The organism is Enterococcus hulanensis (assembly GCF_005405485.1).
Taxonomy (GTDB): Bacteria; Bacillota; Bacilli; order Lactobacillales; family Enterococcaceae; genus Enterococcus_A; species Enterococcus_A hulanensis.
In genome coordinates, this window is sequence record NZ_BJED01000004.1 from 57,672 (window position 1) to 172,958 (window position 115,287).

The window sequence follows — 115,287 nt, forward strand, 5'->3', positions numbered from 1 at the left end:
CGGCGTCAAAAGTAAAACGTCATAGTCTTTAAAATTTAGTTTTTCTTCGACCCTGCTTATCGGTGCATAATCTATCTCATATGATAGATTTCTTGCTCTGATCGCTTCAAGCATTTTTGATACGAGCAGCGATGCACTGATACCTGTCTCACAAATAATCAGTAGATCCTTATGCATAATATTCTCCTATCTTCTTTATCGGGCAAAGCCAATTGGTGAAAATGCCACATAGGTTAAAATAACAACAACTACCAATACAATAGCAGTCACCTTGGTGTATTTCCAAGGCTCGATATCGACTTTTGTATCGAATGAGTTCAACACAAATTCTCCATCAGGTTTCAATTTGGAAACTACCATTAAAATGATAATGTCTAAAACGAATAATGCCGTCAAAACATAGAGGAAATGGATATTTTGGAAAAACATTTTTGATAATGCGTATAACACGATATGCACAGCGATCGTCGTTTTTGCCCCAAAAGCCGTTGCTTTTTTTGAATAAAAGGCAAAGAGGATGATCACAAGCAGCGGCATATTGTATAAGCCATTGAATTCCTGAACGAACTGATACAAACCTGCTGGCGCAAAAGAAATGAATGGCGCTACGATAATAGAGATAATCCCCACAACCACTGTCACTGTTTTACCAGCCCGAGCGATTTGTTTGTCATTTGCTTTCTTATTGATAAGCGGTTTATAAAAATCCAGTGAAAACAAGGTCGATGTCGCGTTCAAAGCTCCCGCAAATGATGATAGGATCGCACCAAAGATCACAGCGGCGAAAATACCAAAGATCATTTTCGGCAATACTTCACTGACTAAAAAAGGATACGCATTATCTGGATTTGACATTAAACTATCCCCAAAAATATTCCGAGCGACGATCCCTGGAAAGACTAGGAACAACGCGCCAAAGATTTTGAAGACGCCGACCATGAACGCCCCTTTTTGTGCCTCAGCTAAATTCTTGCCGGACAACGCTTTTTGAACGATCATTTGATTGGTACACCAGAAATACAGATTGTTAAACAGCATCCCAGTAAATAAGGTCGGCCATGGAACAACAGCCGAGTCGATCGATCCCACAGAGTTAAGCAGCCATGGGGTGTTTACCACAACGTGTTCGATCCCGCCAACAAAGCTGCCGTCACCAAGCTTCATTAAGCCTAAAATTGGGACCAGCAATCCACAAACTAGCAGACCGACGCCATAAATGGAGTCACTATTGGCACTTAACGACAAGCCGCCGATCAGCAGATAGAGGATGCCGACAATACCAATTGCCATTGCTACGATTATGATCGCGACGATCGGCTGGACACCCAGCAGCTCATCAATATGGAAGATCTTATTGAACACCAGTGATCCAGAATAAAGAACCACGGGTAAGAAAGAAGTCATATAGGTCACAATAAATAAGATCGAAATAATTCGTTTGGTAACCGTATCATAACGAATCTCGATGAAATCTGAGATCGTATTGATGCCGTATTTAAAATATTTTGGCAAGAATATTACAGCCAAGGCTACGATCGCAATCGTAGCAGTTACTTCCCAGGCCATTACTTCCATCCCTGCATGATAACTTTGACCATTTTGTCCGACTATTTGTTCGGTGGACAGGTTCGTCATGATAATCGTGCCGGCGATCGGCAAAGCCGTTAAGCTTCGCCCGCCCATGAAGAAGCCTTCTGATCCAGAAGTATCGACACTTCTGGATCTAGAATAGGCAAACAACCATACACAGATGACAATCACTAGGAAACTGATTATAGAAAAAAGATTCATCGTCTAGCTCCTTTTCAATAGATTAAAGACCGGTGACCTCTCGAATGTAGCTTCTGGCTTTGACTGCATATTCAAATGGATTGGCTTTAGCCGGGTCCTGTTCTGCTTCAACTACGATCCAGCCTTCATAGTCGCTGGCATGGATTGCTGTCCAGATTGGAGTGAAATCAATCATCCCATCACCAGGAACCGTGAAGACGCCTTTCTTCACGCCGTTTAAGAAGCTGTCTTTTTCCTTTTCTACTTCTTCAGCCGTTTCTTGACGGATATCTTTAAAATGGATGTGCTTGATACGATCTTGATGACGGTTGTAAACCGCGATTGGATTTTCACCAGAAAAGACTAAATGTCCCGTATCGAACAATAATTTAACTTTCGCTGGATCAGTCATTTCCATTAAACGATCGATTTCTTCCGTTGTTTGAACGCCGGTACCCATGTGATGATGGTAAACGATCTCCATATCCTTTTCGTGGGCCAGATCCCCTAATTTTTCTAATCCTTCCGCCAGTTTTTTCCACTCTTCATCAGTGAAAACTGGTTTATCATCAAAGACTGGCGCTGTCATAATGCCTTGGATACTATGACCCTGCTCTGCTACTACGATGACTTTTGCTCCCATCGCATGTAAGAAATCCCGATGCGCTTTGAAGGCTTCGGCAGTTTCTTCAAAAGGTTTAGTTGTCAGAAACGCACTGAACCATGCGCTGGCAACCTTTAAGCCGCGAATACTCAAATATTGTTCCAACACCTCTGGATCTTTTGGATATTTGTTGCCGATCTCGGTTCCGGTGAACCCAGCAAGGGCCATTTCACTGATACATTGTTCAAAGGTATTTTCACTACCAAGCTCCGGCATATCATCATTGGTCCACGCGATTGGTGCGATGGCTAATTGAATTTGTTTGGTCATATTCTCACACTCCTGCTTATTTTTTTAGTTGTACTAAACTCTTCGTATCGAATGATTCTTGACAAGCCAACGCGATCTTAGTTGATTGCAATCCATCTTCTGCATTAACCGCTGGTTGACGTTTTTCTTGAATACATGAGATAAATTCTTGGGCTTCACGAATGAAGGCTTCTCTAAATCGTTCTGGGAAGTTTTGCGAACATGGACGGATGATCCCTTGATCGTTCATGATCGTCACAAGATTTTTCTCAGGTGCTTGCGCTACTCGCAGCATTCCTTTGGTTCCCATGATCTCTGTTTCGACATGATAGCCATGAGCTGCGTTTCTGCCGGCAACTAGTAAAGCCATTGTTTTATCACTCAAGCTCATCATTGCAGCTCCGGTCTCAAGCTCACCAGCCTGATCCAATTCTGGATACGCCGCATTTTTCCCAATCGCCCACACTTGATCGACTTCTTGGCCGGTAAACCAGCGAACCAAATCAATATCATGGATCGCCATATCCAAGAACAAGCCGCCGCTGTCGTTATTCATCGCAAATTTGACAAAGCTTTCTAAGCCTTCGCTCGGATCGATCCCATAACAACGAATCAGTGTGATTTCGCCGATTTCGCCATCTTCAACCATTTTCTTCGCATACTGATATGACTCATCATAGCGGCGCATGAAGCCTAACATGAAGACCTGATCAGGATGCTCTTCGATGACTTTTTGGGTCTTTTTAATATCTTCAACTTCTAGGCCTAATGGTTTTTCAGTAAAGACATGCTTGCCATTTTCCATCGCCAAGCGGACTTGGTCACAGTGAAAGCCTGATGGTGAAACAATAAAGACTGCATCGATCACGGAACTTTTGACCATTTCTTCATAGCTGGAAAAAGTATGCTTGACGCCTAATTTCTTCTGTGCGAATGCTAATTCTGTTTCAACTAAACTGCACGCAGCCGTAAGCTCACAACCACTGACACCCGTTGCTAAATTTTGTGCATGTACTTTTCCTAATCTTCCTAAACCGACGATGCCTACTCTAATGTTGTTCATGAAATACCTCCGTTTTCTGAGAATTACTCATTGTATAGTGCTGGTCGTTCATCCATTTGAATCATTACTTTTGTTTTTGTTTCACGAGACTCATGACAAGCCATCATGGTGATCGCTGCTACATACCCATCCCAAGCGGTAGGACCGACAACCGCATCATTTTTGATCGAATCGATCCACAGCTTGAATTCATAATCATAGGCATCCAAAAAGCGAGTCTGCCAATCTGGTGAAACAGGTGTGTAATTTTTTTCTTCTGATTTAATTCGTGTATAGGCTGGGTCCGTCATTCCTACTTCTGCCGTTTCGAAAACCACATCACATTTAATATCGTAGCCGAAGCGGCAATTCACAAAGATTTCCAAATCAATCGTTACACCGGATTTTGTTTGAAAGATCAGCAGCTGCGGATCATGCAAATCGGCATGGGAATTGCTGGTTTTCTTCGGCAAGATCATTTGAACAGATTCATAATCTTCATTTAGCAACCAGCGAAGCACATCAATCTCATGAATCGCGGTGTTGCTGATCGCCATCGGTGTCGTGTAGTTTTCATCCGCGCTAGGATTTCTATGGGCACAATGCATCATTAATGCTTCTCCGTATTGCTTCGATTCGATTGCTTCTTTCAGTTCAATGTAGCCGCGGTCATAGCGGCGCATGAAGCCAACCTGAACCAATTTCTTCCCATAAGCAACTTCCGCATCAACGATCCGGCGGCAGCCTTCCGCATCCATCGCTAATGGCTTTTCGCAGAAAACATATTTCCCATGCTTGATTGCTTCTAACACATACTGCTCATGAGTCGGGTCCCAAGAAGTCACAACAACGACATCCACATCTTCAGAAGCGATCAATGCTTCTCCGGTTTCAAAGAATTTAGCATCGACACGTTTGGCAACCTCTTTAGCGGCTTTTACATTGATATCTGAGACTGCTGTCACATAAGCCCCTTGTGTTTTCTGATTGATCCTGTCGATATGCTCGATGCCGATTGCACCTGTTCCGATAACGCCCACTTTTACTCTCAATTACTTATCCCCCTGTTCTGTTGTTTAAGCACACATAGTATGCGCTTACAAAATTATTCCTGTGTAGCTTTTATTCTTAAAAGGTAGAGCCCTCTCTTTGCTCCGCCTTTTACTACCCATAAGCTTGTACATATAATTCCTTTATTTGACTATGACTAGGCACCTTTTTATTATTTTGCGGACTTCCGCTGGCCAACGCATCCGCGGCCATTTTGTCTAAGGCTGCCATAAACGCTTGCTGATCAATACCATAATCTCGGATCGTTGGGATCGACAGCTGCTCACAGAGTTCTTGGATCTTTTTAATCAGATACTCCGCAGCCTCTTCCGTCGATAATTCTTCGGCTGCCGGATAAATAAATCTGGCGATCGTCGCTAATTCAGCCTGAATAGCATCCTTTGAGAATTCTAAAAAGACCGGCAATAACATCGCATTTGATATCCCATGAGGAATGTGAAAAAGTGCCCCCACCGGTCGACTCATTCCATGAATCAATGTGACTGACGCATTCGAAAAGGCAATCCCCGCCTCCGTTGAAGCTAAGCTCATTTGTTCTCTGGCTTCAGTGTCGTCGCCATTTTCGTATGCCTGAGAAAGCGTGTTCAAAATTTTCTTCATCGCTTCCAGTGAAAATAGTCGTGTCACCTCATTGGCTTTGACCGATACATAGGATTCCAGCGCGTGACATAAGGCATCGACTCCGGTCGCCGCGGTTACTTTCGGCGGTACAGTTTTCGTGAAATCAGAATCAACGATTGAAATCTGGGGCATGAAAACGAGATCCTTCATCATCATTTTGACTGCCGTTTTTGTATTGGTAATAACTGCCACATCGGTCACTTCCGAACCAGTTCCCGCAGTTGTTGGAACAGCAATCAGCGGAATCCCCGCTTGCAGCTGATCAAAATCCCTTACATGAATCGCCTCGAGACTTAATTGATTAGCCGCCAAAACGGCTACCACCTTGGCTGTATCCAAACAGCTGCCGCCGCCAAAAGCAATGATATGATCACATTGATATTTTTGAAACAACTTCAACGCGTCATAGACGTTTTCTTGTGTCGGTTCGGCTTGAATGTCTGTATACTCGGCTAACTGATCACTTGTTTTTCCTAACAGCTCCTTGACCTTTTGGAGATGTCCCGTTTGCTGCATAACCGTATCACTAATGATTAACGGCTTGTTGCCTAATTTTTCTGATTCTTCCATAAGAAATTGGATCGTTCCCCCGCCTATTCTTAAATTGGCAGGCATTTTCAGTTGAATATTCACAGAAAAAACCTCTTTCTGGCTAATCGCCTATATCAGAATCCTCGAAGCTCTTTGACAGAGCTTCGAAGCAAATCTTTATATCTCACTTTGTGCATAACGAGCTGTAACTACTTTTCGATGGGTATAAAATTCAACACTGTCTTTGCCATTGGCATGCAGATCGCCAAAGAAAGAGTGCTTCCAGCCCGAAAAGGCAAACCAAGCCATCGGCGCCGGTACGCCAAGATTGATTCCCAGCATTCCAGCATCAACATTTTCTCTAAAGTAGCGAATCGCCGAAGCGTTGTTGGTATACAGACACGAACCGTTCGCAAATTCAGATTCATTCGTCAGCTCAACCGCTGCCTTTAAATCTTTCACCCGCACGATTGATGCCACTGGGGCAAAAATCTCATCTTGCCAGATTTTCATATCCATCGTGACATTGTCAAAAATCGTAGGTCCAACAAAATAGCCTTTTTCTGGAATATTTTCGCGACCATCCAGCAATAGATCCGCCCCTTCATCGACCCCTTTTTGAATATAATCAAAGGTCCGCTGCTGCGCTTCTTTTCGAATGACCGGTCCTAAGAAGACCCCTTCATCCAAGCCATTGCCGATCTTGACTGCTTTTGCCGCAGCCTTAAATTTTTCAACAAACTGATCTGCGATCGCCTCTTCCAAAACGATGACAGAAGCTGCCATGCAACGTTCGCCAGCAGAACCATAAGCTCCGCCAATAAGGTCTTTGACTGCTCGATCAATGTTGGCATCCTTCAACACAACAACATGGTTTTTCGCTCCAGTCAATGCTTGTACCCGTTTCAGATTTTTTGTGCCTTCGCGGTAAACATATTCACCGACATTTTTTGACCCTACGAAGCTGATACCTTTTACTAACGGATCTTGCAACAACGTGTTAACAACATCATGAGCACCATAAACGACGTTGAAAACACCGCTTGGAAATCCTGCCTCTTCGATCAGCTCAACAATTTTTTCCATCAATAACGGCGTTTTTTCTGAAGGCTTCAGCACCACCGTATTTCCTGCCGCCAGCGCCATCGGGAAGATCCAGAAAGGCACCATCATTGGAAAATTAAACGGTGTGATCCCGCCAATTACTCCGATCGGGTAACGATAATTCGTGATCTCAATATCAGTCGCCGCTGTCGACAAGGAATCTCCCATAATTAAATTAGTGATTCCCGCTGCGTGCTCGACATTTTCGATTCCTCGCTGAACTTCTCCCAGCGACTCGGATAATGATTTCCCATTTTCCAGCGTAATCAAACGTGCCAATTCGCTCTTATGTTCTGTTAAAAGCTGATGCAGTTTGAAAAGATAACGTCCGCGAACTGGAACCGGAACTTTTTTCCAAGTTTGAAAGGCAGCATCAGCAGCTCTGACTGCTTCGGCCGTTTCTGTTTTGCTGGATAATGGTACATTCACCAGTGCTTCTTCTGTAGCCGGATTGACGACTTCTTCAAATTCTGTTGCTCGACTTGCAACCCAACGACCATCAATATAATTTCTTAAAAATCTTGTCATTCAATTTCCTCCTAAAAACCTAACTAAACTTTATGTGTCTGACAGCGAATTAACTACTTGCGCTGCAAGATCCATTCGTGTTTCTTTTCATTGTGGAATTTCCAAATTCGCTCAGGCCCCGCCATCACATTTAAATAGTAGGAAGTATATCCATCTGCTACTCCAACTGGATGATAGCCCTTGGGAACTTCGACGACATTTTGGTGCTCCACCGTCATCGTTTCATCTAACGAACGGTCCTCTGTGTATACTCGTTGAAAGACAAAACCCTGCTCTGGATCAAGCTCATGATAATAAGTTTCCTCTAAAAAGGACTCATGAGGCAGATTCTCTTGATCATGCTTATGAGGAGGATAGCTGGAAAAATTGCCGCCCTCGGTATAAACCTCGACCACCAGCAAGCTGCTGGCAGTATCGACATTGTCCGGTAAAATATTATGGACGAGCCGTTTATTCTGATAAAGGCCGCGTTCTTCGACGGTATTATCCTCTGCACGAATCACACACACCGGCAACGCTTTTTTCGCTGGTGAATAGCAAAGTGCCAATCGGACATTGTCTGTAGTTGCCACAAGTTCAAACGAATGCTCCGCTGGAAGATAAATACTATCGGTTGGAATCTTTTCAAAAACAGATTCTCGTGTTCCTAAATCTTCATACCAAGTGTCTGCTGCTTTAACCTTAATTTTCCCGGTCAAAACGACGATGCAGACCTCCTGTTGACTGCCGATTTCCTTGTAAGAAGCACCCTTTTCCAGCTCTAAAATCTGAAATTCGATATAACTCAAATCAGAATTAGCCTGCCGAATATTTTGGATTTGTTTTACTCCAGGTGCCAGTTCTTTGTTTAATGGTTGATGCTTCAATGTCTTTTCCAATCAATCCACTCCTTATTTTCAATCACAAAAAGCAATATTTAATACTTTCTGATAGTGGCAAGTTTCGCTTGTTTGGCTTTGTAAGCCTCCTGCACAGCTGCTTTACCCGATACCTCTGAGATACCGACGTTCCACCAGCTGCCGTCGTACCCGTCTGTCATGGTTTTAGGAAGTACCTTTATCTCAATCAGCGTCGATCGTGTTTGCTTCTTCGCATCCTCGACCGCTGCTTGTAACTCTGCAATCGAGTTTACCCGATACGTTTTTGCGCCATAGCCTTCAGCAACTTTGGCGTAATCGACGTTCATGATCTCGTCCTTGGTATTTCTGAATTCGGTTCCTTGGCTAGCTCCGCCATTGTCCATCTGTAAATTATTGATACAGCCGAAACCAGAATTATCGAAAAGAACAATGTTGATTTTTTTATCATATTGCAAACTAGAAACCAGCTCGCTATGCAGCATCAAGAAACTGCCATCGCCTACTAAGGCATAGACCTCTTGTTCTGGTCGAGCCATTCGTACGCCCATCGCACCAGCGATTTCATAGCCCATACAAGAATAACCGTATTCCAAATGATAGGTATTCTCCTTCACAGGATTCCATAGGCGCTGCATATCTCCCGGCAATGAACCGGCTGAACCGATCACGATCGCGTCTTCATCAACAAAATCATTTAAATGAATAAAGACCTCTGTTTGCGTCAAATTCGTAGCCAACGCATCGGCATATTCATTTAAGATTTCTTGAGAAAAATGATCTTTGATTTCTGGCGTAAAGTCTTTACGGTTAAAATGCGCAGCTTTCAACCGATTTCGCTCACTGATCCATTCTTCCTTCAGTTCATTGATCTTCTCGCCATAGGCGGTTTGATAACCTTCGATCATTGGGGCAAGCTGCTCCAAGGTCGCTTTCGCATCACCAACCACTTGAAAGGCTTCCAGCTTAGCGGCCTGTTGTCTGCTTACGTTAATATTCATCATTTTCGCTTGTTCAAAATTAAAAATACTTTTAGAAGCTGACGTAAAATCAGTGTAGCGTGTGCCGATCCCAATAATCAGATCCGCCTGCTGCACAGCTTTATTAGCAGCCGAAGTTCCCAAAATCCCCATTCCGCCGAGATTGTTTTTAAATTTCCACGAAACGGTCGATTTACCTGCGTGCGTTTCAACTAACGGAATCTGACAATCTCTTGAGATTTGCTCAAGAATCTCACCAGCCTCCGAATATTTGCAGCCGCCTCCTACGATGATGACAGGTCGTTTGCTGTCCTTTATTCGTTGACTCGCTCCAGCAAGCTCACGAGCGGTCGGAATCCTGCGATCAATATAATGTACTCTTTTTTTGAAAAATTCTTCCGGATAATCATAGGCTTCTGCCTCCACATCCTGCGGCAGACAAATCGTTGCCGGCCCCATCGTTGCCGGGTTCGTCATGACTTCAAAGGCCCGCAATAACGCAGACATCAACTGCTCTGGTCGATTGACGCGGTCCCAGTAACGAGAAACAGCTTGAAATGCATCATTTGTCGAAAAGGCTACGCTACCTGCATGTTCTAGCTGCTGCAAAACCGGATCAGGCTGACGTGTAGCAAACGTATCCGCCGGTAAAAAAAGTACGGGGATATTATTTGCGAATGCAGTACCCGCTGCTGTTAACAGATTGGCCGCGCCCGGTCCAGCAGATGTTGATACAGCAAAAATTTTCTTGCGTAAATTCTGTCTGGCAAAGGCAGTAGCCGCGTGGGCCATCCCCTGTTCATTTTTTCCGCTATAGCTTTTCAAATGTCCGGGCTCTAATTCCAGCGCCTGACCGATCCCCAAAACATTTCCGTGACCATAAACATGAAAGATCCCTTCAACATAAGGCGTTTCTTTGCCGTCGATGCTGATGTATTGTTGATTCAAAAATTTTAGTAATGCTTGTGCTGTTGTTAAACAAACCGTCTTTTCCATTTTCTTCACCTTAAATCCGAGCGATCATTTCGCCGTATATTTCTTTCTCCAATGTAATAAAATCTTTTACCTCCTGAGTCGTCGGTAAGGAATCTGAGCAGTTATTGCTTTTGACCATCATTGACGCTTCCGCTGAGCCAAACTCTAAACAATCGATAATCTCCCAGCCTTCGAATAAACCGTATAAGAAACCCGAGCCATAACCATCTCCGCCGCCAAAGCCTTTGCGTGCTTCCACCGGAAACGGCTTGATTGAAAACTGCTGCTGATCGGCCGTATAAGCAGTCGATCCTTTCATTCCATGTTTGATTACGACAATCTCAGCACCACAACTGTGCCAAAAAGCAGCGCTTTCATTATCTGACATGTTAGGCTGGATCAACTTCTCTGTTAGATCGAACTCTTCTCTTGAACCCATGATAATGTCTGATTCCTTGGCAATCATCGAATAGTAAATAGAAATATCATCGTTGTTCTTCCAGTTATAAGCGCGGTAATCAATATCAAAAATAATTTTGACATTGTTCCTTTTCGCCAGCATCACTGCCTTTATCACGGCTTCTCTGGACGGGCTCTCTGCTAGTGCAGTACCTGAGATCAATAGTGCTTTTGACCGTTTCAAGTAGTCCTCATCAATATCCTCAACACTAAGCTGCAGGTCTGCGGCTTGATTTCGATACATCAAAATATTACTTTCCTTTGATGAGAGCATTTCGGTAAAGGTCAGCCCCAGCTTTTCACCATGCTGCGCTTTGCTGATCTGAGACGTATCGATGCCTTGTTCATTGAAATAATCGATCACATACTCGCCAAACTGATCGTCCGATACTGTTCCGATAAAACCAGCTTTCATGCCATGTTTGGTAACACCCACAGCAATATTGGCAGGAGATCCGCCCACAAATTTTTCAAACATATGGACCTTTTTCAATGGTTTAAACTCTTCTTTGACTTGATCATTGTAGGCAGGATTAAAATCAATAGCGACTCTTCCTAAAAGCAGCAAGTCAAATTCTTTTGATTGGTCAAACTTTATATAACTCAATATATCCACCTCTTTATCCGTTCTTCTATTTCTGAGGCAAGTATAGCACGCTAAAACTCAGCGTGCAATATTTATTTTCGCACGCATAATTGCGTGCTATTTGAAAATAACGACAAAAAAAGCGTGAATCGCCTTACATCACGATTCACGCCTAGATTAAATATTGTATTTTGTCTTAATAATTATATCAGTAAATAGCGCATCCTTTGTAATCATTTTATTATTTTGCAGCTGATTCGCTAACATCAGTAATGAACGATAGCCTTGAGTAAATCCATCTTGATCGATTAGAAAATCAACCCGATCGTTTTTCAGCATCTCAATATTGTTCTTAGTCAAATCATAAATGATTACATAGGGCCGCTTGCTTTCATCGATTTTTTCCAACGCTCGGGCAATTCCCGCTTGTCCGCCAGAAAAAACGACTACGCCATCTAAGTTTGAATAATTCTCCAAGGTGTTGCTTAAAATCTTTTCAACCTCGGCGCTTGAATCAAAGCTGCTCTGAACACCCGTCAGCTCCAGTTCAGGAAACGACTCTTTCAATTCTTCAACAAAGCCTGCGACTCGTAAGCTGTTGACGCTATTTCCAAAGTAGCCGGTAATCGCTAGAACCTTGCCCGTTCCTTTCGTCAGCATACCTAGTAATCCCGCAGCCGTTTTTCCGCTTTTGAAGTTGTCCATCCCAACAAAACACTGTCGATTCGTACCAAGAATATCCGAATTAAAGGTAATGATGAGGATGCCCTGATCGGTCAATTGATTAATTTTTTCTCTGATACCATCACTATCTACTGGCATGATCGCAATCCCTTTTACTCCAAGCTCCACCAGTCGATCCAACGCCTGCAGCTGGGCCGCTTCATCGACCCCGTCTACCTCTTCTAAAAAGCAATCAATGTTTCGCTTTTTCAAATCCCCGATAATAGATTTCAGACCTGATCGGATCGGAATCATAAAAGAAGATTTCGCCAATTGTGTGACAATCCCCAGCTTGAGCGTTGTCTCTTTTATGACCTTCTTTTTCTTTGGAACATAGTTCATTTCCTTGGCGATTGCTTTGATTCTTTCTGCAACCTCAGGATTGATCCTTCCTCGATCGTTCAATGCCCGATCCACTGTTCCCCTAGACACTCCTGCCTTCTCAGCTATTTCTTTAATTGTACCCGCCATCTTGCCTCTCCTTTTTTCCTATTGTGTTTATTTTATCACAAAACAAAAAAGCACGCAATTACGCGTGCTTTTCATGGTGATTGATTCATTCTGCCAACCTTTACCCAAGCTTCTGATTGATCCGCTCAATCTCTCGTTTGTATTTCAAATAATAAAAAATCCAGATACCAAAGAAAATAAGGAAAAAGGTCACAGACGCAGATAGGATGACCTGCCATCTAAAAGGAAACCACTGATTTACCCCGGCTGCGATCATAAAGGCAACAAAGCTTCCACCCATATGGATCAATGTCTGCGCTAATAGCGACAGCCTCTTCACATCATAAATCAAGCTCAGCAAACCAATCACCACCGATAGTAAAACAAAGCTCACCACGATTTTTCTGACCCCGCTATCCGCAAAAATAAATGCAAACAACATACAGATGGTACTGCCGAAGCCAATTGATTGGGCCAGCATTTTGATTATTTTTTTCATTGTGCCTTCCTCCTTTGAACACCCAGCTGACATTTCAATTGATCAACAAAACGCCGAGAAACAGTAATTTTCTGTCCATTCTTCAAATAAGCATACAAGCTGCCGGAAAAGGCGACCTCCAGTTTTTGAATCTTCTTCGTATTGACCAATGCCGATTTTGAAACCTGTAAAAATTGCTCAGCAGGAAGTTCTTCCTTTAACGAAGCCAATGATTTACGGATCGAATACTGCTCATTTTCTGTATACAATGTCACGATTTTATTGAATACTTCCAAATAAATGATTTCTGATTTATTTAACAGGATGATTTCATCCTTCACTTTGATCACCAACTGATCCTCTTGATACGTCTCCAATCGACTAGCGATTTGATCGGCCAACTTCTCTTCCGCTGCTCGAATGCGAACCTCCGGAGCTATCCAATTTTTCCCAATCTCTATTTGAAGCTTCAATCCTTTAAACATCTGCCTCCCCCCTCAATATCCTTATAATAATCGATTTCCTGTATAGAAAATAGACCTTTTCCCTTTCCGGTATAAGGAGCGGCCTATCCGGTAAAACAAAAAAAGAAACCTCACGAAAAGGTTTCTTTCCTAAATTTATTCTCGAACCATTTCAACACCAGCAGGTTCAACTGCGTAATCGCTGTCTGTTTCCATTGGACGCTCTTTCAAATAAATGGCTTGTTGATGCTGCTGCAGCATACCGATTTTTTGAGTAATCAGCACTAACAGCTGTCGCAGGCTCTCTTCTGAATTGACCTTGTTCTCGACGATCGCTTGGCAAAGATATTCCACTTGATGACTTTGCTCGAACAGCTCAAGATAGCCTTCGCTAGTGCGATCAATATCGCGGATCATCTGCCAATCCGTGTCATGATAATAAGTATCGTACATGACGAAATCCAAACGATAAACTGCTAATACGAACAAATCCCGTACTTTTTGATTTTCCCGCAATAATATTGCCAGATCTGCCGACCCATTGGCGATCTCTCCGCCTAATTCCAACAGAACCGAATAATTATTATCGTATTCCTTTTTCAGCTTTTGGAACAATCGTGTTGTCTTTTTGATTTCCTTCTGCTTCTCACGATATTTCAAATATTGAAACATCAGCAGTGCTGCTAAAAATGAAAAGAAGCAGCCAAAGAAAGCCGTTGATGCATTGACAAATGTTTTAATGATATCGATATGTTCGCCGAAAAAATCTCTGTTGAAATAAATCAGACCAATACTAATCACCGCAATGACTTCACCGACCAATAAAACGGCTAAAGCAACAATCGCTAGTTTTTGTTTTTCTGAAATCATTTTTCACCACGCATTCAAATTGAATGCTTCTCCTTATATTTTTTCTCCCAAACCCCTAAAAGTAAGTCCCTTCGCCTCCCTGTTTTATTTATTAAACACCTTAGAAATTAGTTTCTACATATTTAATTAATAAAATGACTTTTTTATAATGATACACATATTTTAGCGTTTAATAACGTTTTTTATTATATCATTTATTGAATCTATAATAAAGACCTCAAGAACATTTTGGATAAAACTTTTTATTTATAATTATTGTATGAAATGAATTATTTATAAAAAAGCACCATTGCCTACAATATGCAAGCAATGGTGCCCCGTCTATCAGTCTTACACGCTATTTCTCAATCAACCCTTCAACCTGCGGCAGTCCGATGCCGGCTGTGTATACCTCAATCAAGCCAGACGGCAGTTCAAGATCAGCGGTGTGCCCTTTGACATTCATATGGATGGTATCTTCTTTGTCTGCCAGAATTTTTTCTTTGAAGTCTGGATCAGACAGCGCCGCTACTCCCATCGAAGCCACATCACCATAGTTCAGTGCGTCCAGCGCCTCATCAGCAGACCGGATCGTTCCCGAGATAACTACCGGAACTCTGCCAGCGACAAAGTTCTTGATTACCAAAATAACTGGTTCAGTATGCTCCCCTCTTTGCGGCATCGCCTTATAAGCGTCTTTACCGAAATTCCCACCTGCCGCTGAGGAAAGGTCAAGGAAATCAAGATCCTGTTCCAACAATTTATCGATTAATTTCAATGAATCATCTAAATCGTAGCCTACCATATCGCCGTGGATTTCCTCTGGCGAGATTCGATAGCCGACGATCGCATGTGGATTTTCTGCCCGTGCAACCTTCAACACTTCCTTGGTTACCTCGATCGCAAAATTCATCCGTTTCTCAAACGTGCCGCCCCAATAATCATCACGCTGGTTCGAATAGCTGGAGAAAAACTGCTGGATCAAATAATGATTCGCACCATGAATCTCCACTCCATCAAATCCCGCTCTCAATAAGCGCTGTGCTGCCAGACCGAAATCCTTCACCACCTGCCAAACTTCATCCTCAGTCAACTCCGTCACTTTATATTGTAAAAATGGAAACTCGATCGCACTCGGCGCGTAGGCTTTACCAGTCACATAGCAACCATAAGCACCTTCCCGACCTGGATGCTGGATTTGCCCGATCGCTTTACCGCCATTGCTCTTCATCGCCGCCGCTAACTTGCTATAAGCTTCGATCGCCTCATCATTGTACAGCGCCAGTTGCTTCGGATGCCCCTGGATATTTTCTTGGACCGTGATCGCCCCAGTCAAAAGCAAATCCGCAAACTTGCTGCGCCGTTCAAAATACTTGATATCTTCTTCTGTTGGTCGACCGTTTGCCGGATCAGCCGCAAAAACCACCATCGGACACATCGCGAAACGATTTTCCAAACGACCGCCGTGTTTCAGTTCGAGCGGTTCAAATAATTTTGCATATTTTTCCTTCATTGATGATCCATCCTTTCTTTTTATACGCGCGCGTGAGTTGTATACCAGCCGCCATCGATCGTGATCGTCGCACCTGTGATGAAGCTGGCTTTAGCAGAAGCTAGAAACGCAAACAGCTTCGCCGGCTCCCAATCCTCCCCGATTCGACGACTAGGAATTGCCTTCAACGCCGCTTCCGTTCCCAACATCTCCCATGCCTGATCCGGCATCAAATTCGTGCGAATCAATCCCGGACAAACAGCATTTACCCGAATAAAGGTATTATCCCCTTCATCAATCTCCGTCACCTGTTTTGGCCGGCCAAACATATCGGCCGGATTATTATTTAACAGTGCCGCTGCACTTTGTCGTGTATAATTCAGCAGCGCCGCTTTCAGCACATTATAAGGAACCGAATCCCCGATCATGAAGGAAGCCACCGATGCCGTATGGGTAATGCTCGGATTTTCCGACTTGCGCAAAAGCGGTACACAATACTTAGTAAACAACGCCGCATGCAGCAAATAAAGCTGAAACGCCCGCTCAAATTCACCCGAATCAACATTCTCGACCGTTCCCACAATCGCTGACCCCGCATTACAAACCAAACTATCTAATTTGCCAAATTTTTCCTCCACAAAATCAACTGCCGCCCTAATCTGCTCTTCATCCGTCACATCACATTTAAAAGGCAAGAACTTCTCACCAAGATCCTTCGTCCGACTAAAATTCCGACCAATCCCGATCACCGTCGCCCCCTGATCCAGAAACTCCTTTGTCGTGGCAAGGCCGATGCCGGAAGTCGCACCAGTAATCAATACGATATAATCTTTTAACATCTCGATTCCTCCTTATCAGTTACTGACCGTCATCAAGCCGCCGTCGATCAACACATCGGCGCCATTGATATACTGTGCATCCGTCGAGGCGAGAAAGGCGATCAAGTCCGCCACTTCTTCCGGTTTTGCCGTTCGCCCGCAGGTCACCTTCGCCATCCGATCATACATCGCCAGTACATCGTTTTCCTCCATATTGACACCCTCGCGTTGGAAGATCGGTGTCTGGATAAAGCCCGGCGACACACTATTGCAGCGCACACCAATAAACCCCATAGCTTGCTGCTTGGTATACAGCACCACGGCGTTTTTCGCTAAATTATAAAGTGGATTTTCAGAGCTGACAGTTCGGCTGGCGGCAGAAGCAGTGTTGATGATACTTGCGTTGTTTTGCGGAGCATTTAATAAAAGAGGATACAATTCTTTGGCAAACAGCATCGGCGCCCTTAACAAAAGACTAAAACAGCGATCAAATTGATCTACCGTCACATCACGAATCGTGGTATTCTCACCAAAACCCGCATTGTTCACAAACACATCCAACTCATTACCAAACGTTTCTTTAATGAACTCACACGTCTTTACGATCTCATCGGCATCCCGCACATCACACATCCGAGGAATAAACCGATCACCTAAATTCTTCGTCTTGCTAAAATTCCGACCGATCCCAATGACCGTCGCGCCCTCTTCAATAAACAGCCGAGCCGTAGCCAGACCAATCCCAGAGGTCGCACCAGTGATAACGACTTTGTAATCTTGGAACATTCCATTCTACCTCCCTTTTCCAAAGCAAAAAAACTTCAAACAAAATAGGCAGTTGAATTTGTTCAATCGAGTTGTAGTTTGTGGATTTTGGTTGCAGACAGATGTCTTGGTGATTTGAAGTGACTCGTAAAAAAGTAGAGGAAATATTTTTGTTGCTAGTTTAATGATAGCATAATCAGGTTAGTTGGAAAACGCATTCATAAATAAATCATAAAAATACAAAGAAAAAAATCACCTATACGTTTGGCTCCAAAGCCCGACTCATTATGCTAAACTTAGGAGAACTATAAAATAGGAGAACCCTGCACGTTTATTACAATCTGAAAACTAAGTTGTAAAAACAGTTTTATCTCAAGAAATATTACTAAAAAGGAGTGAAATGAATGACTCATTTTGATGCACCTCAATCACTTGCAGAAATCAAAGAAGTATTAAGAAAAGCAATGGCTGTGAATAACGATCCGTATACAGTTGCTTTATTAGGTCTCAACATGCGCTATACATTTACGTTAAATACAGAATCTAACGATGGCTTCGCTAAATTTTTGGCTAAGCGGATTGGGAATCGTTATGATCTTGATGACTTTCTTTTAGATAGCCAAGAATCTGAAGCACTTGATTCTTATCTCCAAGTGTTAGCGATGTACTATTTAATCTCAGAAGATACACAACAATTTCAAAAAATCGTCAACTGGATGCCCAGCCTAACTTCCGCTCAAAAACAAGTAATTCTCAATTGGCCAAAAAACATGGTTTTCAGTGTATTCAAAACTTTTGTTGAGAAAGATTCAGTTACTTTTCAAGACATAAAAGACGAAAAAATTTACTCAGTTTCCTTTGCCGATCCAAATATGCCTAGTGAACTAGCGAAATATGATACACCACTCTTAACATTCATTGTTCCGACAGATACCGATTATTTGAGCACCATGGCACTTTCTTGTCAACCAACGGAAGATTTAAAAAAGGTCTTAAACGCAACCAATAACAAAAAACAAGCTGAACTAGCTCTTATAGACTGGTTTTTTAGCACCGCTCCAGAACTTTCTGAAAATTATGATGAATTCTCCGAACAAAGTTTCTATTCCTTAGCACGAGGGAAAAATGAATCAACGACAGATTTTGCTCGAAGGTTACTGCGACAGGATGAAAAAATCATCCGTTTTAAATATTATGATCAATTCGAGGCGTTTACGATCAAAGTTATTGAGACCTTTCCACAAATGTTCTTTCAGGCAGCGAATGCATTTCCTTTGCTTCTAGCATTAGAACAATTATTCACTATAGGAAGTGAAACAAATGATTTCTTTGATCAAAACTATCTACCTGATTTTTGGGAACTACTGATTCGGGAGCATCTAGCTAAAGAAGTAAAGGCGATCAAGTCTTATCGCATTTCAGAGGATTATTGGGATGAAGAAGATTTTGAATTGGATTTGGGATTTTAGCTAGAATCAAAAAAAGGAGTCTCGCTGTTCCAAAATTCAGCGAGACTTCTTTTATTTAAGCATTTTTTTTCGGCAAATCCAAAGCAAAGTAAAGTTTAGGGCTAAATCTATTGTCTAATGTTGCCTCAACAGATAGCTCATTTTTATACTCTTAATCGGAATAATTCTCTTCTTCACCAATTTGAGTATAATTCAATTCCATAAATCTTTTTTTGTTTCTGTATATAAATATTTCGATATATAAACTTTCGGTTTTATACATATCTCTCACTTTCATCAAATCCTAGAACTATAAAAAATTACTCACAAAAACAATGATAACAATTAATCTTCTTATTGCTCCATTACCAAACTATCAAGAAATCCCCTAATCCTCTTTTCTTCTTCACTTCCATTAGTAGAAAAGCGAGCAATTCTAATCCCTAATTTAGTTAAAATACTATCTTTCCGTTCATCTCTCACCACCTGTTCCGGTCTTGAATGAAACTTATGACCATCTACTTCAATTGCAGCAATTGGTTCTTTTCCTGTCTTAAAGTAGAAAACAAAGTCTAATCTTGCTCCATTCTTAACGTATTGCTGTTCATCTGGTGTCAACACTGAAAAATCTCTAGCTAATTTCTTTATCGTATATTCTGTTGTACACGTAATTGACTTATACTTTTCTTCAGCTAAAATATTTAAGATCATATCCATCATTAAATTTTCTGAATCAAATTTAGAATGATTGACTTTATAATTATTTCTTCTTTTAGACAGTTCTTCTTGAAAATCCTTTGTTAACAAATCAAAAATTGAGTTTACAGGACTTTTATGCTCCAATGAATAGTCACTGTTATACTTAATATGTCTAATTAAACTTGCGATGCTGCCATTTCTCTTACTAAACTCTCTCACAGAACTATTAAGAACAAAAAGGCGTTCAGCTCGTGAAACTGCAACATTGATTAACTTTTCGTCCTCTACAAAATTGTAATTTCTTTTACTTCCTTTATTATCTAAAACAGTAGAAAAAATTATTGCTTCACATTCTCTTCCTTGAAATTTATGAACAGTATCTGCAACATACTTCTTTTGTTGTTTCTCAATGGCAGCAAGACTTTTATCTGCTTGCCTTCTAAAAGGCGTTACTATCCCTGTAGTTTTCATATCATGAATAATTGGACAAGCTTTACTAAATTCTTCAGATAAAACACTATCAATCTCACGTTGATTAAATATTTTCTTGTCATAATCAAATTTCATGTGATTACCATCAGATGTTTCAACAAGAACTAAGGCTTTTTCATTTTTATTAAAATCACTCAAAACAATTAATTCTCCGTTGTAGAACTCTTGATTGCAAAAGTTGATAATCATCGGATGGCAACGATAGTGTTCTTTTAGTAAAACAGATGGGAGTTCTTCATCAAATACCGCTTCCATTGATGATAAAATACTATGCTTAAAGTAATCGTACGCTTCATCTTGTGGAGGAACTATATTTTTTTGCTTCTCTTCTTTATTCGTGATGATATTAGGTAATTGTTTATTATCACCGACAATAACAATATTTTTTGCAACACTAAGCGGGAAAATACTTGGAACTAGACTTCCCATAGATGCTTCATCAATCACAACAATATCAAATTTTTCACCTTTTTGAATATTCATCGTAATAGCATCGCAAGTACTTAGAGTGACAGGAAAATCTTTAGTAAAGGCTTTATAATCATGTCTCACTTGATTTTTTTCCGCTCTATCCCTGCCAACTGTATATTTGTTACTCAAGAACGATTTAAAGATTTTTTCGGATAGTATGCCGACGCTTTCATCGAGCATTTTGTAGTTGCTTTTTTCTAAAAATGACAAGATTTCCACTATCTCTTTTTTAACAGATGCTATTTTATTTTGATAATATTCTCGTTCTACATAATCAATAAGCTCTTGTATAGATTCACTTGAACGGAATGGATCAAAATTATATATACCATATCGAAAAAAATACTTAATCTTCTTTCCAATATTGAGTTGCTGATCATCGTTTAAATTCAAGTCAACCAGAAGCTTCATTTGCTTTTGAGTCCCAAACTTAATCAAAGGTGTTCGTTTCAGTTTTGTTTTTAAAGTACTAGTAGAATCAATTTTATTCTTTATATAGGACTCAAAATATTTTTCCTCTTGCTGCCAATCCCTCAATTCTTGTTCCAAACTAGCCAATCGATTTCGCACTTCTAAGATCCGACTTAGGTCCTTAAGATCTTGCCTTAATTGTTCCTGTAGTCTACCTAAATCATCTTCAGGTATTCTCCACTCTCTTAATTCTTTCGGAATAGGTGAGATTTTCTCAAAAAAAGCATCCTTCTTATCTTTTCTTCCTAGATTTGCTGCAATAAAAGAAAGACCTTCTTTTTCAAGTTTTTCAAATACATTATCAGTAGCTGCATTATTAGGAGAAACAACTGCTATTGTTTTATTATTCATTATTGCATTAGCTATAATAGTCAAAATTGTTTGTGTTTTCCCTGTTCCAGGAGGTCCTTGAACAACAGAAATTTGATTTCGAAATGTTTGCTCAACAGCCATTAACTGACTACTATTTAATCCGAATGGAAATATCATATCCCCTTCATATTCTCTATGTTCATTTTGCTTCGTCAAATACCCGTATAAGGCGCTTGAGGGATCAAAAAAGTTTATTTGTTCACAAATAGAGTGATGAAATCCTTTTTTAACACTTTTAGAGTCGTCGGCTCCTAATTGTTCACCTATGCTTGTAAAATATTTTTGAAACTTTTCTAAATTTTTCTTTGATTCATTATCTATGATGTTCAACTCCAATTTTTTAAATTCTCTTTCATTAGTAATTTATTACCAAATACCCAAAAATTTCTTTGATATATTTCACCAAAAAAAACGCAAATTAATCACTCTACACTTTTGAAATATCGTTTTGTCTTTTTGTTTTATAACTGCTTATTTTCCCTTTAGTTTCTACCACTATCATAGATATCTTCAAAGTCCTTCGCCACACTGTTGATGTTGTTGGGCGATATCGAGACTATTTTTCAAGTCATAGTTACTGTCCCTTAAAAAGAGCATCAGCACACATGGTACTGATGCCCTGTTTTTCTATTAGTTTAAGCCAAATGATCCGGCATTTAGGCAGTCATATTCTGCCACAGTGTTCGTGTATTTGTTTAATTATCAATGGATACTCTTCTTTGTTTGGCGTTGCCTTTGAACGGGTTGTATTGTTGTACGCTCGAAATGCTTCACCTTGTTCTTGTTGGGAATTTGTTTGGTTCTTTGAATTACCTTTTGCGGATCGCATCCTCGATTTGCGCTAATACTTGTTGATAAAATTTAGCTTGAGAGTTCATCTGTTCCGATGTGACTGTAATTACTCCAGCCATCTAGTAACCCACTGTATAATCATTAACGTCAATTAATTTAAAATATCATAATTCAATAAAAAATAATACTAAATACCTTGAAAGGTTGTTTTATACCCCTATTCGGTGACAACCATTTTTTAAAAATAGTAACTCTAGGTTTCATATATAATAAATTCACAAAAAAATCCCACCAAATAATAGACTCAAAAACCTATAGTTGTTCAAATTGGAGGTTAGATTATCGGTTTTACCTTTACTGACTGTTCACCTTTTACAGCTTATACAATAACTAGAAGCAGAAAAGCCTAGATGGTCTTCATAAAAAACAAAGAGAATTGTCGAGAATTAAAAATGGAAGTCACTGACCTTTTTACAATCCCTTCTATTTTTAGACAAACAAAAAAACTAGAAACCTCACACATCAAGGTTTCTAGCTAATAAACAAGTCTTACCCCACAGACCCTTCCACTTAGGGTTTCTAGTATCAATATTGTTGATCTACTGTCATATCAATAATTACTGGAAACAGTTGGATAAAAAAATATCAATAAAAATCACAGTAAATAAGAAATTCCGGTGTAAGTTTCGGTGTAAAAATTTGGGGCACATAGAAAAAGAAATAAAAGTGAGAATCTACAGTTAAGTGGAATCCAATTTATAAAAATAATAAAAGTATTAGGCTTAAGCATCGGTTTCAATTGGACCCTACTTTTGGTAAGTAAATTATTTCGCTTTTACTTACCAAAAGTAGGGTGTTTTTCTGTTAAAAATAGTTTCAAATCAATTATGCATGTTTCTTAATATATTCAACATGTGTAATCGTGACTGAGTACAGATACAGATTTAATGAGATGATCTTGTAGCTTAATCTGTAGTAGTTTCGCTGCATTTTTCTAAACGCGCTGTCAGTAGAATATCTGCTAACGAGGCGGTTTCATCTCCCGAAGGATGATTATGGGCAATACAAATTGAAACGCTATTCGATAACAGCGCTGCTTTCAATATATCTCGTGGATAAGCTAACGATTGGTTGATCGTACCAATATGGATTGTTTGAATGATTGTGGGCTCTAACTTTTGATTTAATCCCGCCATGACTAAATGTTCTCTATCCTTATTTTCAATAAAGGGTGAAAATAACTGATACAAGGCTTGTGGACTATTACATTTCCTACCTGCATAGAGTACGGATGATTCTTTCACCATCTGTAAGGAAACGATATTCACACGTTTCTTTGGCTCTATTTTGTTCCTCAATACCAAGACCTTCTTTCGATTCTTTTTTATGATTTCCTACTTATGATCTGATTCTTTTCATTAGTATTCCTCTGGTAATAACATTGTATGCTCAATAACCCATAATTTCTTTACTTGGAAATTTGTTAATTCCTTCGTTATTCGGCATTCGTGATAATCGATGAAGAACGGTTCTTCTTGTCGATGAGTGATGTCAATGGTCTTTCGTCGATCATCTCGATTGAACTCAAAAATTTGTAAGTAATCCATTTGAATCTCTGATTGCTTCACCTTCTCGTCGATCAATTGCCAACAGCGTAATTGAATTTCTTTCGGTACTTGCTCGTTTACTCCTTTCGTAATATAGCGATTTTCCTGTGTATCGAACATTGGCTATTCCTCCTTCTGAACATAAAAATAGCCCAATTATCGATTAAGATAATTGGGCTTCATGATAATAATATATACTTATAAAAATTTATGGTTCAAAATAATTATTACTGAGTCAGATAGAAAATAGCGACTTTTATCTTACTATAAACCTATTGAGAATCCATCATTTTTCGAGCAAACTTTTTCTTTATTTCTCATACTCACCTAACTCAATGATTCCCAAAAAATATTCCCACTTTATAATTTTCCAGCCATTTTTTTCTTTAGTGAATTCAAGTTCGTATCTTCCACAAGCGTGTTCAATATTGGCATTTTCTTTTGTAAAGTTATACGGATGCTTTCTCTGCTTATGTCCTGCCATTCGGTAAGCCTCAACTTTTGCTCGATTACCTTCTAATTGAATATTCTTAATCATTACTGGATGAGCCCAGTATCTATCTTTTTGTCGATGATATTTAAGACATTCCAGATAATGTCTCTTATTCATTGGTCCCCAAGGCGGCATTGCACCAGATAAATGTTCTGACAGAACATTATTTACATGATCAAAAGCCAAATGATCTACACCAAAATTATATTTAGAAAAAACTTCTTCAATTTTCTCTTCTTCAGTTAAATAATCTTCCGGTTGATTAATTCTATTCCAAGGAGAGTCAAGTTCACCGCTAATGCACGGATAATGAAGACCTGGGACAGTTTTCACCACAGTATCTTCAAAGAACCATTCGTCAGTAAATGTCTCTAAATCTCCTCCGTGTGAGCAAAGATCCATTCTGATTTCAACAATCATCCATCCTTCTTCTTTTTTCACCCAGTGGTTAGAAAATAAAGCAGTGAATTCAAATGATTTAGCTTTGTTGCTCCCCTTCTCAAAAGAGATTGCTGTTCCTACAACTTCAGCAATTTGTTGTGCTTCGCTCTTGTTAGATTTGCATACAAAATTACATATTCTGGAATGAAAAATATCACTTTTAGGAAAATCTCGAATAAAGCTTTTCACTCCAAATTTACTATGTTGAGATCCATCAGCATATGCTGCCACAGTACTCAAATAGCACTGTGCTTCATTATCAATAATTGTATTCAGCTTTCTAACGTCTTTATCTTTCCACGAATCAATAAACTCATAAAATTTATTCCGAATCTCATTATAATCTTTTTTTGACAACTTCAGGTCCCCCTTAAAATGTTCCTCTATTTTTGATAAGTTCTTTGTACCAATAGAAGGAATCCTTTTTGTATCTCTTCAAATCACTTAACTCTTCATCTGATCTATTTACGTAGACAAATCCATACCGTTTCCGAATTCCTTGATGAGTAGAAATTAAGTCAATTGCAGACCATGGACAATAACCAATAACAGGAACACCATCTTCTACGGCTTTCGCCAATTGAGCAATATGTTGTTCGTAGTAGAAAATTCGTTCTTCATCGTGAATTGTTCCATCTTCTTCTAGTTTGTCATATGTTCCTATCCCATTCTCCGAGATCAAAAGCGGAAGTTTATATCTATCATAGACTTCTCGTAGAGTAACTCTAAAGCCAACAGGATCTATTTCCCAACCAAAATCAGTTTCTTTTAAATATGGATTGTTAACTTGGCGATAGTAGCCTTCTTCTGCCATAGCAATTTGTTGATCTCCATATTCTCCAGAAGATTCTTCCTTATTCGTATTTTCCTCAACAGTCATCGTATTATAATAATTTACAGCAATGAAATCTGGCTTGGCCTGTTTCAATAACTCCATATCTCCATCTTCAATATGAGGAAGATAATCGCGATCTTTTAGATAATTCCATGCTTGGAAGTTATACTGTCCATAAACAGACAGATCTAAATAAAGCCAATTTCGGATTGCTGTTGCATTCATAGCTGCCAAATAGTCTTCTGGACTACAAGACTTTGGATAAGCTGGAGAAATATTGGGTGCTGGTCCAATTTTCGCATTAGGAGCCAACTCATGACATAAAATTGTAGCCTTGGCTTGTGCAATCTGCATATAGTGATTTTGCTGATAAAGTCCTTTCCATTGTTTCTCTTGTTCTAAAGATGTACCAATGACATTCCCATGTAAAATCATTACATTTTGCTCATTAATTGAGAGGAAATAAGGAACTTTTTCTCCATACTCTGAAAAAACAATTCTACTAAACTCTTCAAAGGCATCAATAGTAGCAGGATTTGACCAACCACCTTCTTTTTCCAATGCATAAGGAAGATCAAAATGAAACATTGTGGCAATAGGTATAATGTCATACTTGAGGCACTCATCAATTAGTCTATGATAAAAATCTATTCCTTTTTTATTCGATTTCCCTTTACCGTTTGGTAGTATACGCGTCCAAGCAATCGAAAATCTATAAGCTTTTAACCCCATTTCCGAAAAAAGTTTAATATCCTCTTTGTATCGATTGTAATGATCAACACATACTTTAAAATCACTGGTATTTTCAAAAACCTCTTTTACATCCTGAACACTTTTTCCTTTATTATCAAAATCCCATGCCCCCTCAATTTGGTACGCACTTGTAGATGCTCCCCATAAAAAGTCCTTGTCGAATTTAAAATTTTGTTTCATTTAATCTCCTCTTTCTTCAAAGTGAAAGAAATCTTTTTCTTTCGCATTTATTTTTCCTGATTTATCCAATTGAACCTTACGATTTGGTAAATTGGTAAAAATAATCGGGCTGATTACAGAAACCTGTGATTTAAGACTTTCTAAATCTACTTTCATAATCAATTGTCCCGCTTCGATAAATGAACCTTGTTCAACAAGCACCTCAAACGGAACACCGTCCAATTTGACAGAATCAACTCCGACGTGTATTAAAATTTCTTTTCCTTCGTCTGAAATAATACCTATTGCATGCTTTGTCGGGAAAATATTATCTACTTTACCATTAACAGGAGAAAAAACCTTTCCATCAGCTAACTCAATTGCAAAGCCAGTTCCCATCATTTCTTCAGAAAAAACTTTATCTGGTACTTTATCGATACTTAATAAATTTCCCTCCATTGGTGATAAGATGATTTCTGAAACACCAATTTCTCCTAATTTTGAAGACGTAACATTATCACTTTTAGATGGTACTTTCCCTTCCATGATTGATTTGATTTGTTCCTTCAAAAATGCAGCCTGAGTTCCGAATATAATTTGTAATGATGTTCCCACTTGCATTACACCGCTGGCGCCCATGTCAACAAAAGCATCTTTATCTACATTTTCAAGTGAGTTCAAACTCACTCTCAGTCTAGTCGCACAAGCATCAATACTTGAAATATTACTTTTCCCTCCTAATTCGTTGTAAACAGAATAAGCCAAATCAGGAGCGTCTTCTTCAGTACCAGAGTGTTCAATAATTTCATCCTCTCTACCAGGAGTTTTGAAATTGAATACTTTAATAATGAATTTGAATAAAAAGTAATATAGAACTCCTACAACCAAATTAAGCGGAATAATGAGAGCCCATCCGGGGGCATTTTGTAACACACCATATACTACGAAATCCATTATTCCTCCACAAAATGTGGAACCTACGTGCACTCCTAAAAGATTAAGAATAGGGAATGACAAAGCCATAAAGAATGAATGGATAATATATAATGGGAACGTAGTGAATAAGAAGACAAATTCAATTGGTTCAGTTATGCCCGTGAATAATACCGTAACAATACCCGCGCTGAATAATCCTAAAATACGTTTTCTATTCTCCGGTTTCGCCATTTTCGTAATAGCTAACGCAGCAGCAATACAAAATGCGGGGAACAAATAGCACCCTCCTGAAAAACTTCCAGCAGTTACAGGCACCCCATCAGCAATTTGGGCTAAGAAAATGTTGATATCACCATGAACAATTTCCCCTGCTGTCGTAGTATAATTTCCAAATTGGAAGAAAAATGGTGGGTACCACAAATTGTGTAACCCAAAAGGTATCAATAAGCGATTGACTAATCCAAAGATATAAAGTGTTATAGGACTTTGTGAATTAACCATCGTATCCGCTAATCCTAAAATTCCACTCTGAATTGTTGGCCAAATTAAGGCGAAAGGAATTGCCACAATAGAACTAATCACTACACTAATGATTGGCACAAATCTCTTTCCTTGAAAAAAGGACAATGCCTGCGGAAATTGTATGTTTTTAAACTTTTTATATGCCCAAGCGACAGTTAGACCAACGACAATCCCAGAGAAAATACCTGTTTGTAAAGTTGGTGTTCCTAATACAGTTGTATACATTGCTGGATCTTTTTCCATTGTTTCTGCAGTAATTCCTAAATAGCTACCTATTGCAGCATTAAGAGTTAAGAAGGAGATCACAGCACTTAATGCTGCTACACCATCATGATCACTCAATCCTTCCGCAATCGCGACTGCAAATAGAATCGGCAAATTTCCAATAACAAGTCCCCCAATAGTGCTAAATAAGGAAGCAATCGCAACGACTACCGCTGAACCTAAAATCGGAATATCTTGAACAAATGTTTCATTTTGCATGATTGTTCCTAAGCCCAGTAATAGTCCACCAACTGGAATAACAGCGATAACGATCATCATTGCTGGACCAAATTTCTGTAGTTTATCGAGTACAGATTTTCCAATAGTATTCTTCATTTGTTTTCCCTCCAAAAAAAATAGGCACAAAAGACCCAAACCAATATGGTTGAGGATCTTTTGCACCTAATTAAATAGTTATGCAAAAATATTTAGTTTAACAGCTGTCACATGTATTGTAGTATCACCTCAAAACAAAGTCAATCTCTTTTTGAGATTAAAAAAACATTGACACATCATATGTTATGCGCTTACAATAAGCTTAACAGCTGTCAATAAAAAGAATACCATGTATAACTATTAAATTAGGTACATAAAGAATCCCCATATAATGGGATCTTTATGTGCCTTTTTGATTTGGAGGAAACTATGACCCATTTAAAAAAATATATTGATTTTTATTCAGGAGATAACAGAAAAGAAATATTCAAACAGTTCTACTGTCTTATGACCGCTCTCCGGAATAATGATCTAAATAATCCAGAAGCTTTTTTTACTAGTGATTGTATAGCCGATATTAGTATGACTGGACACTTTGAAAGTGTTCAAGAAGTATCGAAAGGCTTACAGTGGCCAGGACCAATTATGGACATACAGCGTATTACAATTTGGAACTTCGTCGCACGTTCTCACAACGGAATAGCTCAGCAAAGTGCTTATGTTCAATGCATATATGCTAAAAAAGAGAGTCAGTTTATTCACCCTTTCGTCTTTGGTGGACATTTCGTGAATACATTCAAAAAAACAGATAATGGTTGGAAAATTTCTAATCTCAAATTTGATTTAATGTATGAGAGTGGAAATAATTCCTTTGTGAAAGATCATTGGAACCTTATTGATTATGGCATCTTTTATGGACACAAACCAATAATCAATGCTGAAATTGATTCTCCTTGGCATGTGATTCCTCATGACGAAGAGGAACAAACAGACGTGGAAAAAATTTTTGAAACAGAATTTAAACTAAACTTCGGTATGGATGGAGGCAATTTTGAAATGACCGCCTCAACGTTTACTGAAGATGTTCAGTTTAAAATGTCAGCACATAAAAATATCAATAAATATAATCCAACCCAAACCGATGGTGATTACTTTGGAATTGCAGAATGTAATAATTTTTTGAAATCAAAACACCATAAGGAGCCACGTTTACAACATACAGACACTATGGGTGACATAGTGATTGATGGAAATGAAGCGACCGCCTATATGTTTCGAAGTGAATTCAATCGGATTGCCAATCAGATATATAAGCCAAGCAACATTTATACCAATGTAAATACTGTTCTTCATATTAATAAATTTAGAAAGATAGATGATGAATGGAAGTTATCTGAATTTACTTATCATCCTGTATTAGATTTCGTTGAAGTTCCTAGAGAATTACTTTGCTATGATGACTTAATTTGTGGAGGTAAAAAATGGTCAACTATCAAAATATAATTAATACGTTTCTTGTCGCTTATACGGAAAAAGATTTAAAAACTATGTCTAGCATCTTGGTACCTGATATTAGAATAAACTTCTCAAATTTAGGTAGTTTCGAGGGTAATAAAAATGTCGTCAAGGCGCTCACCTTTGAAGATAATTTTAGTATTTCGTCAATAAGTACTACCGGAAGTATGGGATACTCTTTAAATGATAAATACATCAATGCTATTACAGCTCATCACATGGTTGCAAACGAAAAATACAACATCCTCTATCCTTTTACCTTTGGCGGAAAATACGTTTTTGTAATAAACAATGTCACAAATCTAATTGAGGAAATTTATTTTGTCTTAGAGTATCAAGCAGAAAACACAAGTTACTTTATAAATAAATGGGGCTTTTCTACAGGAAAAAATGAATACGATATTCTTGAAAGTTATGATCCATCTACTTTCTTAGACAGCTTAAAATTTGAAAAAGATACTGTTAAAAAAATTAAAATGATTTCTTCTCTTTTCTTTTGGTGTTTAGATACTTATGATTCAGATACTATTTTTAAGCTAATCACTCCTGACTTTTTTATGCAGAGAGATCAATCAGTTGGCGATAAAGTATTTTCATGTACAAAAGGAAACTTGCAAAAATTTATTTTAGATACGAAGAACTATTTTGATCTAGATCAAAATAGCTTAGCAATAAATGACATCAAGCTCGATGATGAAGTAGCTACTGTTTTAGGTCAGCATCTAACTCCTCATAGACTTGGAACGAAAAAATTGAATGCACTAACTAAATATCATACTTTTTTTGATGAAGACATCATGATTGAATTTTCTAAATCAGATAAGAGTGATTTAAAGATTAAAAAGATAGTCATGACAAAAGCAGCTGATGTCCATTATAACCGTATCTCGATCCTCAATTACTAGATATGGAGGTCAATATGAATAATATCGTAAACTATCTTGCTTTTTATTCTGGTGAAAACCGAAAACAGATATTTAACCTATTCTATAATTTTTCAAAATATTGGAGAGACAATGACATGGTTAAGATGGCATCGCTTCTAACAGATAATTGTATTCTTGATATTAGTATGACTGGTCACTTTCAAGGTAAAAAATTTCTTTCACAAGCTCTGAGTTGGCCCGGTCAAAATATGGATATCAGAATACTGAATTTTTCAAACTTTGTTTGCCGTAGTCATAATGGTATCGCTCAACAGAGTGCCTATACACAGCACAAGTATGCTGTTAAAGATAATGATGAAATGACTGTTCATCCATTCATCTTTGGCGGTCAATTCTGTAATACCTTGGAGAAAGTAAATGGCACTTGGCTTTTTTCACATATTCGATTTGATTTGATGTATGAATATGGGAATAACTCATTTGTAAAAGACAATTGGAATTTGATCGATTATACCAAATTTTATGGTCATCAACCGATGATTAATCCGGAAATTGAATCTCCCTGGCGACATATTCCTGTAGATGATGAACCACAGTCAGATGAAGAGCAAGTATTTGAGTTAGAATTTAAAAATAACTTTGGAATGGACGGAGGAGATTTTTCTCTATGTCATGAAGTATTTTCTGATGATATTTTTCTTGATTACACTAGTCACAAAAACATGAATAAGAGCGATCCACTAAGTATTGATGGTACCTACTCTGGACGTAAAGAAGCTGTGAATTTTTTCAAATCAAAACAACATAAAGAAGCGAGATTACAACATACTACTAGCATGGCAGAAATTCAAATAGAAGGCAATACTGCTAGGGCGTATATGATTCGAAGTGAATTTAACAGGATCAAAAATTTTATCTACAATGCTGAAACGATATTCCATCACCCCTTAACCGCCATTCATGTCATTGATGCACAAAAAGAAAATGGCCTTTGGAAAATGAAAGAGATGAGATATTATCCAATAATTCATTTAGTTTCCACTTCTCCATCTGGCCTTTGTTTCGATGAAATGCTTTGTCTCAATAAGCATTGGAAAAACTTAAAAAAAGAATTGCATATATAAAAAAGCAAAGTTACTTATATTAATTCACTGGTTTCGTTAGTTGTCAATTGGAGGACATAATGAAAAAAAATAATGAACTACTTTTTCCCTATACATTTCCTAATGGTGCCGTAATCTCTAATAGAATTGCAATGGCGCCAATTACTACTAAAGGATCAAGCTATGACGGTTTTGTCTTAGAAGAAGATATTGATTTCTATAGTACACGTTCTTCTGCCGCAGGCTTAATCATAACCGGTGCAACCTCAGTCTCTGTTCATGGTGAAGCATTTTCTTATCAATTTTCAATTTCAGATGATCGCTTTATTGAGGGGTTAAGTAGATTAGCAAAAGTGATGAAAAAAGATGGTGGAAAAGCAATTTTGCAAATCTATCACGGCGGACGCCAAGCAAATGTATCACAAAAAAAGTTAGGTTATGCCCTATCTCCTAGTTTTATAGACTTTCCATTCCTTGATTATGATGTTCGGGAGATGAGTGTTGAGGAAGTTTGGTCAGTAATTAAAGACTTTGGTAAAGCAACAAAAAGAGCAATTGCTGCTGGTTTTGACGGAGTCGAAATACATGGTGCAAATCATCACTTAAATCAACAATTTTTCTCCGCTTATTCAAACAAAAGAAAAGATTTCTTTGGAGGAGATTTAAGAAAAAGAATGAATTTTCCTTTGGAAGTAGTAAAAGAAGTAAAAGATACTATTCAAAAAAGTGCAGCCAATGATTTTATTATTGGTTATAGAATCACCCAAACAGAAATTCATGGAGATAATATTGGCTACACTATTGATGATGCGTTACAATTAATTGATGAAGTCGTTAATCTTGGAATTGATTACTTACACGTGTCACGGCCAGAGTATGGAGACCTGATCAAAGAATGTATCAACGGACGTGCTGCATATATCTTCATGCCTAGAGCAACTAGCCAAGAGGAAGTTTACGATGCAATAAATCTGGGAGATATTGTTGCTATAGCTCGACTCGCTATTTTAAACCCTAGTTATGTAAAAACAATAAAGAAACAACCTGATAGAATTACTTACCAGATCAATCCGGATACAGATATAAATAAGCTAAAACTGCCGAAAAAGCTTAAGTTATGGTTTAATGATCCGATCTCCAATATCCCAAAATTCAATGGTGTCGAGTATCTATAATAAATATATAGTAACTACTGTTCTGCTTTATAAAACGAAAGGATGGTAGACATGGGACGTTATATTATAAAAAAAGTTTTAACAAATAATATTCTTTTAGCTCTTGAAGATGAAAGAGATGGCGAAGAAGTATTTCTAATCGGTAAAGGAATCGGTTTTAGTAAAAAAACTAAAGACATCATCATTTCTTCAAAAGTAGATAACGTCTTTGTTCTAAAGGATAGGTATGAGAAAAAACTATACTCCCAATTACTTGAAAATACCTCGCTAAAAATTGCTGAAATATCAGGCGAGGTAGTGGCTCTCATTCAAGAAAATATTTCGGAGAAACTGGATGAGCATATCCATATAGCTCTTACTGATCATATTTCATTTTTAATTAGAAGAATAAAGATGGGCATACCGATAGAAAACCCTTTTGCGTTAGAATTGCAGGCCCTCTATTCAAAAGAATTTGAAGTAGCAAAAAAAGTTGTTTCATTTTTAGAAAAAGAATTTGAATTGAGCATACCTGAAGGTGAAGTTGGACTAATCACTTTACATATTGTTAGTTCAGTCAAGGGAGAAACTATTGAAGACATGCAGAAAATGTCTTTACTAATAAGTAAATTAGTGCAAATAATCGAAGATTCTATTGAAATTGAAATTGATAAAAATAGTTTAGATTATGTAAGATTAGTGACTCATTTCAAATTCGCTATTGAAAGAATTAAACGAAATGAAACGATCCAAATCCCTGAGGAAATGGAAGTTATTTTAGAAAATAATTATGCACGTAGCTTTTCGCTTGCTTGGCGAATCGTTAAAGTCATGCAACAAGAGTTAAATGCGACAATCAAAAAATCCGAAGTTGGTTACATTGCTCTTCATCTTTATAGATTTGGAGTCGAAAAGTTTTAGTCTTTATCATAGCATAGGTGGTGAGCGATTAATTCGCTCGCCTACCTCTCGATATGAGTATGGATCTTTTTGCGTCTCGCCTTCGAATTCGCCCTCAATACAAACTCTTTTTCGCAAGCCTCATAGATAGATAATCTTTCCGCCATTCTATCAATGTCATTCCACTATTGTTTGTACTCAGTTCATCATCATAAAACAAGAGAAAAGTCATCTTCCAAAAAACGGACGGAAAAGATATACGTCATTATTTCTCTAACAGACTTAAGAAGAGTTACGTTCTTCACAACAAAGACATGCTTATTTCATTGAACTAGCCTCTATTTATTCAATTATTTAAGTTACTTCCGCTGTTCAAGCTTAGACTTATCAATATTCACTCTTTATCTTTTGAATCAAAAACATAATAGTCGATATCAATAGCAGTCTCTGTTTCTGAACAAAAATCGATTACTTCTTTACTAGGGCTTATGCACGGATGTATTTCATCGATATATATTGAAGGTACGATCTCCAATGAAAACGATAGATCAAAATCAGCCTTTAGACGTTTCAGTTCTTTTTTTTTAGGTATTAATTCTTTTAGTGTGTTATGCATTTGATTTTCGACAAAAACATCGTACTCCTCACAAAGTCCAAATTTCCATGCCGCAAAATCAAATTTTCTTCCATTCTCTTTCTCATCACCGATCCGCCATTGCTCGAATGGCTGCAAGTTCAAATATCTCGTGATGTCATCAGGTTCAAAATCTCCTGTAATGCTGAAATAAGTATAGCAACTGGTTTTATCTGTCATAAGCTGTCCTTTCTATTCATTTTTATCTATTTAACTTGCTATAAAACCTATCATACCGCGGAAAATAAAAAAATATCCCATTTATGATACGGCTTCACATATCTCAAATGGATGGTATTTGTTCTATAACTTCATAGTACCAATGAGTTAATGATCGCACCTTTCGATTTAGAGGTCAATTTAATCCTCCCCTGACTCTTGAAACCACGCCAAATAGTTTTCATGCTCTTTACTTAGTTCGGCTTTCTCAAGAGTCCTTGCAACATAATCGTCTCCTTCTATCTCATCTATTTTCTGCAATAATTTTAAGGTTGGCGCTACCTGTATTTCAAACCAGTGTTCTGATCGTTCGATTGAAAATCCTTTTGCTTTCATACTAAAATTCAACTCTCCCACTGTCCGAAACATCTTTGCCCAGCGCTCGTTGACAATTTTCGTATCTGAATCCAAAAGATCATACACGATCACTTTGCTATTGATTAAACCTGCACCAATCTCTCCGAGTCTTTTCCCATAAATAATCTGTTTGATCACTTCCATTGCCTTAACGTCGCTACAACGAACTTCATATCGATTATAAATTTCGTATTTCAACAATGCGTCATCCTCGGATAGACCTTCTTTATTCGCTAGTTCAAATCGTTTTTCATAAAAATTAAAGAAAAGGGGCGATTTTCTAGAACCAAAATAGAGTGATAATCCTTTATTTCTACTATTACCATCCGCGTCCTTTATAGACCCGCCATAGTTTTCAAAGGTTTTAAATCGATCGCTTATCAATCCTTTAGGGCGCTTTTCTAAAATAGAGAATAGATCGAAATACTCGCTATCTTCTCGTGTCCAGAACTCATCCATCGCAATATCAATTCGACTACATTGCACTCGGCTATAACAACTTTCCAACTTTCCTTGTTTCTGCCAGATTTCAGATAGAAATCCTTGCCAGTCTGTTTGTTTTTTTTCTAATTGTCGTTCATATTCTCGGCATCCTTGTCCTGAAAATTGTACAAGAACATTTCTGTTCATTTTTTTCTCGTGCGAGAACACCCAAATATTTTCACAGACAGACACACGATCAAACAGGTAGAGTCCTGTTGGTCTCGTTTCAAAGTCTTCCTCCTCCATACCCAAAACACGAGTGATGATTTCTTCAGGAGTCACATCAAAGAAGGATAATCGCAAATAATCAATCATCACTCGCATGTCTGCACCTTCTTTCACACACAATCGAAAGTAAGTATCCAGTGTTTCTTTTACACTATTGGGAATGGCTCGTTTTCCACGTTCCATCTTTTCGTAATAGGACAGAGAGACGTTTAAAATTTCTGCAAATTTTCGTTGAGGAACAGGGGCTACCTTTTTGTTCTTTCCATCAGAGACGCCTAATTTATATCGGTATTCTCGTAATTCTTTCGGTTCCAATCTACCCTCTCCTTTAAATAACGCTTTTATATTTTCTATTAAAAAGAAAAACGAGCACAAATCGTTAGTATGACTGATTTCTAAATTGTGTGTCCCTTTTAATTATCCGCTAACCGCACAAGCCTTTATCTTCAATATACTTTTTTATTTCAAGCTTATTCACGCTTTTTTTCATTTGTTATTTTATTTCTATCCCCCCTATTAGATAGTGGGGGATGAACGGTTTTGTGCAGGCGCAAGCGCCTGCACTAAAACCATCCACGCACACTTTGGCGTGTGCGTGTGCACTTTACCTGGCTGGCGCCAGTTCCAAGTGCACACGCCACGCTCGTCATAGTAAAACTCATTAACAACGTTATCGCTTTCAATAGTAAGTAAAATTTTTACAACAAGTAAAACTAGATAGATCGATTCTTCTTTTTTTCTGTGGTCAACGAATCTATTCATTCTCGCTCTCTCCAACCTTTATACTCGTAAAATCCTTCAATTTCGTAGTGACTCTTACTCTTGTGCCCCACACATTTTTTATTTTTGATACTGCAATAGCCATTTTCTAACACCTTGCTTACTATAAAGAACCATTCCTGATTCTAGTCGAATCTCTGGACATCCCATATGAACCCATGATTTCAAGGTATTGACACTTACACCAAAATAATTTGCACAATATTTTTGCTTCACAACATCTCGTTCTTCTTTCACGTCTTTCAACGCTTCTTTCATCGTATGGTAAACATCATTAAAATTTTCTTTCTGCCATTCAATCAGTTTTTCGTCAATTGTCGTCATATCTACCCTCTTCTCAAAAAGAATATTAAACTTCTTATAAAACTATAAGTATTCTTTTAACAAATGATACTTCTCTTCTTAAAAGATGTCAATGATTTATTTGTGAATCTTTTACTTCTTAAAAGAATACTAACAAGGTTGATTTATTCAAGGAAAGAAGCTATGATGAAGAAAGAGGTGAATTTGATGATAGAAAATTTTGGATCAAACATTACAAGACTCAGAAAAGATCAAGGATTGTCACAAGAGGAATTAGCAGATAGAGTAGGCTTAAAAAAGCAATCGATCTCAAATATAGAACGCGGAAACAGATACCCCACTTTCGAAACACTGGAGCGAATTGCTTCGGTTTTGAATGCTTCTCCCATACAGTTATTTGGCACATTAAAAGAAATTGCGGTTTCTGACGTCCCAGTGGTATTAAATAGAATTGATGAATATGATGAACGAGTAAGGCAAGTCTTCCAAGCGGAAAAAACGTTGAAAGACATTGGTGAATCTGTAGATAAGCTGGCTAAAAACACTAAATACATTGAGGAATTTTTCTTCAACCATCAACACGCTACAAAGGAAGAAGGCGCTGCGATTGTAGACGAGAACGGAAACTTTGTGTTTCTTGATTCCTTGTTCAAGACGATTCCATTTGACTCCATTGAGAATCTTGTAGAAAAGATTCAATACATTGAACAATTCTGTTCACCAAAAGTTAACTATCACGAAGGAACTCCCGTGTTTGATGAAGAGCACAATGTCGTCACTTCCACAGCAATAGAATCTATTCCTTTTGATAAGATTGATGAAACCTACAATCAAATTAAGTTTATTCTCGATAACAAAGAAAAAATATAAAACAAGGGCTGAATCTTTTCCAAGACATGAATGAAAAAGATTCAGCCCTTAAAAGAAATGAAGTTTCATTTCTTTTCCTATGTGCCCCACACATAAAGGAGAGAAAAAAATGGCAATGTTTCGTGAATATGAATCTAAAAAAGGTAATTTCTGGGAATTGAGAGCTTACCTTGGTCAAAGCGATGAAGGTAAAGAAGTCCGAATTACTCGTAGAGGTTTTAAAACAAAGAAAGCAGCGCAGAAGGAATTAAGTCGTTTACAGGTAGAGTTTGATGAAAACGGGTTACAACATAGACAGTCTATGACATTTCGAGAGTTATATGATTTGTGGCTGGAACAATATCGATTATCTGTTAAACCATCTTCGGTAGCTACAGCAAGGAGATATTGCGAACTTCATGTACTACCAGCTTTTGGCAAAATGAAGATAGATAAAATCACAATTTCCTACTGTCAAAAAGTCGTCAATCGATGGCATTCAAAGTACAAGCAGTATGGTTACCTAAAAAAAGAAGCTCAAAAAATCATGAAATATGGTGTAGCTATCGAGGTCATGAAATCAAATCCCCTGCAAAAAATTATCACACCTAGAAAAAAAGAGGTTGAACAACCTATCAAGTTTTATACCAAAGAGGAGTTACAAACTTTTTTTAAACACTTGGAAAGTATGCGAACAATCAAATTAGAAACATTCTTTCGTGTTATTGCATTCACTGGGATGAGAAAATCTGAAGTTCTTTCTCTACAATGGACTGATGTAGACTTTTCGAAAAAGACCTTGTCAATTGGTAAAACACTCGCTATTGATGAGTTTGGCAAAATCATTATTCAAGAGCCGAAAACAACCAATTCGTTAAGAACAATCAAACTTGATGACATCACTATCCTTAAACTAAGAAATTGGCAAATGGCTCAACGAGAAATGTATTTAAAATTGGGATTCAATACCTTTAGTAAAGATCAATTTCTTTTTACCAATAAGAAAAATGAGCTTTATTATCCGCAAGTTGTTAATGATTGGCTAAAATGGATTTATCAAAAAGCTGAAAAGAATGAATTGGACTTAAAACGGATAACACCCCACGGTTTTCGATTTACTCACTGTAGTTTACTATTCGAAGCTGGTGCGTCAATTAAAGAAGTGCAGTCTCGTTTAGGTCACAAAGATGTTCAAACTACTATGAATATCTATGCTCAAGTAACACCTCAAATGATTGAGGATACAGGTGAAAAATTCGCTAATTATATAGGTTTTTAAGACGGTGTAAATTCCGGTGTAACAATAGGAAATGAAGAAAATAAAAAAACTAGAAACCTCACACATTAAGGTTTCTAGCTAATAAACAAGTCTTACCCCACAGACCCTTCCAGCAAAAGGCTAACTTTTTTCAGGGCTTCTGATAAGCTCTAATCGTTGGTATAACAACATTCTTCTTTTTCTTGGAATCCTGTAAAATGCCAGTGATTTTTGTCAATTGTAGTTAGTTTTGATTTAGTTTTACCCATCATATCTCAGAAAAAAAAAGGATTTTTTGCTCTTTAGTAAGTCCAATTACGAGCTAGAGAAAATACTATATTTAAAATATTAGATATTTGTCAAATTAATCAAGATCCCATTATTCGATTTTATCATCATCCTATAAATTTTAATAGATAATGAAAAGAGAAACCTCTATAATTAAATGTGAAAACACTAACATGTGGAGGAGTGAAGAAATGGGAAATTTAAATATTGATTTATCTTTACAAGACGTTGAAGTATTTGATCCAGTTGATACACCATTATCCTTAATGAACAGAAGCTATATTTTTGGAAAAAATGGGTCAGGGAAAAGTTCCTTTAGTCGTATCGTAAAAAAACAGTGCTCTGATGAATTCGACGTTAGAATATTCACAGGTTTTGAGGGAGTTTTAATTGATGAAAAACTAAATGCAGTTGTATTAGGAGAAGAAAACGAAGAAATAAAAGTAAATATTGATAAAATAGAAGAACAGATTATATGTCTAAATCAAGAAAAAACAGCTATTCAAGAACAACTTTCTTCTCTAATTCTTTCTACAGAAATGGAAACAGTGGGCTTGAAAAAACATAAACTGTTATCTGAATATGAAAAAGCTTTAACTCTAAAAAAAGAACACGATCGTAAATTGGACAATTTCTATAAAGATCAGGCAAGAGAAATCAAAGAAACACATCAAGCACAAATTAATAATACCAATTACAATAAAGTTCAGTTTGTTGCTGATATTCCTAAAGCTCAACAATTAGAAAAAGAAGAGATCAGAAAATACGAAATCATGCTATCTGAAAAATTAAAAGAGAACGTTCCTTCTATAAAGCTACCTAATTTGAATAGTGAGAGTTTGATACACGATGTTAATGAGTTATTGCAAAAAACTGTCAAGGAAACATTTTCTATTAAGGAGTTCAATGAAAACTCAGAAAAAAAAGGTTTTGCAGAAAATGGATGGAAACTGCATAAGCCAAATGATGTATGTGCTTTTTGTGGCAATACTGTAACCGCTGAGCGCATGGAAAAATTAGAACGATATTTTTCAAGTTCAGATATTGAATTATTCCAAAAAGAACTTAATTTATTTAAAACAAATAAATTAGATCCTTTAAAAAAAATGATAGAGGATATCCACATTTTAGATGCTTCTTCATTTTACCACTCTTTCTCCACTCACATTATTGAACTAAATAAAATCATAAAAGAAAAAGTACAGTCATGGTTAACATTTATTTCTGCTTTGAAATTAGCAATCGATAAAAAGAGAGATAATCTTTTTTCTCCTTTAGAACCTTTGAGTATAAGTCCAATTTTAAACTTCGAAAAAGAAAATACTCTTATTAAGGATGTTATTCAAAATAATAATAATTATTCAAGTGAGTTAGATGCTAAGTATCACATAGCTCGAAATTCACTTCGCCTTCACTATGTATCACAATCTCTAAATTTAAAGGGGGAATACAAAAAAGAATGGCAAGGATATGAAATTGAATACTTCAAATCCGAAGAACTTAGTAACTTTTATAATCAAAAGAAAGAAGAACTTGATGAGAAAATCAAGTCTTTAGAAGGAAATGAAAGCAAGCCAGAAAAAGGAACATTGAATTTCATTGTGGCTGAGCTGTCCAAATTAAATGATGATAAACTAAAACTATTAGAAGAAACTAGAAATACTAGCATATTAGCAAGCCGGATAAATGAAAAATTGTTTAGAGTCGGAAAAAATAATATTCAATTGGAATTAGTTGTGAATGATAATCAAGTAGAGCACTACCAAATAAAAGATATTTATGGCACTCGTTCCATTGATAAAGTTTCTACAGGTGAAAAAAATATTATTGCTTTTTTATATTTCATGGAACAACTGGAAATTTCAGAGAAAAACAAAAAGAAGATAATAATTTTTGACGATCCTATGAATTCGAACGACGATACCATGCAATACCTGATTATTACTGAGATTCAAAAGTTATATCAAGGTAAGTACAAAAATCGTTTTGACCTTAATAAGGATTTCATCATTTGTATGACTCATAATGCTCATTTTTATTTAAATGTTCAACCACACGGAAATAGTAAAATCAACAAAAAGAATCCTGATAATCCTAGTGGAAAACTAATTGAAGTATCTAAGTATGACAAAAACACTTTCTATTGGATACAAAACAAAAAATTTACTAAAATCTTATCTGAAACTTCCGATTTGAATACACACTATGAATTTCTTTGGATGGAATTAGGTTCTCTTTATGAAAAAAACATGTTAAATTCTATGCTGAATTCAATGAGGCGTATAATTGAGACATATATTCATTTTAATAAAATTCATCCGGATCAATTTTATGATGATCTAGATGAACATAGGAAACTTTTCAATGTTAATTCTCATGCTGTTGATGATCTTTCGGCGGAGCTTATTGGCAAAAGCAAAGAAGATTTATTAGCTATGTTCCACGAAATTTTCATCAAGAATAATGCAATTGATCATTACAACAATTATAGATGTCATTGGTCAATTCCCCAAGAAAGTTATTAATCTTATATACGAAGGAGGATACTTTCACATAAGGGTCTTCCTTCTATTTAAATCAAATGAAAGGAAACGATATGAAACTAAAAACGAACATTCTAAATAGAACCTTAAGGGTGCTGATGGTCTGCGTGACTTTTATCAGCACCCTTTTTACTTCTCCAATCCCTACTTTTGCCAGTTCATTAAGTCTAGACGAGCCGACTAATTATTATTATACGGGAATCAGTCCTAACACAGGCTATTCAATGACTCATAATATCTACGTACTAAAAATGGATGGCAAAAAAGTCTTCTGTATTGAATCTGGCATTGTAGCAAATGGCGGCGAAGGCTATACACCGGAAACCTATATCAACTCAAAGAAAGATAAACTGTCAAAAATTGCTTATTACGGGTATACAATAACTAGTCAGAGTCATTACGACTATGCCGTAACACAAGCCATGATTTGGGAAGAATTAGGTGACAAACGCCAAAGTACGACGATTCCCAACTATGACCAACGCAAAACTGAAATCATGGCGCTTGTTAATCGACACGATACTCTCCCCTCTTGGAATGGTCAAACAGTCACCGTCAAAGTCGGGGATTCTGTTACGTTAACCGATTCAAATAATGTGTTAGCGGATATGAGCTTAGAATCAAACAACACCAATGCAACCTTAAAACAAAACGCTAATAGTTTAGTGATCACTCCAAGTAAAGATTCTAACAATGGTAGTATTACCTATCTCAAAGTTCCGCAAAATAAAATTGGTACGTCCATTGTCTACCGTAAGCCAAACGAACAATCCATGGTGGAGTTTCACTTAGACAGTGCCAAACAAGCCAGTGTGAAAGTGAATGTGATTAAGCTAGGTACTCTTCAAGCGACTAAGATTGATGAAGAAACTGGCAACCCTTTAGCGAATGCAAAATTGAAATTTGAATATAATGGTACATCAAAAGAAGTAGTGACTGATTCAAACGGAGTAGCTACGGTTAAAGACATTCCCGAAGGAACAACAGTCACCGTTAGTGAAGTAACTGCTCCCAATGGGTATGTGAATAAAGGTGAAATTAAAAAAGTCACTATTAAACCCAATGAAACCATTACGGTAACACTTGGCAATAAAGAACAATTAGGGCAAGTACAGCTTGAAAAGTCTGGTAAAGACTTTGGTACCACAATGCCAAACGACTACTACTCTTTAGGTGGTGCGATCTATGCTATCTACAAAACGGACGGCACCAAGGTTTCTACCATGACCACCGATTCAAACGGTAAGGCGACCTCTCTCCCCTTAAAGCTGGGTAACTATTATGCCCTTGAAACAAAAGCACCTGCTGGTTACCAGCTAAACAAAGAGAAAATTTCTTTTGAGTTAACATATGCAGGACAAACCGTTGAAATCACCACCACCTCTATTTCCCAAGTGGAAAATGAACAAAAAGGAAATGTGACCTTAATTAAGGAAGATGCTAAAACAGGTACCAAAGCACAAGGTGCGGCAACGTTAGATGGCGCCGTGTACGAACTACGCCGGACTGCTGACGATCAATTAATCAAAGAAGTAACGATAAAAGATGGAACGGCAGTTGTTTCTGGCATTAATCTTGATGATTACTATTGGATTGAAACGCAAGCACCCGAAGGCTATTTAAAAGATACAGAAAAACACCCCTTCCAATTAACATATGCCGGACAAACCGTTGAAACGGCTGTCCAATCGACAACGGTCAAAGAAACAGTCATTACTGGTAGCTTTGATCTAGTCAAATTTGGGAACTATGGCTGGTTGACCAACCCCTTTAGTGACAAAGAAATGAAACCGCTGGAAAATGTTGAATTTAGTGTCTACAGTGATACAACAGGGAAATTAGTGCAGAAGGGCTTGACTGATAAGGAAGGCTACTTGAAATTTGGTGAGTTACCTTATGACACATATACCGTTAAAGAAACCAAAACACCCGAAGGCTACAAAGCAACCGTTGATTTCAAGGTGACGATCCATGAACAAAATGAAACACATCACTATGCAATTGAAAATAAGGTCATTGAAGAAAAACTAAAAGTGGTGAAAGTAGACGCTGAAACTGAAAAAGTGATACCTCGTGCTGACGCTGGATTTCAGATTAAAAACCTACAAACAGGGAAATTAGTATCTATGAACAAATTCAACGAAGAAGGTAAAACCGACACCTTCTTTACGAATGATGAAGGGTACCTGCTACTTCCAGAAGCCCTGTCTTATGGTGACTATGAATTGATTGAAGTCCAAGCACCAGAAGGCTATGTTTTAGCAAAAGGACCAATGAAGTTTACAGTTGATGGTTCCCACCAAAACGGCTTAATAGAAATCCACTTCAAGGATTATTCTCAAAAAGGCATTGTAGATTTTACCAAAACAGGACAAATGCCGATCAGTGTGGAAGTAAAAGAATCAGACTATGGACAAGTCTACGAATTTCAATATGATCACACGCCAATTGCTGGTGTGACTTATCGCATTGAAGCTATTGAGGACATTACAACCAATGACGGTACCACTCATGTGAAAAAAGGCGAAACGGTGGTGACCTTAACCACAGATGAACAAGGCACATGGCAATCACCAGAATTATATCTTGGCAACTATCAAGCGGTGGAAGTATCCGCGCCGAATGGCTTCATTGTCGACTCAACCCCTATTCCTTTTGAATTAAAGTATGCTGGCCAATTAGTAGAACTTACGTCTACTTCTCTTACAGCTACCAACGATTTCCAATCTTTAGATATTCAACTATTTAAAGACGAGGAATCAATCGCAGATTGGAAGGAGAATCAGCCCGAATTTGAAGCTATTAAAGGTGATGGGCAAGTTTTCGGACTCTTCACCCGAGAGGAACAACAGTTGTCAGATAAGTTACAAGTACCAGCAGATTCCCTAGTCCGCTATCAAACGGTAAAAGATGGCGTTGCAGCTTTCGATGTGAAATTACCGGAAGGAAAATATTATTTGAAAGAGTTGGACGCTGGAACAAATCATGTACTGGATGAGACGGAATATGACATTGAATTTGCAGCGGAAAATAATCACACTACCTACCCAATTCACATTTATAACGATACAGTTGCTTATGGTAATGAGACTTTAGAACGAATCACTTGTCACCCAATTTTAAACAAACTGCATTTTAATGAGTTCACTATGAAGAAAGTCAATGAACAAGCCAATTTTGATAAAGAACATGGACTGACCTTTACCTACGACACGCTAGGGACTGGTTCCAGCTTCACCCTTGAAACCAAAGACGGTGAAGTTATGCAGGAAGTCGCAATTGATAAAGATGGCTTAGGTGTATTTGAGACTATCCCTGTAGGCACATTCTATTTAAAAGAAAAAGCGCCCTCTTCTGACAAGTTTATTTTGTCTAAAGATGAAATTCGTATTGAATCAACGAAAGATGGGATCAAAGCCTATGACAAAGACAATCAATTATTAGGTGAATCACCTGCACCATCAGAGGAAATCGAAGAACCCATTCTCTTTGAACTTACCAATTACTTGAAAAAAGGAACAGCTGAATTAACCAAAAAAGATGTTTCCACAGGAGAGATATTACCAAATACTGGTATCCGGATCTTAAATGACAAAAAAGAAGTCGTTGTTGAGGGGCGTACCAATGAGAAAGGTGTATTTACATTTGAACAGCTCCCTATTGGCACCTATTACTTCCAAGAATTTGAAGCGCCAGACGGTTATCGCTTGGATGAAACTCCTCTGAAATTTGAAATCAAAGAAGATGGAAAGGTGGTGAAATGTGAGATGACAAATCAAAAACTTGAAACGCCTAAAAGAACTGATCGTTTCCCAAACACTGGTACAACTATGAACAAAAACTTATTAGTTGTAGGATTTGTAGCTGTCACAAGTGCATTAGGATTATTCTACGCTCGCAAGAAAAAAGGCAAAACAACTAATTAGATGCCTATTTACTTTCCCCATTCTATCCCTGCTATCGTGATCTTTTCTTATATGGAAGGATCACTTTTTTTATGGAAAGGAGAATGCTAATGCCCCCTATTCGTTCACCCACTGACAAAGCATGTTTGAGAATGACTCTATGATTAAAGAAAGAAACGAGGAAAAAGACAATGGAATTAAAATATGTGATCCCCAATATAGAAAAAACCTTTGGAATCTTAGAATACGCTGGTGAAGATAAAGTGGAACAGCGTCGAATCAACGGCAAACCTACCATTCTCTCACGTAGTTACAACCTATACTCTACGATCCAACGAGCGGATGATATTGTCGTTGTTTTACCTGCCGAAGCTGGTGAAAAATTCTTTGAGTCTGAAGAAAAAGTACGCTTAGTTAACCCTAAGATTACTGCCGAAGGCTACAAAATCAATAACCGTGGTTTCACCAATTACATTTTAACCGCTGACAATATGGTAAAAGCCTAGAAAGGACAAGTGAATCATTATGAGATTAGCAGAAGGAATTGTTATTGAAAAAGAAAAAACCTTTGGCACATTGAAGTTTTCCGCCTTACGACGTGAGGTGAAAATTATAGATGAAGAAGGCAACGTGACCGAACAAGTCAAAGAACGCACCTATGATTTAAAGTCGAAAAATCAAGGGCGTATGATTCAAGTCAGTATCCCCGCTTCCGCTGGCGAAAAGAATTTTGAGTATAACGCCGAAGTAGAATTGATCAATCCTGTTGCCGATACCGTTGCTACTGCTACTTATATCAGCGCAGATGTCGATTGGTACATTAAAGCGGAGGATATCTTTTTAAAACAAAAAAATAAACCAGCTGAGAAGCAACCTACTAAATAATTCATAAGAAAGGAGACTTGTTTATGAGGCTTGAAGGCAATCAACTCGCTATGGGAGCAATTATCGGGTTAGATGATTTTTTCAAAGATATTGAGAAAACCCTATCCTCCGAAGTCACACTCAATCCCGAACATTTGATCATGGAATTAATTGAACATAGTGTTGAGAAACGGGGAGAAATTGTCAGTTTGGTTATGAGTGAAGCATATAGTAAAACACAAATATCAATAAGCTTTACTTTTGCTATCGGTACAGAATCATTAGAAGAATTGGTGATCATCTATCTTGGTTATCAAGAAGAAGCATAAAGGAGAAAAACAGTTATGATTAAAATTTATTTAGTGACCTCGATTCTGGGAAGAGATGAATTTGAGAACGATATCGAACGTTTGGTGAAACCTGAATTTCGCTTTTATGCGGACGATATCTATGAAGAAATCAGTGAAAAATGGAAAGAAGCAGTCGAGGAAGGAAGTCAGCTATTCATTTATCCAACAGTTGACGCTGAAAAGACCCTTGCTAATCAAGCAGTTGTATTTAAATTTAATGTTGAAGATGAGGACATGATGTTAACGATTCGCTATGCAGGCTGTGATGGATAATCATCATTGGTATTATCGCGGAAAGGAGGTATTTTTATCTTTAAATACAAAGGTAAACGTATTCGAGCCAGCAATAAAAACTTGCTTTATAATACTATTCTTGGTGCTTTTGTGATGGTTGTCCTGCTCGTATTACTTCCTTTTCATTTACGTGCTATCTTGCAGACAAATTGGGAAACTGTCACCTTGACAACAGTTGTCTCTCAACTTCAAACATCCTACTTTTTGGGCAGTCTCCTAACTGCCCTTTTTGTATGCCTACTTATTGGTGGTTTATTCTATCGCTACCGGATTGATGCTATTAAACAGCTGCAACACCGCCAAAAGTTAGCTCGTATGATCCTACAAAATGGCTGGTATGAAGCTGAACAAGTTCAACATGAAGGGCTCTTTAAAGACCTTCCCAACTCTAAAAGCAAAGAGCGAATCACCCACTTTCCCAAGATGTATTACACGCTCAAAGACGGCTTAATTCATATCAATGTGGAAATCACCATGGGAAAATATCAAGACCAACTATTGCGCTTAGAAGACAAACTGGAAACAGGTCTGTACTGTGAGCTAGTTGATAAGGTCTTAAAAGAGACTTATGTGGAGTACACCCTACTCTACGATACCATTGGCAACCGAATTAGCATTGATGAAGTAACAACCAAAGATGGGCGATTAAAGTTGATGGAATCCGTTTATTGGACATACGATTCCCTGCCACATATGTTAATTGCTGGAGGTACTGGTAGTGGGAAGTCTTATTTTATTCTGACGATTATTGAAGCTTTGCTTCATACCAATACTAAGTTGTTTGTACTTGACCCCAAAAATGCCGACTTAGCTGATCTAGCAACAGTTATGTCCAATGTTTATTATCGAAAAGACGATATGTTAGCTTGTATCAATCACTTTTATGGAGAGATGATGGCTCGTAGTGAAGAAATGAAACAGCACCCGAATTACCAGACTGGTCAAAACTATGCTGCTCTTGATCTGCCAGCAAATTTTCTCATTTTTGATGAGTATGTTGCTTTTATGGGTATGCTCGGTCGAGAAAGCCTTGAAGTCATGAGTAAGTTAAAACAAATCGTGATGCTAGGTCGGCAAGCAGGCTTCTTCCTTATTTTAGCGTGTCAACGTCCAGACGCAAAATATTTAGCGGATGGCATTCGCGATCAATTTAATTTTCGAGTAGCGCTTGGACGTATGTCAGAGTTAGGCTATAGCATGATGTTTGGATCGGACACCCAAAAGCAATTCTTTTTAAAACCAATTAAAGGGCGCGGCTATGTAGATGTAGGCACGAGTGTAATTAGCGAGTTTTATACCCCACTTGTTCCTAAAGACCATGATTTTCTGGGAGCAATCGGTCAATTAGCCACCAAAATGCAGGCTGAGCCAGTGGCGGACGAAGTGCAAGCCACAGGTTCAGACTAGCATCGATTGGTGTGGCGCCAGCCACGCCAATCTTTTAGCCCCCGATATCTAACAGGGGGGCACAAAAACAACTAAAAACCAACAATTTTATACTGAAAACTCTTGTACAACAGGCGTTTTAACCGAATGAAGCAGATGTCAACTAGCCATTAATAGTTTACATCTGCTTTTTTGATTGGAGGAATGTGCATGACAAATACCCATGGATGGGGAAAAGAACTAAAAGACAAGCGACTGGATTATGGACTTTCACAAAACAAACTAGCACTAGCAGCTGGCATTACGCGTCCTTACCTTTCTGCAATTGAAAATGGCAAAGTAGTTCCTACGGAACAAGTAAAAGCTTCCCTGTCTGATACATTGGAGCGATTGAATCCGGATGCCCCACTGGAACTACTCTTTGACTATGTACGGATTCGTTTTCCAACGGTTGATGTGGCACAAGTGTTAGAAGCGATTCTTCACCTGAACATGGATTATATGCTTCATGAAGATTTTGCCTACTACTCTTATACTGAACAGTACCGTTTTGGCGACATTACAGTGATGGCTTCGCATGATCCAACTAAAGGGGTATTACTAGAACTCAAAGGCAAAGGCTGTCGCCAATATGAAAATTTTCTATTGGCACAACACCGAAGCTGGTTTGATTTCTTTAAAGACTGTTTGAATGCCCAAGGTGTTTTTAAACGCTTAGACCTTGCGATTAATGATAAGACGGGACTGTTAAATATTCCAGCACTAGCCCAAAAGTGTCAAAGCGAAGAATGTATCTCACTTTTTCGCAGTTTTAAATACTATCGTAGCGGTGAGTTAGTCCACCGTGACGAAAAGACGGACATGGGCAATACGCTTTATGTAGGCTCATTAAAATCAGAAGTCTACTTCTGCATTTATGAAAAGGACTATGAGCAATACGCCAAGAATAATATTCCCTTAGAAAAGGCAGAGGTTAAGAATCGTTTTGAGATTCGCTTGAAAAATGAACGAGCAAGTCATGCGGTCATTGATTTATTGACCCGTCAAGATGTCGAAAAAACTGCCTTTGAAATTATCAATCGCTATATTCGTTTTGTCGATAGAGACGAAAATAAGCGGCGTAGTGCTTGGTCAATGAACCAACAATGGGCATTTTTTATCGGCAAAGATCGCGGTGCCCTGCGTTTAACGACTGAACCAGAACCTTATACGTTTGAGCGTACGCTAAACTGGTTGCGTCATCAAGTCGCCCCAACGCTGAAAATGATCGGCACAATCGACCAATTAAATCAAACAGCCATTTTATCTGAGTTGATCCATGAAGCTAAGCTAACCGAAAAGCATGAAAAACTGATCGAACAACAGTATTTAACCCGTGAAGATGTGATTCTATGAGTAGCCGTTTAACGGAAGAACTTGCCGCTCTCGGCTTTCTTTGTGGGATAGAAATGATTGTCTATAGCCAGAATACCGGAGCATATACAATGTTGATCATTGAAGGAAGTCGTAAAGAGAATGAACCACTCTATCGCTATGATTTTTACAAACAAACCTTTTACCCTCATGGTTCAAACAAGGTTACTGTATATGGCAAAAAGCTAACGTCCCCACAACTGTTAAGGCGTGTAAACCAGTATTTGAAAAACCGAGAAAGGTATTTAGGAAAGGAATCACCACTTAAATAGCAGAATATACCAGCGACTTCTAATAACAGAAGTCGCTTTTTTAATGAAAGTGAGGAATAATAAATGAACTTTGGACAAAATTTATATAACTGGTTTTTAAGCAATGCTCAATCACTTGTGTTACTAGCAATCGTAGTGATTGGCTTGTATTTAGGATTTAAACGTGAGTTCTCTAAGCTCATTGGCTTTGTGATTATCGCGTTGATTGCGGTCGGTTTGGTCTTTAATGCGGGTGGCGTGAAAGACGTATTACTTAACTTGTTCAATCGAATCATTGGAGCATAAGGAGGTACGAAAATGGAAAGGCAAGTTTATATCGCTAATTTAGGCAAGTATAACGAAGGCGAACTAGTTGGTGATTGGTTCACCCCACCGATTGATTATGAAGACATGGCAGAACGAATCGGCTTAAATGAAGAATATGAAGAGTACGCCATTCATGATTATGAACTCCCCTTTGAGATTAGCGAGTATACACCAATCAGTGAAATTAACCGGCTATGTGAAATGATCGAAGAAATAGAGGGCACACCGATATATGATGAATTAAGTGAAATACAAGGTATGTGGTTCAATTCCTTGGAAGAACTGCTGGAACATAAAGACGATATCATTTGTTATACCGATTGCGATTCTATGGAAGATGTGGCGGCCTATTACATTGAAGAAACAGGGATACTTGGAGAAGTACCAGCAAATCTACAAAATTACATTGACTATCAAGCTTTGGGTAGAGACATGGAACTTGAAGGGAATTATCTTGTTACTTCTCATGGGATATTTGAATACATTTCCTAATTTATATCCTTATACGTTATAATAACTGTAGCTGCTGTTATAGGAGGTGTTAGGTTGGTAATAATTAACGTATATGGAAAAATTCCTAAAACTTTGATTTCTGACAAGCTGAAAATTTATATTTCAAATATCCCGGATGATTGGAAAGAAGAAATCATTGAAGATGTACTAAAAGAAGTCCGACAACAAAAGTTCAATATACTAGAAGATGAAAAAAGATATGGTAAGACTCATAAATCTGATTACTCCTTATCCTATTTTCAAAAAATTGTTAAGGAAAATATAAAAGGCTATACTAAAAATAATATAGATTCGATTGAAAATTGTATCCAATGTTTGGTAGATAACATGATTCATCTATATTTTGATTATGAATATAGTGACATGCCCTTTTTTGATTGGTCATCAAATTGTTTCGACGGAAGATTTTGTGAAGAAGATTATGCAGAAAAAGTTATTAATTTTATTAATTTTATTCACCATGATTTTCCAAATGAAATTCATATAGATACTGTCTATTCAAGTAATAATGACCATCTCCATCAATCAATCATCCTCTTTAAACTAGGCTTTAAAATAAATACAGGTTTTAACCATCTTAAAACTCAATCTGAATCTATTGCTAAATTGGTAAGTACTGGTAAAAAAATAGATAATTATATAAATTCAGAATCTGATTACTATAAATTTGACTATATTCTAAACAGTATATATAAAGATAACGATTATAATCAAAATCACTTTTTTAAAACATATTCTCTATTAGAATTAACTTTATTAGAGCCATATCAAAGAACTAGTGAAGTTGATAATCTTTTAGTCCCTTATTTAAATAAAAAATATGGCAATGAATCAACAAATGTCGCAAAAACCCTAAGACAAATGAGAAATAAAATTGGACACGGAGATTTCAAAGGTTTCAACAATAAAGCAGAAGAATTTGCTCAAAAATATATGAAGCACTATTCTTTTGATTACTCAGAATATAGTAGATTGAATTGGATATTACTATATACTTGTTGCTTGCTTGATGATTTGCTAAGAAACATACTTTTTAAGCAATTAACAAATTGACAAGTAACTACTATTAAGAGCATTCCTCTAAGAAGGGCTGCTCTTTTTCTATGCACTGAAGTAGAAAGGATGTGATATTTTGAAAAAAATCAGAAGTTATACCAGTATTTGGTCAGTAGAAAAAGTTCTCTATGCCATTAATGATTTACAACTCCCCTTCCCCATTACCTTTACTCAAATGACGTGGTTTGTGGTGTCATTACTGGCGGTGATCCTCTTTAGTAATATACCACCTCTGTCTTTCATTGACGGGGCATTACTAAAATACGTAGGATTACCAGCAGCACTGACATGGTTTATGAGCCAAAAAACCTTTGATGGAAAAAAGCCTTATGGTTTCTTAAAATCAATCCTCAGTTATTGGCTTCGTGTCAAGGTCACCTATGCTGGAAAAACAGTTAAACTACAAAATCAGAAACTCAATGAAGCCATTACGATCGTTAGGAGTGAAATGTATTATGGCGTATCCAATTAAATATATTGAAGACAATTTAGTGTTCAATCATGATGGCGAATGTTTTGCTTACTATGAGCTGATTCCTTATAATTACAGCTTTTTAAGTCCTGATGAGAAATACCAAGTACATGATAACTTTCGTCAGTTAATCGCTCAGAATCGCGATGGTAAAATCCATGCTTTACAACTAGCGACAGAAGCCAGTATCCGAGCCACACAAGAACGATCAAAAGAAGAGATCACTGGACGATTAAAAGAAGTCGCCTACAATAAACTAGACGAACAAACCGAAGCGTTAGTTTCTATGATTGGCGACAATCAAGTAAACTATCGCTTTTTTATTGGCTTTAAGCTGCTTTTAACGGAACAAGAACTTTCCCTAAAAAATGTACAGTCTAGTATCAAAACTGCTTTTCTAGACTTCTTAAATGGTGTTAATCACAAATTAATGGGCGATTTTGTTTCAATGCCTAAAGCAGAGATTGACCGCTTTGCGAAAATGGAAAAACTTTTAGCGAGTAAAATTTCTCGTCGCTTTAAAGCACGTGCCTTAGATAAAAACGATTTTGGCTATCTCATCGAACATCTTTACGGCAATCAAGGTACGCCCTTTGAAGAGTATGATTATCATTTGCCTAAGCGGTATCGGGATAAAGAAGTGCTCGTAAAGAAATACGATCTATTGAAACCAACACGCTGTCTCATCGAAGAAAAACAACGTTACTTAAAGCTAGAACATGAGGACAGTACCACTTATGCCGCTTACTTTACCATCAACTCAATTGTCGGTGAGTTGGATTTTCCAAGTAGTGAAATCTTTTATTATCAGCAACAACAATTTACCTTTCCGATTGATACCAGCATGAATGTAGAAATTGTGGCAAATAAAAAGGCTTTATCGACGGTTCGCAATAAGAAAAAGGAACTTAAGGACTTAGATAGTCATGCATGGGAAAGTGACAATGAAACCAGCACCAATGTAGTAGATGCCTTGGAGTCAGTTAATGAACTAGAAGCAAATCTAGATCAAAGCAAAGAAGCCATGTACAAGTTGAGTTATGTGGTACGTGTGACGGCGAAAGACTTGGATGAATTGAAACGCCGTTGTGATGAAGTCAAAGACTTTTACGATGACTTGAGTATTAAATTGGTTCGCCCGTTTGGCGATATGTTGGGCTTACATGGGGAATTTATCCCTGCTTCTAAACGCTATATCAATGATTATATTCAGTATGTCACTTCGGATTTTTTGGCTGGACTTGGTTTTGGAGCAACACAAATGCTTGGGGAAAATGAAGGGATTTATGTCGGCTATAATCTCGATACTGGGCGAAATGTGTATCTAAAACCAAACCTTGCCAGTCAAGGTGTGAAAGGTTCTGTGACGAATGCCCTTGCGGCGGCTTTCCTTGGTTCCCTTGGTGGCGGAAAATCATTTTCTAATAATATGCTGGTTTACTACGCTGTGCTCTTCGGTGGTCAAGCCGTGATCGTTGATCCGAAAGCCGAACGTGGTAATTGGAAAGACACTTTACCGGAAATTGCCCATGAAATTAATATCGTTAATTTAACAAGCGAAGAGAAAAATAAAGGGTTGCTTGATCCCTATGTCATTTTAAAACGCAAGAAAGATGCCGAAAGCTTGGCGATTGATATACTCACCTTCCTAACTGGTATCTCTAGTCGTGACAGTGAGAAGTTCCCTGTTTTACGAAAAGCGATTCGGGCAGTAACGCAAAGCAAACAACGTGGATTATTACTAGTGATTGATAAATTACGTGAAGAAAACACACCGATTAATCAGAATATCGCTGATCATATCGAAAGCTTTGTGGATTATGACTTTGCCCATTTACTCTTTAGTGATGGTTCCGTGAAACAATCGATTAGTTTGGAAAAACAATTAAACATCATTCAAGTGGCGGATTTAGTCTTACCTGACGCAAACACTAGTTTTGAAGAATACACGACTATGGAATTGTTGAGTGTTGCCATGTTAATTGTGATCAGTACCTTTGCCCTTGATTTTATTCACTCTGACCGTTCTATTTTTAAAATCGTTGACCTTGACGAAGCGTGGAGCTTCTTACAAGTTGCCCAAGGAAAGACCCTTTCTATGAAGCTAGTCCGTGCTGGACGTGCCATGAATGCGGGGGTCTATTTTGTTACCCAAAATGCCGGAGACTTACTAGACGAAAAAATGAAAAATAATATTGGGTTGAAGTTTGCCTTTCGCTCAACTGATTTGGTGGAAATCAAGAAAACATTGGAATTTTTCGGGGTGGATGCCGAGGATGAAACCAATCAAAAACGATTGCGCGACTTAGAGAACGGACAATGCTTGATGTCTGATATTTACGGTCGAGTTGGTGTGATTCAGTTCCATCCGATTTTTGAAGAACTCTTACACGCCTTTGATACGCGTCCGCCGATCCGAAAAGAGGTGGAATAATGAAGCGTCATGAAGAAAAGAAACAACAAAGACTACAGACTAAACAGATCAAAAGGCAAAAGAAGATTCAAAAGAAAGCAACTAGTAAACAGCTACCACTCTATAAAAAAGTGGGGCGTTACGCGGCTCTTTCACTGGTCGGTATATGTGTCATTCTTGTTCTCCTTGCCAGTCTTGGAACAGTAGTACATGCGGCTGGGTTAGTGGATGATACGATCAACACTGCCAATGAGTATTCCAAATATGGGCTGGCTAACTACCAGCTTGACTTTTATGTAGACAATAGTTGGGGCTGGCTACCATGGAATTGGTCAGATGGCTTGGGAAAAAGTGTTATGTACGGCTTATATGCTATCACTAATTTTATTTGGACAATTTCACTATACTTGTCCAATGCTACTGGCTATTTAATTCAAGAAGCCTACAACTTGGATTTTATCAGTGATACCGCTGATTCTATCGGAAAGAACATGCAAACCCTTGCTGGGATCACTCAAAATGGCTTTTCCAGCTCTGGCTTTTATGTTGGTTTCCTGTTGATCTTTATTTTAATTCTAGGAATCTATGTTACGTATACCGGCTTAATCAAACGAGAAACCACCAAAGCCATTCAAGCCATTATGAATTTCTTGGTGGTCTTCCTTTTGTCGTCTTCCTTTATTGCTTATGCGCCTAGCTATATTGAAAAGATCAATGATTTTTCTAAGGACATCAGTACCGCCAGCCTTGATGTTGGTACCAAAATTGTATTACCCAATAGCAATAGTCAAGGAAAAGACAGTGTGGACATGATTCGAGATAGTTTGTTTGCGATCCAAGTGAAACAACCGTGGTTGCTTTTACAGTATGATTCAACGGATGTGGATGAAGCCAGAGAAGAAAAGCTGTTAGCAGTCAGTCCTGATACAAACAATGGGAAAGACCGTGAAATGGTAGTCATTGATGAGATTGAAAACCAAGACAATGCCAATCTATCGCTTGCCAAAGTCATTAATCGTTTAGGTATAGTTTTCTTTTTATTTGTGTTTAATATCGGTATCTCTATCTTTGTTTTCTTATTAACCGGAATGATGATCTTTTCTCAAGTACTCTTTATCATTTTTGCCATGTTCTTACCGATTAGTTTTCTATTAAGTATGATCCCTAGTTTTGATGGAATGGGCAAACGTGCGATTACAAAATTATTTAACGTGATCATGACTCGTGCTGGCTTAACCTTAGTGATTACCGTAGCCTTCAGTATTTCTTCTATGCTTTATTCATTGGCTGGCTCCGCGCCTTTCTTTATGACCATGTTTTTACAAGTTGTTACCTTTGCCGGAATTTATTTTAAGCTAGGCGATATTATGAATTTATTCGCCCTACAAAGTAATGAGTCTCAAAGTATGGGGCGACAATTATTAAGACGTCCGCGTATGTTTATGACTCGCCAAAGCCGCCGACTTCAACGCACAATGCGACAGGTCATGCGTGGAACTACCCACCAAACAACAACGAAAGCTGCGAGCAACGGCGTCCAACCAAAAAGCAAGTCAGCCACCCATGAGCGCGGAAATCAAAGTAGACGGAATCCAACGACTCAACCGACTCATTCCGATAATCAACCGAACAACCTTGGGGCAAAAGCAGGAGCAGCAGTCGGCAATGTACTAGATACTAAAAATCGAGCATTAAACAAAGCCACAGAACTAAAAGATACAATTAAGGACGCACCGACTAATGCAAAATATGCTTTGTATAAAGGACAGCGTGAGTTAGTGCGTAACGCAGCTGATTTTTCATCAACCCTAAATGATACTAGAACTCAAAAGCAAACCAAGCGTGAACAACAACACCACCAGCGTCAAATGACGATTGCCCAACGGCGGTTGGAAATGGAAAAAACCAAACAAACAAGACTGCATCCAACAACTCCAGCTAACACGAAACCAAAAGAACAACCAATAAATCCAGCACACAAGCGACCAATAAAAGCTAAACCAGCGCTCCCTTCCCAATCATCAGTACCAAAACAGGACAATGTTCCAAACAACTCGCCAAAAGTTGCTGAAAACCTTAGACCCGTTGTTAACTCTGTACCACCTAAGAAAACGGTCACTTTATCGGAATCCGATAAACGATTAGCATTACCAGAACCACAAGTAACTAGACCTGCAACAGTAACAAAGAATATGATTCCATCATCCGAGCCAAAAGTGCCAAGATCAACCTCAGTACCCAAAACTACTAGCCAAACAAAGAACTCACAACGTGTCTCTTCACAAAAGCAACAAACAGTAACAACGAAACATTCGGCAAATAAAACGAAGAAAAGACAAAAGAAGAAACCGAGGTCGAAGCTATGAAAGTACGTTATATGGCTATCATGGGTGTCGTCTGCTCGCTGTTCTTTAGCTTGTTATTGTTCTTTGTAGTAATTACAGCAGATTCCGAAGATCGCACAGCCAACCAAACAGCAGTAAATGGCGGCTTGAATGTTTCTCCCGAAGTATTAAAGCACAAAGCATTGGTTGAAAAATATTGTAAAGAATACGAAATTGAGGAATACGTGACTACTATTTTAGCCATCATGCAAGTGGAATCGGGCGGTACGGCGGTGGATGTGATGCAAAGTTCAGAATCGTTGGGATTGCCGCCAAATAGCCTAAGCACTGAGGAATCCATTAAACAAGGCTGTAAGTATTTTAGTGAGCTATTAGCTACTGCTGAGAAACTTGGCTGTGATTCCGATTCAGTGATTCAAAGCTATAACTACGGTGGTGGCTTCTTACCTTACGTGGCAGCGCATGGCAAAAAATACACTTATGAACTGGCAGAAAGTTTTTCAAAGGAAAAAGCTGGTGGTAAGAAGGTGACTTATACCAATCCAATCGCCATTCCCATTAATGGCGGTTGGCGCTTTGCTTACGGCAATCAATTCTACGTCTTATTGGTTAAGCAATATTTGACCCCTGCCCACTTTGACAATGAGACGGTACAAACCATTATGGATGAAGCATTAAAATATGAAGGCTTCCCTTATGTCTTTGGCGGCTCTTCCCCAAGTACTAGTTTCGATTGTTCTGGCTTGGTGCAATGGTGTTACGCCAAAGCTGGCATTCAACTCCCGCGCACAGCCCAAGCCCAATATGACGCAACCACCCATCTTCATTTATCTGAAGCAAAAGCTGGGGATTTGGTCTTTTTTCATTCGACTTATAATGCTGGCGAGTATGTCACTCATGTGGGGATCTATGTGGGAAATAATCGGATGTATAACGCTGGCGATCCAATTGGCTATGACGATTTGACAGACAGTTATTGGCAAGCCCATTTGATTGGTGCAGGTCGGATTATACCTAATTAAGAGAGGATTTGATGAAATGAAAATAAAAATTGAACGAACAAAAAAGCAACCGAAACCTAAAAAGCAAAAGAAAAGACCTACAATTAACGTGGGCATGCATAAAAAGCTGACACTTGTTTTATGGTTTGTATTAATTGGCAGTGTAGGTTTCGGCACTTATAAGAATTTTACAGCCATCGATCGGCACACTGTGCATGAGAAAAAAGTCATTGAAACAAAGATAGTAGATACAAACCGGATTGAAAGCTTTGTGACGGCTTTCGCGACGGATTATTATACTTGGCAACAAGGCCAATCCGCCATTGATCGTAGAAATGAGCAATTAAAGAACTATCTTACAAAAGAGCTGCAACAACTCAATTTGGAAATGGTGCGTTCCGATATTCCTACCAGCGCTACCGTTCAACGTATACAGATTTGGAGTGTCACGCGATCCGATGATAATGAATATGACGTACTCTTTTCAGTAGAACAACAGATAACTGAGAACAAGAAAAAAACTACTATCACTTCTACTTATAGCGTGCAAGTTTGTATGGATAAAGATGGAAATCTAGTAATTACGAAGAACCCGACTATGAACAGTCAGCCTAAGAAATCAAGCTATCAACCAAAACCGCTTGAAAATGACGGCACGGTGGATGCCAGCCTAACAGCAGAGATCAATGGCTTTCTTGAAACATTCTTTAAGTTGTACCCAACTGCAACCGAAAAAGAGCTAGCTTATTATGTCAGCAATGACGCGTTACCAGTGATTCAGAAGAACTATGTCTTTGCGGAACTAGTTAACTCAATTTACTCCAAAAAAGATAAACAGATTTTTGCAAATGTGACTGTGAAATACTTAGATCAAGAAACTAAGACCACTCACCTTGCACAATATGAACTGATCCTTGAGAAGCAGGATAACTGGAAAATAATACTATGATTTCTCAAAAAAATGAGAAATCACAACAAGTAGTTTGATTTGACTGGAACTGATTAGAAGCAATACAGATCAATTACTTTTTGAAGGTAATTCAGGAGATAAGATTGCTAAACTAAATCATGAAAAATAACCTTTATATTATAGGATATGGAACTCAGTAAACATTGATATATTTTTTTAGTATCAATATCCTTTTACTCTAATAATTCCCAATTCAATAGCTTGAATAATTGCAGAAACAGTTGAATTTACCCCTAATTTATTATTTATGGAAACAAGATGATTGTTTACTGTTCTTCTACTAATATAAAGACGTTCTGCTATTTCCTGTTGCCTAAGACCTTCTGCGGCACATTTTAGTATCTCTTTTTCTCGTTCACTCAGAACATCTAATGTACTTTGGCACTTGGGTAGCAGATTATTTCCATGATGTATTTTTTTTAAATCATCATATAATTCTTCAATTGTTACATTTTTATTTAATAGTCCCCATGCTCCAGACTTTATTGCTTCATTCTTATATTCAATTAAATCAAAGCCCGATAAAAAAACTACTTTTTGATACGGAAATTTTTCAAGAATTTCTTTAGATATATCAAATCCACTTAACTTTCCAATATGGATATCTAATAATACTAAATCTGGTTGATCATTTTTTAGTTTATCTAAAAATATTTCTGGCTCAGTAAAACTAATTATTGAGATATCCATTGGTCGAAATGCAATTTCCAGACTCTTAGAAAAAAGTGCATGATCATCTAGTAAATATACTTTCATGAACTTATATCCTCCTTTGCAATCGGTAAAGTTATTGCAAATTTTGTTCCATGCGGGTTTACAGACGATACCTTCATTTTCCCGTCTAATGAATTAACTTCTTGATTTATTGATAAAATACCAAAATGCTTATTTTCAAACTCCCTAAGTTTTATCTTACTATAATCAAATCCTGTACCGTTATCTTGTACAATGGCTTCAATGTAAAATTCACTTTGAATAAGTGCAACAAAAATTTCTGTTGCTTGAGAGTGTTTTAATGCATTAGTTATTAATTCTTGCATAATTCGATAAATATGAAACTTCTCTTCTTTTTTTAAATGAGTTTCTTGTGGACAATAAAAATTAACAACTATAGATTTATGCTCTTCATTGAATTTATCACAAAGAATTCGGATACTTTGTGATAAAGGTGCAGTTTCAATTGTCGAAGGATATAGTTCAAATATTTTGTCTCTAAAGGTTTTATTTAAGGTATCAAAAGTTTCTAATACTAATTTCTTTGTTTCTACATTTTCAGTAGACATAGATTCGATTAATTTTTTTAAAGCTAAAATATTTTGCAAAACATTGTCATGGATAAAAAATGAAAAATCTTTATGAAAATTTTGCACCATGTTTAAATATTCATAATTCACGTATTCATCATAAGATAAACTTTCTATTTTTAGAGCTTCTTGTTTAACATCATATAATCGTTCATTTTCAATAATTATTTTACCAACAACACAAACTAAATCATTTATTTCTTCACATTTCACATTTTCCAAATCATGGCTTCCCCCTTTATCAATGAGTAACCAACCTAAAATATGTTTATTCTCAAAAAAAGTAAATTTTCTAAATACATTGTTGTGATAATGGAATATGTTAGAGTTGAGTTCAAATTCATCAATAATTTTATTTGTTAAAATCAATCTGGAAAGTTCCCCTGAGCTAGACAAAATATAAGGTTGGTGTTGATCTTTCCAAACCATTAAATAGCTATCTATTTCATAATGCTGTAATAAAATTTTACTAATTAAAGTACTCACTGAAGACAAAGTTTTTTCTTTACTGATAGTTTGCACAAGTTCAATTTTTTCTTTTTGAAACTCTTTTTTTCTTTGTTGAATTCGTCTCACTTCAATACTACTCAGATACCAATTCTTCAAATAAAGGATGAACAAAATCAAGCCATAAAAAATAGAAATAAAATAGATATCAAATATAGATAACCGGAGAAAATAATAATTAATAATGAAGAAGACTCCTATACAAATAATATGAGTAAACAAATTTATAAAAATCGTAACTTTGTTTAGGCGAATTTCATTACGCTTTATTAAAATAATACCGACTGTAAGTGGAATAAAAAAAAGAATTAATCCACTTAATATTGAAGTAGAAATAATTAACGAAAACAGTGCCAAAATTAATATTCGAATTAAAAGAATCTGCTCTTTTTTAGTCTGAATAGTTAATCGATCTTTTCCTTTGAAATATAGAAATAGGCAACTAATTATATCTAAAACAAGTACTGTGCTTACCATCCACTTGAATTTTTCAAAATTCATCAACAACAACATGGCAACAATAGTAGATTGTACAAATAAAATTCGATTAACTCTAATTGAAATAGATGAGGCTGAAATTAAATTGAAAGTGCAAAAAAATTTATAAATGAGATATGGTAAAAAGGAAATTAATATATTTTTAACAGGATAAATAAAAGAATAATGTAATAGTCCCAATACTAAGGAAATAGCAGTAAAGAAAGTAAGGATTGCAAAGTATCTAATCCTTTTAATATCTCTAGAAATGAAAATAATGATAGCACAAAAAAGGATAAGCCCAACAATAATCGGTATAACAATTGTTGCTTGCGATTCATACAAATTGTCCTTCTGCTTAATAGTAAGTAGAGATATCACCAAGAATACAAACAAGGATGACAAGTAAATAAATTTTTCTTTCATAAACTTCCCTCCAATCTAATTATTTCTTCACCATCATATAAGTTATTATTTTTCAAAGAATACGGAATTGGATATCAGAATTTGTAATTCGATCAAACTCATTCTTAAAACCAATCCTCTTTATAAAAGCTTATAAATCATCAATATCTAAATTTTTGGTGCTTCATAAGCGCGTAAATAATGGGGGTTCTATTTTTATTCATCTCTAAGTATATTTTAATCTACAACTTAATCATACTCCTTCTTAAATAATTGCACAATGTACTCATTACAAGAAAAAACTCTTCTTGTAAAATTAATACATCAGTTAGAGAAAGGATATATATTAATCGTTATTTATGAGAGTTTCTCTAAAAAAGAAATATCCAAACATAAAGATAACAAATCACAACAATGCACTTTTCTGATTTAGGAAGTTTTATTTTTGTGTTTGACAAGCATATCGACAATGTCTATTTTTGAGCACTTGGCAACCAAAGTAACTATTTTCTAATGTGAATGAATTAGAAAATTTAGTGTACAGAAAATAAGTAGGAGGTGAACTCTATGAAAACACAAAATTACAGTAAACCATCAATCGAAAAAATTGCAGGTTTCAAAGAATCTACTCGTGGTCTTTGGACAGGTAAATTTAGAGATGTATTTGGTGGGCGTGCTCTTTTCCAAATTGTAATTTATTACTAGGATAGAAGAATTGGAAATAATTAAGCCAGTGGTCATCGAATTATGCGATTCGATGACCTTTTTTATAATCTGGATAATCTTTAGGGAGGTGCTTCTAATCGCTGTAAACAAATCAAATACATCAATATCTGAAAAAGAAACAATGTTTCAAAAACGGATTACTACAAACTACACTAATATACTCCTTGTCTCCAATGTAGAGTACACTCAACATACTCATAATCAATTTGAAATCTACTGCATTTCTTCTGAATACTCGAGGATATTTTGTAATAAAGAACAATTTAATTACTCTTCCACAGAAAATACATTGGAACATCTTCAGAAAAATATTTTCAAAGGTATATTTGTTTTAATAACTGGAGAAGGGCTATTCATGGGAGGACCATTATTTGATGTTTCTCTTTCATGGGTGGATTTAACTAATGAACTAATCATTAGTGATTCATCAACAAATATCGCATTATTTCTTGATTTACCAATTTCAAAATCGGCAATTGCATTGAATCTAATTCATAATTTACCATATTATCCATTTCAAAATATACCATTGTGGGAAAAAGTCAATACGATCCAACCATTCTATATTTTGAAATGTACAACAAATGGAATCTTAGAAACAATACAAACTTGGACGCCTCCAAATCTAGAAAATAAGGTCGAATCTATTTATCCCAAAATAAGAGAACGTCTTCTAGAAATCCTTAGTCAAAATACCGTTAATTACTCTGAGATATCTGCTGATCTATCGGGTGGAGTTGATTCAGCAACAATTATTTACATTTTAAAAGCTCTTCAAGCTAAAATTAAACTTTATCACGCAAACGCTGACAGTGAATGGAATAGTGATTCTACATGGGCAAAATTAATCTCAAACGATATTAACACCATGTTTACTTCATTACCATCACTAGGTAGCTCAGGAAATAATTTTAAAATAGATATAGATTACTCCAATTCTGTGCTGCCAGATTCTCCCCTATTTTGGGCAGATACTGAAGGATATGTTGAATCTATAGAAAGTGCAGCATTGACTCCAGCAAATGCCACTCATTTTACTGGTCTTGGTGGGGATGAATTATTCACCCCTATGCCTGCCAACGCATGGTCTCTTGTACGCCAAAATAAATTACGCAGTATAGACTTAGGTTTACGATATTGTTTACTAAATCGGATTCCAATTTCAGTTGGGACAGTAGATCTAATAAATAATACTTCCTTTAAAGAAGCTGTAAAAAACGAAATAGATAAAGGGTTTGGCTATACTAAAACAACTCGTCAAAGTTCTACACTTAATTGGTGTGGTCCTGTCACAGTACCAAATTGGCTTACGAAGCCTTATCGAGAATTAAGTTACAACGCTCTAATAAAAAAATTAGACAACACATTGGATTCCTTAGACTCTGATCGTTCTCGACACCAGATGATTGAGTCTCTACTCTTTCAAAGACATTTGATAACCCAGATTAATAACCTATATGGTGTTAACGGTATGACTTGGCAAGCTCCTTTTTTAGATGTAGACATTATTAATTATTCTTTAGCTATACCAGCTCGTTATAGACAAGATCATAATATAACAAAATCAATTTTATATAATTCTACTAAAGGACTTGTTTCAAAAAATATTTTTACACGTGGGTTTAAAGGAGATTATTCCACTGGTTTGTATAAAAGCTACAAGGAAGCTGTAAAGAAGTATTCCCAGAAAGTGCACCAATTTAAGCTAGTTGAGTTGGGAATTATAGATGCAGATATACTAATTTCTGAATTATCAATGCCTTCTGCTCTACATACTAGAGTTGAAGCTGTTGAGAGATTAGCAGCTGTTGAACGCTGGCTTCGTGTAGCTTTAAAAAAAATAGAAAAAATGAAAGAAAATTAATGCTTATTAACTTGTAGTTATTTTCTAAAAAAGGGAGGAATAAGATTGATGAGAAAAGTAAAAAGAGAGCTAAAAATTATTAGTCAAGATGATGGAGCAGTCGTTTTGGATAAAAGTAGAGGAATTTATTTTCAAATAAATGCTTCTGGAGTTGCTATGTTAGAAGGTTTGAGTAAAGGATTGACTGTAGAAGAATTAGCACTACAATTGGAAACCTCTTTTTCTCTAGATAAAGCTCAAGCGAAAGCAGATGTTGCTGAGTTTATGACTCTTTTAAAGGAGATGAAACTTGCATAATGAATATCCAACTTTTCCCAGAACAAATAGATCCAGTACCTTTTAGTGCAAGATTTCTGGCTCGCTTGAGTTTAATACTGTCTGCACCGCTTAATTGGATGTCTCCTGGGAGAATTGAAAAAATTTTATTAAAATTGATAAAAAACAATCCTCCCGCATCAGAAAAACAGGTAAAGATTGCACGAAACGCAGTGTGTATCGTAAGTAGTAGATGTAGAAGTCAAGAAGGATGTCTTAGACGATCACTTGCTGTTGTATTAGTACTATGGCTACAACGTAAATCAGTAAGTTGGTGTACAGGATATGCACAAGAACCATTTAGAGCACATGCCTGGGTAGAGTTAAATGAATGTCCCATTGGAGAGCCAGCAGAAGTTCAGATATATTCTAAAGCGATATGTGTTCCACATCATTCAAATGATATCCTCAGAAAGGAGTCGTATTTGAAGAAAATGAAACAAGAAACTATAGAACGTAAAAAAAAAGAATCCGAAATTATTCATTCGGAAAATCATACACCTTCAGTAAACATTAGATCGCTGTTTGCATTAGCAAAGGGACACAACTGGGAATTCATTTGCGTTGGAATACTAGGGTTAATCAGTGCAGCTTTAACTCTCGTTCAACCTAACCTTGTTGCCAATTTAATTGACCAATCAGATACAGGAATTAAGATTAATTCAAGTTTAGGCATTCTCATTATAGTGTTGATACTATCAACGATTTTAACAGCTATCCAGTATTATTTGCTACAAATAATTGGTGAAGGAGTCGTTTTTAAAGCACGCAAAAGTTTAATTAGTCACTTATTAAGATTACCAATTCATGAATATGATACACGAAGTGTAGGCGATCTACTGAGCAGAGTTAGTGGTGATTCTTCTAAATTGAGAATGGCTTTGATACAAGTAAGTATTGCGCTAAGTAGTGGTTTTTTAGTCGTCATTGGAGCAGCTGTCGGTATGATTTTGAGAGATTCTCTGCTATTTATTTTGGCTCTTTCAACAGTTTGTGTATCATTTATCGGGACTATCATTATGAGCAAATCCATACAAAAAGCTAGTTTTTCTGCACAAAAAGAATTAGGGAAATTAAGTGGAGATATCGAACGTGATTTACATGCTATTAGAACTATTCGTGCAACAAATGCAACAGATCTAGAAGAGAAAAAATCTAAACTTCAAGCAGAACGATTGCGTAATATTGGAATAAGATTAGCAAAAATACAAGCGTTCATGGCCCCTGTTTCCAATATGACTCTGCAATTATCTGGTCTAATTGTGCTGGGAATAGGTGGGTACCGTGTATCCGTTGGATTAATGTCTGTAGCTGATTTAATTGCATTTGCTTTGCTACTCTATACAATGATTGGTCCCATAGGACAAGTTTTCAATGCTTTCGGAGGTGTTGGAGAATCACTCGGTGCTTTTGCTAGAATTCGCGAATTATTAGAACTTGCATTAGAAAGTGATTATGATGTTACCCCTGTCATACCTCCTATTTCGAATTTAATAGCTGAAGAAGCTGCAGTTTATTTTGAAAACGTCAGCTTTGGCTATAATAAAATGAAATTTGGGTCTGACCCTAAGGAGCAAGAAGAAAATATGATTCTTAAAGAAGTGACATTATGTGCAGAAAAAGGAAAAAGAACTGCAATTGTGGGTCCCTCTGGTGCTGGAAAGAGCACCATGCTTCAATTAATTGAAAGATTTTATGATCCCGACAGTGGTCAGATATTCGTTCAAGGTAAGGATTATAGACATTATAGTAGAGAAGAGCTTCGAAGCTGCATCACTTATGTTGAACAAGATGCTCCCGTTATTTCTGGAACACTACGTGACAATCTACTTTTGGGAAATCCTGAAATATCTGATTCAAACTGCATCAAAGTATTAGAAGAGGTTAATCTTCATCATTTATTAGAACGAGATTCTAAAGGACTTGATACACAAGTTGGAGAGTCTGGAGCAAATCTCTCTGGCGGAGAAAGACAACGTTTAGCGATGGCACGTTCGCTTTTGTCATCTGCAGAAATTGTTTTACTAGATGAATTAACCTCTAATTTGGATAGCTTAAATGAATTAGGAATGAAAAAAGCAGTGGATAAATTGAAAGGTAAAAAAACAGTTATCGTTGTAGCACATCGTCTATCTACAATAATTGATTCTGATATCATTTATGTTCTTGAACACGGTAGAGTTGTCGGTTCAGGGAATCATAATGAGTTACTTGATACAGTTCCACTTTATCGGGAATTAGCGAAAGAACAATTTGTGGATAGAGAAGTATAATTTCCCATTTGTAAGTACAATAAATAAAAAATTTTAAAGGAGTTGTACTATTGAAAAATATTATAATATCAAATGTATGCAAGCAGCATAAAAATAAAAATATACTGGAAAATATAACCTTCAAAGCTACAGAAGGACGTATAACAGCTTTTCTTGGTCCAAATGGAGCTGGAAAGAGCTCTACACTTAGAATCCTACTTGGTTTAGATCGCCCTTCATCTGGAACAGCAACTTTCGAGAACAAAAAATATAGTAATTTCACTTTTCCATTACAAATTGTCGGATCAGCATTCGATGGAATTGGTGGAACCCCATCAAGAAAAGTTCAAACACATCTGAAAATTATAGCGAAAAGTAATAATATACCAAATAAACGCATTTCAGAAGTTTTAGATATTGTTAATCTATCAAAAAAAAGGCATTCACAACTTGGAACCTTATCTTTAGGTGAAGGACAAAGGTTAGGTATTGCTATTGCTCTACTGGGTGATCCTCAGTATCTTGTTCTTGACGAACCAACAAACGGATTGGATCCCATAGGTATAAAATGGTTTAGAAATTTTATTCGTGAACAAGCTAATCAAGGAAAGACTGTATTACTCTCCTCACACTATCTTACTGAAATCGAAGCTATTGCGGACGACGTTGTTATCATTAATAACGGGCAGATTGTTGTAACCGGTGAGCTTCATGAAGTGATGCAAAGTATTGAAACCTTAGAAGATGTATTCTTTCTACTTACTGAGGGAGGAAATTAATCATGAGTTTTGTTAAAATAACTTATTCCGAATTTTCCAAATTGATAAATAGTCGTGGATGGTGGATTGTTTTTGGATTAGTAATTATTCTTCAACCATTACTTGGATTATTAGAAGCTAACCAAATACTCTCCATAGGATTAGATGCAACTCCCGCAACACACCCAGACTTACTAGAAGCTATACCTCCACTAGATTATTTTGGTTTTGACGCTGCTTTATTCGGTTTACTTCCAATTGTAGTCTGGGGTGGAATTAGTGGTGCTAGTGAATATAAAAATCATAATTTGCGTACAACCATGTTATATAGCAATAAGCGTAAGGAACTTTTTAGCGCCAAACTAATAACTATTTTGATTTCAACTATTTTAGTATCATTTGTTTCAATATTTATAACCGTTGCCATCACACATGTTAGATTAGGTAATTTAGGATTGAATCCATTCGTTTTAAGTCCAATAGCTTGGAAATTTATTGGCTACACGACATTAGACTGGACTTTATTAACAATTCTATCCTTTTCCATTGGCTTACTTTTTAGAAATATGATTGTTCCATTGATATTTCTAGTACCTCAAATCTACAACCTTGGCAGTTATCTAGCAGAAAGATGGTCTTTGGGAGAATATCTGCCTGTTGCAGCAGGAAATTTTATTGTTGCTACTCCGGTTAAATCTTATCCTCATGATCCTACAAAAGGTATATTGATACTTCTTTTATGGATACTTTTTACTGTGCTAATAGCACTTTATTTGTTTAATCGTAGCGATGTAGGAGGAAAATATTAATGATCAAGAATATTCTTCAAAGTGAAATAATCAAATTCTTCTCTTACAATTGGTGCTTGTTTGGGACGATCGGAACTGTTTTAGTAGCTCCTTTAATATTATTTTTTTCTGGAACTGGAAATAGTCAATCTTTGATGAACAATGAAATATTATCTATCAGTTTACGTAATTTATTTTTGAGCCAAGCAGGACTTGTTATAATAGCTGCTTGTTTCTTCGGTCAAGAATATTCAAATTCATATTTACGTACGACTTTATTAACAATACCTGCTCGAATAAAGCTCATCACTACTAAGATATTTCTTCTAACAATTATAGTATGGATTATTGGTTTTTTCTCCAGTTTAATTTGCTTAGGAGTTGGTATTATTCAATTTAACAGTTCTTTTAGTCTCACTTTAATTCTAGAATTTTTGATTAAAGTTACAATTGCTATGTTAAGTTGGACGCTAATAACTTGGATTACAGTCTTTTTGACTATCATTACTAAATCACAAATTTTATCAATTGCAATGATGTTCTCTCTTATTCTAGGTTTAAGTCAAATGTTATTTGCAATGACTGTATTTGCAAAATACCTGCCCGATTTAGCAGCTATGAATCTTTTTTTTACACCCCGAACCACTTCTTTATTAAATGGTTCTCAAGGTTTATTAGTTCAAATTATCTGGTCTTTATTTCTTGGTCTGATTTCATTTGGATTGATTCAATATCGTGATGTTCGATGACTAGTTCATTGCTGTCTCACCTCTTCACTTTCCTTAAAATACAACATAAAAACTATCAAAAATTAATTGATAGTGTTTATGTTGTTATTAGACAGCATTAAGACCTCCTATTAATAAAGAGATGATTATTTAAAAAAAAAGAGCGCTGATGAAGCTTATAGTTGAATTAATCCATTTCAAGACCTTAGCAATAAGTCACCGTCTGGCAATATCAATTTCTTTGATTGGAATGACGAGGGTATAAGTGATCATAGATGAATTGTTGAAAAATTTGAACATAACACTGCCCACACTATTGAAAGAAATTTAGGAGATAAGATTGCTAAACGAACTTATGAAAAGAACAGCTCTTATATATTATGGGATATAGAACACCTTAACAAAAAGATAGTTACAGCCGTTCATTTCATTTGCAATTTCTATAACTTATCTGCCTTCTTTCGAGCAATAAGAAAGGTCGAATTTTTGGCATTCGGCAATGGAAAACATGCTGTAACATGCCAAAGTTTACTAAATTGCTGCCGATATTCTTTCTCAGTCCAAACATGAAAACCTAAAGTCCTCATTGGAATTTTCACCAGGTTTCCATTTGTTGTAAATGTTGGTGCAATCAAAATACCATCAGACTTTAAAACACGCTGAATATTCCGAAAAACAAGTTGAGGATCATCAACGAGGTGAATACCGTTTACAACAATCACCACATCAAATGTATTCTCTGGATAGGTTAGATCCGTCATATCTTGAATGCTAAAAGTCAGGTTTTTAGCGTTTGATTTTTGTTTGGCTTTTTCAATCATTACTTCTGAAAAATCACTTGCTTCAATATGCGCGCAATAAGGAGCAATTCGTGCGGCAATCGTTCCCGTGCCTGTTGCTAACTCCAAGACAGAATCGTTTATCTGTATGTTCTTTTTCATCAAATCAATAAGCGTATCATATTCAGCAGCAGTACGTTCCTGGTTTTCATTATAGGTTCGAGCTATTCTATTCCAAAATTTAATTTTATTCACCAGTCATATTCCCTCCTTTACACTACCATTATTATGCTAAATAAATTTATAAGAATAACCATTAAAATTAAAGATATTCGCCACTGTAGTTTTCATACGCGGCCTAAGTCGTTTATTAAATAATATAGGAACCTTTCTTTTAATTTATGGGATTTGAATAACGACATTTCCTCGTTTGCGACCTGATTCTGTTCGAGCATAAGCTTCTTTCATTTGCTCTAATGGATAAATGTGGTCAATAACTGCTTTAAGTTTTTGCTCCTGAGCCATTTGCAATAGAGTAGATAAGTCCTCCACTGACTCACTTACTAGTCCCTTTGAAATTGAAAAATATTTACCAGGAAGTCCTAAAGCTTTTTTTGAACCATTTCCAATTACACCAACGGCATCGAAAACCACGTCGTATTCTTCAGCTTTTACTAATTCTTTGAAATTACTAGCGGTGTAATCAAGTACTCGATCGGCACCCAAGCTGGCTACTAAATGAAGATTTTTTTTACTGCAAACAGCAGTGACTTTGACGCCAAAAATTTTAGCAATTTGAACCATCGAACTCCCAACTGCCCCAGAAGCTCCATAAACGAATAAATGTTGTCCTTTGTTTAGTTTGGCTTTACGAATATAATGTAATGCCGCAAATCCCCCAAAAGCAAAAGTTGTGGCTTCTTCATAAGAAATAGCATCAGGAATTTGAACAATAGCTTTCGTAGAAGGAAGTGCTATATATTGTGCATGACCACCAAAACGCATTCCAGTTGAAGCGACCACACGATCGCCCACTTTAAAATTCATTACATTTGCTCCGACTGCTTCAATATTTCCTGCGAAATCCGTTCCTAAAATGGGATTTCTTGGTCTTTTGAATCCGAACATCAGTCGAATTGGCAGTTTTCCCTTACGAATTACACAATCTCCTGAAGCCACTGTAGTCGTGCGAATTCGTATTAAAAGTTCATCCTCTTTAATCGTTGGTTTAGGCACCTCTTGAATTTGAAGTACTTCTGGTGAGCCATATCTCGTACAAATAACAGCTTTCATTTGATTAGACATCTCTAATCCTCCTTGTATATAAATGATTAAATCTGTTCAATACCGCTTATAATCAATCGAACCGCAAAAGCAATTTCGCCAATTGCTGAACCAATCAAAAGGACAACACGAATTACACTAATAATTTTATTGTCCAAAACAAAAATTTTGCTATACGTTTCAAAAAAATAACCAGCACTGGCTAGATAAAGTAAATAACCAAACAAGCTAGGCATGACTCCCGAAACAGTGACTAAATAGCCTAATGCCAATAAACTTACACCAAGAAAAAGTTGGGAAAGATAGACACCATATACATGTGCCTGTTTTAGCATCTCTAACCAGTCACGAATCCTATCGTCTCCTAATTTTTCAATTAATGGAGCGTTAGTCATTAAATGTAAACTAATCAGTGGCAGGAATAAATTCACCCCTTGGATCGTTGCCATGCCTAATCTAGAAAAACTAACAATTGCTGGTAATGGTGAAGGAATGTGTCGAAATAACTGAAATAGACAAGCAGCAACAACTATTTCCGTTAGAAAAATGAAACTATCACCTAGAATGCCATACCGAATCCCAAAGGCCATACCTTTGGTTGTTGGCAATGTTTGCGTCTTAGCCATTTCAAAAATAGTTGAGCCAGGTGTGGAAAAAACTAATAAAATAACGATTAAAACCAAAAACAAAATTCCAGTAATCTTCGGCAAATTGCTGAAAACATTTGTCTTAACCAACATTTCTAAATTCATAAAAGAACCCCTCCTTCGTTGATTGAGTGAACAAGAATATTCATTTCTTTATTCTAAATAAAATAGTTCTTCAACAGGTACTTCAAAAAATCGAGCGAATTTAAGTGCTAATTCAATACTGGGAAGAAATTTCCCATTTTCTATCGCGTTGATTGATTGCCTAGAAACACCGACTTGATCTGCAAGTTCTTGTTGTGTCAGCTTTTTCACTTCAGTACGATACTTTTTCAATTGAATAATTACTTTTTCTGTTTTCATGGTTTACCCCGCATAATAGTAAGCTTTCGTCAGATTAATGGTTGCAATAAGTACAATGAAGCCTATTCTTAAAATCAAAATAATTTGTTCTTGAGCTGCCGTTAAAGCAAAGGCTGCCATTATTGCTATAAAAAATATAGATAACGCATAAGAAAAATTTCGAAGAATATTTTTATTAATTAGTTTTTCCCATTCGCCAATAACTTGGTTTTCTTTAGGCGTAAAGAACGATACCAAAATATCTAAAACGATGGAACTAATCACAAGCGTACCAAGCATGATCAAAAATGTATAACCTATTATAGTTATTTCTGATTCTGGACAGTTACTAGAAATAGCTGCATCATAGACCATTCCGACAAACCAACTAAGAAAAAATATTTTGATGATCTCTATTGTTACATAAACTTTTTTTGTCATAATCGAACCTCTTTCGTGTCAAGTCTTGTTTACACTTATAACATAACAGTTAAAATCAGCAGTGTCAAGTTCTATTGACATCCAATTCATTTTACCGTGAAATATCCCTTAGTGTTGTTTAACAAAAAAAACTGTAAATATCTCACTAAGGACCTTCATGTAAACAACGCTTGACATATCTTTTTTTTAAAGGTATGATATCCATGACAACAAAACTTGACATAAGTATGACTGTGAATAGTAGTGCCAGAATAACATAACCAATTTTCACATCTTAGACTTGTTCATATATTAAGGTATTATTCATTTTCTTAAAGGCGTCAGTTTTTAATTCTTTACCATCCTAGTTCTGACTTCTCTGCCCATTTTTGCAGCTAAAAAAGTGATCTCAAATTTTAAAGTTTACGATTTATATATATGTTATACAAACCAAGGAAGCTATACTACTTTTGATTTTCTAATATGATGAAGCATACCAATCTCAATCATGATGATATTTTTCTTTATGTTTTTGACTAACCTATTCCTTAAAAATAAGATATCAAAAAACAGTATGCTAGACTCTTTAAAAAGCGTCAAATAACTGTATAGTATAGGAAAAAGTTCTGGTTTTGAATCAATAAATTCTTTCTTATTTTTAGTTTCAAAATGATTAGTCCCTCCTATTTACTTTATAGGAGGGATTTTTATGTTAGATAGACAAGAAGAGAAAAAGATCATTTATAAACTGATGAGAGAATTGATTGCTGAACGTAGAGAATTAAGCAAACAATATTATGATTTAAAAAAACGCTTGGACTCCTTAAATACTTTACCAAATGTGCCAAACATCAAGAAAGAACCAACAACTACTTCATCTTTGATAGAAAAAGAACAAATTCAAGAACGTGATGCCTTCCATCGAAAATATAAAAGCGCCCATTACCTTCCTTTTGATCGTGTTTCCAAAAATATTTTGTCGATTCTTAAGCAGAGTCCTGTTCCTCTCAGTAATAAACAAATTTTAGAAAAATTAAATACTGAATACGAACTTCACGTCACTTACCAAAACCTGTCCGCTAATATTCTACCGAAAATGCTAAAGGAACGATCTTTGCCGATTGAAAAGTCTTGTCGCGGTTACTGGCAATATCATTTGCCAAAATTATAGGAGGGTTGGGATATGAAAACTGAGTCAGAGATTACTTACATCTTTATTCGTTATGTCACAGTTACCCTCAAACGACAAGCAAATGCTTTTTATAAAAGAGAAGGACGTATTTTTTCAAATGAATCACAATTATTGATTGAATCAAAAGATACAACTGAACAGTTGCTATTACAACAAACTAATCTTTCCATGCCAGATATTCTTTTAGAGAAAAAACTTTTAAATAAACATTTATATTTAAGTTTATTTCAATTAACAGATAAAGAGCTGTTTATTTTGAAAGAAAAGCACTTAAAGAAGCAATCAGATGCTGAAATTGGACAAAAACTTCATTGCAGTAGTCAAGCAATCTCTAAAAAAAAGCGAGCTATTTATTCCAAATTAAAAAATGTACTTTCTTCTTAATAAGTTATCAACAAATACGAGCACCTCCATCTCAAATTTATCTTTCAAAAAGTAAAATTTAAGGTGGGATAATATGGGGCTTAAAAATCTTGTTCCTTTAATTCGGAAAGCTCAAAGTGGTGATCAGAATGCAATGCTTGAGTTATTACTAGAATTTGAACCATCTATTATTAAATACTCACGTCGCTACACTAATCAAGTAAATGAAGACTGTTATCAGGAGTTAGCAGTTCAGTTTATTATTGCTGTCCAATCATTTGATTTAAGTAAATATACCGGCGATTAAAAAAAAGCAACCAGCAATTATTCTTGAAATTTTGGTTTCAGAATGATTATTGGTTGCTATTTATTTAGTGAAGGCATAAAAGCCAAGTGTTCCTTGAAAACTAAATAGCTATTTTTGAATCACGTTCCCTGTCATTCGAGCTAAGTGTAAATACGCCATGATCTGATTTAGCGATAGATATTTAACACTACACTTGATCTAGGTACTCAAGTCGCCATGACAATGACAGAAAATAATGATACTTCCGTAAGGCTCGCCGTAAACTGGGGAGAGGTGAAACTCCTATGTGCTTTACCTAAAGCGATTCAAAAATCGATTAGACTTGATAGCAAGAAATCAGTCAAACTTTATTAATTGTTTTCTTAAGTGAGATTTTAACAAGCTGACCTCCTCTAGAAAAAGGAAAGTGAAAACGCTATAATTTGGTTATAGTATTTGATTCTAGCTCGTACTCTTTTATAACTATTTTTAGATTGGAGGTCAAAAAATCAATAATATGTAAATTGATCCATTAAATTATATAAAGGTGGAATGCCGAGTATGACCATTCCAAAAGATTCTTCACCGATCCTAGGCAGATATGTTAATCAAAAGACATTGATGAAAGAGCTGCACATAGGATTTGATACATTAAAGAAACTCCATCTCAACGGATTGGAGGCTATTGTAATTGGTAGACAACATCTTTATGATCTTGAGGAGTTAACAACTGTTTTAAATCAAATAAAAGATGATTCCAAGCAATAGAAATTCTAAATAGTTATCAAAATCTTACTAAAGACAAACATATCCTAATCTAATTAATAAATTAGGAAGGAAGTCTTTTATGTCTGTTTCTTTTAAGAAATACACCAAGCAAAATCAAAAATTTTGGAAATTCCAATGTTATCTTGGAACCAACGAATTTGGAGAAGAAATTCGTACAACTAGAAGTGGCTTCCAAACAAAGAAAGAAGCCCAGCAAGTATACCGACAACTACAACTCGATTTTGATAAGAACACACTAAAAATGAGTGGGAACATCACCTTTGAAGAGCTGTATAAAGAGTTTATCGAACAGTACCGATTAAAAGTCAAACCTTCTACTATCATGATTACTAGACGAGCAATTGAAGACCATGCACTTGAGTATTTTGGCAACAAAAAGCTGAATGATATCACTGTACGCTATTGTACTCAGGTGAATAGACGCTGGATACGAGATGGCTACAAACAAGCTTACTACTTTCGTCGAGCAGTTGCTCAAATCTTGCAATACGGTGTTCAACAAGAGCTTATCAATGAAAATCCTATGCGAAAAACTGAACCTATCAAACGACAAGAGATTGATGAAAATTTAGTAGCTACGGAAATCATGTCAGTTTATACACCAAAAGAGTTAGCTCTATTTTTAGATTGCTGCAAAAAACATGGAAATATGAAAATCGAAACGTATTTTCGTGTTTTATCTTATACTGGTGCCAGAAAATCGGAAATACTCGCACTCGAATGGAATGACATTGACTTTGAAAATAATAAGTTAACCATTACAAAAACACTCGCAGAGGTTGAATTTGATCCGAAATCTAAAAAAACACAAGTAGCCAGCCAAAGTGCAAAAACAAACGCTGGTAAACGAACTATTTCTATTGATTTAGAAACAATGAATCTATTAAAAGCATGGCGAACACGACAACAACTGGAATTTAATATTCTTGGAATCAGAACATCTGCAAAGCATCAATTAATATTTCCAAGTAAAGATAATGGCTTCTGTCGTCCTAGTCAGCCAAATGATTGGTATGATGTCATTGCTACGAAATATGGTCTAAAGCGGATTACTCTTCATGAGTTTAGAAAGACACACGTTTCCCTTTGCGCAATGGCGAATATGAATTTAGAAGACATTATGTATCGTGTTGGTCATAAAGATTCTAAAATGACCCGTCAAGTTTATAACTACTTCTACCCCGAACGGGAAGAACGCAGTGCAGATCAATTCGCTCAATTCATCGAAAAGGAAAAATATCTCTTTTAATCTTTTTTGTAGTTAGTTTTGTAGTTAGTAGACTTTTCGAAAAAACAAAAACGCCAGAAACGCTTATATATCAACGTTTCTAGCGATAAAAATCGGATTACCCCACACTGCCTTCCATCTCATACTGAATCAGACGGTTTAGCTCCACAGCGTATTCCATTGGTAATTCCTTCGTAAATGGTTCAACGAATCCCATAACGATCATCTCAGTCGCCTCTTGCTCAGAAATGCCGCGACTCATTAAATAGTACAATTGTTCTTCGGAGATTTTTGAAACTTTCGCTTCATGCTCTAAAGAAACATTTCCATTCAAAATTTCATTATAAGGGATCGTATCCGAACTTGATTGATCATCCATGATGATCGTGTCACATTCGATATGGCTGAATGAACCAGCACTGTTCCGGCCGAAGCGGACGGTTCCGCGGTAATCTACCGCACCTCCATCTTTGGCGATGGATTTTGAAACGATCGAGCTGGATGTGTTTGGTGCATTATGGATCATACGAGCACCGTTATCTAGCACAATGTTTTTACCGGCTACAGCGATCGATAGCATTGTACCGCGCGCGCCTTTGCCTTCCATATAGACACTTGGGTATTTCATGGTTACTTTTGAACCTAAGTTGCCATCGACCCATTCCATTGTCGCGTTTTCTTGGGCTTGTCCACGTTTAGTTTCCAAGCTGTATACGTTGTTTGACCAGTTTTGGATCGTAGTGTAGCGGCAGTAGCCATCTTTTTTAACAAAAACTTCTACGACTGCGGCATGCAAGCTATCTGAAGAGTACGTTGGTGCGGTACAGCCTTCTACATAGTTGATACTTGCGCCTTCGTCCACGATGATCAATGTACGTTCGAATTGTCCGGTATTTGCCGAATTGATTCGGAAATAAGACTGGATCGGAATCTCCGTTTGCACACCTTTTGGTACATAGATGAAGGTTCCGCCTGACCAAGCAGCTGAGTTCAACGCTGCCAATTTGTTGTCTGACGGAGGAACTAATGTCCCGAAGTATTCTTTGAATAATTCAGGATATTCCTTCAACGCTGAATCTGTATCGGTAAAGACGATCCCTAATTTAGTGAACTCGTCTTTCATGTTGTGGTACACCACTTCTGATTCGTATTGGGCAGAAGCACCAGCCAAGTATGCCCGTTCTGCTTCGGGAATCCCTAAACGTTCAAAGGTTGTCTTGATTTCTTCTGGTACATCATCCCAATCGCGAGCTGGTTTGTCACTTGAACGAATGAAGTAATTGATTTTATCGTAATCCAGTTCGGACAAATCAGGTCCGTAACCGGGCATGTCTAATTTTCTGAATGTTTCTAAGGATTTTAAACGGAAATCCAACATCCATTCGGGTTCTCCTTTTGCGTTGGAGATTTCACGAATGACTTCTTCTGATAAACCTTCACCAGTCGTAAAGACCGGTTCGATATCATCGTGGAAGCCAAATTGATATTCCTCTTGCATTTCAGGTACACTCATGTATTCCCGCTCCTTATTCTTATTAATGTATTTATGCCGTATGTCATTCCTCTAAACAGTTCTCGAGGCGAAAAGAGGCGCCAACTCTAATAGAAAGGTGAAAATTTTAAACAAATTTTCTTATTGTCGTTGGCATACGATTCCACTAACGTATTAAAAATACGAAGTGGAACTCGCAACTGGCATCCTATTCTTTATGATATTGCCCTTCGCGAGCTTTTCCCTGTTCGCTGGTCAAAGCCTTGCCTAGAGCTTTCCAAGCAAGTGTTGAGCATTTGATGCGGGCTGGGAATTTTGCGACACCGCTAAGCATCGCCGCATCTCCCAATGCTTCCTCATCTTTTTCAGGGATCTCATTGCCTTGAACCATTTGAGCAAAAATCACCGCTAAATGTTCTGCTTCTGAGACAGGCTTTCCAATCACCGCATCGGTCATCATGGAAGCACTGGCGGTTGAAATCGAACAGCCGCTGCCGGAAAATGCAATATCCGTGATCACGTCATCTTTGACGATCAATTCAAGTTCAATCACATCGCCGCAGGTCGGATTGTTCATCTCGATCGTTTGCGTAGAATCACTCAGCTTGCCACGATGATGTGGGTGAGAGGAATGATCCAAGATCACCTGCCGATATAAATTGTCTAATTTAGATAGCGCCATCTTTGAAAAACTCCTTCGTCGCCTGGATTGCTTCGATCAAACGGTCCGCATCTTCTTTCGTATTGTAGAAATAGAAGCTGGCCCGCGCCGTCGCTGGCAGATTCAAATAATTCATTAATGGTTGAGCACAATGATGTCCTGCTCGCACAGCGACACCTTCCATATCTAAAGCGGTCGCCACATCATGGGGATGGATACCATCCAGATTAAAGGCGATCACGCCGGTATGCTGTTCAGGATCTTGCGGTCCATAAATAGTGACACCGCCGATTTCCTGTAATTTAGGTAAGACATACGCGACTAATTCTTGTTCGTAATGGTGGATATTCTCCATACCGATTTCGTTCAAGTAATCAATCGCACCGCCTAGAGCAATCGCCCCCGCAATGTTCGGAGTGCCGGCCTCGAATTTCCATGGCAGTTCTTTCCACGTACTATCGTAAAGATTTACGAAGTCGATCATTTCACCGCCGAATTCTACTGGCTCCATTTGTTCCAACCAATTGCGTTTGCCATATAATACACCGATTCCCGTTGGTCCGCACATCTTATGCCCGCTAAAGGCAAAGAAGTCCGCATCCAACGCTTGGACATCAACTGTCATATGCGGTGCTGCTTGGGCACCGTCCACGATCATCACGGCATCATACGCATGAGCCATCTCAGCCAATTCTTTGATTGGGTTGATGACACCAAGGACATTTGATACGTATGCCAATGAGACGATCGCTGTTTTTTCATTGATAATTTCTTTAGCGGCTATCATGTCGATAAAGCCTTCGTCCGTCAATGGCAGATAACGCAATGTCGCGCCTTTGCGTTCGACTAATTGCTGCCACGGAATAATATTGGAATGATGTTCCATATACGAAATGACGATCTCATCGCCCTCTTTAATAAAAGCATCGCCATAGCTGCGTGCCAACCAATTCAATCCAGTAGTCGTTCCCCGAGTGAACAAAACTTCAGCTGTTTCCTTCGCATTGATGAAGGCGCGGACTTTTTCCCGACTATTCTCATAATCTTCTGTCGCCCGTTCGGCTAAAGTATGCACGCCGCGGTGAACGTTGGCATTGTCATTCTCATAATAATGGCGCAACACATCCAAGACTTGTGTCGGCTTTTGTGTCGTTGCCGCATTGTCTAAATAAACAAGTGGTTCATCATTTACTTCTTGGAAAAGAATCGGAAAATCTTTTCTAATAGTAGAAAAATCCCTCATTATTTACTCAACTTCCCTTCGATCGTCGCGATCAGTTGCTCTTGAGTGGCTTTGACTGGAATAGCAGTAATAACAGGTCCTAAAAATCCGCGAATAACTAAACGTTCCGCCGCCGCGCGTTCTAACCCGCGACTCATTAAATAGAAGAGTTCATCCGGATCGACCCGACCAACACTGGCCGCGTGCCCAGCAGTTACTTCATTTTCATCAATCAAAAGAATCGGATTGGCATCACCGCGAGATTTCTCAGACAGCATCAATACACGACTTTCTTGTTGTGCATCGGCACCCTTTGCCCCTTTTAAGATATGCCCGATTCCATTGAAGGTCAAGGTCGATTTATCTAAAATAACCCCGTGCTGTAAAATATGCCCAATCGTATGAGGAGCTTTATTCGTTACGCGAGTGTCGATTCCTTGGATTTGTTTGCCGTCACTAATTGCAACGATCTTCACTTCTGAATGAGAGCCTTCGCCGACTAAATCAGAATCAAAGTCTGCAATCACATTGCCGTCATTCATGATCCCGATTGCCCAATCGATCATTGAGTCCCGCATCAAGTAGCCGCGACGGTTCATGTACGTTGCGATATTCGCACCTAATGAATCAACCGCTGAGAATTTCACCCGTGCACCTGGTTTCGTGATCACTTCGACGACAACATTACCAGATAATTTCTTTGCCGTATCGCCTTGTGATTCGAAGCGTTCCAAGTAAGAAAATTCACTGTTGTCTTCTGCCACGATCAAAACATGCTTGAAGAAATGCGCCTCAGCATCCCCGTTATGAATGAATAAACTTTCAATTGGTTCTTCGATCACAACATTTTTTGGTACATATAAGAAAACACCATTATTCATGAATGCCGCATGCAATGCAGTCAATGAATTTTCTTCGACGGGCACTGCTTTTTGCATATAGTATTCTTTGACTAGTTCAGGATGTTCCTGCATCGCTGTGATCAAATCGGTGAAGATCACCCCTTGGTCAGCAAGTTTTGGTGAAATTTGTTCGAACACAGTTGTTTCACCAGCTTGCACGATCATAGGATTGTCGTTCATTTGGTCGAAGCTGGGAATCGTTCCTGACGCTTCTTGATGTTCCGGTTTTACATTATAAAGATTCCAACGAGCGAATTTTACCTTTTCAATTACCGGCAAAGGCAGCTCGTCGATTTTATTCAACGCGTTGACACGTAAGTCGGTCATCCATTGAGGTTCGGCCCATTCCGCTGAGTAAGCTTTGACGGCCTCAAGATATTCTGTCCATTTTTTCATCTATCTTGCCCTCCTAAACTTCTTCTTTGTAATCGATACCTAATTCAGCAGAGATGCCTGCGTAGCCTTCAGCTTCTAAACGTTTTGCTAATTCTGCATCGCCAGTCAAGACTACTCGACCATCCATCATGATATGCACCACATCCGGTACGATGTAGTTCAATAGACGTTGGTAATGAGTAATGATCAAAGCACCGAAATCTTTGCCGCGCATTTCATTGATTCCCTTAGAAACAACTTTCAACGCATCGATATCCAGACCTGAGTCGATTTCATCTAAGATCGCAAATGTTGGTTCGATCATTAATAATTGTAGAATTTCGTTCCGTTTCTTTTCCCCGCCAGAGAAACCTTCATTTAAATAGCGTTCCGCCATTTCTTCCGGCATGTTCAACAATTCCATTTTTTTATCTAATTTTTTCAAGAATTGCATTACAGAGATTTTATCGTCCTCTTCGCGACGAGCGTTGATGGCTGCTCGCATGAATTCAGCATTACTGATCCCTGGGATTTCACTTGGATATTGCATCGCTAAGAACAAGCCTAGACGTGCGCGTTCATCAACTTCTAAATCTAAAATATTCTTACCATCGAAAAGGATCTCGCCTTTTGTGACTTCATAGTTTGGGTTTCCCATGATCGCCGCTGATAAAGTCGATTTACCCGTACCATTTGGTCCCATGATGGCATGGATTTCTCCCGTTTTCATCACAAGGTCTACACCCTTTAAAATTTCTTTATCGTCAATGGCAACGTGCAAGTCTTTGATTTCTAAAACTGACATGAAAGTACCTCCAAAATTTTTTTCTCGTTCTCACATATTTTAGACTAAATGAGAATGGAATACAAACCGATTCACCCATTTTCTTCTAAAAAACAGCCCTTTATTTAGAATAATTATAAATTTGTTTCCTAGGGCTCCAACTATTGCGAATCAGTAAAAAGTTTTTGCAGGAAGTCTTCTTCCGTTAACTTTTCAGTTGCTTCTTTATAATGGAAGAAAGCCGGCTTCTGATCATAAAAAATCTCTTCAGTTAATTTAGCCTGATCCAGCTCATCAAATAAGCCCGCTGGAAAATAATACTCATTATCAGCTAAGCTGTGATAAAACAAACTGCTGCCGCATTTTTTACAGGACCCTCGCTCCGCCCACTCCGAAGACATAAACCGTTGAATCTGATCTTCTCCAATAATAGTGAAGTCCTCCGGTAAAACTCCGGCCAACGACATAAACGGCCCGCCGAAAAATTGTTGACACATGTGACAATGACAGACGGTGATTTCTTCAGCAATTTTTGGAATAGTAACATGTACCTTTCCACAAAGACATTGACCTTCTAGTTTCATATGTTGTCCTCCTCAAATTTTGATATACACTTCCATCTCAAAACTGTTCCTTCTTCATACGACTTATTTTCTTCTAGTGTATCAAGAATAGGCTTCTTATTAAAACTTCTTTTTTCATACTAACAAGTATGTTAACGATATAAAAAAAGCTGAAAGAAAAATTCTTCCAGCATTTTTTCGCTTATTAATATAAACACTTGATATGATGATGGTTTAACTTAGCTATTTTTTCCTCTGGCAAAGGCTTCTCCGTAATCAGATAGTCGATTTCATGACAAGCGATTGCTTGATACATATACTTATGATCCAGCTTGTCTTCTGTTGCTAATACAACGACATGATTCGCTTGTCTGCGGAAGGCCTTTTTGATTAGCGCTTCTCCTTCATGTGTCTCAGTCACTCCATGATCAAAATCTAGTCCGCGACAACCAATAAAAGCGATGTCCGCATTATAGGTCAAAATGTCATTGTATGCTTTTGATCCATTGATCGTCGCACGTTTAGGCACTATTGAACCACCCAACACCGATACATGTGCTGTCGTAAACTCACTCAACATCGCAGCGGTCAGGACACCGTTAGTTATGACCTGTAAGCCATCGAACCTACTAAGATTTTTTACCAAATGCAAACTTGTCGTACTGGAGTCCATAAAAATGACCATGTCATCCTTAATCAAAGTCTCCGCCACATCCGCAATATATTGTTTATTATCTTCTTCGTTTAAACGCGTAACTTTCATTAAATAGGGAACATCGATCTTCTTGTTATCAATAATCATTGCACCGCCGCGAGTTCGTCTAATCAATCCGCTTTCTTCCAGCAAAACTAAATCTCTTTTCACAGTAGCCTCACTATAGTTGACCAACTCAATCAAATCTGCGACAGTTGCAAACTGATGAACTTTTAAATAGTTAACGATCTGCTGCTGCCGATCTTCAATCGCACTTAACATTCTTCTCCCCCTCTGCTTACCTTTCGCTTGATCCAATTATAACTTCTTTAAAGGAAAAGAAGACAGCCCTCTCAAAAAAATTGAAAGTTCTGTCTTTATTATTAATATAATTCAGCTTTTCCGATAGTATTCAAAACGTGCAACTTATGTTTGACAACTTCTTTAACTTTGTCGTTCGCTTCTGGGAAGACGTCTCCAGGTTCATACATCTTCGGATTTTTAGTTAGAACCTCTCTCAAAGCATCAAAGAAGACACTCTTTAGATCTGAACTCAAGTTAACTTTTGCCACGCCGTATTTTACTGCTTCGCTAACTTCAGAATCAGGATTGCCTGAGCCTCCATGCAAAACAAAAGGAATATCAATGCGTTCATTCAGCTCTTTTAATAGTTCAATATTCAATTTCGGTGTCATATCTTTTGGATAGAGTCCATGAGCGGTTCCGATTGCGACAGCAAGTGTGTCAATACCTGTTTCTTTCACAAATTCTTCTGCTTGATTAGGATCAGTGTAAATAATATTAGCCGATCCCCCTTCTGCTGAACCGTTGTTACCAATCGTTCCTAATTCAGCCTCGACTGAGACATTCACATCATGAGCTAATTTTACAACTTCCTTCGTTAAACTCATATTGTCCTCAAAAGTTTGTGTTGAAGCATCGATCATCACAGATGTATACCCATTTCGAATTGCCCGCATGACATCCTTAACTGAACCGCCATGATCCATGTGAATAACAACAGGTACTTTACTATTGTGGGCATAGTCTTTAGCTGCTGCCACAAATTCATCATTTAAATAAGCAATTTCATCAGGATGTATCTCTAGAATCACAGGCGCGTTTTGTGCCTCGACTTCCTCCATGATGGCCTTCATCATATCATAACTGCAAATATTGAATGCAGGTACAGCAAATTGATTCTCTTTAGCAACTTTCAATAAATCCTTCATTGTATACAACATTACATTTCCACCTCATTAATCATTTTATTATCATCAACAGTTACTGGCTTTTTCAATAAGCCAACCGCTATTGCTGTTACCAAAGTCCCTGCCACAATTGCCAATAAGTACATCGGCAGGTTATTCATTACATTTGGAATCAACATGACCCAGATTCCTCCATGAGGTGCCATTGAAGTAACACCTGCTGCCATGGATATTCCCGCAGCCGTTGCTGAACCTAGCATCAAACTAGGAATCACTCGAATCGGATCGGCTACCGCAAATGGGATGGCTCCTTCAGTAATGTAAGACGCTCCCAAGATCCAACAAGACTGTCCTGAAGTTCGTTCTTCTTTCGTGAACTTATTTTTGAATAAAATTGTCGCTAAAGCTAACCCTAGAGGTGGCGTCATCCCAGCTGCCATACAAGCGGCAATTGGCGCATTAACACCAGCCGACATTAAGCCGATCGAAAAAGTTGAAATTGACTTATTAATCGGTCCACCCATATCTGCTGCCATCATGACACCGATCAACAATCCAAACATAAGTCCCGAAGTATTTCCTAAACCGTTCAACCAGCTAGTCAGAGCATCCAATACCCAAGCAATCGGCTTATCAATCAAGAACACCATCGCTAAACCAATGACTAGAATAGACACTAATGGAACAACGATCAGTTGATAAATAGCTGCTAATTGCTGCTTAACGTTGATTTTATTCGCTAAAAGATCGGTCATGTAGCCGGCTAATAAACCGCCGATCATCCCGCCTAAGAATCCTGAACCACCATTAGCAGCCAACAATCCTGCAACGATCCCTGGTGCAAAACCTGCTTTTCCAGCAATTGAACTAGCAATCCCAGCTCCTAGTGCTGGTACCATCATCGCAAAGGCTGTTCCTCCCCCAATCGTTGACAATGCCCCTGCGAGAGCATTATAGTCATCCGATTTTGGATCAGAAGCTGTGATTCCAAAAGCAAAACTCAATGCAATAATGATCCCGCCTGCGATTACGAAAGGCAGCATGTAATTGACGCCATTCATAAAGTGATTGTAGATTCCGCTTTTTTGCTCTTGCCCATTCTTTTTCTTATCTAAAGAAATTTCTGTAGTTCCAATGTTTTCCAATGCTTCCTCAATTACCTTTTCAGGCTCTTTGATCGCTCGACTAGTTGAAACGCGCTTAATTTTTCGACCCGCAAAACGGCTTGTATCAATATCTTTATCCACCGCTAAAATAATTGCATCCGCTTCCTCGATTTCAGCAGTTGTTAGTTTATTTTCGATCTTTGTACCTTGAGTTTCAAACTTCGCTTCATGACCTAAACTTTTTGCTGTTACTTCCAATTTTTCGGCAGACATATACGTATGTGCAATCCCTGTGGGACAAGCCGTAATTCCTATAATTTTCATGATGATTCCTCCTTACTCATAATCTCTAATACTTCAATCCCATTATCAGCATGCTTCAACTGATCTCTAAACGACTCATTCATTAATTTTCGTGACAAATTACTTAATATTTCCAAATGGATATCTGATGTTTTTTGAGGAACTAAAATTGCAAAAACCCATTCAATTTTTTCCCCATCCAATCCGACATAATCAGACATCTTACCTGTATGCACAAAACAAATCGTAGGTTGCAAAACCGCTTTGCTCTTTGCATGGGGAATTCCAAAACCAGCTTCTATTCCTGTAGACGTCTCTGCTTCTCTTCGATACAAATCTTTGATTATCTTTTTAGCCTTTGTCACACGATTCTTTTCTTCAAGTATGTGACCCAGTTTTTCAAACAGCTCATCTTTTGACCGAATTGAATCATCAAAAATAATCAAATCGCTCATCATTAAATCAACCAACTTCACTATAAAAACCTACCTTCACAACTAGGATAGCGCTTTCCTGTTTATGGTGATAACTATAGCATCGCTATCCAAAGCGTTCAATATTTTGACTGTTTTTCGGTTTAAAAGTCTTTTAACGTTAAAAAAGTTCAGCAATCATGATCGATTTAGATCATAATCACTGAACTTTTTGTATTAAATAAAAAAACCTCAACACAAATTGTATTGAGGTTAAGAAGTCATTTTACTTATCAACGGGTTTTACAGAACCATCCCATTTTTCCAAGATCCAATCTTGAACGTCTTTTTCATGCAAGACTTTAACTAATTTTTTGATACGATCATCGTTTTTGTCTTCTGTACGAACAGCAAGAATGTTTGCGTATGGTGACGTATCTTTTTCAAGCAACACTGCATCTTTGACCGGATTCAAGCCTGCACCGTAAGCGAAGTTGGCATTGATCGCTACTAGGTCGCCTTCGTCATTGCTGTAAGTTGTTGCTAGCAATGCTGGGTCGATCGAGTGGTCAAATTTCAGTTTCTTAGGATTTTCAGCAATATCATCAAATGTTGCTGTTTCTAAATCTACACCATCTTTTACCTTCACTAAGTCAGCATCTTGCAAGATCGTAATGATTCGGCCCCAGTCTGATTCAGAGCTTGAAGTAATAATCGTCGCGCCTTCTTTTAAATCTTTGATATCTTTGATTTTTTTAGAATATAAGCCCATTGGTTCGATATGGATCGCACCAGCATCGGTAAATTTGTAATCATTCTCCTTCACTGCTTTTTCAAAGAACGGTTTGTGTTGGAAGTAGTTCGCATCGATATCTCCATCTGCTAACGCTTTGTTTGGTAAAACGTAGTCGTCGAATTTTTTGATTTCCAGCTTTACGCCTTCTTTTTCAAGCAATGGTTTTACGTGTTCTAAGATTTCAGCATGTGGTGTTGGTGATGCTCCGACAACTAATGTGTCATTTTTTTCTTTACTGCTGCTGTCAGAAGAAGCTGAGTCGCCATTTCCGCAAGCCGCCAAGCCGACTGTTAATAATGCTGCTGCTGCAAAACCTAAAATTTTCTTTTTCATGATAGTTCCCCCTAATAGTTTTAATTGATTTATATTTAAACGATAATAATCCTTGTTTTCCCTGTATTGCTAGCGTTTATCCGTTCGCTTCGTCAGAAAATCGCCGACGCCTTGAACGATGAATACGATGATAAGAATAATCACGGTTGCTACTAATGTAACGGTGTAATTTCCTCGTTGATACCCTTCTTGCCAAGCCAAAGCTCCCAGCCCGCCTGCTCCGATCGCACCAGCCATTGCAGTAAAGCCAATCATGGACACTGATGTAACCGTCAATCCTGAGATCAACGCTGGCAAACTCTCTGGAATCAAAACCTTGTAGATCGTTTGGAAGTAGCTTGCTCCCATAGCATCTGCCGCCTCCAGTACACCAGAGTCGACTTCGCGAAAGGCGATCTCAACTAATCGTGCGTAAAAGGGTGCCGCTGATAAAACCAATGCCGGAATCGCCGCTTTGGCCCCCAACATCGTGCCAACCAATGCTTTAGTAAATGGAATAATCAAAACCATCAAGATCATGAAGGGCGTTGATCGGAAAATATTGCTGAGAATGGAAACTGCCCCATAAAGAATACTGCGAGCGGCAGAATGCTTTCTTCCCAATGAGTAAAGCAGCAAACCTAATAATAATCCTAGAACAAATACGATCAGCATTGAAATAATTGTCATAAACAACGTATCATTAATGGCTTCCTTCAAAGTGTCAAACGAAACCTGCTGGAAGTTTAAATATGTCTCAGAAAAACTCTTATCCACGATGCAGCACCTCCACTTCAACTTGTTGACTTTCAATAAAGTTGATGGCTTCTTCCACCTTATCGGCATCCCCGGTGAATTGAACCGTTAATGTACCGAAAGAATTTCCAGTTGCCCGTTCGATATTGCCGTAAACGATGCTGATATTGATTGGAAAATTACGAATTGCCTGAGAGACCACTGGCTCATTCGCATTGTCTTCTACGAAATGCAGCGTCGCTAACGTGCCCGCTGGATTTTCTTTGACAAACTCTTTCAGCAAATCGGATGGATCAGCTTTTGGTTCAAGATCCTGTTGGACGAAAAGCTTGGTCACTTCCTGTTTTGGATGGCGGAAAACTTCGCGCACAGAACCTTCCTCTACGATTTTTCCTAATTCCATCACAGCGACCTTGTTGCAGATTTTGCGGATCACATTCATTTCATGTGTGATCAACACGATCGTCAAACCTAGTTTTTTATTGATATTCGCTAATAATTCTAAAACTTCTTCCGTTGTTTGCGGGTCCAACGCACTGGTCGCTTCATCGCAAAGCAAAATGTCTGGATCATTAGCCAATGCTCTTGCGATACCGACTCTTTGCTTTTGTCCACCGGATAATTGAGAAGGATAAGCATCCCCTCTACCATCAAGTCCGACAAGACTTAATAATTCTTCCGCCTTCTTACGTCGTTGATCTTTTGCCACACCTGCTAATTCTAACGGTAATTGAATATTTTCGATCACTGTACGTGACCACAATAGATTAAAATGCTGGAAGATCATTCCAACTTTTTTACGAAAAGTTCTTAACGTCGCGCCTTGCAACTTCGCGACATCTTCACCATTCACTAGGACTTGTCCAGCCGTTGGTGTTTCAAGTCCATTCAACAGACGAACCAACGTACTCTTCCCTGCTCCTGAATAACCAACGATGCCATAGACATCCTTTTCTTCAATTGCCAAATCAATCCCATTGACTGCGTGGATCGGCCCAGTTTTGCCGGCAAAGCTCTTTCCCACTTGATTCAATTCAATCAATGCCATGCTTCTTACTCCCTTTCTATTACTCCTAAATGAACAACTTTTAGATGGCTCATTGTCGTTTTATCCATGCACGAAAATAAAATTTTTCGTCATGACAGCTTTCTGCTAAACTAATTGACTGAACAAATTGCGAAAAGCAGAACAAACAAAAAAGCTTCCGCCCTAAAAAGTGTACGCTTGTACACTTAGGACGAAAGCTTTAACTTCCGTGTTACCACCTAAAATTCGTTCTGACCTTACGATCACAACCTCTGCCAGTACTTGCTTTATGCGCATACTGAGGTGCTGTAACGGGCACTCCCGTGATAGACTTGGCACCTGCTTCGTCCATCCTGCTCAAAGACCATTTTCCATCTCATTGCCGCAACTCCTTTTCAGCATACCGGAGCTCTCTTTGTACTTTAATCAGATGTACTTTTCTTTTCATCGCTTTCTCATGTGTATGAAAGGATTATATCAAGGAGATTTTATCCTGTCAAACATCAAATGAAAATTTCTTTATAAGTTTTCAAACTCGTCTACGTCGACTTCCCGCAATGACAAAATCCATGCGTCTAATTCTTCTTTTACATTCAATGCTGCAGGATCAGCTGACACTTTTTCACTAACAGAGGAAACCACACCCGTTAGCGGACTTTTAAATTCTTGTACCGCTTTTTCAGCCTCGATTTCTAATAAAGGCTCACCAGCTTTAACCGCCTGGCCGATTTTTGGTAAAGAGATAAATGTGACTTCGCCAAGTGTTTCTGCCATTTCAGACGTTAATCCCATGCAATAATCTTTATCATTGTGCAAAATCCATAGACCTTCATTTTTCTTCAAGTAACTCATTTTATTTAAAACGCTCCTTCGTAAGTTGTCTCTTTAAAACCATTTAATAAAAATTGATCATTTTTGATCAGCAATGGGCGCTTCACCAGCATCCCGTCACTCGCTAATAATTCACTGGCCTCTTTCACTGACAAATCAGCCATCTTATCCTTCAAACCCAGCTCACGATATTTCATGCCGCTTGTATTGAAAAATCTTCTTACAGGCAGTTCACTTGCGGTCAGCCATTTTTCAAAAGTATCTGCTGAAGGTGTTGCTTGAACCAAGTCAATCGTTTCATAATCAATACCCGCTTGGTCTAACCAAGCTTTTGCTTTGCGGCAAGTCGAACATTTTGGATACCAATAAAATTTAAGCACTGCGTGTCCTCCTAATAGGTTTCTTATTCGCGCTTTGATAGCGCATTGATAAGATCAAGCCGATCCCGATCATGTTTCCTAAAATCGATGAACCACCTTGACTGATAAACGGCAATGGAATCCCTGTTAACGGCAACAGCCCGATATTCGCGCCGATATTTTCAAAGACATGGAACAGCATCATCATGACAATTCCTGATGCGATATAGGCATAGAATTCATTATTCATGTCAAAGCATAACCGAATCATGCGATAAATCAAAATAAAATAGAGCAAAATCACAAAAGCTCCACCAACGAAACCAAAATTCTCGCCGATTACCGTAAAAATCATATCCGACTCACGAACCGGCACATAAACATTACTGACGTTGTAACCAGTACCTAGCATCCCGCCTGAACCGATCGCCATCAATGCATGAGCGAGTTGAAAACTTTTTCCCTGAGGATCGTGGAAAGGTTCCAACCAGGAATCAATCCGAGCAAATTGATAATTTTTAAATCCGATGTGTGTTAGAAGCTCTCGCCCTGGATCTGTCGTAACTAAAAAAATCAAACTAACACCTAAAATAATTGCTAAAATAAGCGTTGGAACCAAAATCAACCATGAAATCCCCGACATCAAAAACATCCCTGAAAAAATCGCTAAAAAGACCAGCATCGTCCCGAAATCCTTTTGCGCTAAGACTAATCCTAATACAGGAATCGTAACTAATACCATCTTACCTATCAACATTGCATCAGTTTTCAAGCTGTGAAGTTTATTCGTTACATTATGCTTCGTAATAATCAACGCCATCATCAAAATATATGCAATCTTCATTAACTCAGAAGGTTGAAAGGTCAGAGTACCAAATTTAAACCAGTTTTTCGAACCCGTCGAAGCTGCAAGCGTCGGATCATAGTATTTCAATAAGGCCAACATGACGGCCAATCCGATCACATATAAAAATGGTGTCAAGCGCCATAAAAGCTTTGCATCAAAGTGAATGATAATAACAACTGCTAATGCCCCAACCAAATACCAAACTGACTGCATGGCAAGCCCGCGAAAAACATTGGGATTTCTGGGATCTTGAGTCAATGCAACATACAAGGAAAGTAATCCAATCAAACATAATATAAAAACAGGTAAAATGACGCCGTAATCAATCCGGCTGTCATCATTATTCTTTTTTAATCTATCCATCGTTCATCTCTTTTCCACCAGTATACTCGCTTTATTATAGACGCTTCTTTACCTAAAGAAAAGCAAGCATGGCTGACTTTGTAAAATCTTTATTCTTCTTGCTGATCCTGCTTCAAAAAGTAGATCAATCCCCAAATCCCCAGCTGTAAAATACTGAACATTAAAACAAACTGAAGCTTTCCAACATCCCAATTACCTACCAATAATTTAAATACAGACAATGGATGAACCAGCAACTCGATAGAATGAATCCGATCAAAACGTCCAATATAGACAGCAATGCTGGAAAGAATCGATAATATCAGCAAACTGCCAAATTTTTGCACTAGTCGCAGTTTAATAGCTGAAAATAATTTGAAGACTTGTGCCATCCCGATAAAAACCATTAAGACTATTGGCAACACTAATAAAAGATACGACCACCAACCGTTAATATCCATTAAAAAGTGCCCGCCTGGCTGATAAATTCTTAAACTAGCTAAATGAAATAAGTCAGTCATTAGATAAGGAACATTTGGGAAAAATAAAAGCCACAATGGTACAAAAATCCATCGCCACGAACTTCTCAGCTGCATAAACAGCTGAACAAAAACAATCGGCAGCCATGCTAAAAAAACATTCAGTCCCATAAAAGAAAAGGTCGTTTGACCGAAATGCATAAATAAAATATATAACCATATCGCTAAATGAAACGTATAAATTTTTTTCATAATTCTCCTCAACCTTGCTTGTAAAAAATGAATCACGCAGAAAAGATCTTGTAAATTTACGGTAACATAGAATTCAACAAAATATTTGGACTTTTTTCCGAATTTATTTCCGATAATAACAAAAAGTCGCCAACATCAAAGATAGAACTTTGATATGACGACTTTTATGAGTAATGCCAGCTGCAGGATTCGAACCTGTGACCTACGCGTTACGAGTGCGTTGCTCTACCAACTGAGCTAAGCTGGCATTTCGTACAAGTGAAATTATAGAAAACTTCTCCGAAAAAGTAAAGTAAGATTCTTCTTAAAAAGCGATTACATGAAAAAAACTTGAAAATATGCTAAAATAAAGTATGTGAAAAAAGGAGGCGTTCGAAACAGATGGCTACATTTGGCAAAATAGAAACACACGTTGATCCTTCCGAAGCTGGGAAAAGTTTTCCCGTCAAGACACACGTCATGTTCACTATTCGCGGTGAATCCCAAACCGGGGTCGTCGCTAAACAATTGAAAAACGCAGCAGTCATTGAAATTGATGAGAAAAAAGACAATGAAGACTTGATTACTCATTCCAATGGCGTCGTCGTCATCAATTATAAACAAATGAAAAAGATTTAGTTTTCCAAGCAAAAAGCGAACCTTTTGACAGGTTCGCTTCTTTTTTTATTTTGTACCGAATAAACGGTCGCCAGCATCGCCAAGACCAGGAACGATGTAACCTTGATCGTTCAATTGCTCGTCTAATGCAGCAGTATAAATATCAACATCTGGATGTGCTTCTTGTAAAACTTTTACGCCTTCAGGTGCAGCAACTAAGCAAACAAATTTCATGTTTGAAGCACCACGTTTTTTCAATGAATCAATGGCCATGATCGCTGAACCGCCTGTTGCTAACATTGGATCGACGATGAATAATTGACGGCTGTCGATATCCTCTGGCATTTTGAAGAAATATTCATGTGGCTCCAAAGTTTCTTCATCACGGAACATTCCGATGTGCCCTACTTTTGCAGCGGGAATCAATTCTAAGATGCCATCTACCATGCCGATACCAGCACGTAAAATTGGTACAATTGCAACTTTCTTTCCTGATAAAGTTTTTTGAGTAGATAAAGTGATCGGCGTTTCGATCTCGATATCTTCTAACGGCATATCGCGTGAAACTTCATACGCCATCAACATCGCGATTTCATTCACTACTTCACGAAAAACTTTCGTTCCACAATTTTTATCACGAATGATCGTTAATTTGTGTTGGATCAATGGATGATCGATTACTTGAAATTTTCCCATAATAAATTGCTCCTTTATTCTGCATTTCTCCTAATTATATGACAACCGCTATAAGAAAACTAGTCTAATGTGCATGAATTGGATGAGAATCTGTTAATTCTAAAACCGCTTTGCGGATCTCAGCTAATTTTTCTTCGTTACCGCTAGAACGCAATGTTTCAACGATAAGTTCAGCAACTTGCTTCGCATCCTCTTCTTCAAACCCGCGACTCGTGATGGCAGGTGTTCCGATTCGAATACCGCTAGTTTCTTTGAAGCTTTTTGATTCAAATGGAATCGAGTTTTTATTGACAGTAATATGCACGCTGTCTAATAATTCTTCCGCTTCACGTCCAGTAATGTCAAAACCGGTAACTTCGATCAATAATAAATGATTGTCGCTGGATCCAGAGATCACACGTGTTTCTGGTGCTTGATTGAAGACTTTGACCATTGCTTGAGCATTTTTAAGAACCTGTTCGCTATATACTTTAAAATCTGGTGCCAATGCTTCTTTAAAAGCAACAGCCTTACCAGCAATGACATGCTCGAGTGGTCCGCCTTGCAGTCCAGGAAAAACAGCACTGTTGATTTTCTTAGCTAAGTCCGCATCGTTAGTCAAGATCAATCCGCCGCGAGGGCCGCGTAACGTTTTATGTGTCGTTGATGTTACGACATCTGCATAAGGTACTGGGTTAGGATGTAAGCCGGTTGCTACTAGTCCCGCAATATGAGCCATGTCCACCATTAATTTAGCGCCAACTTCATCAGCAATTTCCCGGAAGCGGGCAAAATCGATTGTCCGACTGTATGCACTCGCACCTGCAACAATTAGTTTAGGCTGATGTTTCCGCGCCAAAATACGAACAACTTCATAGTCGATCGTTTCTGTATGAGGATCAACTCCATAGCTGACAAAGTTGTATAATTTGCCGCTGACATTTACCGGCGAACCGTGTGTCAAGTGACCTCCCGCTGATAAATCCATTCCTAAAACAGTATCGCCAGGCTGGATTAATGAGAAATATGCTGCTTGATTGGCTTGTGAACCAGAGTGCGCTTGCACGTTTGCAAATTTTGCGTCAAATAATTCTTTTGCCCGATCAATTGCCAAATTCTCAACCACATCGACAAATTCACAACCGCCATAATAACGTCGGCCAGGGTATCCTTCCGCGTATTTATTCGTTAAGACGCTTCCTTGTGCCATTTGTACTGCTTCTGACACGATGTTTTCTGAGGCGATCAACTCAATATTCTGTTCTTGACGCTCCGCCTCATTTTCTATTGCTCCCCATAGTTCGGGATCTAGTGCTTTGTAATCCATCCCAACGCCACCTTTCAATTTTCTGATTTAAGTATACGAAAGTTTCAGCAGATAATCGAATCTTTTGTTTACATTTCACTAAAATAATTTTGTGCTGCCGCTTTCTTCAAACGATTCATATAAGCCAAGCCCAAATGATCTTCTGGAAAGACTTCCGCGAAAATAATATCTACCTTCTTCGCTTCATCCAATGCCCGCAACCCGCTGAACAATCCTCGCGTAGCAGCCTCAACCGTTTCATCAGCAAATACGAAACGATCCGCAGAAGAATATTTATCAGCAATTTTTGGTGTCACAAGCAAACCGACTTTTTTATCATTTGCTTCCGCCCAAATTAATGCTTTTTCCCAGTCGTCAGAGTTGATCATCAAAACTGGCGTGTCTGGTGAATAATGCTTGTATTTCATACCTGGAGCTTTTGGTGTCTCACTCTCTTTTACCAAATGTTTATCTAAAGGAACCTCTACCCCTAAAATTTCCTTCAGTGCCTCTTGCGTAACTGCACCCGGCCGCAAAATCGTCGGCACCTCACCACTTAGATCTAAGACAGTCGATTCTACACCAATTTGTGTCGCACCATCGTCTAATATCCCTGCGATTTTCCCTTTTAGGTCATGATATACATGCAGTGCTGTCGTTGGACTTGGCCTGCCGGATGTATTTGCACTTGGTCCAACTAGCGGTGCATCAGTTTTTTCAATTAAAGATAATGTTTTTTTATTATCTGGCATTCTGAAGGCAGCTGTGGATAACCCACCTGTCACAACAGGGTTTAAACTGCCTTCTTTGATCTTAAAGATCAAGGTCAGCGGTCCTGGCCAAAAATGTTTGACGATCATCTCAGTTAATGGATGATAACTTTCAACAAACTCTGCTGTCATTGAAAAGTCGGCGACATGGACAATCAGAGGGTTGTCGCTAGGACGTCCTTTGACCGCAAAAACCTGCTTCACTGACTCTGGTAAAAGCGCATTAGCGCCCAATCCGTAGACTGTCTCCGTCGGAAAAGCCACCAATTCTCCTTGGCGCAATAACGCTGCCGCTTGATTTATTTGATCTGATTGAAAAATTTTTGTTTCCACAGCTTCTCCACAGCTCCTTTTCCTAACTTTCCTATTATAAAAACTTTCTTCCATGACTTATCCCCGCGTTGTGGATAAACAAAATGTCAAGTGTGTATAACCATGTTGATAACTTTTTTGTCCTTTTAGTCCCACCGCTACAGTGTTCTTTTATTATTTTTTGCGCAAAAAATAATTTCTAGCGAATGACAATCATCCGATCGTTCCCTGACATATCTTGGTGGATCGTTACTTCTTTTTCAGGATAGACCGTTTGAAAGATTTCCTTCACAGATTGTCCCTGCCGAAAACCAATCTCCAAGAAAATCATTCCATTTGGTTGGAGACATTCTCGACTTTCTGCTGCAATTTTTTGATAAATCGCTAATCCTTCATTTTCAGCAAAGAGAGCTGTCTTAGGCTCATAGGTTCGCACACTCTCATCCATTAAATCCCATTCGCTTTGACTGATATAGGGTGGATTACTGATAATGATGTCTTGTTTTTCAGTAATTTCTGCTAAAACATCACTTTGCTTAAAGCTGATTCTCGCCTGTAAGTTCCGAGCATTTTCGGTTGCGACGTTTAAAGCACCTTCAGAAATATCGACAGCGGTCATTTCCCAATCTGGCCGCTCCAATTTCAAACTAACAGCGATCGCACCTGTACCTGTGCCGATATCAACAACTTTTTTCGGTGTATTATCATTCATAGATAAGCACAGCGCAACCAATTCTTCCGTCTCTGGTCGCGGAATCAAAGTATCCTCGGTTACTTTGAAGCGGCGCTCAAAGAAATACTCATAGCCCAGCAAATATTGCGGCGGAATATTCTTCATAAGACTTGCTAAATCTTTTTCAATTAGCGCTTCGTCCGCAAGTGAAATTTCCTCTCGCATGTGCATTAGCCAATGCGTTTTATCCCAGTTTTTACGAGCCAGGAAAAGATACTCGATGTCATAACCTTCTTTTCCTGCGGCTTCTAAAAAAGAAGAAGCCCTTGACAGGACTTCTACATAAGTTTTAGCCATTCTGCATATCTTCCAATTTCTTGGTTTGATCATACATAATCAAGGCATCAATAATCTCATCCAGCTTACCTGCTAGGATCTGATCTAATTTTTGAATCGTTAAACCAATACGATGATCAGTTACACGATTTTGCGGGAAGTTATAGGTACGGATACGTTCTGAACGATCCCCTGTACCAACAGCTGATTTACGACTTGCATCATATTCGCTTTGTGCTTCCTGTTGGATTTTATCATAAACTCGCGCACGTAAGATTTTCATCGCTTTTTCACGGTTCTTAATTTGCGAACGTTCATCCTGCATCGCAACAGCAATCCCCGTTGGAATGTGGGTCAAACGAACAGCAGATGCTGTTTTGTTGACGTGCTGTCCACCGGCACCAGATGCGTGATAAATATCTGTGCGAATGTCTTTATCAGCGAGATCAATCTCTACTTCTTCTGCTTCCGGCATAACTACCACAGTCGCAGTCGAAGTATGGATACGGCCTTGTGATTCAGTTGATGGCACACGCTGAACACGATGCGCACCACTTTCATATTTCAGTTTTGAAAATACATTGTCACCAGTAATCATCATGATAACTTCTTTATATCCGCCGATACCCGTAACATTGGCTTCCATAACTTCTGTTTTCCAGCCTTGATTTTCGGCATATTTTTGATACATGTTAAATAGATCGCCAGCAAATAAGGCAGCTTCATCGCCACCAGCGGCTCCGCGAATTTCCATGATAATATTTTTATCATCGTTCGGGTCTTTTGGTAATAGAAGAATCTTGATCTCATCCTCTAAAACTTCTTTTTCTTTTTTCAAATCGGACAGCTCTTCTTTAGCCATTTCCGCCATCTCAGCATCTAAGTTTTCACCTAGCATTTCTTCCGCGTCACTGATTCCCTCTACCACTTTTTTATAGCGGCGATAGGTTTCTACCGTATCTCGCGTATTGGCTTCTTCTTTTGAAAGCTGCATGAAGCGTTGGGTATCACTGATAACCTGCGGGTCACTCAGTAATTCGCCAAGCTCTTCATAACGATCTTCGATAGCCTGTAGTTGATCGTACATGGATTAAATTCCTCCTAAATTGATTATTCTTTACATCATTCTTCTTTGAGAAAAATGATACTGATTTTCATCACATCAATATTCCGCTAGTTTTCGCTAGCAGGACTGGTAATTTCTGGGTGTATATAATGTTTGCGACAAACGGGGTAATACGCTTCATTACCTCCGATTTGAACTTGATCCCCTTCATAGACAGGTCGACCGTCAATATAATGCAGATTCATTGTCGCCTTCTTATGACAAAACCAACAAATCGTCTTCAGTTCTTCTAATTTATCTGCATAAAGCAGTAAATATTTCGAGCCTTCAAACATTTCATTACGAAAATCATTTTTTAAGCCAAATGCCATTACCGGGATGTCTAATTCATCCACAACTTGTGCCAATTGCACAACATGATCTTTCGATAAAAATTGCGATTCATCAATCAAGACACAATAAGGTTTGTAATCAAGACTTTTGATAAAATCATAGACATTAGTCTCAGAAAAAATCGGTACGGCTGGCCGGCTCAACCCGATCCGACTGGAAATCGTTCCTACACCTTCACGTGTATCTAATCCACTAGTCATCAATACCACCGGTTTATTTTGTTCTTCATAATTATGGGCAACTTTCAAGATCTCGATCGTCTTGCCACTGTTCATTGCACCGTATTTAAAAAAAAGCTGGGCCATTTCTTGTCACCTTTCCCTTTTGTTCCTATCGTATTATAGCGGAAAAGCCGGATTATTTACAGTAATAATTTTCAATACAGGGTCGTCTTAGAAGATTCAACGACTATTTTCAACAAAGTCACAGGCTTTCTTTTTAAGAATATAAGCCTTCAATGCTATAATTTCGTGGTAATTATTTATAAATAGTAGGAGGTTTTTTCATGGAACAATCGACAAAAAAGAAACGACGCAGTTTTCCTTCCGCTTACACGGTCATCATTATTGTACTGATTTTGGTTCAGGCACTGACATTCTTTATTCCTTCAGGCAAGTACAGTACGCTGACTTATGATAGCGGAAAAGATCAATTCGCGATCACTGATGCGCAGGACAAAACGATCATGGAACCTGCGACACAAAAAACATTGGATAAGTACGATATCCATATCAAAGTCGGCAAGTTTCGCGACGGTACCATCTATCGCCCAGCCGCGATTCCAAATTCTTATGAGCAAATCAAAAAGCCCGAACGTGGAGTAACCGGTACTATCACACAATTCTTAAGAGCTCAAGTTCAAGGGATTACCGAAAGTGTTGATATTATGATCTTCATTTTGATCTTGGGCGGTGTAATTGGGATTGTCAACGCGACGGGGGCAATGGATGCTGGGATGATGCGTTTGTCAGAAAAATTAAAAGGCAAACAAAAATGGCTGATTGTGATCGTAACAACCTTAATCGCTATCGGCGGAACGACCTTTGGTTTAGCCGAAGAAACTATTGCTTTTTATCCGATCCTGATACCGATTTTCTTACTAGCAGGCTATGATACGCTCACGGCAGTCGCCACAATCTATCTTGGAACGGCGATTGGAACGATGAGCTCCACAATCAATCCCTTCTCAACCGTTATTGCTTCGAATGCCGCGGGGATTAGTTTTACTGATGGTATGCCATTACGTGTCTTGATGTGGATTGCTGCTGTTGGGATTTCAATTCTTTACACGATTCGTTACGCCGAAAGAGTTCGATTAAATCCAGCGACTTCGCTAGTTGCTGATCAAGCCGAGAGTGATCGCAAACGCTTTTTAGGTGGACAAGAAAGAGAAAAAAGCACGAATTTCACTAATCGGCAAAAATTCTCATTACTCGTCTTTGCCTTAGGCTTTGTTGTAATGATCTATGGTGTACAGCAATTGGGCTGGTATTTCACTGAAATCGCAGTCGTCTTTTTAGCAGTCACTTATGTTTTAGCGTTCGTTTCTGGTCTAGGTGAAAAGAAATTCATCGACAGTTTTGTCACTGGAGCAGCCGATCTGCTAGGAGTGGCGTTGATCGTTGGTCTAGCGCGTTCAGTTGGTATTGTCATGGAGAATAGTTTCATCAGTGATACGATCATGAATTTCTTTAGTAATGCAATCAGCGGTATGAATAACGTCATCTTCATTTGGTTCATGTTCCTTGTGTACGTCATTTTAGGCTTCTTCATTCAATCATCTTCTGGCCTAGCAGTACTATCTATGCCGATTATGGCACCATTAGCTGATGTTGTAGGAATCGATCGCGCATTGATCGTCGATGCGTATAATTGGGGACAAGGATTGATTGGGTTGGTTGCACCAACTGGATTGATTTTAGTTTCTCTCTCAGTAGTAAATATCGGTTTTGATAAATGGATCAAGTTTGTTACTAAATTACTGGTCACTATCATTGTCTTGATTCTCGCCTTCTTAGCCGTTGGTGTATTGATTTCTTAATATCCGAAAAAAATCAGCTCAAAATAGTGGCAGCCGATTATTTCCACTTTGCTTTTTTATTTTTAAAATTATTGACTGCTTTTATCTATGGACGACAAAAAGACGTGAATCCAATTAAGATTCACGTCTTTTTGTCTCTAAATATTTTTGATGCCATTTATTATCGACTTGCCGCGTCCCCTCTTTAAAGAAGACCTTTTCTGTCCCAGCTTCATTAGCTGTTTGATAGTACCATTTCTTCCAACGTAAAAAATCCAGTTGGGCTTGAAGCTCATGGATTTTCTTCTCCAAAGCAGCTTCTTGTTCTATCATAAATTGATAGCGCTGCGGTAACGTCTGATCACCTTTTACACACCAGTCCATAAATTTTGCGATTTCCTTAACGGGAATCCCAGACCGTTTCAAGCAATCGATCACTTCAATATAGCCGAGATCATCTTCCGTAAACTCTCTGCGACCCGCTTTATTTTTCCTTACAAACGGCAGCAACCCTGCTTTATCATAATATCTCAAAGTATCTTGCGAGATATTATACATTGCGGAAATATCGCCAATCAAAAATTTTTTCATTTTTTTAGACTTCCTTCTTGACTTGGAGTTAACTCCAGGTAGTAAGGTAAGTTTATCACATTTATGGAAGAAGGCAATTTATATGGAAAAATCGTTAGTTGTAATCACAGGTGCAAGTTCAGGATTTGGTGCAGAGATCGCCAAACTTTTCAATCAAGCAGGATTCCCCTTACTTTTATTAGGACGTCGTGTTGAGAAAATCGAAGCATTACCATTAAACTTTGATAATGTCATGATCGAAAAAGTCGACGTGACTGATTACAAAGCTTTTGAAGCCAGCATCAAAAAAGCTGAAGCAGTTTATAGTCCGGTTGACCTGTTAGTTAACAATGCTGGTGTGATGCTGCTTGGTAATGTCTTGGATCAAGACCCTGCAGAATGGCAAACAATGATGAATACAAATGTAATGGGGGTATTGAACGGTATGCAAATCGTGCTACCAAGCATGAAAGAACGCAATCATGGAACTGTCATCAACATGTCTTCACTTGCTGGTAAGAAGACTTTCACTAACCATGCTGCATACGTTGCATCAAAATTCGGAGTTCATGGGTTAAGTGAAACAATTCGTGAAGAACTTTCCGGTTCAAATGTCCGCGTTTCTATGGTCGCTCCTGGTGCTGCGGAAACAGAGTTATTGACCCACGTAACAGATCAAGGTGCTTTAACAGACTATCAAGCATGGAAAGAAAGCATGGGTGGGATTACGCTTAACCCTCTCCATGTTGCAGAAAGTGTAAAATTCATTTATGACATGCCGCAAGAAGTGAACATCCGCGAAATCGACATTGCTGCAACAGCGCAAGACGCTTAATTAATTAACTAATTTTCTTACTCGCTCCTGCCAAAACGGTGGGAGTTTTTTTTATAGAAGCGTGATATACTGTCTCTATTATTAAAAATTTTCGAATAGATGATTTAAGGAGTCTTCCATGAAGTTTGATCGACGAGTAAGCTTTCTTAAAAAAAGCTGGCAAAAAATTAATAATCGTTTTTCTTCGATTCAGATTATCGTCTTTTACTATCTAGCCATGACGGTCCTCTCATTAATTTTATTTAGTTTGCCGATTTTTCGTGAACCAGGATCACATGTCCCATTCCTTGATATGCTGTTTATGGCTATTTCAACGATTTCAGTGACCGGTTTGACGACCTTTGATATTAATTCGGTCTTCAATGATGCCGGTGTATTGATGCTGGAAGTTTTATTCCATATTGGCGGTTTGGGGATCATGATGATTACTACCTTCTTTTTTATTGTGTCAAAACGTCGAATTACTCTAAAACAGCGACAATTGATTATGACGGATATGAACCAGCCACGACTGAGCGGAATCGTTAATTTGATTAGAATCACGTTTACGATGCTGTTAGCGATCGAAGTACTTTTTGGTACGATCTTTTCAATTTATTTCTATTTATCAGGCTATTATCATAAAATCTCTCAAGCCATCTTTTTTGGTTTTTACCAAGCAATTTCAGCGGTCACTAACTCTGGCTTTGACGTAACAGGGGAATCGATCATTCCTTTTTCTCACGACGTCTTTTTCATCGTTACGATTATGGTGTTGATTTTTATTGGCGGGATCGGCTTTCCGGTCTTGATGGATTTTCACGGATGGATTTACCATAAAAAATCCAAATCACGACTGCCCTTCCGCTTCAGTCTCTTTTCAAAAATCGCCTTGTTGGCATTCTTTGTCCTTTTTATTGGCGGTACGGTGGCGATTTGGTTGCTGGAAAAAGATCACAACTTTTCAAATATGAATTTGTTTGACCAATGGCTCAACTCGTCCTTCTACTCCATGACGACACGAAATGCCGGCTTGCAGATTCACGATCTGAATTTGTTCCAAAATACGACATTGATTATTTTCTCTTTACTGATGTTTATCGGCTGCTCGCCTAGTTCGGTCGGTGGCGGGATTCGAACCACGACCATTGCAATCATCGGATTATATTTATACTCTTTCTTAAAAAACGAGAACGACATTAATATATTTGGTCGTAAAATCGCTCAAGAAGATGTGCGGAAATCGGTGGTAGTCTTTATGCTTTCTGCAGGTATGTGTCTGTTTAGTATTCTCTTTTTAACGGCAACAGAGGATCATTCTTTGATTTCGATCATCGTAGAGGTCACCTCGGCATTTGGAACTACCGGACTTTCTTTAGGGATTACTGATGATCTTTCTAATACTGGCAAAACAATGATTGCTATCTTGATGTTCATTGGTCGTGTCGGTATGCTCTATACCTTAATGCTATTCGTGCCAAAAGAAACTCAAGACTTAGGCTATGAATTTCCAGAAGAAAAGATTATTATTGGCTAGGAGAAAATAACTGCTCCGGCCTTTTTTCATCTCTGTTTTTAATGGCATAATATGCAGTTTGAACTGCTGGAAAAATTAAGAAAAAGGAAAGCTATTTAAACTTTTTTTTCAAATATGATAAGATGAATTAAATTTGTTACAGACATGGAGGTTGTGTAATGGGGTTACGAAGTCAACTGGCAATCTCAGCCGGCAAGACCGCCCAATGGGTATTAAAAACGTTCTTTAAAGGTGGATCAAGCTATCCTGGTCAGCTTGCTTTAAAGATGGATCCGAAGATTTTAGATACATTAGTAAAAGACTACAAAGTGGTTGTCGTAACAGGAACCAATGGGAAAACCTTAACGACCGCTTTGACCGTAAATATTTTAAAACAAGAATTTGATTACGTGTTGACGAATCCAACGGGTGCCAACATGGTGCAAGGAATTGTTTCAACATTCTTAAATGCTAAAGGAAAAAAAGGCGGCAAGAAAATCGCGGTTTTGGAAATCGATGAAGCCAGTTTGAGCAAAGTTACAGAATATATCAAGCCGGAACTTTTCTTGTTTACCAATATCTTCCGCGACCAAATGGATCGCTACGGTGAAATCTACACGACTTACAAATTAATCGTTGACGGTGCAGCGAAATCACCTAGCGCACCGATCTTATGTAACGGCGACTCACCGATCTTTAATTCTTTAGAAACAGTCAATCCGCGAAGATACTATGGATTTGATCATTTGCCTGATAAAGATCAAGACGCACATTACAATACAGACGGTTTGCTTTGTCCAAAATGTCAGCACATCTTAAAGTATAAAATGATTACCTATGCCAATTTGGGAAAATATTATTGCCCAAATTGCGGCTTCCATCGACCTGAGTTAGATTACAAATTAACTGAGATGAAAGCTATGGACAATAAATCTTCTGAATTTGTGATCGATGGTCAAGATTACAAGATCGAAGTTGGCGGTATGTACAATGTCTATAATGCTCTTGCCGCAACTGCGGTAGCAGAATACTATGGTGTTTCCAAAGAGAAAATCAAACGCGGCTTAGGCTATGATGAAAAGGTCTTTGGACGCCAAGAAGAATTTGAAATTGACGGCAAGAAATGTACCTTGGTCTTAGTAAAGAATCCAGTCGGGTTGAATCAAGTTATCGATATGATTGGCTTAGCACCTTATCCTTTCTCATTAGTATCCTTATTGAACGCCAACTACGCTGACGGAATTGATATTAGCTGGATTTGGGACGGCAATCATGAAGCATTCGCTGAAATGGACATTCCCGCAGTAATCGCGGGCGGTGATCGACATGAGGATATGGCACTGCGGTTGCGCGTTGCTGGGATTCCTGACGAAAAACTGACCGAGACAGAAAGCTTGACGGATGTCATCGAAAAGATCAAACTATTGCCGACAGAACACGTGTATATTCTAGCGACCTACACAGCTGTTCTGCAACTACGCAAAGAATTAGCTCAAAAGGGCTATATTGATGGAGGTATGGATCGTGGCTAAATACGAATTGAACTTAGCACATTTATACGGAAATTTATTGAACACTTACGGTGATAACGGGAATCTCTTAACCTTGAACTATTATGCTAAACAAATGGACATCGAGATTCACTCAGAGATCGTCAGCATTTATCAAGATTTTGATCCTGATAAATTTGATTTTGTCTTTATCGGCGGCGGACAAGATTATGAACAGGTCATCGTCTCAAAAGATATCCAAGATAAAAAAGAAGATTTGATCAAATACATCGAAAACGATGGAGTAATATTATCGATTTGCGGCGGTTATCAGTTATTAGGCCACTACTACATCGGTGCTAATGGCGAGAAAATCGATGGTATCGGCGCTTTAGATCATTATACCTTGAGTCAAGATAATCATCGCTTTATTGGCGACATTGAGATCCGCAATGAAGAATTCGGCGAAACCTACTATGGCTTTGAGAACCATAACGGCCGCACTTTCTTAGGCGAAGGCGAACGCCCTCTTGGCACGATCATCAAGGGAAATGGAAATAACGGTGAGGATCAGGGTGAAGGTGTTATATACAAAAACGTGTATGGCTCATACTTCCACGGTCCAATCCTAGCCCGTAATAAATCATTAGCTATCCGTTTACTCAACACCGCATTAAAAAATAAATATGGTGAGGATGTAGAATTGCCTGAATTACCATAAAAATACGATCGAGCTGGATCGATGCCCGTTAAGTTTGAGGCATTGATCCAGCTCTTTCATTTATCCTTATTCAACAAAATGCTCCCTAATAAATCCATCCACGTTATGCGTGAAAGATTTATTTGGGGACATTAATTAGATTGGCATTTATTCTCTTATGCAATTTTTAAATTACCACCAATCAAACTCATTATTTTGATTGATTAAACAGCCAATCTCGAACTGCTGGAATTGTATAGCCATAATCAAACGAAGCCATATGCTCTGAACCTTGATTAGAACCTTCAAGAACAGAACCAGTCGTCCAATGAACAAAATTCGCATTCTGCTTTTGATCAATCAATTCATTAGCCATTGTGTTTTTATCTTCCGCACTCGCTTGAGCATCCCATTCAGCGTTGCTGTATGTTACGTTTTCTTCTTCAAGCATAGCAGTCAAATCTGATTGTCCAGTACTTGCCTTTGAGTCCCCGCCTCCAACGATATAGAAAAATTTCTGATCTTTTAGTGCCGTTAATTGAGCAACTTCCCATTGTGAGGCTACATAGAGTGTCGCTGCAAACAGATCTGGATGATTCGCATTGATATAAAACAATGTCATGCCGCCCATTGACTGACCAGTCGCATACAATCTATCCGCGTCTATGCTGTATTCCTTTTGTAAGGAAGTTAGCAAGTCTAAATAGGTGTTCACTTGATCTTCGACCACCGCTGAGCCGGATTGCCCCATACCTCCTTCGACTGTTGAAGTATCGAATACAGGAACTAGAACAAAGCTGGCATGTTTTTCTTGTTCTGTTTCTGTCGCCCAGATGCTTCCGCCATATCCTTGTGTTAAGCCAGCAGTTGTATCTTGACCGACGATAGAATCATCTGGAATAAATGAAAGTAACGGATATTTTTTTATTTCGTCATAGTTATCAGGAATGTACAGGTTATATCGCAGGGTAACTCCTGTTTCACTATCAACGTATTCTAATTGTTGAAACTTACTTTGAACTTCCGTTAATACATCTGACAATGACGGATCCTCTACCGGATCAGTTGTGTCTGTCTGCTGAAATGTTTCTGAAGAATCTGAAACAGCAGTACTGTTTGATGTCTGCGCGGTACTAGCAGCAGGCTCATCCGTTGAAGCCTCTTTTGAAGAAGATGTTCCACAAGCCGATAAACCGACAGTTAACGCTAGAGACAAAACACCATAAACGATCTTTTTTTTATTTTGCATTTTTTTCCTCCTGTTAAGTACTATATCGATCAGTTTAGGTTTGCCGACTTAAGAGAACCTTAAATGATTAGGAAGTAATTCTATCTTACATAGGGACGAAAAAGGAGCACTGCTCCTCATTAAGAGCGTGCTCCTTAAAAATACGTGATTCAAATTTTAATGGTACTATTTATTTAGTTCCTAGTGTTGAAGCGATGATCTTCATTTCGCCTTCAACTTTCCATTCAGTAATTTGTGCTGGTAGTATGCAGCTTGTGCCTGGTTTCATTTCATAGCTTTGACCGTCAACGATCAAATTACCGTATCCTTCAACAACTGTTACCAATGTATAGTCGCCGGCTTTTTTAAGAGCAAGTTCTCCAATAACATCCCATTCATAGACATTGAAGAAATCAGTTTTTAAATAGGTAATTACAGATGATGTTCCTTTTTTACTTTCAGATACTTCTAATTCAGGACTGATAGCCGGAACAGTTGTCACATCGATTGATTGTTGGATATGCAATTCACGCGTATTTCCTTGATCGTCTTTACGATCATAGTCATATACTCGATAAGTCGTATCTGAGCTCTGTTGCGTTTCTAAGATCATGATACCTTTACCGATGGCATGGATCGTTCCGCTTGGTACATAGAAAAAGTCTCCCTTTTTCACAGGTACGCGGCGCAATAAATCATCCCAGCGTTCATCTTCGATCATCTCTGCTAATTCCTCACGAGTTTTCGCATTGTGACCATAAACGATCTCTGAGCCTGGTTTTGCATTGATAATATACCAGCATTCAGTTTTGCCTAATTCACCTTCGTGTTTCAAGCCATAACTGTCGTCCGGATGAACCTGCACAGATAAATCATCTTCTGCATCCAAGATTTTCGTCAATAATGGGAAAACATCTCCTTTGGCATTTCCAAATAATTCGCGATGCTCGCTCCAAAGATCACTGACTTTCCAGCCTTTATAAGGACCATTTTCTACAATACTGACGCCATGAGGGTGCCCGCTGATCGCCCAATCTTCTCCGATTTTGTCGTTGGGGATATCAAAACCAAAAACAGTCTGTAATTGATCGCCGCCCCAAATTTTTTCTTGAAAAACTGGTTTTAAAAATAATGGTTCCATGCTTATTGCTCCTTTTTTATTGTATTTATTTTCAAGTCGTATACCAGCTCAACTTGCCTCGACCTAACGAAACGACAAAAAGCTGTGCTGATATTCTTTACTTTTGATAGTTTTTTGCACGCTCATTTAAATAGCAGGTTAAAATTTCATCACGGTGAGAAACATAGCTGACCCGATGATCTTCTGTGTGCACACGATTTGACAGAAAAATGAAAGCTGATTTCTTCACGACATCCAGTAGCAAAAAAGTACCTGTATAACCGGTATGGAAAAGTAACGGTGCTTGATCTAACGGACTAAATTTCAAATCCCAACCGATCGAGCGCTTCCCTTTTCCTGTTGGTGTTTGATCATAAAGCAGCTCTTGAACTGTCTTGTCATGCAAATAAATAATATCGCTAACACGGCCAAGATTCAAATACATTTTTGCAAATTTACTTAAATCTTTCATATTTGTAAAGAGTCCGGCATTGCCTGCATGGGAAGCTAAGATTCGTGCTTTTGGATCGTGGGTCAAGCCCTTTAGAATTGTTCCATCCGCTAGCCTTTGTGTCGGTACGATGTTGTCATACGGCGGCTGAGGTAAAAATCTGCTATCAGTCATGTCCAGTGGCTGCAAAACTTCTTCCTTAAAAACGTCGATTACATCCTTTTGATAGATTGCCTCGATCAAGAAGCCCAATAGGATAGTTCCCGCATCCGTATATTTAACCGTTTTCCCAAGTTGATCGCCCGGCTGTAAAGTTAAATAGGCCTTCCGTAACTCTTCGGCATTTAATTGATCACGATTCGGAATGTAGGTCTGGATATCCGATGTATGAGTTAGTAGATGACGTAATGTGATCGTCTCATTTTGAAATTCTGGCAACAGCTCGTGCAGCGTTTGATCCCAAGAAAGCTTTCCCGCTTCTTTCAACTTCAGCATAACAGTCGTCGTACAAACAACTTTTGTTAAAGAAGCTACATCGAAAAGCATATCTTCTTGCATCGCAATCATTGTTGGTTCGATTTGAGCAGATCCTAAGACCTTTGTTTCCTCTTTCTCTCCTTCAATAAAACGAAGGACGGTTCCGGGGAAAACACCACCCTGCATCTTTTCTTCTATTAAACGAAGTGTTCCAGGATACATGACGACCTCCTTAAACTTATTTTCTAAAAAAGTATAGCATAAAATAAAAAATGAATTTAGTTTTACAAAGTTAACGTGTAGAATCAAAGTAATAAAGCAAATGCTTCAATAAGAGGTGATTCTTATGAACAGTAGACTCAAACAAATTTGCCAGCCGCGAAAAATCCTTATATTTGCCTTTTCACTTTTTTTGATTGTTTTGCTGCAGCTACTTGTGGATGATTGGCAGGTTAAAATATTCGGATTCTTTTTAGTATTGGTGATTGATAATATTCTGCTTTACCGATTCACTGATTATTATATCGAGACGGGCATTTTTACTGTCCCTTCTTATAATCTCATCTCAAATCTGATGATGGATTTCTTGGTTTATTCAGCGATCCGATACGCTCAATCAGTAACACCCGCTTTTGATGTCATAGGAATCCTTATCCTTTTTCATTGTAGTTATAAATAATGACAAAAAGAAAACCGCGATTTCTCGCGGTTTTTTTCTATTTCAATACGAACCACCATTCGATGCCAGCTGCATCATAGAGGGTAATCAAGGATTTCTTTTTATCACAGAAAAAGTTTAACTGTTTGCCGCTTAGATGTTCCGAAAGCTCTAATAATTTATCCTTCGAAACGATAAACTGCAGAAAATCCAGTCCTAATACTTTATCCGTTGGCAGATCAATCGTGCCGCCAGTGGCTGTGCTTAATCCTACATTAAATTCGCCGCGGTTCAAAAGTATCTCCTCATCACTCTCGTCATGGACTTCTAAACCTAATATTTCTGCTAAAAATGCTTGCTGCTTGCTCATGTCACTGACATTCAAATGAATCTTGTCAAAATACGCGCCATGAATTTTTTCACGTTTTGTTGCTTTCTTTGATAACTCGGCAAAATCAATTTTGATTGGTTCCGAAGTTGAACGTTCCTTACTAGGGGCATAGAAAATTTCAATTTCATTTCCTTCAGGGTCTTCAAATAGCAAGCCCTTTTCATCATCAGCTTGTAAAGCGGATTTGACCGGATAATCTTCTTTTTCTGCTCGATAATAAACGTTCGCTAGTTCTTCGACATTCGGTACAACTAGTGAAACCCGTTGCATTTTTTTGATTTCACCACGATGTTCATCTGCTCGTGGGCTTTCTTCCAACCAAAGTAGTTCACTGGCCGGATCTTTGTATCCCAGAATCGCTAATTCGTTTTCTTCCCGCAATAAATGCAGTCCGATGATATCACGATAGAAATGAATCATTCCGTCACGATCTCGCACACGAATGGCGATTGTTTTTAAATTAAGTTTCCCTAAATGAAAATTTCCCATTGTTTTCTTCCCTCCATCATTCCTATTTTAACTATGCTATCGGATTCACGCAAGCAATATCCTTTTTAAGTTTCCCTTCAGAACAAAAAAGACAGTCGTTTTTGCTAAATGCAACAATTATGTTTATCAATAATTTCCTAATATGGAATTTTTTTGAATGTTTTCTTTACTTTCCATCAAAATTCAGTAAAATATCTATGATAACACTTGTAATCAGTCTATATATAGATTAAAGTTAGAATCGATATTAAGAAAGAAAAGGATATAAAGAAGAATGAATTATTCGGTAACTACCCAAGAATTTATGATGCTTGCTGCAAAAGAACCCGTGAATGTTTTAGATTTAAGAGACCATGACCTAGATGAATCTTTTGAGTTATTAGAAGGCTCGAATGTCCTTCAGATTCCATTGACCCAGCTGCCAAACTGTTTAAGCCAACTTGACAAAGGTAAAACGTATTACCTATTTACTCAATTCGGTGTTCGTTCAAAAACAATGGCACAATTTTTACGCAACGAAGGCTTCCAAGTAACAAATGTGATCGGCGGCACTTCAGCGTATCAGCAATATCTTGCAAGTTAACAAAAAATATTTTAATTTAAATATTCAAGCAGAAAAATTGTTTGTTTTAAATATTTTGTGTACTATTCGATAGTAATTAAATTTAAGGAGTGTTAGTTTTGGCAAATGTTCTAGTAGTGAATGCACACCCGCTGTCCGCAGAAGACTCGCAAACGGTGACTGTTTTAGATACCTTTATTGAAGCACATCAAGCTAGTCATCCTGAAGATGTTTTCACCATGTTAGATTTGTATTATACAGATATCCCTGAGATCGACGGCGACCTTTTATCAGCCTGGAATTCTTTGAAAAAGGGAACTGTTTTTACTGAATTAAGTAATGTTCAACAAGAAAAAGTTCGTGTTTTCAACGAATTTACTGATCAATTTTTAGCTAGTGAAAAAATCGTTATTGCGAATGCTTTGTGGAATTTGAATATTCCAACAAAATTGAAGGCTTGGTTCGATACAATCAACGTTGCTGGTAAAACCTTCAAATATACAGCAGAAGGCCCTGTCGGCTTAGTAAGCGATAAAAAGGCCCTCCACATCCAATCAAGCGGCGGTACATATAATGGTCAAGATTTCTCAGCACAATATGTTAAAGGAATTTTGAATTTTATCGGTATTACTGAATTTGATTCCATCTATATCGAAGGTGCCGATTATGATCCAGCTAGAGCACCTGAGATCGTGGCAGCTGCAAAAGAAAAAGCAAAAACATTAGCAGCGCAATTTTAACCAACCCTACTAAAGAAAAAAAGGCTCCTGTCGATTATTCGACAGGAGTCTCTTCTTCGTCTTCGTAAAGTTTTGAAACACCTTTATACCATTCAAATACATGGATCGCGATAACTTTTGCTACCGCATAAAAAGGAATCCCCAAAATCACACCAGTAATACCAAATATCTTACCAGCTGTCAGCAAGACAAACATAATTGTCACTGGGTGAATTTCTAATTGATTTCCCAATACCAGCGGTGAAACGATTCGTCCTTCGATCGTTTGTTCAATCGCAAAGACAATGATCACCTTTACTAACATGATCGGTCCTGTAACAAGCGCGATAAACACTACTGGTACCATCGCTAAAAATGATCCTAGGTACGGAATCAGGTTTAGAAATCCTGCTAAGATTCCTAAAGTGATCGCATAGTTCATTCCCACTAACGAGAAGCCGACAATGAACATCACCGCGACCGCAAATGCTACCGTTAGCTGACCACGAATATACGAAGCCAATTGTGAGTTCATTTCAGTCATTACCCGCAACGTCGGTTTCCGAGCTTTCGTCGGTAACAGTTTAAGAATATATGGCGCTAACTGATCACCGTCCTTCAATAAGAAGAACAAAATGATCGGTGCTGTGATCAACGCGATCACTACCGTCGCCAGCGTCGAAACGACACTTCCCAAGCCCTGTAAAGTCACACGCGACAGTTTTTGTGCCGTATCCGTCAAGGACTCTAGTATCTTCTGCAGACTATTATCAATGTGCTCTTGAAACGGCTTGAAGGATGGATCTTTAAAGACCTCACTTATTTTGTCACTGATCGTATCAAAATACCCCGGCAAGCTTTTCATCATAGAGCCTATTTGCTCCCTAATCTGCGGGATGATAACGACGATTCCCCAAATCAACAGTGCTACGACCACAATAAAAAGCAATACAATCGCAAAGGTGCGCTTCAAACCTTTACTCTCCAAGAAATTTACCACCGGATTCATCAAATAATAAAGAATTCCGGCAATAACTATTGGCAATCCGACGATGGCAAAAAATTGTCCTACCGGTTCAAATAGATAGGAGACTTTCGTAAATACCAACGCGATCAACAGCAGCAATAATACAATGATCAACGCCACGACGACTTGGCTGTTTAAGAACCATTTCCAAAACCAAGAAGTTCTTTGCGTTAATTTCTTTTTATCCACTCACTCACGTCCCTACTGATAACTAATTTTCATCCCAACTTCCAAATCTGGAAGTTTTTCCGGGGTGACATAGATGCCATTTGGAATCACGCCGACTTCTTCTTGAAAGAAAATAGTCGCATGTCCAATCTCATTTAGATTTTCATTAGCCAACGGCCCTACACCATTCACTTGATAGCTTTGATCACCAAAAATCAGCTCTCCGCCTTTTTCCAGCTGAATCATTTCATCCCCCAGCTTTTTCTGAACGATCGAAACATCCAATAAATCTGGTGTGATGGTTTCACCAAAAAGAACTAAGATATTTTCATCATTAATCGCATTTTTTCCAATTTGAGTAATTTCTGTCACTGTCATACGTCACGCTCTTTTCTCGTTTATTTTTCAATTATATCATAAAGTTAACGCTATCCAAGCGGGAATAAACTTGCTAGAATAGACATACAATGAAGGAGGTTTTTTGATGATCCACAAAATACTTTTAGGTACCTACACACGACGCGTTAGCCAAGGCATTTATCAAATTCAATTAGATACTGCGGCTGAGACGTTAACTAATTTGGAGTTAGTAACAGCAGAAACAAGCCCCACTTATCTTGCAAAAAGTAAAAATGATTTTCTTTACTCGGTGACAAGTCGCGATGGTCAGGGCGGACTTTCTAGTTATGATCCCCAAAATAAATTTTTGAATGCGGCTACAGAAGAAGGCGCATCACCTTGCTACGTTGCTGTTGATGAAGCTCGTCAATTAGTTTACGGCGCGAATTACCACAAGGGTGAGTTGAACACTTATAAAATCCAAGCAGATGGTTCCTTGGAAGCCGTTGCGTCTCTTTTCCATAAAGAACCAACTGGCCCTCATAAAAATCAAGACCACGCGCACACCCACTATACCGATCTTACACCGGATCAACGCTTAGTTGCTTGTGATCTTGGAACAGATCGCGTGTATACTTACGATGTTAGCGAGGCTGGTGAAGTTGAAGAAACTGCAGTGTATGTCGCGGAGCCTGGTACTGGCCCTCGTCATTTAGTATTCCATCCAAATGAAAGTATGGCTTATCTTTTTGGGGAATTAGACAGCAGTGTAACTGTTTTAGCTTATGATCAAACAGATGGCAGCTTCACACAAAAACAAAAGGTTTCTACCTTGCCAAAAGAGTTTGATGGTGAAAATGGCGGCGCAGCGATCCGCGTATCAGATGACGGCCGCTTCTTATATGCTTCAAATCGCGGACATAACTCAATTGCAGTCTTTGCCATTGCTGATGAAGGTTCAAGTGTTGAGATGATCCAAACAATTTCGACCGAGGGTGATTTCCCAAGAGATTTCGCATTGAGTCCAGATAATGCGTATGTTGTTGCTGCCAATCAAAACAGCGACAACCTGACTCTTTATCGTCGCGACAACGAAAGCGGCTTATTGACGATGATCCAAAAGGATGTCTTCGCTCCTGAAGCTGTTTGTGTGTACTTCGAATAGAGAGGAATTCACGATATGAACAAAGAAGAAGTAATTGAACGGCTAAAAAAAGATTTGGATTTGCCAAACTTTAAAGGTCGGTTAGAAGAAAAAGAATACACCGAAGAAGAATATCAAAAAATCAAAAACGATTTGAATGATTATTTTGAGAACTATGTAAGAAATATTGAGAATTAGAAAACTGACCTCCAAATGATTTTTCTTGGAGGTCAGTTTTTTATTATTGAATAGATTGCAAGTAGAACTGACTGCTATTTCCTATTAAGGTATTCATTTTTCTTGAAGAAAAATGAGTTTGATTGTCGTTTCGCATACGATTCTACTTAACCAGCTAAAGCTGGTGCTAGAACTCGCTGCTATTTCCTATTAAGGTATTCATTTTTCTTGAGGAAAAATGAGTTTGATTGTCATTTCGCATATCATTCTGCTAAACTGTTCGAACTTTCTATCCATATCAATTATAGTAATTGCGTCTCAAACTTAATAAAACTGCGAAAAGCAGAACTGACAGCTATCTCCACATCATGGTATGCATTTTCCTAAAAACCAGGAAAATGTTTATTGTC

The 115,287-nt window shown here is 37.9% G+C and carries 112 protein-coding genes, 1 tRNA gene and 1 other annotated feature (1 of these 114 cut by a window edge); of the genes, 48 read left to right on the plus strand and 65 right to left on the minus strand.

Annotation, left to right across the window (positions count from 1 at the left end):
• The 17 genes from FFR60_RS05505 to FFR60_RS05585 all read right to left on the minus strand — a co-directional run.
• A protein-coding gene (locus FFR60_RS05505) for a PTS sugar transporter subunit IIB (protein ID WP_137663376.1) crosses the window boundary here: on the minus strand, positions 1-177 show its 5' portion. Its footprint begins 138 nt before the window's first position; the window shows 177 of its 315 coding nt (coding positions 1-177); it begins with the start codon at positions 175-177; the stop codon falls past the left edge of the window.
• A gap of 18 nt (positions 178-195) precedes the next feature.
• Positions 196-1,791, minus strand: coding sequence for a solute:sodium symporter family transporter (locus tag FFR60_RS05510; RefSeq protein WP_088933096.1), 1,596 nt, complete (start codon positions 1,789-1,791; stop codon positions 196-198).
• 22 nt (positions 1,792-1,813) lie between these two features.
• On the minus strand, positions 1,814-2,704 hold the full coding sequence (iolE, locus tag FFR60_RS05515) for a myo-inosose-2 dehydratase (protein ID WP_137663377.1): 891 nt from the start codon (positions 2,702-2,704) through the stop codon (positions 1,814-1,816).
• A gap of 16 nt (positions 2,705-2,720) precedes the next feature.
• Positions 2,721-3,746, minus strand: coding sequence for an inositol 2-dehydrogenase (gene iolG / locus FFR60_RS05520; protein WP_137663378.1), 1,026 nt, complete (start codon positions 3,744-3,746; stop codon positions 2,721-2,723).
• 23 nt (positions 3,747-3,769) lie between these two features.
• A complete protein-coding gene (locus FFR60_RS05525) occupies positions 3,770-4,777 on the minus strand; it encodes a Gfo/Idh/MocA family protein (RefSeq protein ID WP_137663379.1) in 1,008 nt (335 codons plus the stop codon).
• 112 nt (positions 4,778-4,889) lie between these two features.
• On the minus strand, positions 4,890-6,050 hold the full coding sequence (locus FFR60_RS05530) for an iron-containing alcohol dehydrogenase (RefSeq protein ID WP_137663380.1): 1,161 nt from the start codon (positions 6,048-6,050) through the stop codon (positions 4,890-4,892).
• 75 nt (positions 6,051-6,125) lie between these two features.
• A complete protein-coding gene (locus FFR60_RS05535) occupies positions 6,126-7,580 on the minus strand; it encodes a CoA-acylating methylmalonate-semialdehyde dehydrogenase (RefSeq protein WP_137663381.1) in 1,455 nt (484 codons plus the stop codon).
• Positions 7,581-7,633: 53 nt separating this feature from the next.
• Positions 7,634-8,458: a 5-deoxy-glucuronate isomerase gene (iolB, locus tag FFR60_RS05540; RefSeq protein ID WP_137663382.1), complete on the minus strand. Its 825-nt coding sequence runs from the start codon at positions 8,456-8,458 to the stop codon at positions 7,634-7,636.
• A gap of 38 nt (positions 8,459-8,496) precedes the next feature.
• Positions 8,497-10,413: a 3D-(3,5/4)-trihydroxycyclohexane-1,2-dione acylhydrolase (decyclizing) gene (iolD, locus tag FFR60_RS05545; protein ID WP_137663383.1), complete on the minus strand. Its 1,917-nt coding sequence runs from the start codon at positions 10,411-10,413 to the stop codon at positions 8,497-8,499.
• Between the two features lie 10 nt (positions 10,414-10,423).
• Complete coding sequence (gene iolC, locus FFR60_RS05550) at positions 10,424-11,458, minus strand: 5-dehydro-2-deoxygluconokinase (protein WP_002305505.1); 1,035 nt, start codon at positions 11,456-11,458, stop codon at positions 10,424-10,426.
• A gap of 156 nt (positions 11,459-11,614) precedes the next feature.
• Positions 11,615-12,631, minus strand: coding sequence for a LacI family DNA-binding transcriptional regulator (locus tag FFR60_RS05555; RefSeq protein WP_137663384.1), 1,017 nt, complete (start codon positions 12,629-12,631; stop codon positions 11,615-11,617).
• A gap of 100 nt (positions 12,632-12,731) precedes the next feature.
• A complete protein-coding gene (locus FFR60_RS05560) occupies positions 12,732-13,109 on the minus strand; it encodes a DUF3021 domain-containing protein (protein ID WP_137663385.1) in 378 nt (125 codons plus the stop codon).
• On the minus strand, positions 13,106-13,573 hold the full coding sequence (locus tag FFR60_RS05565; RefSeq protein WP_137663386.1) for a LytR/AlgR family response regulator transcription factor: 468 nt from the start codon (positions 13,571-13,573) through the stop codon (positions 13,106-13,108). The genes FFR60_RS05560 and FFR60_RS05565 overlap by 4 nt, the downstream gene beginning before the upstream one ends.
• Before the next feature lie 135 nt (positions 13,574-13,708).
• Positions 13,709-14,422, minus strand: coding sequence for a hypothetical protein (locus FFR60_RS05570; RefSeq protein WP_137663387.1), 714 nt, complete (start codon positions 14,420-14,422; stop codon positions 13,709-13,711).
• A gap of 337 nt (positions 14,423-14,759) precedes the next feature.
• Positions 14,760-15,914, minus strand: a complete 1,155-nt coding sequence (locus FFR60_RS05575) for an oxidoreductase (protein WP_137663388.1) — start codon at positions 15,912-15,914, stop codon at positions 14,760-14,762.
• Between the two features lie 20 nt (positions 15,915-15,934).
• Positions 15,935-16,732, minus strand: coding sequence for an SDR family NAD(P)-dependent oxidoreductase (locus tag FFR60_RS05580; protein WP_137663389.1), 798 nt, complete (start codon positions 16,730-16,732; stop codon positions 15,935-15,937).
• A gap of 15 nt (positions 16,733-16,747) precedes the next feature.
• Positions 16,748-17,497 (minus strand): SDR family NAD(P)-dependent oxidoreductase, encoded by a 750-nt coding sequence (locus FFR60_RS05585; RefSeq protein ID WP_137663390.1) that lies wholly within the window; start codon positions 17,495-17,497, stop codon positions 16,748-16,750.
• A 383-nt stretch (positions 17,498-17,880) separates the two neighbouring features.
• Here FFR60_RS05585 and FFR60_RS05590 point away from each other — a divergent pair, with 383 nt between their 5' ends.
• The gene (locus FFR60_RS05590) at positions 17,881-18,945 is read left to right on the plus strand and encodes a hypothetical protein (protein WP_137663391.1); all 1,065 of its coding nucleotides are present in this window, start codon (positions 17,881-17,883) and stop codon (positions 18,943-18,945) included.
• Positions 18,946-19,278: 333 nt separating this feature from the next.
• Here FFR60_RS05590 and FFR60_RS05595 read toward each other — a convergent pair whose 3' ends face one another.
• The 6 genes from FFR60_RS05595 to FFR60_RS05625 form a co-directional block, all read right to left on the minus strand.
• The gene (locus FFR60_RS05595; RefSeq protein ID WP_249354959.1) at positions 19,279-21,765 is read right to left on the minus strand and encodes an AAA domain-containing protein; all 2,487 of its coding nucleotides are present in this window, start codon (positions 21,763-21,765) and stop codon (positions 19,279-19,281) included.
• Positions 21,766-23,186: 1,421 nt separating this feature from the next.
• Positions 23,187-23,579 (minus strand): JAB domain-containing protein, encoded by a 393-nt coding sequence (locus tag FFR60_RS05605; protein WP_212741897.1) that lies wholly within the window; start codon positions 23,577-23,579, stop codon positions 23,187-23,189.
• A gap of 60 nt (positions 23,580-23,639) precedes the next feature.
• A complete protein-coding gene (locus FFR60_RS05610; RefSeq protein ID WP_137663393.1) occupies positions 23,640-23,948 on the minus strand; it encodes a DUF960 family protein in 309 nt (102 codons plus the stop codon).
• Between the two features lie 190 nt (positions 23,949-24,138).
• On the minus strand, positions 24,139-25,119 hold the full coding sequence (locus FFR60_RS05615; protein ID WP_137663394.1) for a nuclear transport factor 2 family protein: 981 nt from the start codon (positions 25,117-25,119) through the stop codon (positions 24,139-24,141).
• 13 nt (positions 25,120-25,132) lie between these two features.
• Positions 25,133-26,530 carry a glycoside hydrolase family 1 protein gene (locus FFR60_RS05620; protein WP_137663395.1) on the minus strand — a complete coding sequence of 466 codons (1,398 nt, stop codon included), beginning with the start codon at positions 26,528-26,530 and terminating at the stop codon, positions 25,133-25,135.
• Complete coding sequence (locus FFR60_RS05625; protein ID WP_137663396.1) at positions 26,531-28,567, minus strand: PTS sugar transporter subunit IIABC; 2,037 nt, start codon at positions 28,565-28,567, stop codon at positions 26,531-26,533.
• Positions 28,568-28,876: 309 nt separating this feature from the next.
• Between FFR60_RS05625 and FFR60_RS05630 the strand changes: the two genes are divergently transcribed.
• The 5 genes from FFR60_RS05630 to FFR60_RS05650 are packed head-to-tail and all read left to right on the plus strand — an operon-like array spanning position 28,877 to position 34,027.
• On the plus strand, positions 28,877-29,950 hold the full coding sequence (locus FFR60_RS05630; protein WP_171004877.1) for a nuclear transport factor 2 family protein: 1,074 nt from the start codon (positions 28,877-28,879) through the stop codon (positions 29,948-29,950).
• Positions 29,929-30,867 carry a hypothetical protein gene (locus tag FFR60_RS05635; RefSeq protein WP_137663398.1) on the plus strand — a complete coding sequence of 313 codons (939 nt, stop codon included), beginning with the start codon at positions 29,929-29,931 and terminating at the stop codon, positions 30,865-30,867. Before FFR60_RS05630 ends, FFR60_RS05635 begins: the two co-directional genes overlap by 22 nt.
• Positions 30,868-30,881: 14 nt before the next feature.
• Positions 30,882-31,973 (plus strand): nuclear transport factor 2 family protein, encoded by a 1,092-nt coding sequence (locus tag FFR60_RS05640; RefSeq protein WP_171004878.1) that lies wholly within the window; start codon positions 30,882-30,884, stop codon positions 31,971-31,973.
• 59 nt (positions 31,974-32,032) lie between these two features.
• Positions 32,033-33,127 carry an oxidoreductase gene (locus tag FFR60_RS05645; RefSeq protein ID WP_137663400.1) on the plus strand — a complete coding sequence of 365 codons (1,095 nt, stop codon included), beginning with the start codon at positions 32,033-32,035 and terminating at the stop codon, positions 33,125-33,127.
• 51 nt (positions 33,128-33,178) lie between these two features.
• Positions 33,179-34,027: a PRD domain-containing protein gene (locus FFR60_RS05650; protein ID WP_171004879.1), complete on the plus strand. Its 849-nt coding sequence runs from the start codon at positions 33,179-33,181 to the stop codon at positions 34,025-34,027.
• Positions 34,028-34,400: 373 nt separating this feature from the next.
• Here the strand turns inward: FFR60_RS05650 and FFR60_RS05655 are convergent, their stop codons facing one another.
• From FFR60_RS05655 to FFR60_RS05670, 4 genes are all read right to left on the minus strand, one after another.
• Positions 34,401-34,820: a DUF4279 domain-containing protein gene (locus tag FFR60_RS05655; RefSeq protein ID WP_137663402.1), complete on the minus strand. Its 420-nt coding sequence runs from the start codon at positions 34,818-34,820 to the stop codon at positions 34,401-34,403.
• A 180-nt stretch (positions 34,821-35,000) separates the two neighbouring features.
• The gene (locus FFR60_RS05660; RefSeq protein WP_137663403.1) at positions 35,001-36,242 is read right to left on the minus strand and encodes a replication initiation factor domain-containing protein; all 1,242 of its coding nucleotides are present in this window, start codon (positions 36,240-36,242) and stop codon (positions 35,001-35,003) included.
• A gap of 201 nt (positions 36,243-36,443) precedes the next feature.
• Positions 36,444-36,689: a hypothetical protein gene (locus FFR60_RS05665; protein ID WP_137663404.1), complete on the minus strand. Its 246-nt coding sequence runs from the start codon at positions 36,687-36,689 to the stop codon at positions 36,444-36,446.
• Between the two features lie 78 nt (positions 36,690-36,767).
• Positions 36,768-37,031, minus strand: a complete 264-nt coding sequence (locus tag FFR60_RS05670; protein ID WP_137663405.1) for a terminase small subunit — start codon at positions 37,029-37,031, stop codon at positions 36,768-36,770.
• Positions 37,032-37,193: 162 nt separating this feature from the next.
• Between FFR60_RS05670 and FFR60_RS05675 the strand changes: the two genes are divergently transcribed.
• The 19 genes from FFR60_RS05675 to FFR60_RS05770 all read left to right on the plus strand — a co-directional run bounded on the left by FFR60_RS05675 (position 37,194) and on the right by FFR60_RS05770 (position 59,487).
• Entirely contained in the window at positions 37,194-37,880 is a 687-nt protein-coding gene (locus FFR60_RS05675) for a helix-turn-helix domain-containing protein (protein ID WP_249354960.1), read from the plus strand.
• A 109-nt stretch (positions 37,881-37,989) separates the two neighbouring features.
• The gene (locus FFR60_RS05680) at positions 37,990-39,138 is read left to right on the plus strand and encodes a site-specific integrase (protein WP_137663406.1); all 1,149 of its coding nucleotides are present in this window, start codon (positions 37,990-37,992) and stop codon (positions 39,136-39,138) included.
• A 458-nt stretch (positions 39,139-39,596) separates the two neighbouring features.
• On the plus strand, positions 39,597-41,930 hold the full coding sequence (locus FFR60_RS05685) for an AAA family ATPase (protein ID WP_171004880.1): 2,334 nt from the start codon (positions 39,597-39,599) through the stop codon (positions 41,928-41,930).
• Positions 41,931-42,001: 71 nt separating this feature from the next.
• The gene (locus FFR60_RS05690; protein WP_137663408.1) at positions 42,002-45,874 is read left to right on the plus strand and encodes a SpaA isopeptide-forming pilin-related protein; all 3,873 of its coding nucleotides are present in this window, start codon (positions 42,002-42,004) and stop codon (positions 45,872-45,874) included.
• A 170-nt stretch (positions 45,875-46,044) separates the two neighbouring features.
• Entirely contained in the window at positions 46,045-46,359 is a 315-nt protein-coding gene (locus tag FFR60_RS05695) for a YdcP family protein (RefSeq protein ID WP_137663409.1), read from the plus strand.
• Positions 46,360-46,378: 19 nt separating this feature from the next.
• Positions 46,379-46,738: a YdcP family protein gene (locus tag FFR60_RS05700; RefSeq protein ID WP_137663410.1), complete on the plus strand. Its 360-nt coding sequence runs from the start codon at positions 46,379-46,381 to the stop codon at positions 46,736-46,738.
• Positions 46,739-46,761: 23 nt separating this feature from the next.
• Positions 46,762-47,046, plus strand: a complete 285-nt coding sequence (locus FFR60_RS05705; protein WP_137663411.1) for a hypothetical protein — start codon at positions 46,762-46,764, stop codon at positions 47,044-47,046.
• Between the two features lie 15 nt (positions 47,047-47,061).
• Entirely contained in the window at positions 47,062-47,340 is a 279-nt protein-coding gene (locus tag FFR60_RS05710) for a hypothetical protein (RefSeq protein ID WP_137663412.1), read from the plus strand.
• Between the two features lie 30 nt (positions 47,341-47,370).
• The gene (locus FFR60_RS05715; protein ID WP_443093128.1) at positions 47,371-48,768 is read left to right on the plus strand and encodes an FtsK/SpoIIIE domain-containing protein; all 1,398 of its coding nucleotides are present in this window, start codon (positions 47,371-47,373) and stop codon (positions 48,766-48,768) included.
• A gap of 189 nt (positions 48,769-48,957) precedes the next feature.
• A complete protein-coding gene (gene mobT, locus FFR60_RS05720) occupies positions 48,958-50,142 on the plus strand; it encodes a MobT family relaxase (RefSeq protein ID WP_137663413.1) in 1,185 nt (394 codons plus the stop codon).
• Positions 50,139-50,432, plus strand: a complete 294-nt coding sequence (locus tag FFR60_RS05725; protein ID WP_137663414.1) for a hypothetical protein — start codon at positions 50,139-50,141, stop codon at positions 50,430-50,432. Before mobT ends, FFR60_RS05725 begins: the two co-directional genes overlap by 4 nt.
• Positions 50,433-50,495: 63 nt before the next feature.
• On the plus strand, positions 50,496-50,717 hold the full coding sequence (locus tag FFR60_RS05730; protein WP_137663415.1) for a hypothetical protein: 222 nt from the start codon (positions 50,496-50,498) through the stop codon (positions 50,715-50,717).
• Positions 50,718-50,729: 12 nt separating this feature from the next.
• Positions 50,730-51,230 (plus strand): antirestriction protein ArdA, encoded by a 501-nt coding sequence (locus FFR60_RS05735; RefSeq protein WP_137663416.1) that lies wholly within the window; start codon positions 50,730-50,732, stop codon positions 51,228-51,230.
• A 54-nt stretch (positions 51,231-51,284) separates the two neighbouring features.
• Positions 51,285-52,304, plus strand: coding sequence for a hypothetical protein (locus FFR60_RS05740; RefSeq protein WP_137663417.1), 1,020 nt, complete (start codon positions 51,285-51,287; stop codon positions 52,302-52,304).
• Positions 52,305-52,383: 79 nt separating this feature from the next.
• The gene (locus FFR60_RS05745; protein ID WP_137663418.1) at positions 52,384-52,779 is read left to right on the plus strand and encodes a conjugal transfer protein; all 396 of its coding nucleotides are present in this window, start codon (positions 52,384-52,386) and stop codon (positions 52,777-52,779) included.
• Positions 52,763-55,213 (plus strand): conjugal transfer ATPase TcpF, encoded by a 2,451-nt coding sequence (gene tcpF / locus FFR60_RS05750; RefSeq protein ID WP_137663419.1) that lies wholly within the window; start codon positions 52,763-52,765, stop codon positions 55,211-55,213. The genes FFR60_RS05745 and tcpF overlap by 17 nt, the downstream gene beginning before the upstream one ends.
• The gene (locus tag FFR60_RS22910; RefSeq protein ID WP_371852909.1) at positions 55,213-57,558 is read left to right on the plus strand and encodes a CD3337/EF1877 family mobilome membrane protein; all 2,346 of its coding nucleotides are present in this window, start codon (positions 55,213-55,215) and stop codon (positions 57,556-57,558) included. The genes tcpF and FFR60_RS22910 overlap by 1 nt, the downstream gene beginning before the upstream one ends.
• A complete protein-coding gene (locus FFR60_RS05765) occupies positions 57,555-58,559 on the plus strand; it encodes a bifunctional lytic transglycosylase/C40 family peptidase (protein WP_137663421.1) in 1,005 nt (334 codons plus the stop codon). Before FFR60_RS22910 ends, FFR60_RS05765 begins: the two co-directional genes overlap by 4 nt.
• A gap of 16 nt (positions 58,560-58,575) precedes the next feature.
• On the plus strand, positions 58,576-59,487 hold the full coding sequence (locus FFR60_RS05770) for a conjugal transfer protein (RefSeq protein WP_137663422.1): 912 nt from the start codon (positions 58,576-58,578) through the stop codon (positions 59,485-59,487).
• Positions 59,488-59,670: 183 nt separating this feature from the next.
• Here FFR60_RS05770 and FFR60_RS05775 read toward each other — a convergent pair whose 3' ends face one another.
• Complete coding sequence (locus tag FFR60_RS05775; RefSeq protein ID WP_137663423.1) at positions 59,671-60,264, minus strand: response regulator transcription factor; 594 nt, start codon at positions 60,262-60,264, stop codon at positions 59,671-59,673.
• Positions 60,261-62,222, minus strand: coding sequence for a sensor histidine kinase (locus tag FFR60_RS05780; protein ID WP_137663424.1), 1,962 nt, complete (start codon positions 62,220-62,222; stop codon positions 60,261-60,263). Before FFR60_RS05780 ends, FFR60_RS05775 begins: the two co-directional genes overlap by 4 nt.
• 546 nt (positions 62,223-62,768) lie before the next feature.
• On the opposite strand from FFR60_RS05780, the gene FFR60_RS05785 reads away from it, so the two are divergent.
• From FFR60_RS05785 to FFR60_RS05815, 7 genes are read left to right on the plus strand one after another with little or no spacing between them, the layout of a single operon-like run.
• Positions 62,769-62,906: a putative RiPP precursor gene (locus FFR60_RS05785; RefSeq protein ID WP_137663425.1), complete on the plus strand. Its 138-nt coding sequence runs from the start codon at positions 62,769-62,771 to the stop codon at positions 62,904-62,906.
• Between the two features lie 10 nt (positions 62,907-62,916).
• The gene (locus FFR60_RS05790) at positions 62,917-64,791 is read left to right on the plus strand and encodes an asparagine synthase-related protein (protein WP_249354961.1); all 1,875 of its coding nucleotides are present in this window, start codon (positions 62,917-62,919) and stop codon (positions 64,789-64,791) included.
• Positions 64,792-64,839: 48 nt separating this feature from the next.
• Positions 64,840-65,088, plus strand: coding sequence for a PqqD family protein (locus FFR60_RS05795; protein ID WP_137663512.1), 249 nt, complete (start codon positions 64,840-64,842; stop codon positions 65,086-65,088).
• Positions 65,088-67,379, plus strand: coding sequence for a lasso peptide biosynthesis B2 protein (locus FFR60_RS05800; RefSeq protein WP_137663426.1), 2,292 nt, complete (start codon positions 65,088-65,090; stop codon positions 67,377-67,379). The genes FFR60_RS05795 and FFR60_RS05800 overlap by 1 nt, the downstream gene beginning before the upstream one ends.
• A 50-nt stretch (positions 67,380-67,429) precedes the next feature.
• Complete coding sequence (locus tag FFR60_RS05805; RefSeq protein ID WP_137663427.1) at positions 67,430-68,137, plus strand: ABC transporter ATP-binding protein; 708 nt, start codon at positions 67,430-67,432, stop codon at positions 68,135-68,137.
• A 2-nt stretch (positions 68,138-68,139) separates the two neighbouring features.
• Positions 68,140-68,925 (plus strand): ABC transporter permease, encoded by a 786-nt coding sequence (locus tag FFR60_RS05810; protein ID WP_137663428.1) that lies wholly within the window; start codon positions 68,140-68,142, stop codon positions 68,923-68,925.
• Positions 68,925-69,653 (plus strand): ABC transporter permease, encoded by a 729-nt coding sequence (locus FFR60_RS05815; protein WP_137663429.1) that lies wholly within the window; start codon positions 68,925-68,927, stop codon positions 69,651-69,653. Before FFR60_RS05810 ends, FFR60_RS05815 begins: the two co-directional genes overlap by 1 nt.
• 419 nt (positions 69,654-70,072) lie before the next feature.
• On the opposite strand, the gene FFR60_RS05820 is transcribed toward FFR60_RS05815, so the two are convergent.
• The 5 genes from FFR60_RS05820 to FFR60_RS05840 form a co-directional block, all read right to left on the minus strand.
• On the minus strand, positions 70,073-70,666 hold the full coding sequence (locus tag FFR60_RS05820) for a class I SAM-dependent methyltransferase (protein ID WP_137663430.1): 594 nt from the start codon (positions 70,664-70,666) through the stop codon (positions 70,073-70,075).
• Positions 70,667-70,810: 144 nt separating this feature from the next.
• Positions 70,811-71,716 (minus strand): NAD(P)-dependent alcohol dehydrogenase, encoded by a 906-nt coding sequence (locus FFR60_RS05825; RefSeq protein WP_212741898.1) that lies wholly within the window; start codon positions 71,714-71,716, stop codon positions 70,811-70,813.
• 26 nt (positions 71,717-71,742) lie between these two features.
• Positions 71,743-72,447 (minus strand): DUF4386 domain-containing protein, encoded by a 705-nt coding sequence (locus FFR60_RS05830; protein ID WP_137663431.1) that lies wholly within the window; start codon positions 72,445-72,447, stop codon positions 71,743-71,745.
• Positions 72,448-72,495: 48 nt separating this feature from the next.
• Positions 72,496-72,705: a helix-turn-helix transcriptional regulator gene (locus tag FFR60_RS05835; protein WP_137663432.1), complete on the minus strand. Its 210-nt coding sequence runs from the start codon at positions 72,703-72,705 to the stop codon at positions 72,496-72,498.
• Positions 72,706-72,708: 3 nt separating this feature from the next.
• The gene (locus FFR60_RS05840) at positions 72,709-73,125 is read right to left on the minus strand and encodes a hypothetical protein (RefSeq protein WP_137663433.1); all 417 of its coding nucleotides are present in this window, start codon (positions 73,123-73,125) and stop codon (positions 72,709-72,711) included.
• A gap of 688 nt (positions 73,126-73,813) precedes the next feature.
• Between FFR60_RS05840 and FFR60_RS05845 the strand changes: the two genes are divergently transcribed.
• The 5 genes from FFR60_RS05845 (at position 73,814) to FFR60_RS05865 (ending at position 76,983) form a co-directional block, all read left to right on the plus strand.
• The gene (locus FFR60_RS05845) at positions 73,814-74,275 is read left to right on the plus strand and encodes a hypothetical protein (protein WP_137663434.1); all 462 of its coding nucleotides are present in this window, start codon (positions 73,814-73,816) and stop codon (positions 74,273-74,275) included.
• A 12-nt stretch (positions 74,276-74,287) separates the two neighbouring features.
• The gene (locus FFR60_RS05850) at positions 74,288-74,680 is read left to right on the plus strand and encodes a sigma-70 RNA polymerase sigma factor region 4 domain-containing protein (RefSeq protein ID WP_137663435.1); all 393 of its coding nucleotides are present in this window, start codon (positions 74,288-74,290) and stop codon (positions 74,678-74,680) included.
• Positions 74,681-74,753: 73 nt separating this feature from the next.
• Positions 74,754-74,966: a helix-turn-helix domain-containing protein gene (locus FFR60_RS05855; RefSeq protein WP_137663436.1), complete on the plus strand. Its 213-nt coding sequence runs from the start codon at positions 74,754-74,756 to the stop codon at positions 74,964-74,966.
• 540 nt (positions 74,967-75,506) lie between these two features.
• A complete protein-coding gene (locus FFR60_RS05860; protein ID WP_137663437.1) occupies positions 75,507-75,713 on the plus strand; it encodes a hypothetical protein in 207 nt (68 codons plus the stop codon).
• Between the two features lie 79 nt (positions 75,714-75,792).
• The gene (locus FFR60_RS05865; RefSeq protein ID WP_137663438.1) at positions 75,793-76,983 is read left to right on the plus strand and encodes a site-specific integrase; all 1,191 of its coding nucleotides are present in this window, start codon (positions 75,793-75,795) and stop codon (positions 76,981-76,983) included.
• 97 nt (positions 76,984-77,080) lie between these two features.
• Here the strand turns inward: FFR60_RS05865 and sufB are convergent, their stop codons facing one another.
• The 18 genes from sufB to FFR60_RS05955 form a co-directional block, all read right to left on the minus strand.
• A complete protein-coding gene (gene sufB, locus FFR60_RS05870; protein ID WP_137663439.1) occupies positions 77,081-78,475 on the minus strand; it encodes a Fe-S cluster assembly protein SufB in 1,395 nt (464 codons plus the stop codon).
• Positions 78,476-78,662: 187 nt separating this feature from the next.
• Positions 78,663-79,136: a Fe-S cluster assembly sulfur transfer protein SufU gene (gene sufU, locus FFR60_RS05875; RefSeq protein WP_088933121.1), complete on the minus strand. Its 474-nt coding sequence runs from the start codon at positions 79,134-79,136 to the stop codon at positions 78,663-78,665.
• Positions 79,123-80,358: a cysteine desulfurase gene (locus tag FFR60_RS05880; protein ID WP_137663440.1), complete on the minus strand. Its 1,236-nt coding sequence runs from the start codon at positions 80,356-80,358 to the stop codon at positions 79,123-79,125. Before FFR60_RS05880 ends, sufU begins: the two co-directional genes overlap by 14 nt.
• Entirely contained in the window at positions 80,358-81,635 is a 1,278-nt protein-coding gene (gene sufD, locus FFR60_RS05885) for a Fe-S cluster assembly protein SufD (protein WP_137663441.1), read from the minus strand. The genes FFR60_RS05880 and sufD overlap by 1 nt, the downstream gene beginning before the upstream one ends.
• A gap of 13 nt (positions 81,636-81,648) precedes the next feature.
• Positions 81,649-82,419: a Fe-S cluster assembly ATPase SufC gene (gene sufC / locus FFR60_RS05890; RefSeq protein ID WP_088933124.1), complete on the minus strand. Its 771-nt coding sequence runs from the start codon at positions 82,417-82,419 to the stop codon at positions 81,649-81,651.
• 140 nt (positions 82,420-82,559) lie between these two features.
• Positions 82,560-82,982, minus strand: a complete 423-nt coding sequence (locus tag FFR60_RS05895) for a GFA family protein (protein WP_137663442.1) — start codon at positions 82,980-82,982, stop codon at positions 82,560-82,562.
• Between the two features lie 184 nt (positions 82,983-83,166).
• Positions 83,167-83,937, minus strand: a complete 771-nt coding sequence (locus FFR60_RS05900; RefSeq protein WP_137663443.1) for a DeoR/GlpR family DNA-binding transcription regulator — start codon at positions 83,935-83,937, stop codon at positions 83,167-83,169.
• Between the two features lie 101 nt (positions 83,938-84,038).
• Entirely contained in the window at positions 84,039-84,899 is an 861-nt protein-coding gene (locus tag FFR60_RS05905; RefSeq protein WP_137663444.1) for a ketose-bisphosphate aldolase, read from the minus strand.
• Positions 84,899-86,296 (minus strand): PTS fructose transporter subunit IIC, encoded by a 1,398-nt coding sequence (locus FFR60_RS05910; RefSeq protein WP_137663445.1) that lies wholly within the window; start codon positions 86,294-86,296, stop codon positions 84,899-84,901. Before FFR60_RS05910 ends, FFR60_RS05905 begins: the two co-directional genes overlap by 1 nt.
• Positions 86,293-86,751 (minus strand): PTS sugar transporter subunit IIA, encoded by a 459-nt coding sequence (locus FFR60_RS05915; RefSeq protein WP_137663446.1) that lies wholly within the window; start codon positions 86,749-86,751, stop codon positions 86,293-86,295. The genes FFR60_RS05910 and FFR60_RS05915 overlap by 4 nt, the downstream gene beginning before the upstream one ends.
• 223 nt (positions 86,752-86,974) lie before the next feature.
• Positions 86,975-87,817: a MetQ/NlpA family ABC transporter substrate-binding protein gene (locus FFR60_RS05920; protein ID WP_088933128.1), complete on the minus strand. Its 843-nt coding sequence runs from the start codon at positions 87,815-87,817 to the stop codon at positions 86,975-86,977.
• A gap of 69 nt (positions 87,818-87,886) precedes the next feature.
• Positions 87,887-88,573 carry a methionine ABC transporter permease gene (locus FFR60_RS05925; protein ID WP_088933129.1) on the minus strand — a complete coding sequence of 229 codons (687 nt, stop codon included), beginning with the start codon at positions 88,571-88,573 and terminating at the stop codon, positions 87,887-87,889.
• The gene (locus FFR60_RS05930; protein ID WP_088933130.1) at positions 88,566-89,600 is read right to left on the minus strand and encodes a methionine ABC transporter ATP-binding protein; all 1,035 of its coding nucleotides are present in this window, start codon (positions 89,598-89,600) and stop codon (positions 88,566-88,568) included. Before FFR60_RS05930 ends, FFR60_RS05925 begins: the two co-directional genes overlap by 8 nt.
• A gap of 183 nt (positions 89,601-89,783) precedes the next feature.
• Positions 89,784-90,036: a binding site (T-box leader), on the minus strand.
• A gap of 62 nt (positions 90,037-90,098) precedes the next feature.
• Positions 90,099-90,431 carry a glycine cleavage system H family protein gene (locus FFR60_RS05935; RefSeq protein WP_088933131.1) on the minus strand — a complete coding sequence of 111 codons (333 nt, stop codon included), beginning with the start codon at positions 90,429-90,431 and terminating at the stop codon, positions 90,099-90,101.
• 5 nt (positions 90,432-90,436) lie between these two features.
• Positions 90,437-90,790, minus strand: coding sequence for an arsenate reductase family protein (locus tag FFR60_RS05940; protein ID WP_088933132.1), 354 nt, complete (start codon positions 90,788-90,790; stop codon positions 90,437-90,439).
• A complete protein-coding gene (locus tag FFR60_RS05945) occupies positions 90,783-91,979 on the minus strand; it encodes an FtsW/RodA/SpoVE family cell cycle protein (protein ID WP_088933133.1) in 1,197 nt (398 codons plus the stop codon). Before FFR60_RS05945 ends, FFR60_RS05940 begins: the two co-directional genes overlap by 8 nt.
• Positions 91,980-92,068: 89 nt before the next feature.
• Positions 92,069-92,689 (minus strand): DUF1361 domain-containing protein, encoded by a 621-nt coding sequence (locus FFR60_RS05950; RefSeq protein ID WP_137663447.1) that lies wholly within the window; start codon positions 92,687-92,689, stop codon positions 92,069-92,071.
• Between the two features lie 174 nt (positions 92,690-92,863).
• Positions 92,864-92,936 (minus strand) — tRNA-Thr (locus FFR60_RS05955).
• A 134-nt stretch (positions 92,937-93,070) separates the two neighbouring features.
• Between FFR60_RS05955 and FFR60_RS05960 the strand changes: the two genes are divergently transcribed.
• Positions 93,071-93,307, plus strand: a complete 237-nt coding sequence (locus tag FFR60_RS05960; RefSeq protein ID WP_088933135.1) for a hypothetical protein — start codon at positions 93,071-93,073, stop codon at positions 93,305-93,307.
• Positions 93,308-93,352: 45 nt separating this feature from the next.
• Here FFR60_RS05960 and upp read toward each other — a convergent pair whose 3' ends face one another.
• From upp to FFR60_RS05990, 6 genes are all read right to left on the minus strand, one after another.
• Positions 93,353-93,982, minus strand: coding sequence for a uracil phosphoribosyltransferase (gene upp / locus FFR60_RS05965; protein ID WP_088933136.1), 630 nt, complete (start codon positions 93,980-93,982; stop codon positions 93,353-93,355).
• A gap of 64 nt (positions 93,983-94,046) precedes the next feature.
• Positions 94,047-95,288, minus strand: coding sequence for a serine hydroxymethyltransferase (glyA, locus tag FFR60_RS05970; RefSeq protein WP_137663448.1), 1,242 nt, complete (start codon positions 95,286-95,288; stop codon positions 94,047-94,049).
• A 68-nt stretch (positions 95,289-95,356) separates the two neighbouring features.
• On the minus strand, positions 95,357-96,370 hold the full coding sequence (locus FFR60_RS05975) for an L-threonylcarbamoyladenylate synthase (protein WP_137663449.1): 1,014 nt from the start codon (positions 96,368-96,370) through the stop codon (positions 95,357-95,359).
• 178 nt (positions 96,371-96,548) lie between these two features.
• Positions 96,549-97,379, minus strand: coding sequence for a peptide chain release factor N(5)-glutamine methyltransferase (prmC, locus tag FFR60_RS05980; protein WP_137663450.1), 831 nt, complete (start codon positions 97,377-97,379; stop codon positions 96,549-96,551).
• On the minus strand, positions 97,372-98,445 hold the full coding sequence (gene prfA, locus FFR60_RS05985) for a peptide chain release factor 1 (protein WP_088933140.1): 1,074 nt from the start codon (positions 98,443-98,445) through the stop codon (positions 97,372-97,374). The genes prmC and prfA overlap by 8 nt, the downstream gene beginning before the upstream one ends.
• A gap of 86 nt (positions 98,446-98,531) precedes the next feature.
• Positions 98,532-99,122, minus strand: a complete 591-nt coding sequence (locus FFR60_RS05990; protein WP_088933141.1) for a thymidine kinase — start codon at positions 99,120-99,122, stop codon at positions 98,532-98,534.
• Positions 99,123-99,322: 200 nt separating this feature from the next.
• On the opposite strand from FFR60_RS05990, the gene FFR60_RS05995 reads away from it, so the two are divergent.
• Positions 99,323-100,858, plus strand: a complete 1,536-nt coding sequence (locus FFR60_RS05995; RefSeq protein WP_137663451.1) for a YfcC family protein — start codon at positions 99,323-99,325, stop codon at positions 100,856-100,858.
• 114 nt (positions 100,859-100,972) lie between these two features.
• Here FFR60_RS05995 and FFR60_RS06000 read toward each other — a convergent pair whose 3' ends face one another.
• Complete coding sequence (locus FFR60_RS06000) at positions 100,973-101,428, minus strand: MerR family transcriptional regulator (RefSeq protein WP_088933143.1); 456 nt, start codon at positions 101,426-101,428, stop codon at positions 100,973-100,975.
• 82 nt (positions 101,429-101,510) lie between these two features.
• On the opposite strand from FFR60_RS06000, the gene FFR60_RS06005 reads away from it, so the two are divergent.
• From FFR60_RS06005 to FFR60_RS06020, 4 genes are all read left to right on the plus strand, one after another.
• Positions 101,511-102,242, plus strand: a complete 732-nt coding sequence (locus FFR60_RS06005; RefSeq protein ID WP_137663452.1) for an SDR family oxidoreductase — start codon at positions 101,511-101,513, stop codon at positions 102,240-102,242.
• Between the two features lie 118 nt (positions 102,243-102,360).
• The gene (locus FFR60_RS06010; RefSeq protein ID WP_088933145.1) at positions 102,361-103,758 is read left to right on the plus strand and encodes a TrkH family potassium uptake protein; all 1,398 of its coding nucleotides are present in this window, start codon (positions 102,361-102,363) and stop codon (positions 103,756-103,758) included.
• A 158-nt stretch (positions 103,759-103,916) separates the two neighbouring features.
• Entirely contained in the window at positions 103,917-105,269 is a 1,353-nt protein-coding gene (locus FFR60_RS06015) for a Mur ligase family protein (protein WP_088933146.1), read from the plus strand.
• On the plus strand, positions 105,262-105,948 hold the full coding sequence (locus FFR60_RS06020; protein WP_088933147.1) for a type 1 glutamine amidotransferase: 687 nt from the start codon (positions 105,262-105,264) through the stop codon (positions 105,946-105,948). The genes FFR60_RS06015 and FFR60_RS06020 overlap by 8 nt, the downstream gene beginning before the upstream one ends.
• Before the next feature lie 190 nt (positions 105,949-106,138).
• On the opposite strand, the gene FFR60_RS06025 is transcribed toward FFR60_RS06020, so the two are convergent.
• The 3 genes from FFR60_RS06025 to FFR60_RS06035 all read right to left on the minus strand — a co-directional run bounded on the left by FFR60_RS06025 (position 106,139) and on the right by FFR60_RS06035 (position 109,425).
• Positions 106,139-107,176, minus strand: coding sequence for a carboxylesterase family protein (locus tag FFR60_RS06025; protein WP_137663453.1), 1,038 nt, complete (start codon positions 107,174-107,176; stop codon positions 106,139-106,141).
• Positions 107,177-107,345: 169 nt separating this feature from the next.
• On the minus strand, positions 107,346-108,296 hold the full coding sequence (manA, locus tag FFR60_RS06030) for a mannose-6-phosphate isomerase, class I (RefSeq protein WP_137663454.1): 951 nt from the start codon (positions 108,294-108,296) through the stop codon (positions 107,346-107,348).
• A 97-nt stretch (positions 108,297-108,393) separates the two neighbouring features.
• Positions 108,394-109,425, minus strand: a complete 1,032-nt coding sequence (locus FFR60_RS06035) for a serine hydrolase domain-containing protein (RefSeq protein ID WP_137663455.1) — start codon at positions 109,423-109,425, stop codon at positions 108,394-108,396.
• A 124-nt stretch (positions 109,426-109,549) separates the two neighbouring features.
• Between FFR60_RS06035 and FFR60_RS06040 the strand changes: the two genes are divergently transcribed.
• A complete protein-coding gene (locus tag FFR60_RS06040) occupies positions 109,550-109,882 on the plus strand; it encodes a hypothetical protein (protein WP_088933151.1) in 333 nt (110 codons plus the stop codon).
• 37 nt (positions 109,883-109,919) lie between these two features.
• Here FFR60_RS06040 and FFR60_RS06045 read toward each other — a convergent pair whose 3' ends face one another.
• The gene (locus FFR60_RS06045; protein WP_137663456.1) at positions 109,920-110,741 is read right to left on the minus strand and encodes a VOC family protein; all 822 of its coding nucleotides are present in this window, start codon (positions 110,739-110,741) and stop codon (positions 109,920-109,922) included.
• A gap of 274 nt (positions 110,742-111,015) precedes the next feature.
• Here FFR60_RS06045 and FFR60_RS06050 point away from each other — a divergent pair, with 274 nt between their 5' ends.
• On the plus strand, positions 111,016-111,324 hold the full coding sequence (locus FFR60_RS06050; protein ID WP_088933153.1) for a rhodanese-like domain-containing protein: 309 nt from the start codon (positions 111,016-111,018) through the stop codon (positions 111,322-111,324).
• 98 nt (positions 111,325-111,422) lie between these two features.
• Positions 111,423-112,043, plus strand: a complete 621-nt coding sequence (locus tag FFR60_RS06055) for an FMN-dependent NADH-azoreductase (protein ID WP_088933155.1) — start codon at positions 111,423-111,425, stop codon at positions 112,041-112,043.
• Between the two features lie 34 nt (positions 112,044-112,077).
• On the opposite strand, the gene FFR60_RS06060 is transcribed toward FFR60_RS06055, so the two are convergent.
• Complete coding sequence (locus FFR60_RS06060) at positions 112,078-113,238, minus strand: AI-2E family transporter (RefSeq protein ID WP_088933156.1); 1,161 nt, start codon at positions 113,236-113,238, stop codon at positions 112,078-112,080.
• Positions 113,239-113,250: 12 nt separating this feature from the next.
• Positions 113,251-113,595, minus strand: a complete 345-nt coding sequence (locus FFR60_RS06065) for a PTS glucitol/sorbitol transporter subunit IIA (RefSeq protein ID WP_088933157.1) — start codon at positions 113,593-113,595, stop codon at positions 113,251-113,253.
• Positions 113,596-113,701: 106 nt separating this feature from the next.
• On the opposite strand from FFR60_RS06065, the gene FFR60_RS06070 reads away from it, so the two are divergent.
• Positions 113,702-114,721, plus strand: coding sequence for a lactonase family protein (locus FFR60_RS06070; RefSeq protein ID WP_137663457.1), 1,020 nt, complete (start codon positions 113,702-113,704; stop codon positions 114,719-114,721).
• Positions 114,722-114,736: 15 nt separating this feature from the next.
• Positions 114,737-114,898: a hypothetical protein gene (locus tag FFR60_RS06075; RefSeq protein ID WP_016180453.1), complete on the plus strand. Its 162-nt coding sequence runs from the start codon at positions 114,737-114,739 to the stop codon at positions 114,896-114,898.
• Positions 114,899-115,287: the final 389 nt, after the last annotated feature.

Excerpts from the sequence above, each read along its gene's own strand:
- FFR60_RS05655 (WP_137663402.1), bottom strand. The coding sequence starts at position 34,820 with ATGACAGATAAAACCAGTTGCTATACTTATTTCAGCATTACAGGAGAT.
- sufD (WP_137663441.1), bottom strand. The coding sequence starts at position 81,635 with ATGAAAAAATGGACAGAATATCTTGAGGCCGTCAAAGCTTACTCAGCG.
- FFR60_RS06005 (WP_137663452.1), top strand. The coding sequence starts at position 101,511 with ATGGAAAAATCGTTAGTTGTAATCACAGGTGCAAGTTCAGGATTTGGT.
- FFR60_RS06025 (WP_137663453.1), bottom strand. The coding sequence starts at position 107,176 with ATGCAAAATAAAAAAAAGATCGTTTATGGTGTTTTGTCTCTAGCGTTA.
- FFR60_RS05575 (WP_137663388.1), bottom strand. The coding sequence starts at position 15,914 with ATGAAGGAAAAATATGCAAAATTATTTGAACCGCTCGAACTGAAACAC.
- FFR60_RS05960 (WP_088933135.1), top strand. The coding sequence starts at position 93,071 with ATGGCTACATTTGGCAAAATAGAAACACACGTTGATCCTTCCGAAGCT.
- FFR60_RS05775 (WP_137663423.1), bottom strand. The coding sequence starts at position 60,264 with ATGAAAGTATATTTACTAGATGATCATGCACTTTTTTCTAAGAGTCTG.
- FFR60_RS05560 (WP_137663385.1), bottom strand. The coding sequence starts at position 13,109 with ATGAAAAAAATAATCAAAATGCTGGCCCAATCAATTGGCTTCGGCAGT.
- glyA (WP_137663448.1), bottom strand. The coding sequence starts at position 95,288 with ATGGATTACAAAGCACTAGATCCCGAACTATGGGGAGCAATAGAAAAT.
- FFR60_RS06075 (WP_016180453.1), top strand. The coding sequence starts at position 114,737 with ATGAACAAAGAAGAAGTAATTGAACGGCTAAAAAAAGATTTGGATTTG.
- FFR60_RS05680 (WP_137663406.1), top strand. The coding sequence starts at position 37,990 with ATGGCAATGTTTCGTGAATATGAATCTAAAAAAGGTAATTTCTGGGAA.
- FFR60_RS06045 (WP_137663456.1), bottom strand. The coding sequence starts at position 110,741 with ATGGGAAATTTTCATTTAGGGAAACTTAATTTAAAAACAATCGCCATT.
- sufU (WP_088933121.1), bottom strand. The coding sequence starts at position 79,136 with ATGGCGCTATCTAAATTAGACAATTTATATCGGCAGGTGATCTTGGAT.
- FFR60_RS05910 (WP_137663445.1), bottom strand. The coding sequence starts at position 86,296 with ATGAAAATTATAGGAATTACGGCTTGTCCCACAGGGATTGCACATACG.
- FFR60_RS05935 (WP_088933131.1), bottom strand. The coding sequence starts at position 90,431 with ATGAGTTACTTGAAGAAAAATGAAGGTCTATGGATTTTGCACAATGAT.
- FFR60_RS05990 (WP_088933141.1), bottom strand. The coding sequence starts at position 99,122 with ATGGCCCAGCTTTTTTTTAAATACGGTGCAATGAACAGTGGCAAGACG.
- FFR60_RS05900 (WP_137663443.1), bottom strand. The coding sequence starts at position 83,937 with ATGTTAAGTGCGATTGAAGATCGGCAGCAGCAGATCGTTAACTATTTA.
- FFR60_RS05510 (WP_088933096.1), bottom strand. The coding sequence starts at position 1,791 with ATGAATCTTTTTTCTATAATCAGTTTCCTAGTGATTGTCATCTGTGTA.
- upp (WP_088933136.1), bottom strand. The coding sequence starts at position 93,982 with ATGGGAAAATTTCAAGTAATCGATCATCCATTGATCCAACACAAATTA.
- FFR60_RS05635 (WP_137663398.1), top strand. The coding sequence starts at position 29,929 with ATGGTCAACTATCAAAATATAATTAATACGTTTCTTGTCGCTTATACG.
- FFR60_RS05705 (WP_137663411.1), top strand. The coding sequence starts at position 46,762 with ATGAGGCTTGAAGGCAATCAACTCGCTATGGGAGCAATTATCGGGTTA.
- FFR60_RS06010 (WP_088933145.1), top strand. The coding sequence starts at position 102,361 with ATGAAGTTTGATCGACGAGTAAGCTTTCTTAAAAAAAGCTGGCAAAAA.
- FFR60_RS05930 (WP_088933130.1), bottom strand. The coding sequence starts at position 89,600 with ATGGCATTGATTGAATTGAATCAAGTGGGAAAGAGCTTTGCCGGCAAA.
- FFR60_RS05570 (WP_137663387.1), bottom strand. The coding sequence starts at position 14,422 with ATGATTTCAGAAAAACAAAAACTAGCGATTGTTGCTTTAGCCGTTTTA.
- FFR60_RS05825 (WP_212741898.1), bottom strand. The coding sequence starts at position 71,716 with ATGTCTAATCAAATGAAAGCTGTTATTTGTACGAGATATGGCTCACCA.
- FFR60_RS05580 (WP_137663389.1), bottom strand. The coding sequence starts at position 16,732 with ATGTTAAAAGATTATATCGTATTGATTACTGGTGCGACTTCCGGCATC.
- FFR60_RS05555 (WP_137663384.1), bottom strand. The coding sequence starts at position 12,631 with ATGGCGGGTACAATTAAAGAAATAGCTGAGAAGGCAGGAGTGTCTAGG.
- FFR60_RS05535 (WP_137663381.1), bottom strand. The coding sequence starts at position 7,580 with ATGACAAGATTTTTAAGAAATTATATTGATGGTCGTTGGGTTGCAAGT.
- FFR60_RS05645 (WP_137663400.1), top strand. The coding sequence starts at position 32,033 with ATGAAAAAAAATAATGAACTACTTTTTCCCTATACATTTCCTAATGGT.
- FFR60_RS05950 (WP_137663447.1), bottom strand. The coding sequence starts at position 92,689 with ATGAAAAAAATTTATACGTTTCATTTAGCGATATGGTTATATATTTTA.
- FFR60_RS05945 (WP_088933133.1), bottom strand. The coding sequence starts at position 91,979 with ATGGATAGATTAAAAAAGAATAATGATGACAGCCGGATTGATTACGGC.
- FFR60_RS05920 (WP_088933128.1), bottom strand. The coding sequence starts at position 87,817 with ATGAAAAAGAAAATTTTAGGTTTTGCAGCAGCAGCATTATTAACAGTC.
- FFR60_RS05710 (WP_137663412.1), top strand. The coding sequence starts at position 47,062 with ATGATTAAAATTTATTTAGTGACCTCGATTCTGGGAAGAGATGAATTT.
- FFR60_RS05675 (WP_249354960.1), top strand. The coding sequence starts at position 37,194 with ATGATGAAGAAAGAGGTGAATTTGATGATAGAAAATTTTGGATCAAAC.
- FFR60_RS05730 (WP_137663415.1), top strand. The coding sequence starts at position 50,496 with ATGAACTTTGGACAAAATTTATATAACTGGTTTTTAAGCAATGCTCAA.
- FFR60_RS05995 (WP_137663451.1), top strand. The coding sequence starts at position 99,323 with ATGGAACAATCGACAAAAAAGAAACGACGCAGTTTTCCTTCCGCTTAC.
- FFR60_RS05770 (WP_137663422.1), top strand. The coding sequence starts at position 58,576 with ATGAAAATAAAAATTGAACGAACAAAAAAGCAACCGAAACCTAAAAAG.
- FFR60_RS05590 (WP_137663391.1), top strand. The coding sequence starts at position 17,881 with ATGACTCATTTTGATGCACCTCAATCACTTGCAGAAATCAAAGAAGTA.
- iolE (WP_137663377.1), bottom strand. The coding sequence starts at position 2,704 with ATGACCAAACAAATTCAATTAGCCATCGCACCAATCGCGTGGACCAAT.
- FFR60_RS05800 (WP_137663426.1), top strand. The coding sequence starts at position 65,088 with ATGAATATCCAACTTTTCCCAGAACAAATAGATCCAGTACCTTTTAGT.
- FFR60_RS05830 (WP_137663431.1), bottom strand. The coding sequence starts at position 72,447 with ATGAATTTAGAAATGTTGGTTAAGACAAATGTTTTCAGCAATTTGCCG.
- FFR60_RS06040 (WP_088933151.1), top strand. The coding sequence starts at position 109,550 with ATGAACAGTAGACTCAAACAAATTTGCCAGCCGCGAAAAATCCTTATA.
- FFR60_RS05880 (WP_137663440.1), bottom strand. The coding sequence starts at position 80,358 with ATGAGGGATTTTTCTACTATTAGAAAAGATTTTCCGATTCTTTTCCAA.
- prmC (WP_137663450.1), bottom strand. The coding sequence starts at position 97,379 with ATGGCTAAAACTTATGTAGAAGTCCTGTCAAGGGCTTCTTCTTTTTTA.
- FFR60_RS05765 (WP_137663421.1), top strand. The coding sequence starts at position 57,555 with ATGAAAGTACGTTATATGGCTATCATGGGTGTCGTCTGCTCGCTGTTC.
- FFR60_RS05850 (WP_137663435.1), top strand. The coding sequence starts at position 74,288 with ATGAAAACTGAGTCAGAGATTACTTACATCTTTATTCGTTATGTCACA.
- FFR60_RS05690 (WP_137663408.1), top strand. The coding sequence starts at position 42,002 with ATGAAACTAAAAACGAACATTCTAAATAGAACCTTAAGGGTGCTGATG.
- FFR60_RS05630 (WP_171004877.1), top strand. The coding sequence starts at position 28,877 with ATGACCCATTTAAAAAAATATATTGATTTTTATTCAGGAGATAACAGA.
- FFR60_RS05625 (WP_137663396.1), bottom strand. The coding sequence starts at position 28,567 with ATGAAGAATACTATTGGAAAATCTGTACTCGATAAACTACAGAAATTT.
- FFR60_RS05810 (WP_137663428.1), top strand. The coding sequence starts at position 68,140 with ATGAGTTTTGTTAAAATAACTTATTCCGAATTTTCCAAATTGATAAAT.
- FFR60_RS05735 (WP_137663416.1), top strand. The coding sequence starts at position 50,730 with ATGGAAAGGCAAGTTTATATCGCTAATTTAGGCAAGTATAACGAAGGC.
- FFR60_RS06065 (WP_088933157.1), bottom strand. The coding sequence starts at position 113,595 with ATGACAGTGACAGAAATTACTCAAATTGGAAAAAATGCGATTAATGAT.
- FFR60_RS06050 (WP_088933153.1), top strand. The coding sequence starts at position 111,016 with ATGAATTATTCGGTAACTACCCAAGAATTTATGATGCTTGCTGCAAAA.
- FFR60_RS05620 (WP_137663395.1), bottom strand. The coding sequence starts at position 26,530 with ATGAAACAAAATTTTAAATTCGACAAGGACTTTTTATGGGGAGCATCT.
- FFR60_RS05565 (WP_137663386.1), bottom strand. The coding sequence starts at position 13,573 with ATGTTTAAAGGATTGAAGCTTCAAATAGAGATTGGGAAAAATTGGATA.
- FFR60_RS05785 (WP_137663425.1), top strand. The coding sequence starts at position 62,769 with ATGAAAACACAAAATTACAGTAAACCATCAATCGAAAAAATTGCAGGT.
- FFR60_RS05860 (WP_137663437.1), top strand. The coding sequence starts at position 75,507 with ATGACCATTCCAAAAGATTCTTCACCGATCCTAGGCAGATATGTTAAT.
- FFR60_RS05795 (WP_137663512.1), top strand. The coding sequence starts at position 64,840 with ATGAGAAAAGTAAAAAGAGAGCTAAAAATTATTAGTCAAGATGATGGA.
- FFR60_RS05685 (WP_171004880.1), top strand. The coding sequence starts at position 39,597 with ATGGGAAATTTAAATATTGATTTATCTTTACAAGACGTTGAAGTATTT.
- FFR60_RS06015 (WP_088933146.1), top strand. The coding sequence starts at position 103,917 with ATGGGGTTACGAAGTCAACTGGCAATCTCAGCCGGCAAGACCGCCCAA.
- FFR60_RS06070 (WP_137663457.1), top strand. The coding sequence starts at position 113,702 with ATGATCCACAAAATACTTTTAGGTACCTACACACGACGCGTTAGCCAA.
- FFR60_RS05700 (WP_137663410.1), top strand. The coding sequence starts at position 46,379 with ATGAGATTAGCAGAAGGAATTGTTATTGAAAAAGAAAAAACCTTTGGC.
- iolD (WP_137663383.1), bottom strand. The coding sequence starts at position 10,413 with ATGGAAAAGACGGTTTGTTTAACAACAGCACAAGCATTACTAAAATTT.
- FFR60_RS05780 (WP_137663424.1), bottom strand. The coding sequence starts at position 62,222 with ATGAAAGAAAAATTTATTTACTTGTCATCCTTGTTTGTATTCTTGGTG.
- FFR60_RS05650 (WP_171004879.1), top strand. The coding sequence starts at position 33,179 with ATGGGACGTTATATTATAAAAAAAGTTTTAACAAATAATATTCTTTTA.
- FFR60_RS05815 (WP_137663429.1), top strand. The coding sequence starts at position 68,925 with ATGATCAAGAATATTCTTCAAAGTGAAATAATCAAATTCTTCTCTTAC.
- FFR60_RS05855 (WP_137663436.1), top strand. The coding sequence starts at position 74,754 with ATGGGGCTTAAAAATCTTGTTCCTTTAATTCGGAAAGCTCAAAGTGGT.
- FFR60_RS05905 (WP_137663444.1), bottom strand. The coding sequence starts at position 84,899 with ATGTTGTATACAATGAAGGATTTATTGAAAGTTGCTAAAGAGAATCAA.
- sufC (WP_088933124.1), bottom strand. The coding sequence starts at position 82,419 with ATGTCAGTTTTAGAAATCAAAGACTTGCACGTTGCCATTGACGATAAA.
- FFR60_RS06035 (WP_137663455.1), bottom strand. The coding sequence starts at position 109,425 with ATGTATCCTGGAACACTTCGTTTAATAGAAGAAAAGATGCAGGGTGGT.
- FFR60_RS05670 (WP_137663405.1), bottom strand. The coding sequence starts at position 37,031 with ATGACGACAATTGACGAAAAACTGATTGAATGGCAGAAAGAAAATTTT.
- FFR60_RS05865 (WP_137663438.1), top strand. The coding sequence starts at position 75,793 with ATGTCTGTTTCTTTTAAGAAATACACCAAGCAAAATCAAAAATTTTGG.
- FFR60_RS05695 (WP_137663409.1), top strand. The coding sequence starts at position 46,045 with ATGGAATTAAAATATGTGATCCCCAATATAGAAAAAACCTTTGGAATC.
- FFR60_RS05725 (WP_137663414.1), top strand. The coding sequence starts at position 50,139 with ATGAGTAGCCGTTTAACGGAAGAACTTGCCGCTCTCGGCTTTCTTTGT.
- prfA (WP_088933140.1), bottom strand. The coding sequence starts at position 98,445 with ATGTACGATCAACTACAGGCTATCGAAGATCGTTATGAAGAGCTTGGC.
- mobT (WP_137663413.1), top strand. The coding sequence starts at position 48,958 with ATGACAAATACCCATGGATGGGGAAAAGAACTAAAAGACAAGCGACTG.
- FFR60_RS05835 (WP_137663432.1), bottom strand. The coding sequence starts at position 72,705 with ATGAAAACAGAAAAAGTAATTATTCAATTGAAAAAGTATCGTACTGAA.
- manA (WP_137663454.1), bottom strand. The coding sequence starts at position 108,296 with ATGGAACCATTATTTTTAAAACCAGTTTTTCAAGAAAAAATTTGGGGC.
- FFR60_RS05640 (WP_171004878.1), top strand. The coding sequence starts at position 30,882 with ATGAATAATATCGTAAACTATCTTGCTTTTTATTCTGGTGAAAACCGA.
- FFR60_RS06000 (WP_088933143.1), bottom strand. The coding sequence starts at position 101,428 with ATGAAAAAATTTTTGATTGGCGATATTTCCGCAATGTATAATATCTCG.
- sufB (WP_137663439.1), bottom strand. The coding sequence starts at position 78,475 with ATGAGTGTACCTGAAATGCAAGAGGAATATCAATTTGGCTTCCACGAT.
- FFR60_RS05840 (WP_137663433.1), bottom strand. The coding sequence starts at position 73,125 with ATGACAAAAAAAGTTTATGTAACAATAGAGATCATCAAAATATTTTTT.
- FFR60_RS05585 (WP_137663390.1), bottom strand. The coding sequence starts at position 17,497 with ATGTTCCAAGATTACAAAGTCGTTATCACTGGTGCGACCTCTGGGATT.
- FFR60_RS05845 (WP_137663434.1), top strand. The coding sequence starts at position 73,814 with ATGTTAGATAGACAAGAAGAGAAAAAGATCATTTATAAACTGATGAGA.
- FFR60_RS05665 (WP_137663404.1), bottom strand. The coding sequence starts at position 36,689 with ATGAATAGATTCGTTGACCACAGAAAAAAAGAAGAATCGATCTATCTA.
- FFR60_RS05610 (WP_137663393.1), bottom strand. The coding sequence starts at position 23,948 with ATGTTCGATACACAGGAAAATCGCTATATTACGAAAGGAGTAAACGAG.
- tcpF (WP_137663419.1), top strand. The coding sequence starts at position 52,763 with ATGGCGTATCCAATTAAATATATTGAAGACAATTTAGTGTTCAATCAT.
- FFR60_RS05895 (WP_137663442.1), bottom strand. The coding sequence starts at position 82,982 with ATGAAACTAGAAGGTCAATGTCTTTGTGGAAAGGTACATGTTACTATT.
- FFR60_RS22910 (WP_371852909.1), top strand. The coding sequence starts at position 55,213 with ATGAAGCGTCATGAAGAAAAGAAACAACAAAGACTACAGACTAAACAG.
- iolG (WP_137663378.1), bottom strand. The coding sequence starts at position 3,746 with ATGAACAACATTAGAGTAGGCATCGTCGGTTTAGGAAGATTAGGAAAA.